The 115052-nt window shown below is 72.0% G+C and carries 96 protein-coding genes and 1 pseudogene (1 of these 97 running past the window's edge); 56 read left to right on the forward strand and 41 right to left on the reverse strand.

Annotation, left to right across the window (positions count from 1 at the left end):
• Positions 1-7 precede the first annotated feature (7 nt).
• Together ABZ857_RS16445 and ABZ857_RS16450 are read right to left on the reverse strand one after the other, a co-directional pair.
• Positions 8-2398, reverse strand: a complete 2391-nt coding sequence (locus ABZ857_RS16445; RefSeq protein ID WP_357043621.1) for a family 43 glycosylhydrolase — start codon at positions 2396-2398, stop codon at positions 8-10.
• A gap of 337 nt (positions 2399-2735) precedes the next feature.
• Positions 2736-5678 (reverse strand): family 43 glycosylhydrolase, encoded by a 2943-nt coding sequence (locus tag ABZ857_RS16450; protein ID WP_357043623.1) that lies wholly within the window; start codon positions 5676-5678, stop codon positions 2736-2738.
• Positions 5679-6594: 916 nt separating this feature from the next.
• Here ABZ857_RS16450 and ABZ857_RS16455 point away from each other — a divergent pair.
• Entirely contained in the window at positions 6595-7401 is an 807-nt protein-coding gene (locus ABZ857_RS16455) for an SAM-dependent methyltransferase (RefSeq protein ID WP_357043625.1), read from the forward strand.
• 22 nt (positions 7402-7423) lie between these two features.
• Here the strand turns inward: ABZ857_RS16455 and ABZ857_RS16460 are convergent, their stop codons facing one another.
• The gene (locus tag ABZ857_RS16460) at positions 7424-8854 is read right to left on the reverse strand and encodes a rhamnulokinase family protein (RefSeq protein ID WP_357043627.1); all 1431 of its coding nucleotides are present in this window, start codon (positions 8852-8854) and stop codon (positions 7424-7426) included.
• The gene (locus ABZ857_RS16465) at positions 8851-9882 is read right to left on the reverse strand and encodes a substrate-binding domain-containing protein (RefSeq protein WP_357043629.1); all 1032 of its coding nucleotides are present in this window, start codon (positions 9880-9882) and stop codon (positions 8851-8853) included. The genes ABZ857_RS16460 and ABZ857_RS16465 overlap by 4 nt, the downstream gene beginning before the upstream one ends.
• Positions 9883-10193: 311 nt before the next feature.
• On the opposite strand from ABZ857_RS16465, the gene ABZ857_RS16470 reads away from it, so the two are divergent.
• The 8 genes from ABZ857_RS16470 to ABZ857_RS16505 all read left to right on the forward strand — a co-directional run bounded on the left by ABZ857_RS16470 (position 10194) and on the right by ABZ857_RS16505 (position 21437).
• Positions 10194-11666, forward strand: coding sequence for a sugar ABC transporter ATP-binding protein (locus tag ABZ857_RS16470; RefSeq protein ID WP_357044050.1), 1473 nt, complete (start codon positions 10194-10196; stop codon positions 11664-11666).
• A gap of 67 nt (positions 11667-11733) precedes the next feature.
• The gene (locus ABZ857_RS16475) at positions 11734-12750 is read left to right on the forward strand and encodes an ABC transporter permease (protein ID WP_357043631.1); all 1017 of its coding nucleotides are present in this window, start codon (positions 11734-11736) and stop codon (positions 12748-12750) included.
• Positions 12740-13777: an ABC transporter permease gene (locus ABZ857_RS16480; protein ID WP_357043633.1), complete on the forward strand. Its 1038-nt coding sequence runs from the start codon at positions 12740-12742 to the stop codon at positions 13775-13777. Before ABZ857_RS16475 ends, ABZ857_RS16480 begins: the two co-directional genes overlap by 11 nt.
• A 12-nt stretch (positions 13778-13789) precedes the next feature.
• Positions 13790-14899, forward strand: a complete 1110-nt coding sequence (gene rhaS, locus ABZ857_RS16485; protein WP_357043635.1) for a rhamnose ABC transporter substrate-binding protein — start codon at positions 13790-13792, stop codon at positions 14897-14899.
• 3 nt (positions 14900-14902) lie between these two features.
• Positions 14903-15229, forward strand: coding sequence for an L-rhamnose mutarotase (locus ABZ857_RS16490; RefSeq protein WP_357043637.1), 327 nt, complete (start codon positions 14903-14905; stop codon positions 15227-15229).
• Positions 15230-15241: 12 nt separating this feature from the next.
• Entirely contained in the window at positions 15242-16396 is a 1155-nt protein-coding gene (gene rhaI, locus ABZ857_RS16495) for an L-rhamnose isomerase (RefSeq protein WP_357043639.1), read from the forward strand.
• 294 nt (positions 16397-16690) lie between these two features.
• On the forward strand, positions 16691-18769 hold the full coding sequence (locus ABZ857_RS16500; RefSeq protein ID WP_357043641.1) for a bifunctional aldolase/short-chain dehydrogenase: 2079 nt from the start codon (positions 16691-16693) through the stop codon (positions 18767-18769).
• 553 nt (positions 18770-19322) lie between these two features.
• Positions 19323-21437 (forward strand): S8 family serine peptidase, encoded by a 2115-nt coding sequence (locus ABZ857_RS16505; protein WP_357043643.1) that lies wholly within the window; start codon positions 19323-19325, stop codon positions 21435-21437.
• 58 nt (positions 21438-21495) lie between these two features.
• On the opposite strand, the gene ABZ857_RS16510 is transcribed toward ABZ857_RS16505, so the two are convergent.
• The 7 genes from ABZ857_RS16510 to ABZ857_RS16540 are packed head-to-tail and all read right to left on the reverse strand — an operon-like array spanning position 21496 to position 27231.
• Positions 21496-21858, reverse strand: a complete 363-nt coding sequence (locus tag ABZ857_RS16510; RefSeq protein WP_357043645.1) for an SDR family oxidoreductase — start codon at positions 21856-21858, stop codon at positions 21496-21498.
• An 11-nt stretch (positions 21859-21869) separates the two neighbouring features.
• The gene (locus ABZ857_RS16515; protein ID WP_357043646.1) at positions 21870-22817 is read right to left on the reverse strand and encodes a fumarylacetoacetate hydrolase family protein; all 948 of its coding nucleotides are present in this window, start codon (positions 22815-22817) and stop codon (positions 21870-21872) included.
• Between the two features lie 13 nt (positions 22818-22830).
• On the reverse strand, positions 22831-23766 hold the full coding sequence (locus ABZ857_RS16520) for a VOC family protein (protein WP_357043648.1): 936 nt from the start codon (positions 23764-23766) through the stop codon (positions 22831-22833).
• A 1-nt stretch (position 23767) separates the two neighbouring features.
• A complete protein-coding gene (locus tag ABZ857_RS16525) occupies positions 23768-24760 on the reverse strand; it encodes an amidohydrolase family protein (protein ID WP_357043650.1) in 993 nt (330 codons plus the stop codon).
• Positions 24757-25305 carry an FAD-dependent monooxygenase gene (locus tag ABZ857_RS16530; RefSeq protein ID WP_357043652.1) on the reverse strand — a complete coding sequence of 183 codons (549 nt, stop codon included), beginning with the start codon at positions 25303-25305 and terminating at the stop codon, positions 24757-24759. The genes ABZ857_RS16525 and ABZ857_RS16530 overlap by 4 nt, the downstream gene beginning before the upstream one ends.
• Before the next feature lie 7 nt (positions 25306-25312).
• Entirely contained in the window at positions 25313-26257 is a 945-nt protein-coding gene (locus ABZ857_RS16535; RefSeq protein ID WP_357043654.1) for a cyclase family protein, read from the reverse strand.
• On the reverse strand, positions 26254-27231 hold the full coding sequence (locus ABZ857_RS16540; RefSeq protein ID WP_357043656.1) for a fumarylacetoacetate hydrolase family protein: 978 nt from the start codon (positions 27229-27231) through the stop codon (positions 26254-26256). Before ABZ857_RS16540 ends, ABZ857_RS16535 begins: the two co-directional genes overlap by 4 nt.
• A gap of 105 nt (positions 27232-27336) precedes the next feature.
• On the opposite strand from ABZ857_RS16540, the gene ABZ857_RS16545 reads away from it, so the two are divergent.
• The 7 genes from ABZ857_RS16545 to ABZ857_RS16575 all read left to right on the forward strand — a co-directional run bounded on the left by ABZ857_RS16545 (position 27337) and on the right by ABZ857_RS16575 (position 32901).
• Positions 27337-28266 (forward strand): LysR family transcriptional regulator, encoded by a 930-nt coding sequence (locus ABZ857_RS16545; protein ID WP_357043658.1) that lies wholly within the window; start codon positions 27337-27339, stop codon positions 28264-28266.
• A 104-nt stretch (positions 28267-28370) separates the two neighbouring features.
• A complete protein-coding gene (locus tag ABZ857_RS16550; protein ID WP_357043660.1) occupies positions 28371-29561 on the forward strand; it encodes an MFS transporter in 1191 nt (396 codons plus the stop codon).
• Positions 29562-29775: 214 nt separating this feature from the next.
• On the forward strand, positions 29776-30141 hold the full coding sequence (locus ABZ857_RS16555; protein ID WP_357043662.1) for an STAS domain-containing protein: 366 nt from the start codon (positions 29776-29778) through the stop codon (positions 30139-30141).
• Positions 30142-30346: 205 nt separating this feature from the next.
• Entirely contained in the window at positions 30347-31288 is a 942-nt protein-coding gene (locus ABZ857_RS16560; protein WP_357043664.1) for an ATP-binding cassette domain-containing protein, read from the forward strand.
• Positions 31285-32121 carry an ABC transporter permease gene (locus ABZ857_RS16565; protein ID WP_357043666.1) on the forward strand — a complete coding sequence of 279 codons (837 nt, stop codon included), beginning with the start codon at positions 31285-31287 and terminating at the stop codon, positions 32119-32121. Before ABZ857_RS16560 ends, ABZ857_RS16565 begins: the two co-directional genes overlap by 4 nt.
• Before the next feature lie 71 nt (positions 32122-32192).
• Complete coding sequence (locus ABZ857_RS16570) at positions 32193-32399, forward strand: DUF4287 domain-containing protein (protein ID WP_357043668.1); 207 nt, start codon at positions 32193-32195, stop codon at positions 32397-32399.
• Between the two features lie 130 nt (positions 32400-32529).
• Entirely contained in the window at positions 32530-32901 is a 372-nt protein-coding gene (locus ABZ857_RS16575; protein ID WP_357043670.1) for a cupin domain-containing protein, read from the forward strand.
• 183 nt (positions 32902-33084) lie between these two features.
• Here the strand turns inward: ABZ857_RS16575 and ABZ857_RS16580 are convergent, their stop codons facing one another.
• Complete coding sequence (locus ABZ857_RS16580) at positions 33085-33792, reverse strand: sulfotransferase family protein (protein WP_357043672.1); 708 nt, start codon at positions 33790-33792, stop codon at positions 33085-33087.
• A 370-nt stretch (positions 33793-34162) separates the two neighbouring features.
• Here ABZ857_RS16580 and ABZ857_RS16585 point away from each other — a divergent pair, with 370 nt between their 5' ends.
• The gene (locus ABZ857_RS16585; RefSeq protein ID WP_357043674.1) at positions 34163-36517 is read left to right on the forward strand and encodes a PHB depolymerase family esterase; all 2355 of its coding nucleotides are present in this window, start codon (positions 34163-34165) and stop codon (positions 36515-36517) included.
• A gap of 84 nt (positions 36518-36601) precedes the next feature.
• Here ABZ857_RS16585 and ABZ857_RS16590 read toward each other — a convergent pair whose 3' ends face one another.
• Positions 36602-37132, reverse strand: a complete 531-nt coding sequence (locus tag ABZ857_RS16590; protein WP_357043676.1) for an XdhC family protein — start codon at positions 37130-37132, stop codon at positions 36602-36604.
• Positions 37133-37227: 95 nt separating this feature from the next.
• Between ABZ857_RS16590 and ABZ857_RS16595 the strand changes: the two genes are divergently transcribed.
• Both ABZ857_RS16595 and ABZ857_RS16600 read left to right on the forward strand, forming a co-directional pair.
• Positions 37228-37965: an ABC transporter permease gene (locus ABZ857_RS16595; RefSeq protein WP_357043678.1), complete on the forward strand. Its 738-nt coding sequence runs from the start codon at positions 37228-37230 to the stop codon at positions 37963-37965.
• 172 nt (positions 37966-38137) lie between these two features.
• Complete coding sequence (locus ABZ857_RS16600) at positions 38138-41167, forward strand: NEW3 domain-containing protein (RefSeq protein ID WP_357043680.1); 3030 nt, start codon at positions 38138-38140, stop codon at positions 41165-41167.
• Between the two features lie 37 nt (positions 41168-41204).
• Here ABZ857_RS16600 and ilvD read toward each other — a convergent pair whose 3' ends face one another.
• Positions 41205-43064, reverse strand: coding sequence for a dihydroxy-acid dehydratase (gene ilvD, locus ABZ857_RS16605; protein ID WP_357043682.1), 1860 nt, complete (start codon positions 43062-43064; stop codon positions 41205-41207).
• 83 nt (positions 43065-43147) lie between these two features.
• Between ilvD and ABZ857_RS16610 the strand changes: the two genes are divergently transcribed.
• Positions 43148-43948 carry a helix-turn-helix transcriptional regulator gene (locus ABZ857_RS16610; RefSeq protein ID WP_357043684.1) on the forward strand — a complete coding sequence of 267 codons (801 nt, stop codon included), beginning with the start codon at positions 43148-43150 and terminating at the stop codon, positions 43946-43948.
• 93 nt (positions 43949-44041) lie between these two features.
• On the opposite strand, the gene ABZ857_RS16615 is transcribed toward ABZ857_RS16610, so the two are convergent.
• The gene (locus ABZ857_RS16615) at positions 44042-46816 is read right to left on the reverse strand and encodes an AbfB domain-containing protein (protein WP_357043686.1); all 2775 of its coding nucleotides are present in this window, start codon (positions 46814-46816) and stop codon (positions 44042-44044) included.
• 5 nt (positions 46817-46821) lie between these two features.
• Positions 46822-48342 carry a ricin-type beta-trefoil lectin domain protein gene (locus ABZ857_RS16620; protein WP_357043688.1) on the reverse strand — a complete coding sequence of 507 codons (1521 nt, stop codon included), beginning with the start codon at positions 48340-48342 and terminating at the stop codon, positions 46822-46824.
• Positions 48343-48727: 385 nt separating this feature from the next.
• Here ABZ857_RS16620 and ABZ857_RS16625 point away from each other — a divergent pair, with 385 nt between their 5' ends.
• Together ABZ857_RS16625 and ABZ857_RS16630 are read left to right on the forward strand one after the other, a co-directional pair.
• Positions 48728-49393 carry a hypothetical protein gene (locus ABZ857_RS16625; RefSeq protein WP_357043690.1) on the forward strand — a complete coding sequence of 222 codons (666 nt, stop codon included), beginning with the start codon at positions 48728-48730 and terminating at the stop codon, positions 49391-49393.
• A 119-nt stretch (positions 49394-49512) separates the two neighbouring features.
• Complete coding sequence (locus ABZ857_RS16630; protein WP_357043692.1) at positions 49513-49935, forward strand: CBS domain-containing protein; 423 nt, start codon at positions 49513-49515, stop codon at positions 49933-49935.
• Positions 49936-50025: 90 nt separating this feature from the next.
• Here the strand turns inward: ABZ857_RS16630 and ABZ857_RS16635 are convergent, their stop codons facing one another.
• Positions 50026-51171, reverse strand: coding sequence for an SRPBCC family protein (locus ABZ857_RS16635; protein ID WP_357043694.1), 1146 nt, complete (start codon positions 51169-51171; stop codon positions 50026-50028).
• Positions 51172-51458: 287 nt separating this feature from the next.
• Between ABZ857_RS16635 and ABZ857_RS16640 the strand changes: the two genes are divergently transcribed.
• Entirely contained in the window at positions 51459-53111 is a 1653-nt protein-coding gene (locus tag ABZ857_RS16640; RefSeq protein WP_357043696.1) for a serine/threonine-protein kinase, read from the forward strand.
• 23 nt (positions 53112-53134) lie between these two features.
• On the opposite strand, the gene ABZ857_RS16645 is transcribed toward ABZ857_RS16640, so the two are convergent.
• Positions 53135-54175, reverse strand: a complete 1041-nt coding sequence (locus ABZ857_RS16645; protein WP_357043698.1) for a LacI family DNA-binding transcriptional regulator — start codon at positions 54173-54175, stop codon at positions 53135-53137.
• Positions 54176-54312: 137 nt separating this feature from the next.
• On the opposite strand from ABZ857_RS16645, the gene ABZ857_RS16650 reads away from it, so the two are divergent.
• Genes ABZ857_RS16650 through ABZ857_RS16665 form a run of 4 tightly spaced genes read left to right on the forward strand, consistent with a single transcriptional unit; the run spans position 54313 to position 59545 of the window.
• Complete coding sequence (locus ABZ857_RS16650; protein ID WP_357043700.1) at positions 54313-55683, forward strand: extracellular solute-binding protein; 1371 nt, start codon at positions 54313-54315, stop codon at positions 55681-55683.
• Entirely contained in the window at positions 55683-56609 is a 927-nt protein-coding gene (locus tag ABZ857_RS16655; RefSeq protein WP_357043702.1) for a sugar ABC transporter permease, read from the forward strand. The genes ABZ857_RS16650 and ABZ857_RS16655 overlap by 1 nt, the downstream gene beginning before the upstream one ends.
• Entirely contained in the window at positions 56606-57448 is an 843-nt protein-coding gene (locus tag ABZ857_RS16660; protein WP_357043704.1) for a carbohydrate ABC transporter permease, read from the forward strand. The genes ABZ857_RS16655 and ABZ857_RS16660 overlap by 4 nt, the downstream gene beginning before the upstream one ends.
• Positions 57449-57478: 30 nt before the next feature.
• Positions 57479-59545, forward strand: coding sequence for a sugar-binding domain-containing protein (locus ABZ857_RS16665; protein WP_357043706.1), 2067 nt, complete (start codon positions 57479-57481; stop codon positions 59543-59545).
• Between the two features lie 412 nt (positions 59546-59957).
• Here the strand turns inward: ABZ857_RS16665 and ABZ857_RS16670 are convergent, their stop codons facing one another.
• Positions 59958-61127, reverse strand: coding sequence for a zinc-dependent alcohol dehydrogenase (locus ABZ857_RS16670; protein WP_357043708.1), 1170 nt, complete (start codon positions 61125-61127; stop codon positions 59958-59960).
• A 9-nt stretch (positions 61128-61136) separates the two neighbouring features.
• Positions 61137-61874: an SRPBCC family protein gene (locus ABZ857_RS16675; protein ID WP_357043710.1), complete on the reverse strand. Its 738-nt coding sequence runs from the start codon at positions 61872-61874 to the stop codon at positions 61137-61139.
• Between the two features lie 307 nt (positions 61875-62181).
• Here ABZ857_RS16675 and dnaK point away from each other — a divergent pair, with 307 nt between their 5' ends.
• From dnaK to ABZ857_RS16720, 9 genes and pseudogenes are all read left to right on the forward strand, one after another.
• Entirely contained in the window at positions 62182-64089 is a 1908-nt protein-coding gene (gene dnaK, locus ABZ857_RS16680) for a molecular chaperone DnaK (protein ID WP_357043712.1), read from the forward strand.
• Between the two features lie 38 nt (positions 64090-64127).
• A complete protein-coding gene (locus ABZ857_RS16685) occupies positions 64128-64622 on the forward strand; it encodes a nucleotide exchange factor GrpE (RefSeq protein WP_357043714.1) in 495 nt (164 codons plus the stop codon).
• Positions 64622-65674, forward strand: coding sequence for a J domain-containing protein (locus ABZ857_RS16690; protein ID WP_357043716.1), 1053 nt, complete (start codon positions 64622-64624; stop codon positions 65672-65674). Before ABZ857_RS16685 ends, ABZ857_RS16690 begins: the two co-directional genes overlap by 1 nt.
• Positions 65671-66000, forward strand: a complete 330-nt coding sequence (locus ABZ857_RS16695; protein WP_357043718.1) for a chaperone modulator CbpM — start codon at positions 65671-65673, stop codon at positions 65998-66000. Before ABZ857_RS16690 ends, ABZ857_RS16695 begins: the two co-directional genes overlap by 4 nt.
• Positions 65991-68609 carry an ATP-dependent chaperone ClpB gene (gene clpB / locus ABZ857_RS16700; protein WP_357043720.1) on the forward strand — a complete coding sequence of 873 codons (2619 nt, stop codon included), beginning with the start codon at positions 65991-65993 and terminating at the stop codon, positions 68607-68609. The genes ABZ857_RS16695 and clpB overlap by 10 nt, the downstream gene beginning before the upstream one ends.
• Before the next feature lie 111 nt (positions 68610-68720).
• Positions 68721-70700 carry an amino acid transporter gene (locus tag ABZ857_RS16705; protein ID WP_357043722.1) on the forward strand — a complete coding sequence of 660 codons (1980 nt, stop codon included), beginning with the start codon at positions 68721-68723 and terminating at the stop codon, positions 70698-70700.
• A gap of 68 nt (positions 70701-70768) precedes the next feature.
• Positions 70769-72769: an erythromycin esterase family protein gene (locus ABZ857_RS16710; RefSeq protein WP_357043724.1), complete on the forward strand. Its 2001-nt coding sequence runs from the start codon at positions 70769-70771 to the stop codon at positions 72767-72769.
• Between the two features lie 167 nt (positions 72770-72936).
• Positions 72937-73500, forward strand: a pseudogene (locus ABZ857_RS16715) (alpha/beta hydrolase); the annotation flags it as partial.
• Positions 73497-73724, forward strand: a complete 228-nt coding sequence (locus ABZ857_RS16720; RefSeq protein WP_357043726.1) for an alpha/beta hydrolase — start codon at positions 73497-73499, stop codon at positions 73722-73724. The pseudogene ABZ857_RS16715 and the gene ABZ857_RS16720, both read left to right, overlap by 4 nt.
• Positions 73725-73791: 67 nt before the next feature.
• On the opposite strand, the gene katG is transcribed toward ABZ857_RS16720, so the two are convergent.
• Positions 73792-76026, reverse strand: coding sequence for a catalase/peroxidase HPI (katG, locus tag ABZ857_RS16725; RefSeq protein ID WP_357043728.1), 2235 nt, complete (start codon positions 76024-76026; stop codon positions 73792-73794).
• 33 nt (positions 76027-76059) lie between these two features.
• Positions 76060-76497, reverse strand: a complete 438-nt coding sequence (locus ABZ857_RS16730) for a Fur family transcriptional regulator (protein ID WP_357043730.1) — start codon at positions 76495-76497, stop codon at positions 76060-76062.
• 303 nt (positions 76498-76800) lie between these two features.
• Here ABZ857_RS16730 and ABZ857_RS16735 point away from each other — a divergent pair, with 303 nt between their 5' ends.
• The 9 genes from ABZ857_RS16735 to ABZ857_RS16775 all read left to right on the forward strand — a co-directional run bounded on the left by ABZ857_RS16735 (position 76801) and on the right by ABZ857_RS16775 (position 84811).
• Complete coding sequence (locus ABZ857_RS16735; RefSeq protein WP_357043732.1) at positions 76801-77472, forward strand: alpha/beta hydrolase; 672 nt, start codon at positions 76801-76803, stop codon at positions 77470-77472.
• Between the two features lie 138 nt (positions 77473-77610).
• Positions 77611-78837 carry a sensor histidine kinase gene (locus tag ABZ857_RS16740; protein WP_357043734.1) on the forward strand — a complete coding sequence of 409 codons (1227 nt, stop codon included), beginning with the start codon at positions 77611-77613 and terminating at the stop codon, positions 78835-78837.
• Positions 78828-79469, forward strand: coding sequence for a response regulator transcription factor (locus ABZ857_RS16745; RefSeq protein ID WP_357043737.1), 642 nt, complete (start codon positions 78828-78830; stop codon positions 79467-79469). The genes ABZ857_RS16740 and ABZ857_RS16745 overlap by 10 nt, the downstream gene beginning before the upstream one ends.
• Positions 79470-79477: 8 nt before the next feature.
• Positions 79478-80020 (forward strand): hypothetical protein, encoded by a 543-nt coding sequence (locus ABZ857_RS16750; protein WP_357043739.1) that lies wholly within the window; start codon positions 79478-79480, stop codon positions 80018-80020.
• 200 nt (positions 80021-80220) lie between these two features.
• Complete coding sequence (locus tag ABZ857_RS16755) at positions 80221-80523, forward strand: hypothetical protein (protein WP_357043740.1); 303 nt, start codon at positions 80221-80223, stop codon at positions 80521-80523.
• A 39-nt stretch (positions 80524-80562) separates the two neighbouring features.
• Entirely contained in the window at positions 80563-81927 is a 1365-nt protein-coding gene (locus tag ABZ857_RS16760; RefSeq protein ID WP_357043742.1) for a cytochrome ubiquinol oxidase subunit I, read from the forward strand.
• Positions 81927-82940, forward strand: a complete 1014-nt coding sequence (locus ABZ857_RS16765) for a cytochrome d ubiquinol oxidase subunit II (RefSeq protein ID WP_357043744.1) — start codon at positions 81927-81929, stop codon at positions 82938-82940. Before ABZ857_RS16760 ends, ABZ857_RS16765 begins: the two co-directional genes overlap by 1 nt.
• 69 nt (positions 82941-83009) lie before the next feature.
• On the forward strand, positions 83010-84422 hold the full coding sequence (locus ABZ857_RS16770; RefSeq protein ID WP_357043746.1) for an MFS transporter: 1413 nt from the start codon (positions 83010-83012) through the stop codon (positions 84420-84422).
• Positions 84419-84811 (forward strand): MmcQ/YjbR family DNA-binding protein, encoded by a 393-nt coding sequence (locus ABZ857_RS16775; RefSeq protein ID WP_357043748.1) that lies wholly within the window; start codon positions 84419-84421, stop codon positions 84809-84811. The genes ABZ857_RS16770 and ABZ857_RS16775 overlap by 4 nt, the downstream gene beginning before the upstream one ends.
• An 8-nt stretch (positions 84812-84819) precedes the next feature.
• On the opposite strand, the gene ABZ857_RS16780 is transcribed toward ABZ857_RS16775, so the two are convergent.
• Positions 84820-86154 (reverse strand): glycoside hydrolase family 6 protein, encoded by a 1335-nt coding sequence (locus ABZ857_RS16780; protein WP_357043750.1) that lies wholly within the window; start codon positions 86152-86154, stop codon positions 84820-84822.
• Positions 86155-86358: 204 nt separating this feature from the next.
• A complete protein-coding gene (locus ABZ857_RS16785) occupies positions 86359-86733 on the reverse strand; it encodes a hypothetical protein (protein WP_357043752.1) in 375 nt (124 codons plus the stop codon).
• Between the two features lie 262 nt (positions 86734-86995).
• Between ABZ857_RS16785 and ABZ857_RS16790 the strand changes: the two genes are divergently transcribed.
• A complete protein-coding gene (locus ABZ857_RS16790; RefSeq protein WP_357043754.1) occupies positions 86996-87847 on the forward strand; it encodes a siderophore-interacting protein in 852 nt (283 codons plus the stop codon).
• A gap of 69 nt (positions 87848-87916) precedes the next feature.
• Here the strand turns inward: ABZ857_RS16790 and ABZ857_RS16795 are convergent, their stop codons facing one another.
• The 4 genes from ABZ857_RS16795 to ABZ857_RS16810 form a co-directional block, all read right to left on the reverse strand.
• Entirely contained in the window at positions 87917-88921 is a 1005-nt protein-coding gene (locus ABZ857_RS16795) for a helix-turn-helix domain-containing protein (RefSeq protein ID WP_357043756.1), read from the reverse strand.
• 18 nt (positions 88922-88939) lie between these two features.
• A complete protein-coding gene (locus ABZ857_RS16800) occupies positions 88940-89929 on the reverse strand; it encodes an alpha/beta hydrolase (RefSeq protein ID WP_357043758.1) in 990 nt (329 codons plus the stop codon).
• A 150-nt stretch (positions 89930-90079) separates the two neighbouring features.
• Positions 90080-90565 (reverse strand): hypothetical protein, encoded by a 486-nt coding sequence (locus ABZ857_RS16805; RefSeq protein ID WP_357043760.1) that lies wholly within the window; start codon positions 90563-90565, stop codon positions 90080-90082.
• Positions 90566-90636: 71 nt separating this feature from the next.
• Complete coding sequence (locus tag ABZ857_RS16810; RefSeq protein WP_357043762.1) at positions 90637-90888, reverse strand: LuxR C-terminal-related transcriptional regulator; 252 nt, start codon at positions 90886-90888, stop codon at positions 90637-90639.
• 310 nt (positions 90889-91198) lie between these two features.
• Between ABZ857_RS16810 and ABZ857_RS16815 the strand changes: the two genes are divergently transcribed.
• From ABZ857_RS16815 to ABZ857_RS16845, 7 genes are all read left to right on the forward strand, one after another.
• Positions 91199-92116 (forward strand): ABC transporter ATP-binding protein, encoded by a 918-nt coding sequence (locus ABZ857_RS16815; protein WP_357043764.1) that lies wholly within the window; start codon positions 91199-91201, stop codon positions 92114-92116.
• A gap of 2 nt (positions 92117-92118) precedes the next feature.
• A complete protein-coding gene (locus tag ABZ857_RS16820; RefSeq protein WP_357043766.1) occupies positions 92119-92931 on the forward strand; it encodes an ABC transporter permease in 813 nt (270 codons plus the stop codon).
• 99 nt (positions 92932-93030) lie between these two features.
• Positions 93031-94197 carry a YcaO-like family protein gene (locus ABZ857_RS16825; protein WP_357043768.1) on the forward strand — a complete coding sequence of 389 codons (1167 nt, stop codon included), beginning with the start codon at positions 93031-93033 and terminating at the stop codon, positions 94195-94197.
• Between the two features lie 52 nt (positions 94198-94249).
• Positions 94250-95593 (forward strand): TfuA-like protein, encoded by a 1344-nt coding sequence (locus ABZ857_RS16830; protein ID WP_357043770.1) that lies wholly within the window; start codon positions 94250-94252, stop codon positions 95591-95593.
• A gap of 251 nt (positions 95594-95844) precedes the next feature.
• On the forward strand, positions 95845-97110 hold the full coding sequence (locus ABZ857_RS16835; protein ID WP_357043772.1) for a cytochrome P450: 1266 nt from the start codon (positions 95845-95847) through the stop codon (positions 97108-97110).
• Complete coding sequence (locus ABZ857_RS16840; protein ID WP_357043773.1) at positions 97103-98137, forward strand: methyltransferase; 1035 nt, start codon at positions 97103-97105, stop codon at positions 98135-98137. The genes ABZ857_RS16835 and ABZ857_RS16840 overlap by 8 nt, the downstream gene beginning before the upstream one ends.
• A 308-nt stretch (positions 98138-98445) precedes the next feature.
• A complete protein-coding gene (locus ABZ857_RS16845; RefSeq protein WP_357043775.1) occupies positions 98446-99048 on the forward strand; it encodes a hypothetical protein in 603 nt (200 codons plus the stop codon).
• A 280-nt stretch (positions 99049-99328) separates the two neighbouring features.
• On the opposite strand, the gene ABZ857_RS16850 is transcribed toward ABZ857_RS16845, so the two are convergent.
• The 9 genes from ABZ857_RS16850 to ABZ857_RS16890 form a co-directional block, all read right to left on the reverse strand.
• Entirely contained in the window at positions 99329-100738 is a 1410-nt protein-coding gene (locus ABZ857_RS16850; protein WP_357043777.1) for an FAD-dependent monooxygenase, read from the reverse strand.
• Positions 100739-100805: 67 nt separating this feature from the next.
• On the reverse strand, positions 100806-101117 hold the full coding sequence (locus ABZ857_RS16855; RefSeq protein WP_357043779.1) for a PqqD family protein: 312 nt from the start codon (positions 101115-101117) through the stop codon (positions 100806-100808).
• An 11-nt stretch (positions 101118-101128) separates the two neighbouring features.
• Positions 101129-102592 carry a StsB family radical SAM/SPASM domain sactipeptide maturase gene (gene stsB, locus ABZ857_RS16860; protein ID WP_357043781.1) on the reverse strand — a complete coding sequence of 488 codons (1464 nt, stop codon included), beginning with the start codon at positions 102590-102592 and terminating at the stop codon, positions 101129-101131.
• 84 nt (positions 102593-102676) lie between these two features.
• Positions 102677-102952: a StsA-related sactipeptide RiPP gene (locus tag ABZ857_RS16865; protein WP_357043783.1), complete on the reverse strand. Its 276-nt coding sequence runs from the start codon at positions 102950-102952 to the stop codon at positions 102677-102679.
• A gap of 119 nt (positions 102953-103071) precedes the next feature.
• Entirely contained in the window at positions 103072-104673 is a 1602-nt protein-coding gene (locus ABZ857_RS16870; protein WP_357043785.1) for an FAD-dependent monooxygenase, read from the reverse strand.
• Complete coding sequence (locus tag ABZ857_RS16875) at positions 104670-105503, reverse strand: fumarylacetoacetate hydrolase family protein (protein WP_357043787.1); 834 nt, start codon at positions 105501-105503, stop codon at positions 104670-104672. Before ABZ857_RS16875 ends, ABZ857_RS16870 begins: the two co-directional genes overlap by 4 nt.
• On the reverse strand, positions 105500-106384 hold the full coding sequence (locus tag ABZ857_RS16880; protein WP_357043789.1) for a dioxygenase: 885 nt from the start codon (positions 106382-106384) through the stop codon (positions 105500-105502). The genes ABZ857_RS16875 and ABZ857_RS16880 overlap by 4 nt, the downstream gene beginning before the upstream one ends.
• A 44-nt stretch (positions 106385-106428) precedes the next feature.
• Entirely contained in the window at positions 106429-107328 is a 900-nt protein-coding gene (locus tag ABZ857_RS16885; RefSeq protein WP_357043790.1) for an alpha/beta hydrolase, read from the reverse strand.
• 2 nt (positions 107329-107330) lie between these two features.
• Complete coding sequence (locus tag ABZ857_RS16890; protein WP_357043792.1) at positions 107331-107891, reverse strand: quercetin 2,3-dioxygenase; 561 nt, start codon at positions 107889-107891, stop codon at positions 107331-107333.
• 168 nt (positions 107892-108059) lie between these two features.
• On the opposite strand from ABZ857_RS16890, the gene ABZ857_RS16895 reads away from it, so the two are divergent.
• Positions 108060-108668 (forward strand): ATP-dependent Clp protease proteolytic subunit, encoded by a 609-nt coding sequence (locus ABZ857_RS16895; protein ID WP_357043794.1) that lies wholly within the window; start codon positions 108060-108062, stop codon positions 108666-108668.
• Complete coding sequence (locus ABZ857_RS16900) at positions 108665-109255, forward strand: ATP-dependent Clp protease proteolytic subunit (RefSeq protein ID WP_357043796.1); 591 nt, start codon at positions 108665-108667, stop codon at positions 109253-109255. The genes ABZ857_RS16895 and ABZ857_RS16900 overlap by 4 nt, the downstream gene beginning before the upstream one ends.
• A gap of 3 nt (positions 109256-109258) precedes the next feature.
• Here ABZ857_RS16900 and ABZ857_RS16905 read toward each other — a convergent pair whose 3' ends face one another.
• Together ABZ857_RS16905 and ABZ857_RS16910 are read right to left on the reverse strand one after the other, a co-directional pair.
• Positions 109259-109639 (reverse strand): helix-turn-helix transcriptional regulator, encoded by a 381-nt coding sequence (locus ABZ857_RS16905; protein WP_357043798.1) that lies wholly within the window; start codon positions 109637-109639, stop codon positions 109259-109261.
• Between the two features lie 176 nt (positions 109640-109815).
• Positions 109816-112764, reverse strand: coding sequence for a S8 family serine peptidase (locus ABZ857_RS16910; RefSeq protein WP_357043800.1), 2949 nt, complete (start codon positions 112762-112764; stop codon positions 109816-109818).
• A gap of 151 nt (positions 112765-112915) precedes the next feature.
• Between ABZ857_RS16910 and ABZ857_RS16915 the strand changes: the two genes are divergently transcribed.
• The gene (locus ABZ857_RS16915; protein ID WP_357043802.1) at positions 112916-113914 is read left to right on the forward strand and encodes a LuxR C-terminal-related transcriptional regulator; all 999 of its coding nucleotides are present in this window, start codon (positions 112916-112918) and stop codon (positions 113912-113914) included.
• 25 nt (positions 113915-113939) lie between these two features.
• Here the strand turns inward: ABZ857_RS16915 and ABZ857_RS16920 are convergent, their stop codons facing one another.
• Both ABZ857_RS16920 and ABZ857_RS16925 read right to left on the reverse strand, forming a co-directional pair.
• Positions 113940-114728 carry an IclR family transcriptional regulator gene (locus ABZ857_RS16920; protein ID WP_357043804.1) on the reverse strand — a complete coding sequence of 263 codons (789 nt, stop codon included), beginning with the start codon at positions 114726-114728 and terminating at the stop codon, positions 113940-113942.
• Between the two features lie 264 nt (positions 114729-114992).
• Positions 114993-115052, reverse strand: partial view of a hypothetical protein gene (locus tag ABZ857_RS16925; RefSeq protein ID WP_357043806.1) — the final stretch only. Its footprint extends 231 nt past the window's final position; 60 of the gene's 291 nt are visible here — the last part of the coding sequence; its start codon lies beyond the right edge, outside the window; the stop codon is at positions 114993-114995.

Consider the following 115052-nt stretch of genomic DNA (forward strand, 5'->3'; position numbering starts at 1 on the left):
GAGCAGCTCAGCGGCAGCTGGCCGCGGTGTAGGCCGCGTCGTAGGACGTGGTGACCTGCTTGCCGCCGATCGTCGCGGTTCCGGTCACGGTGACCTTGCCGGCGTCGATCTGGGCGGCCCGGGTGTTGAAGGACTGGTAGGCCTGCTTGCCCGGGGCCACGTCGGTCACGGTCTTGGTGCCGAACGGGGTGTTCAGCGTGATCGTGGCCGGCGCGTCGCCGTCGTTGACGGCCGTGACCGCCAGGTACGCCGTGGTGCCGATGCAGCGGGGGGCGGCGGTGACGGTCAGCTTGACCTCCGGCGAGGACTGGGCCGCGTCGAAGGACCAGGAGTCGATCTCGAAGAGGTCCGCGTCCTGGGGCCCGGCGTAGGTGAAGTACACGTCGTGCACACCCTTGACGCCGTCCAGCTTGGCGGTCAGCTTCGTCCACTCGCCGAGCGGCGCGTCGACGGGGATGGTCGCGACCACGGGCGAGGTGCGGCCGTCGAGACGGATCTCGATCTTCCCGCCGGCCGCCAGCGGGCGCACCTTCGCGGTGACGCCGGTGGCGCCGTCCTCGCCGAAGTCGACCTTCGCGAGGGACGTCCAGTCGCCGTTGTCGATGTCGTACACCACGAGGTTGGGGGCCTGCGCGCCGAACTCCTCCGACCCGCCGTCGATCTTCTTCGTCGCGATGCCCTGCTGCCAGGCGATCGTCTCGGCCTCTATCACCCGGTAAGGGTCGAGGTCGCGGATCTGCTCGACGCCCTTGTAGTCGCCCTTCACCTCCTTGATCGTGCCGTCCGCGTTGAAGTCGAGCTTGGCGAGGTGCGGGCTGCGGAAGCCCTGGGTGGCGCCGCCCGTGATGCGGCTGTTGAGCGTCTGGGCGTGGTAGGTGAAGTAGTACTGCCCGTCGAGCTTGAACACCGACTGGTGGTTGTTGCCGCCGGCGCCGAAGTAGGTGCCGGGGTTGCGGAAGATGATTCCCTTGTACGTCTCCGGCGTCCAGGGGCCCATCGGGCTGTCGGCCATGAGGTAGGCGATCGCCCCGGTCGGCGGGCCGTTCGGGTCGATCGGGCCGCCGAACCCGAAGTTCGACGAGTACGAGTAGTAGTACTTGCCCTCGCGCTTGAACAGGTGGCCCGCCTCGAACACGAGCGGCGCGTCGATGACCTCGGCCGAGCCCTTTGTGCTGATCATGTCGTCACCGAGCTTGATCACGCGCGTCGACTTCGGGTGGTTCGTGTTCTCGGCGCTGCGCGACCCGTCGTCGCCGCCACCACCGAAGACGAGGTAACCCTGGCCGTCGTCGTCGATGAACACGCCGGGGTCGAAGAGCCAGTTCTTGCCGTCGGAGGCGCCCGGAGTGGCACTGGTGATGAGCAGGTTGCCGCGCTCGTCGTGCCAGGGACCCACCGGCGAGTCGCCGACGATGACGCCCGAGCCGCCGCCGTTGTTGGCGAAGTAGAGGAAGAACTTCTCCTTGCCGTCGACGACCTTGCTCTCCATGGCGGGGGCCCACGAGTTGTTCGCGTAGCGGGCGATCCCGCTCGGGCCCGCGACGGGGATCTCGCCGTGGTCGACCCAGTTCATGAGGTCGTCGGACGAGATGACCGTGATCGTGTTGATGCCGCCGTAGGTGTTCGTCGGGGAGATGCCGTTGGGGCCGGGCTTGTACTCCTGCGTGTCGTTGGTCATGTAGATGTACACGCGGCCGTCGTGGACGAACGCGTTGCCGTCCGCGCCGAACTTGTGCGAGATGAGCGGGTTGCCCTCGCCGGGGTTCTTGCCGAGAGCCTCGATGGTCGTCGACGGCACGAACTCGGAGACGGACACGTCGTCGACCTTGAAGTCCATCAGGTGCGTGTCCGGAGCGGACGCGGGGTTCGACGTCCAGGGCGTCTCGAAGAACAGCCTCGCGGTGGAGACGCTCTGCCCGGCGGGAATCGTGAAGGTGCCCTGGATGAGCCCCCACTGCCCGCGCGCCACCGTCACCGTGCCGACGTTCGTGTAGGTCGAGCCGCCGTAGTGCATGGTGGCGAAGAACTGCTTGGTCGCCGGGCTGTTCGGGTTCTCGTACTTCACCCGCGCCGTGATCGCGTACGTCTTGCCGGCCTGCACCTTGCCGGACAGGTCCTGCATGGGACCGGATCCGGTCGTCTTCCGGTTCGTGACGAGCACGGCACCCGACCCGGCGTACGCGTCCGTCGTGGGCGACAGTGTGGCGCCGTCGGTCGCGTTGCCGTTGTTGACGAACCAACTGGTGAGGCCGTCCTCGAACCCGCCGTTCACGATGATGTTCGGGGCGGCGGCCTGGACCGGCCCCGCCGTCGCGGCGACCGCCGCGCCCAGCAGGGCGCCGGCCACCGCCATGGCGGCGACCCGTCGCCGGGTCGTCCTTCGAACTCGCTTCAACACGAAATATCCTCCTTGACCTCAGGCTTTCCCGGGACACGGACGCCCCGGGGCGGGTCGGCTCACTGCGGACAGGGATGGGCAGCCGCCCGCCCTGGCGAACCGCGCAGATGCGCGCGACGTGTATGGGGGGCAGGGCCGGCCGGTTGGCCGGCCGGCCCCGGTTGTGCTCCGGCAGTGACCTCGTCGTGCGGACCGTGGTCACCGCCGGCCGGTGCGGTCAGCGGCAGCTGACCGCGGTGTGAGCAGCTCAGCGGCAGCTGACCGCGGTGTGAGCAGCTCAGCGGCAGCCGGCCGCGGTGTGAGCAGCTCAGCGGCAGCCGGCCGCGGTGTGAGCAGCTCAGCGGCAGCCGGCCGCGGGGTAGGCCGCGTCGTAGGACGAGGTGACCTGCTTGCCGCCGATCGTCGCGGTTCCCTTCACGGTCGCCGTGCCGGCGTCGATCTGGGCGGCCCGGGTGTTGAAGGACTGGTAGGCCTGCTTGCCCGGGGCCACGTCGGCCACGGTCTTCGAACCGAACGGGGTGTTCAGCGTCACCGTCGCCGGCACGTCGGAGTCGTTGACGGCCGTGACCGCCACGTACGCCGAGGCGCCGATGCAGCGGGAGGAGGCGGTGACGGTCAGCTTGACCTCCGGTGTGACGGACTTGAGCGTGCCGAGCCGGGCCAGCCGGTAGCTGAGTGCCCGCTCCGGAGCGTCGATCTGGTTCTGGGTGCCGAACTGCCCGGCCCGCGCCGCCTTCGCGCCGTCGAGCGCGGCCTGCATGCCGGCCCAGGCGTCCGCCGGGTAGTCGCGCTCGTCGAGCGTGCCGGCGTACGCGATGGCCGCGTCGAGGGCGCTGGTGTCGAGCGGCTTGTTCTGCGCGGTGAGCGTGTCGCTGAGCTTGTAGTAGTCGAAGTCGACGTGCCCGCCCTTCTCCTTCGTCGCGTAGTCGAACAGGCCGACGCGGTGCCCCATGAAGTGCGAGAGGCTGCCGTCCAGCGTCTGCGGGCCGACGCGGCTGCCCAGCTGGGTCCACTTCAGCCCGTCGAGGCTGTAGTAGAACGTCGTCCACAGCTGCCCGACCGGCGAGCTGAAGTCGAGGTCCGCCTTCACGTACACCTGGGTCGCGTCTCCCAGCGGCACCGTGGTGCCCGGCACGAAGTTCTCGATCGCCGACTGGTCGATGTCGACCGCGAACGGCTGTCCCCGGTTGACGACGCCCAGCGTGTTCTGGCCGTCGACGCGCTTGACCGCGACGTAGGAGAACCCGCGGTTGTAGGCGGCGAGGCCGGCGACGTCGCCGTTCTTCATGCCGGAGATGTCCATCTTGGTCTCGACGGACTGCCGGGGCCCGAACGTACGCTGCGAGAGCGTGTTGCGCGCCTCCTCGAACCAGGTCAGCTCGTCCCGGCCGGAGAGTTTGGTGTAGACGTACTTGCCCGTGACCACCTTGCCGGTCGTCAGCCGTAGCCATCCGTCCCGGTCCGTGAGCGACCAGTAGCGGTTGTCGGGGGCGTGGTTCCACTCCCACACGGGGTCGAGCCGCGACCCGTTGGGGGCGATCTCCTCCTCGCTCGGGCTCTCGGTCGTCACCGGCTGGCCGACGATCGAGACGTCGTCGATCAGGTAGTCCACGCTCGACGACGCCGGCTGTGGGTTGCCCCACGGGGTCTCGACGGCGAACTTGAAGTTGTCCACGTTCGCCGACGCCGGGACGGTGTACTGGCCCGTCACCGTCGTCCACCGCCCGGCCGGGACGTTGCCGGAGGCCATCGTCTGGACGCCCGCACCCCAGTCCGCCACGAGGTTGAACCGGATGCTGCTCGGGCCGGAGGCGTACTTGATCTTCGCTGACACGGTGTAGGTCACACCGCGCTGAATCTTCCCGTTCAGGTACTGGTTCGGCCCCGAACCGTTGAGCGTGCGGTTGCTCACCTTCAGCGCCGCGGACCCCGCGGCCGGGTCGGTCGTGTCCCGGCTGAGCGTCGCGCCGTACTGCCCGGCCCACGGTGAGACCGCGTCGGACTCGAACCCGGCGTTCTGCAGGAGCTCGACCCCGATGAGCGAGTCGTCGTACGTGGGCGGGTCAGGGATCGTCCACTGCTCGTCCATGTACGCCTTGTGCGGCGCGTCGTTGGCGAAGTCGTCGGAGGCGACGAGGCTCTTCTGCTGCTCGAACGTCTCCTCCTCCGGGCTCAGCGCGATCGGCTTGCCGAACGTGCCCTCCACCGGCACGACCCCGTTGTCGCCGAACGTCGGCCAGCCGTCCTGCCAGGTGGCGGGGATGAGCGCCGGGGTGCGCCCGATCGGGAAGTTGTCGCGGAAGAACATGCCGTACCAGTCGGTGCCGCCATTGCGGGAGATCGGCACGAGGCTGCCCTGGGCGAAGCCGTTGGAGTTGAGCACCCCGCGCGCCTCGTAGGTGTTCGAGCCGTCCGCCGACGTGTAGCGGCCGAGCAGGTCCTTCGAGCGGAACATGGCGACCTGGCGTCCCTGGCCGGAGGGCCAGGTGATGATGACCACGTAGTAGTAGCCGTTGATGTGGAAGACCTGGGCGCCCTCGAACAGGCCGCCGATGAACGGCTTGCCGGCGTAGTCGTTCGCCGTGAAGATGCTCGGAAAGTCCTTGTCGATACCCGACATATCGGACTTGAGGCGCACGGCGCTCGTGCTGCCGGAGCCGTAGAAGATGTACGGCGTGCCGTCGTCGTCGAAGAAGAGCGACGGATCGTGGAGGGCGCGGCCGAGGGGCGTGCGCGTCCACTTCCCGTTCTCGACGTCGTCGGTGCTGTAGAGGTACGCGCCGCCGAGGTTGTTGGTGTTGAAGACGACGTAGAACCTGCCGTCGTGGTAGCGCAGCGACGACGCCCACTGGCCCTGGCCGTACGAGTTCTGCCCGTTGCGGAGGGAGAACGCGTCTCCGATGTCCGCCCGGTCGAACACGTAGTTGACGATCTCCCAGTTCACCAGGTCGTAGGACTTCATGATCGGCGCGCCCGGGCTCAGGTGCATCGTCGTGCTGATCATGTAATAGACGTCCCGGTGCTCCTTGTTCTCGGCGGCCGGGACGCGCTCCACGCTGATGTCCGGCACGTCGGAGCGGAGGATCGGCACCGAATACGTGCCGTCACCCTTGTCGGTCGACGTGTACGACGGCTTCGGCGACCATCCGGCGGCGTTCGCCACGCCGCCGGTGGGGACGAGGGCGGCGCAGAGCAGTGCGCCGACGGTCGCGAGCGAGATTCTCTGTGACCGCCGGGCGGTCACCGGGGCGATCGCCGTGTATCGCCGCTTTCGGGGCACGAAAACTCCTCGGGTGAAGCGTTGTCAGGCAAAGCCTGACAAGGGCGGGCGTGGAATATGAGCGAGTGGCCGACCGCGCGGGCAGGCGAACCGTCAGCCCGTGGCGGGAGACTCGTCAGGCCTGGTGGTCCCGCCGCCGGGAGGGGCTGGAGTGTGAGGGGTCGGGGTGTGAGGGCTCGGGGTGAAGGTGAAGTCCTACCGGTGATGCCGCGCGAAGAGCGAGGAGTTCGCCTCGGGCGGGACGGCCACGAGGCGGTGGCTCACGAGGGGGCCCGGTTCGTACGAGCGGGTTGGCGCGGAACGTTCCCACCAAGGGATGGGGTGAGCTGTGGCGGGGGCCGCTCTCATGAGTGGGGGCTCCTCATGCTGTTAGCGCTAACATTTTGACCTGCGGATGACGGCGGTGTTTCGTGACCGTAAGCGGGGCGACGTGCACTGTCAAGACTGTGAGACGTGCACTGAGGTGGGTAACGTGCTGTCCGTAAGTCCGAAATTTACCGTCCCGGCACGTCAACCGGTGGTTCAGCAGGGTTGGTAACGGATTCGACAACGGATTCGACGCGGTTCGCGGCGGAGGTCGTGGACGAAGCACGAAGAGCGGATGCGTGCAGGTCAGACGGCAGAGTCTTCGCCGGCTCCGACACGGCGGCAGGGGACCCGGCGGGGCCTCGATATGCCGTGCGGTCCCGGACATCGATGCCGGGCGGAAACTTTCGCAGGAGCTTCGCTCGGTGCGGTCCGATGTGCGCAAGGGTACGAACCGTAACCTCCGTGACCACGTGGGCCCGTGCCTCATGCGCCGTGGTCCCGGTGGCCCCTTCGTGCCGGTTTTCGACGTTCGATGACAATCTGGTGACGTGTCCTCCCGATTGCGATCAAGGCCGTACCATCCTTGATGTACGACGAGGGGAGTGTTGTGGACGAGCGTAAGGCGCCGGCGGGCGTCGACCCGTTTACGCCCAGTGTCGCCCGGATGTACGACTACTACCTGGGCGGCAAGGACAATTTCGCGGCGGATCGTGAGGCCGCCGAGAAGATCATCGAGATCCTGCCCAACCTTCCCGACATCGCCAGGGAGAACCGCGAGTTCCTGATCCGGGCCGTCACCTATCTCACGCAGCAGGGCATCCGCCAGTTCCTCGACGTCGGCGCCGGGCTGCCGACGCAGCGCAACGTCCATCAGGTCGCACAGGAACTCGCGCCGGAGTCCCGGGTCGTCTACGTCGACAACGACCCCATCGTCCTGGTCCACGCGCGGGCCATCCTCGCCGAGAACGAGCGGGTGCGCGCGGTCGAGGCGGACATGCGCGACCCCGAGGCGCTGCTGGGGCATCCGGAGGTCCGGGAGCACATCGACTTCTCCCAGCCGTTCGCCGTCCTCCTGCTCGGCGTGCTGCACTTCGTCCCGGACGACGACGAGGCCATGAAGATCGTCACAGCGCTCCGGGCCCCGCTCGTGCCGGGGAGCTACCTGGTGGTGTCGCACGGCTCCCTCGGCGAGCTGAGCGAGGACCAGGAGGAGGAGGGCCGCAAGGTCTTCAGCCGGACCTCAGTGCCCGGCACCACCTCTCGGTCGCACGACCAGATCCTCACGTTCTTCGACGGCCTCGACCTGGTCGAGCCGGGCGTGGTGCCGCTGCACGAGTGGCGGCCCGATACCGACTACCCCTTCGTACGAGAGGGCAAGGCGGGCGCGCTCGGCGGCGTGGGTCGCATCCGCTGACGCCGAAGCGGGACACCCCGGCTCACGGGAGAGTGGGCAGGCGGGATTCGGCGCGGTTCCAGGCGGTCTCCCCGTCCCGGGGGTGGTAGGTCTGGAGTGGTTCGCTGCGCCGGACGAGGTCGCGGATGTCGTCCACTTCGCCGTGGGCGCGGGCCTGCACCAGGCCGTTGCCGAGGGCGGCGGCCTCGACCGGTCCGGCGACCACGGGCAGGCCGGTGGCGTCGGCGGTCATCTGGCACAGCAGGGTGTTGCGCGCGCCGCCGCCGACCACGTGGACGACCTCCACGTCCCGTCCGCTGAGCCGTACGGCCTCGCGGAGCGTGCGGCGGTAGGCGAGGGCCAGGCTCTCCAGCACGCACCGCACGGTCGCCGCCCGCCCGTCCGGCGGGCGCTGCCCGGTGCGCTCGCAGTAGGCGGCGATCCTGGCGGGCATGTCGCCCGGCGGCAGGAAGGCGGGGTCGTCGGGGTCGACCACGGCGGCGAACGGCGGCGCCTGGGCGGCGGCGGCCAGCAGCCCGGCGAGGTCGGCCTCGTCCCAGGCGCGCAGGCATTCCTGCAGGATCCACAGGCCCATGACGTTGCGCAGATAGCGGATGGTGCCATCCAGCCCGCCCTCGTTGGTGAAGTTCGCCAGGCGGCTTTCTTCGGTGAGCACGGGTGCGGGCAGTTCCAGGCCGACCAGCGACCAGGTGCCGGACGAGATGTAGGCGAAACGCTCGCTGCTGGCGGGGACGGCGGCCACGGCGGAGGCCGTGTCGTGCGAGGCGACCGCCGTCACCCCGACGCCGCCGGGCAGAGCGAGGTCGGCGGTCAGTTCGGGCCGCAGCGCCCCGATGGGCGTGCCGGGCTCGCGTAGCGGTGGCAGGATGCCGGGCGGCAGGTCCAGCCTGCGGGCCAGGTCGTGCGACCAGGCCCGGGCGCGGACGTCGTACAGGCCGGTCGTGGAGGCGTTGGTGGCCTCGGCCCCGACCGCCCCGACCGCGCCGGTCAGCCAGTACGCCAGCAGGTCGGGGATCAGCAGCATGGTGTGCGCCCGGTCGAGGGCGGGCTCGGCCAGCAGCTGGTAGACGGTGTTGAACGGCAGGAACTGCAGGCCGCTGACCTGGTAGAGCGCGGCGTCGCCGACCCTGGCGGAGACGGCCTGCATGATCCCGGCCGTGCGGTCGTCACGGTAGTGGACGGGGTTGCCGAGCAGCCGCCCGTCGCCGTCGAGCAGGCCGTAGTCGACCGCCCAGGAGTCGATGCCGACCGAGTCGACCGGCCCCGCGGCCCGCAGCCCGTCCAGGACACCCTGGTAGAGGGCCAGGACGTCCCAGTGGAGCGTCCCGTTCACCCGGACCGGGCGGTTGGCGAAGCGGTGCACCTCGGTCAGGTGCGCCCGTCCGCCGTCGACGCGCACGGTCATGACCCTGCCGCTGGACGCGCCGAGGTCGACCGCCGCATGGACACTCATTCACCCTCCCGTGGCTGCGTACGGCTCGCGGTGGACTCGCGGACCACGAGCTCGGGCTGGAACATGACCTGCTGGTGCACGTGTGTGTCCGGGTGGTCGCATTCGTCCAGGAGCAGTTCGGTCGCGATGCGGCCGAGCCGGTGCGTGGGCTGGCGGATCGAGCTGAGCGACACGGCCGACGCCGCGGCGAAGTCGATGTCGTCGTAGCCGATGAGCGCCACGTCGCCGGGGACGCGCACGCCCGCCTGCAGCAGCTCGCGCAGGAACCCCACGGCGAGCAGGTCGTTGGCGCAGAACACCGCGTCCGGCAGGCCGGAGGCCAGCAGGGAGGCGGCGGCCCGCTGCCCCTCCCGCGCCGTCATCGCCGCCACCTCCACGGTCGTGATCGCGGTCTCGGGGTCGAGCCCGGCGGCGGCCACCGCCTGCCCGGCGCCCTGCGCCCGCTCCACGCACTGCCGGATCGAGCGCGGCCCGGTGACATGACCGATCCGCCGCGCGCCCAGCGACAGCAGATGGGAGACGGCCAGCTGACCGCCCGCCAGGTCGTTGACGGCCACCGAGCACTGGTCGGGCCGGTGCGCGGGGTGATCGACCAACACGACGCTGATGCCGCGCTCGCGCAGCGCGTCGAGCCGCGCGGGGTCCTCGTCCGACGGCGTGATCAGCACCCCGCGCACCCGCTGCTCGGCCAGCACCAGCAGGTTGCGCTCCTCCTTGTCCCGCGAGCCCGCCGAGTTGCCGAGGATCACCGCGTAGCCGAGCTCGCTGGCCGCCTCCTCCACCCCGGCGGCCACGTCCGTGAAGAACGGGTTGCCGATGTCGATGACCGACAACCCGATCGTCCTGCTGTGCCCGGCGCGCAGCGTCGACGCCGAGCCGTGCCGCACGAACCCCAGCTCGCGGATGGCACGCAGGACCCGCTCGCGCGTCTCCGGTGCCACCCGCTCCGGACGGTTGAGCACGTTCGAGATGGTCCCGGGCGACACGCCGGCGCGGGCGGCGACCTCCCGGATGCTGACGCTCCCCACTGTCCTCCTCGGCCGCTCGGACCTGCTCGGATCCGGATCTGAAGACCCGGATCAAATTAAAACGTTGTACTGCCGGATGGCCAGACCCTATCGCAGACCGGTCGGTGGGCATGGTGCCGCGGGCCGCCGGGCGGGCTCCGTAACGCCTAGGGAACGGCCTCGTCACGCCTTATTGACAGGCCCGCGGGCCGCGGCATAGCGTCCCGGGCAACTCGCTCTAAAACGTTTTTCTATCCGACGGAAAGGGGGAGCAGGTGACCGAGTCTGACGACCGGACCGGCACCGCGGTGCCGGTGCTGGCGCTGACCGGCGTGAGCAAGTCCTTCGGGGCCGTCCGGGCGTTGCGCGGCGTCACCCTGGAGCTGTACGCCGGAGAGGCGCACGCGCTGGCCGGGGAGAACGGCGCGGGCAAGTCCACGCTGGTGAAGACCCTTTCCGGGGTCCACCGGCCGGACACCGGCCAGGTGCTCCTCGACGGGCGGCCGGTGGAGTTCCACGGCCCCGCCGACGCGCAGGCGGCGGGGGTGGCCGTGATCTACCAGGAGCCCACGCTGTTCCCCGACCTGTCGATCGCCGAGAACATCTTCATCGGCCGCCACCCGAGGGTCCGGCTCGGCCGGATCGACCGCGACCGGATGCACGCGAGCACCGCCGAGTTGTTCGCCCGGCTGGGCGTCCCGCTCGATCCGCGGCAGCCGGCGCGCGGCCTGTCCATCGCCGACCAGCAGCTCGTCGAGATCGCCAAGGCGCTGTCGCGGGAGGCGCGCGTACTGGTCATGGACGAGCCGACCGCCGCGCTGTCCGGCGCGGAGGTGGCCCGGTTGTTCGCGGTGGTGAAGGCGCTGCGGGAGCAGGGCTGCGCCGTGCTGTTCATCTCCCACCGCCTCGACGAGATCTTCGAGTTGTGTCAGCGGGTCACGACGCTGCGCGACGGCGCCTGGGTGGCGAGCGAGCCGGTCGCCGGGCTCACCCACGACGACCTCGTCCGCCGGATGGTCGGGCGGGAGCTCGACGCCCTGTATCCCAAGCGCGGCACCGTCCCCGGCGAGGTGGCGCTGAAGGTCCACCGCCTCACCCGCGAGGGGGTCTTCACCGACGTCTCCTTCGAGGTGCGGCGTGGCGAGATCGTGGCGCTCGCCGGGCTCGTGGGGGCCGGGCGCAGCGAGGTCGCCCGGGCGATCTTCGGGGTGGACCGCTGGGACGCCGGATGGGTCGAGGTGGACGGCAGGCTGCTGCCACCCGCCTCGCCGACCGCCGCGATGTCGGCCGGGCTCGCCCTGGTGCCGGAGGACCGGCGGCAGCAGGGCCTGGTCATGGACCAGTCGATCGAACGCAACATCGGCCTGACCGGCCTGCGGTCGCTGCGCCGGTCGTCGCTGGGCCCGGTGATCTCGCGGGCCGCCGAGCGCGACCGCGCCCGCGACTGGGCGATCCGGCTGCGGCTGAAGTACAACCGCCTGTCCGACGCGGTGAGCGTGCTGTCGGGCGGCAACCAGCAGAAGGTCGTGCTCGGCAAGTGGCTGTCCACCCGCCCGCGGGTGCTCATCGTGGACGAGCCCACCCGCGGCATCGACGTGGGGACCAAGGCCGAGGTGCACCGCCTGCTGTCGGAGCTCGCCGCCGACGGCATGGCCGTACTGATGATCTCGTCGGACCTCCCGGAGGTGCTCGGCATGGCGGACAGGGTGCTGGTGATGCAGGAGGGCCGGCTCACCGCCGATATCCCCCGCGACCGGGCCACCGAGGAGAGCGTGATGGCCGCGGCCACCGGCAGGGCGGCATGACCCCGCCCGCCGCGGCCCGGCGGCAGGGGCAGCGCATCTCCCTGGAACGGCGCCTGGGGGAGGTGCGATGACCGCGGTGACCGCGAGCACGCGCGGCGTGGTGGACCTGGTGTTCCGGGCGCGTGAGGCGAGCATCGTCGCCGCGCTGGCCGTCCTCGTCGCGGTCACCGCCGGAGCCAACGGCAACTTCCTGTCCACGCAGGGAGTGAAGGACATCTTCCTCAACGCCGCGATCCTCGCGCTGCTCGCCGTCGGCCAGACCTTCGTGATCATCACGCGGAACATCGACCTGTCGGTCGGCTCGGTCGTCGGCCTGGTCGCGTTCACCGTCGGCGGCTTCCTCGCCGCCGACCACGGGCGCGGCGTCCTCCTCGCGGTGCTCCTCGGCGTCGCGATCGGCGCGCTGTGCGGGATCGTGAACGGCCTGCTGGTCAGCGTCGGCCGGGTGCCGGCGCTCGTGGTGACCCTCGGCACGCTGTACGTGATCCAGGGCGTCGACCACTACATCGCGCACGGGCGGCAGATCAACGCCGTCGACCTGCCGCCCGCACTGCTGTCGCTCGGCAACGGCTCGGTGCTGGGCGTGCCCTACCTGCCGCTGATCGCGGTCGTGGTCATGCTCGCCGTCGGCTTCTACCTGCGGTCCTATCCGTCGGGGCGCGACTTCTACGCCATCGGGTCGAGCCCCGAGGCGGCGGGGCTCGCCGGGGTGCCGGTGCGCCGCCGGGTGATGGCGGCCTACCTGCTCAGCGGGGCGCTCGCCGGGCTGGCCGGGGTGCTGTGGCTGGCCAGGTTCGGCACGGTCGTCGCCGACGCCGCGAACGGCTGGGAACTCCAGGTGGTCAGCGCCGTCGTGGTGGGCGGAGTCGCCATCACCGGCGGCGTCGGCACGGTGTACGGCGCGGCGCTCGGCGCGCTGCTGCTCACCACGATCACCAGCGCGCTGGTCGTGCTCAGGGTCGACCCGTTCTGGCAGCAGGCGATCACCGGAGCGCTGCTGCTGCTCGCGATCAGCGTGGACCGCCTGCTCGCCCTGCGCGTCGCGCGGATCCTGCGGAGGAGGAACGCCCGGCATGGCTCCTGACGTGACGGCGGCCACGGCCGCCTCGCCCGCCACCGCCGCGAACCCCGGCCGGTTCCTGCGCTGGGACGTGCTGGTCGGCCTGCTGCTCGTGGCCGTCCTCATCGGCGGCGCCGCGGGCTCGCCGGAGTTCGCGACCGCCGGCAACCTGTCGTTCGCGCTCGGCGACCTCGGCGAGATCGCGATGATCGCCCTGGCGATGACCCTGCTCGTGGTCGCCGCGGAGGTGGACCTGTCGGTCGCCTCGGTGCTCGGCCTGTCCAGCGCGCTCGTCGGCGCGATGTGGGACGGCGGCTGGGCGATCGAGACGATCATCCCGCTCGTCGTGGTGATCGGCGGGGTGTGCGGGCTGGTCAACGGCCTGCTGGTGACCCGGCTCGGGCTGCCCTCGCTCGCCGTCACGATCGGCACGCTGGCCCTCTACCGCGGGCTCGCGTACGTCGTGCTGGGGGACCGGGCCGTCGCCGAGTTCCCGCCGGGCTACACCTCGCTCGCGGTGGACGACGTGCCCGGCACCCCGATCCCCTATCCGGTGATGCTGTTCGCGCTGCTCGCGGTGGTGACCGGGGTGGCGCTGCACGCGACCGGCTTCGGCCGGTCCCTGTTCGCCATCGGCGCCCAGGTGGAGGCCGCCCACTTCGCCGGCATCAGGGTGAAGCGGATCAAGCTGATCCTCTTCGTGGTCTCCGGCACCGTGGCGGCCTTCGCCGGGGTCGTCTACACGCTGCGGTACGGCAGCGCCCGCGCCGACAACGGCACCGGACTGGAACTGGCCGTCATCGCGGCCGTGCTGCTCGGCGGGGTGGACTTCGACGGCGGCAAGGGGACGCTCGGGGGCGTCATCGCCGGCGTGCTGCTGATCGGCCTGCTCCGCAACCTGCTCATGCTCAACGACGTCTCGACCGAGATCCAGTCGATCGTCACCGGGCTGCTCCTGGTGATCTCCGTGATCACCCCGCGCCTGGTCGCCGCGGCCCGGCGACGACGGCGCCCCTCCCCGTCGCCGGCACCCCCACCTCCGAACTCCTGAGGGAAAAGACGCATGCTCATCTCCTCGCGAAGGTCAACCTCGGCGACCGCCCTGATCGGCCCGGTCCTGATCGGGCTGGTCTCGATCGGCCTGACGGCCTGCGGCGGGACCACGAAGGGCTCCACCGCCGCCTCGCAGAGCGCCGCCGCCCCGGCGCCGGCCGCCGCCGCGCCCGCCTCGGCGAACCCGGACGCGCCGATCAAGGAGGGCATCAAGATCGCCTTCCTGCCCAAGCAGATCAACAACCCGTACGAGACCATCGTCGACAAGGCGGGCATCGAGGCGGCGGCGGAGTACAAGGGCGAGGCCAAGGAGGTCGGGCCTTCCGACGCCTCGGCGTCCTCGCAGGTCTCCTACATCAACACCCTCACCCAGCAGCGGCAGGACGCGATCCTCATCGCGGCCAACGACGCCAACGCGGTCTGCGGCCCGCTCCAGCAGGCCAGGTCGAAGGGCATCAAGGTCGTCACGTACGACTCCGACGCCTCCAAGGACTGCCGCGACCTGTTCATCAACCAGGCGAGCTCGGAGGAGGTCGGCCGCAGCCAGATCGCGATGCTGTCCGACCTGATCGGCGGCAAGGGCGAGTTCGCGATCCTGTCCGCCACCGCGAACGCGACCAACCAGAACACCTGGATCGAGTTCATGAAGGACGAGCTGACCAAGCCCGAGTACAAGGACATGAAGCTCGTCAAGGTCGCGTACGGGGACGACGACGACCAGAAGTCGTTCCAGGAGACGCAGGGCCTGCTGCAGGCCTACCCGGACCTCAAGGGCATCATCGCGCCCACCACGGTCGGCATCTCGGCGGCGGCGCGCTACGTCTCCGGCTCCAAGTACAAGGGCAAGGTCGTGGTGACGGGCCTCGGCACGCCGAACCAGATGCGCGAGTACGTCAAGAACGGCACGGTCGAGAAGTTCGCCCTGTGGAATCCCAAGGACCTCGGCTACCTGGCCGGTTACGCCGCCGCCGCGCTGGTCTCCGGCCAGATCACCGGCGCGGAGGGCGAGAAGTTCACGGCCGGCCGGCTCGGCGAGTACACGATCGGGAAGGACGGCGAGGTCATCCTCGGCCCGCCCTTCACCTTCGACGCCGGCAACATCGACGAGTTCGACTTCTAGCCCATGTCCGAGGCACACCGTGTCTGCTTCGTGCTGCGGGTCAGGCCGGACCGGCTGGAGGAGTACCGGGAGCGGCACCGCGAGGTGTGGCCGGAGATGCGGGCGGCGCTGCGCGAGACCGGCTGGCACAACTACTCGCTGTTCCTGCGGGACGACGGCCTGCTGGTGGGCTACCTGGAGACCGGCGACTTCGAGGCCGCGAAGGCGGCGATGGCCGGACGCGAGGTCAACGCCCGCTGGCAGGCGGAGATGGCGCCGTTCTTCGAGGGACTCGACGGCACACCTGACGAGGGCATGGTCGCCCTCCGCGAGGTTTTCCACCTTGACTGAATCGGGGATTCGATGAGAGACGACATCAGGGCGGCCTTGCGCGCCCAGCGAATCGAGACGCCGTCGTGGGCGTACGGCAACAGCGGCACCAGGTTCAAGGTGTTCGCCCAGGAGGGCGTGCCCCGCGACCCGTACGAGAAGATCGCCGACGCCGCGCAGGTGCACGCGTTCACCGGCATCGCGCCGACGGTCGCCCTGCACATCCCGTGGGACCGGGTCGACGACTACGGCGACCTCGCCCGGTATGCCGCCGGCCTAGGGGTCGGCATCGGAGCGATCAACGCCAACGTGTTCCAGGACGACGCCTACAAGCTGGGCAGCGTGACCAACCCCGACCCGGCGGTGCGGCGCAAGGCGCTCGGCCACCTGCTGGAGTGCGTCGACATCATGGACGCCACCGGGTCCACGACGTTGAAGCTGTGGTTCTCCGACGGCACCAACTACCCGGGGCAGGACGACATCCGCGCCCGCCAGGACCGGCTCGCCGAGGCGCTGGCCGCCGTGTACGACCGGCTGGGCGAGGGCCAGCGGTTCCTGCTGGAGTACAAGCTGTTCGAGCCGGCCTTCTACATGACCGACGTCCCCGACTGGGGCACCGCGTACGCCCACTGCCTCAGGCTCGGCCCGAAGGCGCAGGTCGTCGTGGACACCGGGCACCACGCGCCGGGGACCAACATCGAGTTCATCGTGGCGTTCCTGCTGCGCGAGCGCAGGCTCGGCGGGTTCGACTTCAACTCCCGCTTCTACGCCGACGACGACCTGATGGCAGGCGCGGCCGACCCGTTCCAGCTGTTCCGGATCATGTACGAGGTGGTGCGCGGGGGAGGGCTGCGGCCGGAGATCGCGTTCATGCTCGACCAGTGCCACAACATCGAGCCGAAGATCGCCGGTCAGATCCGCTCGGTCATGAACGTGCAGGAGGCCACCGCCAAGGCGCTGCTCGTGGACGGCGAGGCGTTGGCCGCCGCGCAGGCGGCGGGTGACGTGCTCGGCGCCAACGCCGTGCTGATGGACGCCTACGACACCGACGTCCGGCCGCTGCTGGCCTCGCTCCGGGAGGAGACGGGACTCGATCCCGACCCCATGCGGGCCTACGCCCGGTCGGGCTACTTCGAGAAGATCCGGGACGAGCGGGTCGGCGGCACCCAGGCCGGCTGGGGCGCCTGACGTCGCTACCCGCCCCGCCGAGGGAGCCTCCGGCGGGCTCGCCCACGGTCGTCCCTCGCGGTCGCTTCGCCGCCTATCAGGTCCGAGGCCGGTCTCCGGCCGCTCGCCCGGGTTCCCTCGCCGTCCCTTCACCGCGTGCCGGGCCGGGTCCGGGTCCGGGTCCGGGTCCGGGGGCCGGTCTCCGGCCGCTCGGCCCGCCGCTGTAACCTGCCGCCCGTCGCCCGTTTTGCCGCAACTCGTCCCATAAGTTCATCATCGTCCGCACCCACCGAACCACCCGTAGGGGGAAATTTCATGACCACGCCGGTTGAGCAGCTGCTCGAACGCGCGCACCTGCTGGGAGCCGATCCCCGCAACACGAACTTCGCCGGGGGCAACGCCTCGGCCAAGGGAACGGCGGTGGATCCGGTCACCGGGTCCGACGTGGAGCTGATGTGGGTGAAGGGATCGGGCGGCGACCTCGCCACGCTCACCGAGGCGGGCCTGGCCGTGCTCCGGCTCGACCGGCTGCGCGCGCTGACCGGCGTCTACCCGGGCGTCGAACGCGAGGACGAGATGGTCGCGGCCTTCGACCACTGCGCGTTCGGACTGGGCGGGGTGGCGGGGCCTGGACAAACGCAGCGCGGGGCGGCGCCGTCGATCGACACCGCGATGCACGGCCTGATCGACGCGGCGCACGTCGACCACCTCCACCCCGACGCGGGGATCGCCATCGCGGCCGCCGCCGACGGCGAGGAGCTGACCCGGCGCATCTACGGCGACCGGGTCGTCTGGGTGCCCTGGCGGCGGCCCGGCTTCCAGCTCGGCCTGGACATCGCCGCCATCAAGGACGCCAACCCCCAAGCCGTCGGCTGCATCCTGGGCGGGCACGGCATCACCGCCTGGGGCGACACCTCCGCCGAGTGCGCCGACAACTCCCTGTGGATCATCCGCACCGCCGAGGCGTACATCGCCGAGCACGGCAGGGCCGAGCCGTTCGGACCGGTGAAGCCGGGCTACGAACCGCTGCCCGAGGAGGCCAGGCACGAGCGGGCGGCGGCGCTGTTCCCCGTGCTGCGCGGCCTGTGCTCGACCGACGTCCGGCAGGTCGGCCACTACACCGACACCCCCGAGGTGCTCGACTTCCTGTCCAGCGAGCGCCACGGGGAGCTGGCTGAGCGCGGCACCTCCTGCCCCGACCACTTCCTGCGCACCAAGGTCGCGCCGATGGTGCTCGACCTGCCCGCCGACGCGCCGCTGGAGGACGTGATCTCCCGCCTCGGCGAGCTGCACGCGGCCTACCGCGAGGACTACCGCGCCTACTACGAGCGGCACGCCACCCCCACCTCGCCGCCGCTGCGCGGCGCCGACCCGGCCATCGTGCTCGTGCCGGGCGTCGGCATGTTCTCCTTCGGCAAGGACAAGCAGACCGCCCGCGTCGCCGGCGAGTTCTTCCTCAACGCGATCAACGTGATGCGTGGCGCCGAGGCGCTGTCGGTCTACGCCCCCATCGAGGAGTCGGAGAAGTTCCGCATCGAATACTGGGAGCTGGAGGAGGCCAAGCTGCGCCGCATGCCGGCGCCCAAGCCGCTGGCCACCCGGATCGCGCTGGTCACCGGCGGCGGCTCGGGCATCGGCGCGGCCACCGCCCGCCGCCTGGCCGCCGAGGGCGCCTGCGTGGTGGTCGCCGACCGCGACCTCGCCGCAGCCGAGAAGGTCGCCGCCGAGATCGGGGCCCGTGCCCACCGCCCCGCCGACGTCGCCGTGGCCGTCCAGGCAGACGTCACCGACGAGGCCCAGGTCGCCCGGGCCGTACGGCAGGCCGTCCTGGCTTTCGGCGGGGTGGACCTGGTGGTCAACAACGCCGGGCTGTCGCTGTCGCGCTCGCTGCTGGAGACCACCATGGACGACTGGGACCGCCAGCACGACGTGATGGCCCGCGGCTCGTTCCTCGTCTCCCGCGAGACCGCCCGTATCATGATCGAACAGGGCATGGGCGGCGACATCGTCTACATCGCCTCCAAGAACGCGGTCTTCGCCGGGCCGAACAACGTGGCCTACGGCGCGGCCAAGGCCGACCAGGCCCACCAGGTGCGCCTGCTCGCGGCCGAACTCGGCGAGCACGGCATCCGCGTCAACGGCGTCAATCCCGACGGCGTGGTCCGCGGCTCCGGCATCTTCGCCTCCGGCTGGGGCGCCAGCCGGGCCGCCGTCTACGGTGTGCCCGAGGACAGGCTCGGCGAGTTCTACGCCCAGCGCACCCTGCTCAAGCGGGAAGTGCTGCCCGAGCACGTCGCCGCCGCCGTCTTCGCCCTGACCGGCGGCGACCTGTCCCTCACCACCGGCCTGCACATCCCCGTCGACGCCGGAGTGGCCGCCGCGTTCCTGCGCTGAGCCGGGTTCCTGCGCTGAGCCGGGTTCCTGCGCTTAGCCGTGTCCGCCCGTACCCCGCGGTGCCGTCCTCGGAGGACACCGCGGGCCGGAGCGTCGGTCGCGGCCGGCGCTGCCGGTGTGGGGCGAGGACGCGTCCGCGCGGTCAGGCCGGCGGCGGCCGTGCACCGTGTTTCTTGTGCGCGTCGTGACGACCGACCGGTTTCACCGTCGTTCACGCGCGGCAGCGGAAAAGCGTAACACGGCTCTTGTTTCTCGTTTAATCAGTTGAAATTTGGATTTACTGTGCGGCGGGTAGCGCCGCCGGTTCCGCATGGGCCACTACACCAGCGGCGATGCGGAAAACAATGTGATCGAAGCCACAGATAGGCGGCGATATGCCGATTTCGTGGGCGAGCCGGACCGGCCACCACCGAAACCGCTTTCATCCGGTGAGGCTTGCTGCGAATCGATGATCACGAAGCTCGCAGACAAAAGAATCTCGCAAAATTCAGAACTCCGCGCAAAAGCCTAGCGTGGTCCGCGTAGTGATCATCTCGACCACTCGGGAGAACCCTTGCGGAGATCATCCCTGGCCGTCGTCCTCACGTCGGCCGCCCTCCTCGGCCTGCCCGCGGTGTCCGCCGCGGCGCAGACCGCCCCCTCCAGCCCCTCAACCCCTTCGGCTCCTTCCGGTCCTTCCGCGGCGACGGGAGCCGCCGCGGCGCCGGCCGGCGACCACACCGTCACCCTCGTCACCGGCGACACGGTGAAGGCGCACCTGGAGAACCACGACCTGCGCGTCCTGTCCGTCGAGCCGGGTGAGGGACGTACGGGCGTCACCTTCGCGGTCACCGACCGCGGCGACCAGGTGTCGGTGGTCCCCTCCGACGCCGCCCCCCTCATCCGGGCCGGCCGGCTCGACCCCCAGCTCTTCGAGGTGGGCACGCTGATCGCGGACGGCTACGACGACGCGCGCAGCCAGACCATCCCGGTCATGACCACCTACCCCAAGAGCTCCACCAGCCAGAACGCCGACCGCGCCGACGCCGCGCTCGGTGCGGCGGCCAAGCGCAGGCACGCCTTCCCCCGCCTGGGCATCAGCGCGTTCGCCATCGGCAAGAAGTCCGCCCCCGAGGGCTGGCACGGTCTGACCGGCGGCTCCGCCAGCCCCACCGGTCTCCGTGGCGGTGTCACCAAGCTGTGGCTGGACGGCAAGGTGAGGGCCGGGCTCAACGAGAGCGTCCCGCACATCGGCGCGCCGACCGCGTGGGCGAGCGGGTACGACGGCACCGGCGTCAAGGTCGCGGTGCTGGACAGCGGATACGACACCGACCACCCGGACCTTCAGGGCAAGGTCGTGGCCTCCGCCGACTTCACCGGCAACGCGAACGGCGTCGAGGACGGCAACTCGCACGGCACCCACGTCGCCTCGACCATCGCCGGGTCCGGCGCCGCCTCGGGCGGACTGTACAAGGGAGTCGCCCCGGGCGCGAGTCTGGTCGTCGGCAAGGTCCTCGACGACGACAACCTGGGCACCAACTCCGGGGTCATCGCGGGGATGGAGTGGGCGGTCGGCGAGCAGGGCGTGAAGATCGTCAGCATGAGCATCGAGAGCGACCCGAGCTACAGCGTCTACGCCGACCACCCGGTCGCCACCGCGATCAACACGCTGACCTCGCAGTACGACGCGCTGTTCGTGGTCTGCTCGGGCAACTACGGCCCCGGCACCTCGACCATCAGCTCCATCGGCGTCGCCGACAAGGCACTGACCGTGGGAGCGGTGGACCTGACCGACACCGTGGCGGGCTTCTCCAGCCGCGGCCCGGTGGGCACCCAGGGGCTGAAGCCGGACATGACCGGGCCTGGCGTGGACATCACCGCGGCGGTCCCCGGCGGCGGCTACGGCTCGATGAGCGGCTGCTCGATGGCCACCCCGCACGTCTCGGGCACGGCCGCGCTCGTCAAGCAGCGCCACCCCGCCTGGGGCGCGCAGCGGCTCAAGGACGCCCTGATGGGCACGACCGCGGCCGCCGCCGGGCCCAGCCCCTACACGTACGGCACCGGCCGGGTCGACGCGGCGCGCGCGGTGAGCCAGCAGGTCACCGCGAACCCGCCGAGCGCCGCCCTCGCGGTCACCACCGCGCAGCCCACGGCCACGCAGACCGTGACGTACACCAACGACGCCGCCACCCCGGTCACGCTCAACCTGGCCGTATCGGCCACCGACTCCGGCGGCACGGCGCCCGCGCCTTCCGGTCTGTTCACCCTGAGCGGCAACCAGGTGACGGTCCCCGCGAACGGCACCGCCCAGGTCACCGTCACCCTGCACCAGGTGAACAGCACCACCCGCCTGTACGGGGGCGTGCTGACCGCCACCTCGACCGGCGGCGTGTCGGTGCGCACCTCCCTCGGCGCGAGCATCCAGCCGGCCTCCACCACGACCACGATCCGCGTCCACTACAACGCGGGCACCGGCAACCGGATCGCCCTCCGCGGTGACGCTCCCCTGAGCTGGACCACCGGCCAGGACTGCGTCAGCAAGGCGGCCGACCTGTGGGAGTGCGGGGTCAACGTCCCCGTGGGGCAGCAGTTCTTCTACAAGCCCCTGGTCAACGACAGCCTCTGGTCCACCGGCTCCAACTACTACGGCGTCGGCGGGCAGATCTACGACATCTACCCCACCTTCTAGACGCGTCTTCCCGACGCACCAGCGCCCTGCCGGCCGTGCCCGGCAGGGCGTCCGCGCGTTACTGGATCGGGTCGCGCAGCGCGTCCGATATCGACTTGGCGCCGTGGTGCGGGGTGAAGCCGCCGTCCACGGGAATCTCCGCGCCGGCGATGTACGACGACTCGTCGGAGACGAGGAAGACCACCAGCGGGGCCACGTCCTCGACCGTACCGGCGCGGCCGAGCGGGGTCGCGGCGAGGTTGGCGGCGCGGAACGCGGGCGAGGCGGAGGCGGTCATCTCCGTCTCGATGAAGCCGGGGTGGATGGTGTTGACCCGGATGCCGCGCGGGCCGAGCTCCAGGCCGGCGACGGCGGCCTCCGCCGCGCCCTGGCTCCGGGCCGCGCCGGTGACCACGACGACCTTGCCGCGCACGCGGTCCATCGAAGCTCCTCTCAGGGACGGTTCCGGGGCCTGCCCCTGGCCGGGGGGATGGGCAGCGGTTCGGCGCCGGCGACGACGGTGTTGCGCACGGCGCCGATGCCCTCGACGGTCAGCTCGACCACGTCGCCCGGCCCGAGCGGAGGCGGGTCCTGGTGGCCCCGCAGGCCCCACAGCTCGGCGAGGCAGCCGCCGTTGCCGCAGGTGCCGGAGCCGAGCACGTCTCCGGGGCGCACCCAGGTGCCGCGCGAGGCGTAGGCGACGAGGTCCTCGAACGGCCAGCCCATGTTCGACAGCAGGTCGCGGCCGACCTCGGCGCCGTTCACCGACGCGGTGAGCGCCAGGCGCAGGAACCCGTCGCCGTCCCGGTACGGCTCCAGTTCGTCGGCGGTGACCAGCCACGGGCCGAGGGTGGTCGCGGTGTCCTTGCCCTTGGCCGGGCCCAGGTTGACCCGCATCTCACGGCTCTGCAGGTCGCGGGCCGACCAGTCGTTCATGATCAGGTATCCGGCGATGTGGTCGCGGGCCGACTCAGGGGTGAGGTCGCGGCCCTCGCGGCCGATCACGGCGGCGACCTCCAGCTCGAAGTCGAACGCCCGGCAGCCCGGCGGCACCGGCACGTCGTCGTACGGGCCGACGACGGCGTAGGGGTTGGTGAAGTAGAAGGCCGGGGCGTCGTACCACGCGTCGGGCACGCCGCTGCCGCCGTCCACGCTTCTGCGCACGCCCTCGACGTGTTCCTCGAACGCGACGAAGTCCCGCACGGTGGGTGGCTGGAACGGCGCGTGGAGGCGGACGTCGTCCAGCGGGATCGGGTCTCCGGCGAGGTCCGGCGCCTCGTGGAGCCGGCCGTCCACGAGAAGGTCGAGCAGGCCCACCCCATCCGGCAGCGGCCGGACCGACCCGTCCTCCACGACGCCGGAAAGAACGTGCTCACGATGGGTGAAGGTGGCGATTCGCATCAGACGGCCCCCATCAGACCGGCGGTGCGACGAAGACGCCGCGGTCGACGTCGTTGAAGGACTCCTTGGCCACCAGCTCGTTCATGGGGTTGGCGGTGCCCCACTGGTCGGTCACCTCGGGCTGGGAGAAGTCGTACACGTGCGGGTGCCAGGCGTCCTCGTCCAGCTCCTCCAGCTCGGTCGTGTACTCCACGGTGTTGCCGTGCGGGTCGAGGAAGTAGGAGAAGGTGTTGTCGCCCGCCAGGTGCCGGCCGGGACCCCAGATCATCCGCACCCCGGCGCGCAGCAGGCGGCCGGTGCCGTACATGTACTCGTCCAGGCCGCGCATCTCGAAGCTGATGTGGTGCAGGGAGGCGTGCGGCCCGCGGGCGATGGCCATGCTGTGGTGCTGGGGGTTGCACCGCATGAAGTGCATGACCTGTCCCATGTGGGGGGAGGCGAGCGTGTCGGACAGCGCGAAGCCCAGGTGGGTCTCGTACCAGGCGCGGGTGGCGTCGATGTCGGGGGAGTTGAGCACGACGTGCGACAGCCGTACGGGGACCGACTCCTTGGGCTCCAGCCTGCGGTGGGCCCGTACGGCGACGTCGGCGGAGACCTCGACAGTGCGGCCGTCGAGGTCGAAGAAGCGGAAGCCCCACCCGCCGCCGGGGGTGGTGAGCGCGCCCGGCTCGCTCACGAGCGTGACTCCCGCCGCGCCCAGCCGCGCGGCCAGGGCGTCCACGTCGGCGGGGGTGGCGGCGCCGAAGGAGACCAGGTCGAGCCGCTTGTCCGCGGACTTGCGGAGCCGGATGACGTACTGCTCGGGCGAGCCCTCTGCGGCGAGGAAGCTGATGCCGGTGTCGCCGGCGACCTCGGTCAGCCCCCAGACGCCGGAGTAGAACTCGCGCTGCCTGTCGTAGTCGGGCACGGCGAGATCCACGTGCCGCAGATGGGTGATCAAACGTGACATGTCAGTCCTTGAGATCGAACAGTTGGAGGGCGTTGCCGCCGCGGACGGCGTCGAAGGCGTCCCCGGCCGGCAGCGCGGCGCGCAGCCGGTCGAGCGGGTCCTCGACGCCCATGTCGAAGGGGTGGTCGGAGCCGAGCACGACCTGCGAAATCCCGGCCGCCTCGATCAGGGCGCGCAGCGCCGCGGGCTCGTAGACGAGGGAGTCGAACCAGATCCGCCGCAGGTAGGCGCTGGGCGGCTCGGCGCAGCCGCGCGCTTCGGGCCGCACGCGCCAGCCGTGGTCGGCCCGGCCCGTGTAGGTGGGCAGGTAACCGCCGCCGTGCGCGGCCAGCAGCCTCAGGTCGGGATGCCGGTCGAGCACGCCGGAGAAGATCAGGTGGGACAGCGCGACGGCGTTCTCCGCGGGCTGGCCGACGATGTTGGACAGATACCAGCGGTCCAGCCGCTCGTCCAGCGTGCAGCCGAACGGGTGGAGGAAGACGACCGCGCCGGTCGCCGCCGCGTGCGCCCAGAACGGCTCGTACGCCGGGTCGGACAGTTCGAGGCCGGGTGCGTGGGAGGAGATCTCCACGCCCTTCAGACCGAGGCCGAGCGCGTGGTCCAGCGCCTCCACCATGAGTGCGGGGTGCTGGAGCGGGACCAGGCCGAGGCCGTGCAGCCGCCCGGGTGCCTGCGGGCAGTGCGCGGCGGTGGACTCGTTCGCCAGCCGCCACACCGCACGCGCCAGATCGGGGTCCGCCCAGTAGTGGTAGTGCGACGGGGACGGGCTGACGATCTGCACGTCCACCCCCGCGCGGTCCATGTCGGCCAGCCGTACGGACACCTGGGTGAGCCTGGCGAGACGCTCGGAGATCATGCGCCCGGAGACCTCCAGGGACTCGGGGCCGTTGCGGCGCGCGTCCAGCTCCCGGTGCCCGGCGTGGCCGGGCCGTCCTGCGACGGCCTGCTCGACCTCCGGCAGCAGCACGTGCGCGTGCGCGTCGATGGTGATCACGGCCGCTCCGTCACGAGCGCGCTGATCCGGCCCATGAGGCCGGGCACGTCGGCGTCCGGCGCCGGGTGGAGCTGCCACTCCGCGAGCCGCAGGGACGCCTCGACCACCCGGATCTCGTCCCAGGCGCCGCCGTACCCCTCGGCGAGGGCCCGCATGTGCGCGACCTTGTCTTCCAGGGTCTCTCGTGGCCTGGCCTTCTCCACCAGGTAGGCGTACATCGTGTCCTGGCCCGTCGGGCCGAGCGTGGCCGGGAGGTCGTGGCCGCCGGTGCGGGCGTCGGGGATCTCCGCGAGCAGCGTGCCGTCAGGGGCGCGCAGCCCGAGCGAGTCGAACGGGAAGCCCGCGGCGGCGACCCGGTCCCACACCCCGAGGTCGCGCAGCACCCGCAGCGCGTTGCCCTGCAGGGTGATGCCCGAGCCGAGCGCGGTGGTCGCGGGCTGGATCTCCGCGATGTCCACGGTGACACCGGCGCGGGCGAGCAGGATCGCCAGGGCCGACCCGGCGGTGCCGCCGCCGACGATGAGGACGTTCCCTACAGCTGGCATGAAGGTCTCACTTGATGGCGAGGGGGTTGACGGGGGAGCCGACCGCGCCCGTGATCGGGAGCGGGGCGGCGGCGAGGAAGAACTCGTACACGCCGTCGTCGGCACAGTGATCGGCGAGCGCGTCCAGGTCCCACATCTCGCCGACGAGCAGGCCGATGTGCGGGATGGCCACCTGGTGCAGCGGCTGGAAGGCGTTCTCGAACTCGTTGGGGCGCACCTCGAAGCCCCACGTGTCGGTGGCGATGGCGGCGATCTCGGTGCGGTGCAGCCAGCCGGCGCTCCAGAACGACAGGCCGGGGGCGGGGCCGCCGGCGTAGTCGCCCCAGCCCTCCCCCCTGACGCGGCTCAGCTGACCGGTGCGCACGCACACGATGTCGCCGCGGCCGACCGTGACGCCGTGCGCCGCGGCCGTGGCGTGCAGGTGCTCCTCGGTGATCGCGAATCCGTCCGGCAGCTCTCCGCCGCCGATCACGCGCCCCACGTCGAGCAGCACGCCGCGGCCCGCGACCGGCGCGGCCATGTGCTCGATGCCGGTGACCTGGTCGCCCTCGCTGGTGACGACCCGGTCGGCGGGGCGGCCGTTCCAGGCCCTGCCGTGGTCGAAGATGTGGCCGAGGCCGTCCCACTGGGTGGAGCACTGCAGCGGCATCGCGATCACGTCGTCCGCGCCGCCGAACCCGTGCGGGAACCCCTGGTCGCCGTGGACCGCGTCCACCCCGGTGTCCAGCATCGTGTGCACCGGGTTGGTGCGGCGCCGCCAGCCCTTCTGCGGGCCGTTCATGTCGAACCGCTGGGCCAGCGAGAACGACACGCCCGTGCGGGCGCACGCCGCGCCCTGGCGGCGCTTGGCCTCGTCGATGAAGTTGACCGTGCCCAGCACGTCGCCGGCGCCCCACCGGCCCCAGTTGGAGTATTTCGCCGCGGCCTCGGCGATCGCGTTCTCCGGTGTCATGCCGCCTCGCTCACGCAGCGGTTGCGCTGGACGCCCAGCCCGGTGATCGTGCCCTCCATCACGTCGTCCGGCCGCAGCAACCGGCCCCAGTGCATGCCGTTGCCGGCCGGGCTGCCGGTGAGCACCAGGTCGCCGGGCAGCAGTTCGACGGTCTGCGAGGCGTACGACACCAGCCGCGCTACATCGAAGATCATGTCCTTGGTGGTCTCGTCCTGCATGACCTTCCCGTTGAGCCGGAGCGTCACGCGCAGGTTCCCGGGGTCGCCGACGAAGGCGGCCGGCACCAGGTAGGGCCCGAGCGGGGTGAACGTCGGGGCGTTCTTGGCCCGCAGCCAGTCGGTGCCGATCTCCGGCATGTCGCGGCGGAACACCACCTCGCGGGCGGTGACGTCGTTGGCGATCGTGTAGGCGGCGACGTGCTCCAGGGCGTGCTCGGCGGGCACCCGGAAGGCCGGTCGGCCGATCACCGCCGCCAGCTCCAGCTCCCAGTCGGGCTTGGTGCACCAGGCCGGGATGACCACGTCGTCGTACGGGCCGGTGACCGAGGAGGGCAGGCCGATGAACACGTACGGCTGGTCCTCCGCGGCGCGGCGGTCCATCATCGCGGCGGTCTCGGCCCACACCTGTTCGGCGGGCCGGCCGCCCTCGGGCTCGTGCGCCACCGCCAGGTCGATCACATGGGTGCGGTAGTTGGCGCCGGACTGCAGGATCTGCCGGGGCTCGACCGGGGCGTGCACCCGCAGGTCCGCCAGCGGCAGCCGCTCTCCCGGCGTCTCGGCTGCCCCCCGAAGCAGCGGCAGGACGTCGTCCCAGCGCTCCAGCAGCGCCCGCGTGCTGCCGTACGCCCCGAGCGCGGGGACGGTGCGCAGGTCCAGGACGTGATCGCCGGTGACCAGGCCGGGGAAGGGCGCGCCGGTGCGGGTGGAAAAGGTGCCGAGCGCGAACGGGCCGGCAAGGGGTGGGGATGTTTCCACGAGGTTTCCTCCCGGTGTGTGCCCTTAACCTTGGACCTGGCGGAACGATTTGGGAAATCGATTCTTTAGATCTGGTCAATCCATGCGATGGATAGTGAGGGCGCCGTGAACCTCGAGAGGCTCGACCTCAACCTCCTGGTCGCCCTGTGCGCCCTGCTGGAGGAGCGCAACGTGACCCGGGCGGGTGCGAGGATCGGGCTGAGCCAGCCCGCGACGAGCGCCGCCCTGGCCAGGCTCCGCCGCCACTTCGGTGACGAACTGCTGGTCAGGCAGGGCAACCGCTACGAGCTGACGCCCCTCGGCACCGCCCTGCGCGCTCCCGCCGCGAACGCCTACGCGATGCTGGAGCGGCTGTTCACCAGCCGCGCGGACTTCCACCCGGCCACCGAGCGGCACGAGTTCACCCTCCTGTCCTCCGACTACGCGATCGCCGTCTTCGGCGCGGAACTCGCCCGCGTCCTGCACGCCGAGGCGCCCGGCGTACGGCTGCACTTCCTCCCGGCGTCGCCCGGCATCGTGGAGAACGCCGACTCCACCCTCGGCGGGGTGGACGGCATGCTGATGCCGCACGGCGTGATCAGCGACTTCCCGGCGGTGGAGCTGTACCGCGACGAGTGGGTCTGCCTGGTCTCCGCCGACAACCCGGACGTGGGGGAGCGGCTCACGATGGACGACCTGGGCCGGCTGCCGTGGGTGGTCTACCAGCGGCCGTTCGACGCCCCGGTGGCCCGCCAGATGTCCATGCTCGGGCTGGAGCCGCACGTGGACGTGTCCGTGCACAGCTTCCAGCTCCTGCCGAGCCTGGTGGCGGGCACCCGCAGGATCGCGCTGATCCAGCGGCGCCTGGCCGGCCTGCTGCGCGACCTCGCCCCGGTCCGCGCGCTGCCCTGCCCGTTCCCGGCCGTGCCGCTGCAGGAGGCCCTGTGGTGGCACCCCGTCCACACGCACGACGCCGCCCACATCTGGTTGCGCGAGACGGCCGCCCGGGTGGGCGCCGGCCTGCCCCCGCTGCCCGGCCATCCACCGGGTGGATGACGACCATCGGCACTTTCCGTCTTCCGCGCACGGGGCCGGATGTCTGACAGTGATGGCTGCCACATCCCCGCGACATCCAGCCGCCACATCAAGCGAGGCCCCGCATGTCCCAACCGGTCTCCGCCACGCGGGCGGGTCTGCCCCAGCTCATCGTGTTGCTCATCGGGAGCTGCATGCCCGTGCTCGGGGCCGTCCTGCTCTCCCCGGTCCTGCCCCGCATGAGCGAGCACTTCGCCGCCACCCCGGGGGCCGCCGTCCTGGTGCCGGTCGTCCTGACCGTGCCCGCGCTGTTCGTCGCGCTGGGGGCGCCCTTCGCCGGCGCCGTCGCCGACCGGTTCGACCGCAAGCGGCTGCTGATCGTCACCATGGTCGCCTACTCGGTCTTCGGCACCGCGCCGCTCTACCTGGACTCGCTCCAGGCCATCCTGGCCAGCCGGGTGCTCGTCGGCGTGTGCGAGGCGGCCATCATGACCTGCTGCACCACCCTGATCGCCGACTACTGGTCCGGGCCGCGCCGCGCCCGCTACCTCGGCATGCAGACCCTCGCCACCACCGTCGCCGCGACCGTCTTCTTCGCGCTCGGCGGCCTGCTCGGCGCCGGAGGCTGGCGCACGCCCTTCTGGATGTACGCCGCCGCCGCGCTCACCGCGATCCCCATGGCGTTCCTGCTGTGGCAGCCCGCCGCCTCGCGCCACGAGGACCGCCAGCCCTGGCCCTGGCGCGCACTCGCCGTGCCCTCCCTGGTGACGGTCGGCGGAGGCGTCGTCTTCTACACGCTGATCGTGCAGCTGTCGTACGTGCTGGACGGGGTGGGGGTCGCCGACACCGCCGCCATCGGCGCCGTCACCGCGCTGATGTCCCTCGCGACCGCCGTCGGGGCAGGCCTGTTCGCCAGGGTGGCGGGCCGCGGCGCGCGGGCGCTGCTCGTCGCGGAGTTCGCATTGTCCGGGCTGGGCCTGCTGCTGATCTTCGTCGCCGGGTCCGTGCCGGTGATCGTCGTGGGCGCCGTGCTCACCGGGTTCGCCACCGGGCTGCTGCTGCCGACCCTGCTCACGTGGGCGGTCGGCGGGCTGCCGTTCGCGCGGCGGGGCCGCGGCACCGGGCTGTGGACCGCCGCGTTGTTCCTCGGCGAGTTCCTGTCCCCGTTGCTCGTCGGCGCCCTGACCGCGGTGACCGGAGGGCTCGGCGCCTCCCTCGCGGTGATCGGCATCGCGTCGCTGGCGCTGGCCGCCCTGGTCGCCACCGTCCTGACCGTCCCGGCGTCACCCCTCGACGCCGCCGCCACCGCGGAGTAGCGGGGGGTCACGGAGGTGGATCGATTCCGGCCTGCGCCCTTCTCCTCGACGGGCTCCGCTCAAGGACCTCCACACTCACCCCCGGTCGCCGTGACCGCCGGGTCCCGGGTGCCAGGTAACAATTCCAGTAAGGCTCAAGGCCAAGACCGGTCTGCGGTCTCATTCGCGTGTGTTTCCGGGCAAGGTGAACCCCGTTCCCGAAAGGAGCAGGGCCGTGATCCCGCCCGCATCCCCCGCTTTCGACATCCGCTCGCGCTATGACCGCGAGTGGGTCATCCTCACGGTCACGGGTGACCTCGACCGCAGCACCGCCGAGCGGCTCAAGACCGCCGCCAGGACGGTCTGGAAGGTCGAACCGGCAGGACTCGTGCTCGATCTCTCCGCAGTGCCGTTCTGCGACTCGGCCGGTCTGTCCGCCCTTGTGTACGTGCTGAGGGGCTGCCAGGCGCTCGACATCGGCCTTGCCCTTGCGGCCGTCGAGCCCCGTGTCGAGCGCATCCTGTCCCTCACGCGCCTGCTGTCGGCCTTCGACCGGTACCACTCCGTGGAGGAGGCCCTTGATGCCGGCGGAGACGGGTGACGAACGCGGCCATGACAGCCGGCCGCCGTGCGGACGTCCGCGAGACCGTTCTGCGATGTCCGGCGGCCACCGGCCACCTGCCTGAGGGTGGACAGCCGATGGGCAGCGGACGGGCAGCGCGGGGACAGCGCCGGCCGCGAGTGTGAGGTCGGCGGCCCCGCGGGGGCCGCGGCATCCGGCACACTCGTCAGCGAGAAGGTTCCTCATGATCGAAGCGCATGGGCTGACCAAGCGCTACGGCGGCAAGGTCGCCGTCGACAACCTGAGTTTCACCGTCAGGCCCGGCGTCGTCACCGGCTTCCTCGGCCCCAACGGGGCCGGCAAGTCGACCACGATGCGGATGATCCTCGGGCTGGACGCCCCCGGCGCCGGGCAGGCCACCGTCAACGGCCGCCGCTACACCCGGCACGCGGCGCCGCTCCACGAGGTCGGCGCGCTGCTTGAGGCCAGGGCGGTCCATCCCGGCAGGTCGGGCTACGACCACCTGTTCGCCCTGGCCGCCACCACCGGCATCTCCCGACGGCGCGTCGACGAGGTGATCGACCTGGTGGGCCTGGGCGAGGTGGCGCACAAGAGGGTCGGCGGGTTCTCCCTCGGCATGGGTCAGCGCCTGGGCATCGCGTCCGCACTGCTCGGCGACCCCGCGACGCTGATCCTCGACGAGCCCGTCAACGGACTCGACCCCGAGGGCATCCTGTGGATCCGCACCCTGCTCAAGGGCCTCGCGGCCGAGGGACGCACCGTCTTCGTGTCGTCGCACCTGATGAGCGAGATGGCCCTGACCGCGGAGCAGCTGGTCATCGTCGGCCGCGGGCGGCTGATCGCCGACGTTCCGGTGGCGGACTTCGTCCGCGACTCCTCCCGCCTGACGACGCGCGTCCGGTCTCCGCAGGCCGACCGGCTGCGCGACCTGCTGGCCGGCCCGGACGTGACGGTCACCGCCGACGGGACCGGCGTCCTGCGGGTGCACGGCCTCGGCGGCGAGGCCGTCGGGCGGATCGCCGCGCGAAACGGCGTGACGCTGTACGAGCTGACCCCGGTGCACGTGTCGCTGGAGGAGGCGTTCATGGAGCTGACCCGCGACGCGGTCGAGTATCACGGCGTCACCGGCCAGGGCACGGCCGACGCGGAAAGGAGCGCGGCATGAGCACCGCGAACGTCACCGCGCTCAGCCGTACGGCCGGGCCGGACGCGGCCGTGGACCGCCACCGGGTCACGCAGGCCCGGGTCCTGAGGTCCGAGTGGATCAAGCTGCGGTCGCTGCGGTCGACCGTGTACACCCTGGTCGCGGCGGTCGTGACCACGATCGGGGCGGGAATCGTGCTCTGCGCGTTCCTGGCCGGCCAGGCGGCACCGCCCGGCTCGCCGCACCAGGCCCTGTTCGACCCGGCCGGCGCCAGCCTGCGCGGGGTGTCCCTCGCCCAGCTCGCCATCGGCGTCCTCGGCGTGCTGCTGGTCACCTCCGAGTACTCCACCGGCATGATCCGCGCCACGCTGTCGGCGGTGCCCCGCAGGCTCCCGGTGTTGTGGGCCAAGGCCGCGGTGTTCACCGTCGTCGCGGCGGTCCTGATGACCGCGGCGTCGTTCGCGGCCTTCCTGGGCGGCCAGGCGATCCTGGGCGAGCGGGGCACCACGCTCGCGACGGACGGCGTCGCCCGCGCCGTCGCCGGGGCCGGGCTGTACCTGACCGTCGTGGGGCTGCTCGGGGTTGGGTTCGGCTTCATCCTCCGCAACACCGCGGGCGCCATCGCCACACTGTTCGGGCTGCTGCTGGTGCTGCCGACCCTCGGCGAGGTGCTGCCGGCCGACTGGGCCGGTCATGTGGTCCCGTACCTGCCGTCCAACGCCGGTCAGGTGATCATGTCCGTTCACCCGGCGCCCGGCGAGCCGGCACCGTGGGCCGGGTTCGCGGTCTTCTGCGGTTACGCCGCGGCCACGATCACCGTCGCGGCGGTCCTGCTGAAGCGACGCGACGCATGACCGGGGTGGTGGAACATACGTACACTCGGCACTCGCCTGACATCCCTCCACCGGCAGAACGGACCCCTGACATGACCACCCCGGCACAAGGCCCCGCCAGCTACTTCCCTGCGATCGAGAAGAAGTACGGCCGTCCCGTCCAGGAATGGATCGACCTCATCGACTCCTCGCCCCTGACCAAGCACATGGAACTCGTCAGCTGGCTCAAGTCCGAACACGGTCTCGGGCACGGCCACGCCAACGCACTGGTCGCCCACGCCCTCGCCGGCAGGAAATAGGCCGGCCGGCATTCGCCCCATGGGCGCCAGTCCGTCCCGCGCTGACGGGGCGGGCGCGAGGCCTGGCCGGGGGCTCCGTGAGAATGACGAGTCCCGGCCGTACGATTCCGACGATGGGACCTGATCGACGATGAACCGACACGACAAATCGTTCACCGGCACCCCGCGCGTGGTGCGCGCGGCGGCCCTGGCCGACGCCGACCTCCATCCGGACCCGCTCGACCCCGCCAAGGTCGTGTCCGGAACCCCTGAGGTCCGTCACCTGGAGCTGGCGTCGGGCACGGACCTGGCGGTCGGCGTCTGGCAGCACGGGCCGGGCGTGAGCACCGACACCGAGGCGGACGAGGTCTTCGTCGTGCTCGGCGGCAGCGCGACGATCGAGGTCGAGGGCGGCCCGGTGCTCGACGTCGGCCCGGGCGACGTCGTCCTCATGCCCGGCGGCGCACGCACCGTGTGGACGGTGCACGAGACGCTCCGCAAGGTGTACGCGGTGCGTCCCTGACCACCGCGTCTCGGTGGCGGCTTCGGCCGTGAGCGCCGATAACCGGGCGGACAACCGGCGCCCGGCGATCGTGACGATCTGAGCGGCCCGGGGTGTGGGCGGCGACCTTGGAGCGTACGGCCGGGTCTGCCGGCGTCCCCGGAGTGCCTGAGTTGTTCGCGAAGGACGCGCGCCGGCCCGCCGTCAGCCTCCGGGCGGGAAGGGGACGTGGACGCGGCCTTCGGTGTGCATGAGCTCGAACGTCCTCCGGATCGACGCGGCGTCGTTGAGATGCGGGAACGGGCCGTCCGGGGGAGTGGCGACCCCGAGGAAGGCGCACAGCGGCCCCCATCCCTCGCGCACGTCGAAGACCAGGAGCCGCTCGGCGGGCAGGGCGGCCAGCACCGCGGCGACGTGCCGGCGGTAGGCCGCGACGGCCCGCTCCTCGTCCGGTGTGTGACCCGGCCGCCAGGTCTCGCCGAAGACCGACCCGCTGATGCGCTCGAAGAGCGGCCGGAGGCTCGTCATCGCGGCGACGACGGGACGGACGGCCTCGGGCGTCTCGTCCTCCCCTATCGGCCCGCGCGGGCTGAGCGAGCCCAGCATTCGGAAGCTGGCGTACCAGCTGTGCGGGTCGCGCACCGTGAGGACGATCTTGGCGGCCGGATAGGCCAGCGCCAGCTCCCGCCAGAAGAAACTGGCGGGCCAGTCCACGCAGGATCGGAAGCCCGCGAAGATCCGTTCCCAGTCGGGCGGCTCGCCCGAGCAGACCGGCAGCCACCGCTCGGCGAGCTCCGGGCGGAGCATGACCTCGAAGGTGTGGTAACAGGGCCCGAAGCCGAGCCGCTCCAGTGCCGCCTTCGTCGACGTGGTTCCGGTGCGCGGGAGTCCCGCGCCGATGACCTCCAGCATGTCCAGGCTCCCGTCGTCGCATGAGGTCGCGCCGCCGGCCGGATCCGGCTCTGCGGAGCATGCCCGTCCACGGGCCGTTCTCACGACTTGTCCCGCCCGGCGATAGTCCGCAATCTTTCGGTACTGTCATGAAACTTTCCAGCGCCGATTGCGTTGCGGTGCTTCTGACCTCCATCTCCACGTCAGGGCTGGTTTTCAGGAGGCCTGAGGCTTGAGGGGATGAAAAGTTTCAGGCACGCTTCGGAAATATTCACGTCGCCGGATCCGGTGAAGGTGTGGCATCCGCGATCTCCGAGCAGTACGGGGAGCCCGGTCCCGGGCGCCACGGCCACCTGTCCCGGTCGGCGCAACCGGAGGAAGGACAGCTCACGTGAGACGACGCATCGTGGCCTTACTGGCCGCCGTGCTGATGCCCGTGGTCGCGGCGACCGCGTTGTTGCTCGCCCGGCCGGCCGCCGCGGCCTCGCTGACCCGGGTGACCAGCTTCGGCAACAACCCGAGCAACCTGAACATGTACATCTACGTGCCGGACCGGGTGGCCGCCCGGCCCGCACTGCTGGTCGCCGTCCACTACTGCACGGGCACCGCGTCGGCGCTGTTCAGCGGCTACTTCCGCGACTACGTCACCGCGGCCGACCAGTACGGGTTCATCATCGTGTTCCCGGAGGCCACGCGCAGCGGGCAGTGCTTCGACGTGTACTCGCCCCAGGCGCTGAAGCGGGGCGGCGGCAGCGACCCGGTCGGCATCATGTCGATGGTCGACTACGCCAAGTCGCGCTACAACGTGGACCCCGGCCGCGTCTACGTCAGCGGCGTCTCCTCCGGCGCGATGATGACCAACGTGCTGGCGGCCGAGTATCCGGACGTCTTCAAGGCGGGCTCGGCCTTCATGGGCGTCCCGGCGGGCTGCTTCGCCACCACCGACGGCTCGACCTGGAACAGCCAGTGCTCCGGCGGGCAGAGCATCAAGACCGCCCAGCAGTGGGGTGACCTGGCCCGCTCGATGTACCCCGGCTACAGCGGCTCGTACCCGCGCATGCAGCTGTGGCACGGCACCACCGACACGACGCTGAACTACAACAACTTCGGCGAAGAGATCAAGCAGTGGACCAACCTCCACGGCGTCAGCCAGACGCCGGTGTCCACCGACAGCCCCTCGTCGGGGTGGACGCGCACCCGGTACGGCGACAACGGCGCCCAGCCGCCGGTCGAGGGCGTCAGCGTCTCCGGCCAGGGACACTCACTGCCCCTCAACGGCATGATCTCCTACGCGATCAACTTCCTCGGCCTCACCAGCACCACGCCGAGCTCCCCGTCGCCCACGCCGTCGCCCACCCCGTCGCCGACGCCGCCGGACAGCCCGTCTCCGAGCCCCTCTCCGAGCCCCTCGTCCGGCCCGAGCGGCGGCCCGCCGGCCACCACCCTCGGCGCCGCCGCGGCCCGCAGCGGCCGGTATTTCGGTACCGCGATCAGTGCGAGCAAGCTGGGTGACTCGGCGTACACCACGATCGCGAACCGCGAGTTCAATATGGTGACGGCCGAGAACGAGATGAAGATCGACGCCACTGAGCCCAACCAGGGGCAGTTCAACTTCACCAACGCCGACCGGATCTACAACTGGGCGGTGCAGAACGGCAAGCAGGTGCGCGGCCACACGCTGGCCTGGCACTCCCAGCAGCCGGGCTGGATGCAGTCCCTCAGCGGCAGCGCGCTGCGCCAGGCGATGATCAACCACATCAACGGCGTGATGGCCCACTACAAGGGCAAGATCTACGCCTGGGACGTGGTCAACGAGGCCTTCGACGACGGCAGCGGCGGCCGGCGCGACTCCAACCTCCAGCGCACCGGCGACGACTGGATCGAGGTCGCCTTCCGCGCCGCGCGGGCCGCCGACCCGGCGGCAAAGCTGTGCTACAACGACTACAACATCGACAACTGGACCTGGGCCAAGACCCAGGGCGTCTACAACATGGTCAAGGACTTCAAGCAGCGCGGCGTGCCGATCGACTGCGTCGGGCTCCAGGGCCACTTCAACAGCGGCAGCGCCTACAACAGCAACTTCCGCACCACACTGCAGAGCTTCGCCGCTCTGGGCGTGGACGTGGCCATCACCGAGCTGGACGTCGAGGGCGCCTCGGCCACCACCTACGCCAACATCGTCAACGACTGCCTCGCGGTCTCGCGATGCGTCGGCATCACCACCTGGGGCGTGCGCGACAGCGACTCCTGGCGCTCGAGTCAAACCCCGCTGCTGTTCGACGGCAACGGCAACAAGAAACCCGCCTACACCGCGGTCCTCGACGCCCTCAACGCCGCCGTTCCCGGCACCTCGCCCAGCCCCACCCCACCGGTCAGCCCCAGCCCCACCCCGCCGGTGAGCCCGAGCCCGACTCCGCCGGTCAGCCCGTCGCCGGGGAACTCGCCGCAGCCGGGCGGGTGCGGCGCGACGATCCGTACGGTGAACTCCTGGCCCGGCGGCTTCCAGTCGGAGGTCACGGTCCGTGCCGGCAGCTCGGCGGTCAGGGGCTGGACGGTGAACTGGAGCTGGTCCGGCTCCCCGTCCATCACCCAGCTGTGGGGCGGCGTCAAGTCAGGCTCCGGTGCCTCGGTTTCCGTGCGCAACGAGTCGTGGAACGGCGCGCTGTCCGCCAACGGCACCACCACCTTCGGTTTCGTCGCCAACGGCAGCGCGGAGACGCCGACTCTGACGTGCAGCGCCTCCTGACCGACGACACCGCGATGACGCGCTCCTGACCAGGAGGAGCGCCAGGGGCACCCCCGCCACGCGCGGGGGTGCCCGCGCGTGGAATCAGTGCGCGAAGCCGCCGGGCCTGCCGTTCCTGTCGGCGATCAGGCCCGCGAGCGTGGCCACCGCGATCTCCGGAGGCGTACGGGAGCCGATGTTGAGCCCGATCGGGCGGTGCACGCGGGCGATCTCCTCGGGCGGGACGCCCAGCTCGGTCAGCGCCCGCACGTGCGGGCCCGGGTGGCGGGGACTGCCCATGACGCCGATCCAGCGCGCGGGGCTGCCGAGGACGTCACGCAGTATCGGCCCGATCTCCGCGCGGTGGTGGTCGGTGACGACCACGTCGGCCGTGCCGTCCAGGTGGTCGCCCACCTCCCTGACCACCGGGACCGAGCCCGCCGGGAGGCCGCCGAGTCCGCGGTCCGGATCGGGCTCCAGCAGGATCGGCCGGAAGCCCAGCTCGGCGCCGAACCGCAGCAGGTGGTTCGCCACCGAAGACGCGAACACCGCGACCAGCGTCCGTCTCGCCTCCTCGGGAAGCGCTTCGCCGTGGGCGGCCGCGCAGGCGGGGTCCTCGTCATGGCTGTGGCTCATGTCCGCCAGTGTCTCAGCCGTCGTCCGTCCGTGCCGCCGCCCGAGGGGCGACCCCGGGTCCCGCCGGGGTGCGGAGGCGTGGGCATGATCGGGCTGTGAACACGCTGCTTCCGGTGACCCCGATGCTCGGCGTCGTGATGGCGCTGCTCGCGCTGGCGGGGGCCGCCGTCGCCGCCCTGGGCCGGTCCGGCCACGCCGTGGCCGTGCTGACCGCCGCGGGGCGGGCCGCCGTCCAGCTCGCCCTGGTGTCCCTCGTCATCGGGTGGGCGATCGGGCTGCTGCCCGCCGTGGTGCTGTTCCTGCTCGTCATGTACGGCGTGGCGAGCGGCACCGCCGGCCGGCGGATCACGCGGGGGCGGGCCGGCTGGTGGGCCGCCGTGCCGATCGCGGCGGGCACGGCCCCGGTGGTGGTCCTGATGCTGGTCACAGGTGTCCTGCCGGCGCGCGGGATCACCCTGATCCCGGTGACCGGCATCCTGCTGGGCGGATGCCTCACCGCGACGGCGCTGGCCGGGCGCCGCGCGCTCGACGAGCTGCGGCAGCGGCGCGGGGAGGTCGAGGCCGCGCTGGCGCTGGGGTTCTCCCCCCGGGACGCGGCGCTGGAGATCTGCCGCCCGGCCGCCGCGCGGGCGCTCGTGCCCGCGCTGGACCAGACCCGTACGGTGGGCCTGGTCACGCTGCCCGGCGCGTTCGTCGGCATGATGCTGGCCGGTTCCGACCCCGTGCACGCGGGGGCCGTGCAGCTCGCGGTCCTCGTCGCCCTGCTGGCCGCCGAGTCGGCGGCCGTCGTGGTCACGATCGAGCTCGCCGCGCGCGGCCGTTTCACCCGCTGACCCGTGATCGCACGGCTATTGCCTTTCGTGCATGACTGGTCAAGACTGAGCAACATCGATCAGATTCGGTCGTGCCAGGTTACGGGGTGCGACCGAACCTGAGCGATTTCGCCTGCCGTCACCCCATCACCCCCCTGAAAACGTGAGAACGACGAGAACGCCCGAGGTGACCATGAGACACGCCGTCGCGGTGCTCGCGACGCTCGCGGCGCTGGCCGCGCCGACGGTCCTGATCCCCGCCCCGGCCGAGGCCGCCCACGCCCAGGCGCCGCCCGCGGCGTACCCGCAGGTCGGCAGGGGCACCGCCTTCCTGGACCACGACGCGCTCGTGTCGGGCTACGCCGAGCCGGAGTGGTACAAGGCCAACATCCCGTTCCTGGAGGTGCCCGACCGGGAGATCCAGGACGTCTACTACTACCGCTGGAGCACCTACAAGCGGCACATCCGCTACACCGACTCCGCGACCGGCGACGTCATCACCGAGTTCCACAACCCGCCCGGATACTCCGCCCCGCTCGGCGGCATCGTCGCCGCCGCGGGTCACCACGTGTACGAGGGGCGCTGGTTGCGTGACACCCGCCCGATCGACGACTACCTCACCTACTGGCTGCAGGGGCCCGGCGCCGGTCCCAAGCCGAAGGAGGACTACGTCAACAAGGACACCGACGACTGGGCGCACCAGTACTCCTGGTGGGCGGCCGACGCCGCCTACCAGCGGTATCTGGTCACCGGCGACGCGTCCTTCGTCGAGGGCCTGCTGCCCGACCTGGTCCGCCAGTACGACAAGTGGGGCGGCCAGTACGACGAGAAGCTCGGGCTCTACTGGTCGGTGCCGGTGTGGGACGCGATGGAGTACACCGCCTCCTCCTACGAGACCGACCCGGCCGATCCCTACCACGGCGGCGCGGGCTACCGGCCGACGCTGAACGCCTACCAGTACGGCGACGCCAAGGCGATCGCGGCCATCGCGAAGATGGGCGGCGACAAGGCCCTGGCCAAGAGGTTCGAGAAGCGGGCGGCATCGCTGCGGGACGCGCTGCACCGCTACCTGTGGGACCCGCAGCGGTCCTTCTTCTACCACAAGGCCCGCGCCGACCTGGACCCGCAGCAGAGGCTGGTGTCCACCCGCGAGCAGATCGGGTTCGTGCCCTGGGCGTTCGACATGGCGAAGCCCGGCACGGAGAAGGCGTGGGCGCAGCTGCTCGACCCGCAGGGGTTCGCCGCGCCGTACGGGCCGACGACCGCGGAGCGGCGCAGCCCGCTGTTCATGCGGGACGCGCTGAGCGGCTGCTGCCACTGGGACGGGCCGAGCTGGCCCTACTCCACCTCGACGACGCTGACCGCGATGGCCAACCTGCTCGACGACTACGACCAGGACGTGGTGACCGCCGCCGACTACTACACGGTGCTGCGCGGCTACGCGCTCACCCAGTACAAGGACGGGCACCCGTACGTCGCCGAGGCGCACCACCCGGACGAGCCGCGCTGGATCTACGACTCCCGGGGGCACAGCGAGCACTACAACCACTCCACCTTCAACGACCTGGTGATCAGTGGCCTGATCGGGCTGCGCCCGCAGCCGGACGGCAGGGTCGTGCTGAACCCGCTCGTTCCGGCCGGGTGGGACTACTTCGCGCTGGAGAACGTGCCCTACCACGGGCACAACGTGACGGTCCTGTGGGACCGCGACGGCAGCAGGTATGGCCAGGGCGCCGGCATGCGCGTCTACGTGGACGGCAGGCCCGCCGCCCGGCGGGCGACGGTCGGCGAGCTGACCGCCCGGGTCCCGGCCGCCGTGACGCCCGACCGGTCCTCCCGGCCGAGCGACGACGCCGCCAACCCGTACGGCACCGGCTATCCCAAGCCGTTCGCGTCGTACACGAACGGCATCGACAACGTGTGGGACGCCGTGGACGGGCGGATCTTCTACGACGACATCCCGCACAACCGGTGGACCAACTACCGCTCCCCGAACGCCGAGGACCACCTCGGCGTGGACTTCGGCGTGCCGACCCGGGTGAGCGACGTGCGGTTCTACGCCTACGACGACGGCGGCGGGGTCAGGGCCCCCGCGTCGTACCGGCTGGAGTTCTGGGACGGCGCGGCGTGGCGCGAGGTGCCGGACCAGACCCGCACGCCCGAGCGGCCCGCGGGCGCGGCGCTGAACCGCGTCACGTTCCCGGCCCTGACCACGACCAGGATCCGGCTGGTGTTCGGCAACCCGCCCGGCGCGTACGTCGGCGTCACCGAACTGCAGGCGTGGTCGCCCGCCGCGGGCGACACGTCGGTGGACGTGACCGTCGCCGGGCAGGCGCGTCCCGGCGCGCCCGCCGAGGTGACCACCACCTTCGCCAACCGGGGGCGCACGCCCGCCACCCGGGTCACGGTGTCGCCGGCCGTGCCGCCGGGCTGGTCGGCCGAGCCGGTCGGCAGCCCCCGGACTCCGGTGGTGCGGCCGGGCGGCGAGTTCACCGTGCGCTGGCGGGTCGCGCCGCCCGCCGGGATGGCGCCGCGCCCCGGCGCCCATCCGGTGCGCGCGATCGCCGAGTACGACGGATCGGCGCGGGCCGTGAGCCCCTACGCCCAGGTGACCATGGAGCTCGACCCGGACGCCTACGGGAAGGTGGAGGTCCAGGACGGCTTCGCCACCGACACCTCGGCGGGATACACCCTCTACAAGCCCGAGGGCGGCGAAGCCCTGCCGACGGTCGCGGCCGGCGGCGGCCGGTTCGCCGGCAGCGGCACGCAGCCGTTCTTCGGCCTGGCCGCCGGGCCTGCGGGGCTCTCCTCGGCCGACGCGATCAGCGTGGTGACGGCCGGGACGTTCGCCGGGACCGGCAGCCCGGAGGACAGCGTGTTCGTCGGCTGGGTCAAGGACGCGGGCACCTACGTGACCGCCTGGTACAACAACACCCGCAAGCAGTCGGGCATCAACGTGCGGGTCGGCGGCCGGTTCCTGGACACGCCCGGAGACGCCCCGCTGACCCTCAAGCCGGGCGACCGGTTCGCGCTCGTGCTGTCCGGCGACACCATCACCTCCTTCGCCTACAGCGGCGGCCGGTGGCGTCCGCTGCGTACGGCGGACATCGGCGGCACGCTCGCCACCCCGCAGGCCCGCGAGGGCTTCCGCTACGGCTTCGGCCTGCGCGGCACCTCCGGCACGATCGCGGTCGCCGGTCTGGAGGGCCGCAGTTCCTTGTAATTGAAGGACGCGCGCCGGCACCGGCTGACGGGCCTGGTCACCCGAGCAGTCGCACCGCTCCGGTGTCGGCGGACTGCGCCAGCGTCGCATAGGCGCGCAGGGCCGCGGAGACGTGCCGTTCACGGTCGCGGGGCCGATAGCCGGTCTCCCGTTCCAGCCGGGCACGGCGGGCGGCGAGGTCGGCGTCGGGCACCCGGACGTCGAGGGTGCGTGCGGCGACGTCGACGGTGATGACGTCGCCGTCCTCCACGAGCGCGAGGGGACCGCCCGCCGCGGCCTCGGGTGAGACATGGCCGATCGCCAGGCCGGAACTGCCGCCGGAGAAGCGGCCGTCGGTGACCACGGCGCACGTGCCCGCGAGACCCCGGCCCTTGAGGTAGGCGGTGGGGTAGAGCATCTCCTGCATGCCGGGGCCGCCACGCGGGCCCTCGTAGCGGATGACCAGCACGCTGCCCGGCGTCACCCGGCCGGACAGGACCGCTTCCGCGGCCTCCTCCTGTGATTCGGTCACCACCGCGTGGCCGGTGAAGACGTGCATGCCCTCGGGGACACCGGCGGATTTGACCACCGCGCCGCCGGGGGCGAGGTTGCCGCGCAGGACCGCCAGCCCGCCGTCCGGCGAGTAGGCGTGGGCCGTGTCGCGGACGCAGCCGCCCGCGGCGTCCGTGTCCAGGGACTCCCATCGCGCCGACTGGGAGAAGGCGGCGGAGGAGCGGACGCCGCCGGGGGCGGCGTGGAAGAGATCGAGGGCCTCGGGTGCGGGTGCCGCGCCTCGGATGTCCCAGGTGGCCAGCCATTCGGTGAGCGATTCGGCGTGGACGGCGCGCACGTTCTCGTGGAGAAGCCCGGCGCGGTGCAACTCGCCCAGAATGGCGGGGATGCCGCCCGCCCGGTGGACGTCCTCCATGAGATAGGGGCCGTTGGGGGCGACCCTGCACAGGCACGGCACGGTGCGCGAGCGGGCCTCGACGTCGCGCAGGGTGTAGTCGAGCTCCGCCTCGTGGGCCGCGGCGAGCAGGTGGAGAACGGTGTTGGTGGAGCCCCCCATGGCCAGGTCCAGGGCCATGGCGTTGTCGAAGGCCGCCCGCGAGGCGATGGCCCGGGGCAGCACGGAGGCGTCGTCCTTGCCGTAGTGGCGTTCGGCCAGCTCCATGACCGTACGTCCGGCCTGCTCGTACAGCCTGCGGCGGGCGGTGTGGGTGGCCAGGGTCGAGCCGTTGCCGGGCAGGGCCAGGCCGAGCGCCTCCACCAGGCAGTTCATCGAGTTGGCGGTGAACATGCCCGCACACGAGCCGCAGGTGGGGCACGCCGCTTCTTCGATGCGGGCGACGTCCGCGTCGGACACGGCCGGGTTGACCGCCTCGGACATCGCCGTGATCAGATCCAGGCGGGTGCGCCCAGTGCTGTCGGTCAGTACCGTGCCGTCGGCGAGCACCGCCCGTCCGCCCTCCATGGGGCCGCCGGAGACGAACACGGTGGGGATGTTCAGCCGCAGCGCGGCCATCAGCATCCCCGGCGTGATCTTGTCGCAGTTCGAGACGCACACCAGGGCGTCGGCGCAGTGGGCCTGCACCATGTACTCGACGGAGTCGGCGATCAGCTCCCGGGACGGCAGCGAGTACAGCATCCCGGCGTGTCCCATCGCGATGCCGTCGTCGACCGCGATGGTGTTGAACTCCCGCGCGATGCCGCCCGCGCCGGCGATGGCCTCGCACACGATGCGGCCCACCGGCTGCAGGTGCGTGTGACCGGGGACGAACTCGGTGAAGCTGTTGGCCACCGCGACCACCGGTTTGACGCCGATGTCCTGGCTCGGCACGCCGGAGGCGCGCATCAGGGCACGCGCTCCGGCCATGTTCCGTCCGTGGGTGACCGTACGTGATCTGAGTTGGGGCATGCCCCCATGCTTGCGGCGCACGGAGGCGGGGCGAAGACAGCCGCACTGCTAGTACTTCTACTACCAGCACTTACCCTGACCACATGGGAACGGCATCGCAGCGGCGGACGGAACTGGGCGGCTTCCTGCGGGCGAAGCGCACACGTCTGGACCCGACCGCGGTCGGCCTCCCCCCGGCCGGGCCCCGCCGCCGGGGCGGCCTGCGCCGTGAGGAGGTCGCCACGCTCTCCGGGGTCAGCGCCACCTGGTACACCTGGCTGGAGCAGGGCCGCGACATCCAGCCCTCCCGCCAGGTCCTGGACGCTCTCGCCCGCACCCTGCGCCTGACCGCCGCCGAGCACACCTATGTCCTCTCCCTGGCCGGGTACGCCCCGCGGCCCAGCCGGCCGGCCCAGCCGACCGCGCATGCCGCGCCCGCGCACGTCCAGCGCCTCCTCGACGCGCTCGCCGGCTTCCCGGCCTACGCCATCGCCCCGGACTGGACGATCTGCGGGTGGAACGCCGCCTACACGGCGCTGTATCCGAACGTGGCCACGGCCGGGCCGGACGATCGCAACCTGCTGTGGCTGGTCTTCACCGACCCCTATGTCCGCGACCTGCTGCCCGACTGGGACACCACCAGCCGCCGGTTCCTCGCCGAGTTCCGCGCCGAGGCCGGGCCGCGCCTCGGTGACCTGGCCCGCTCGCCGGTCGTCCAGCGCCTGCTGCGGGTCAGCGAACCGTTCCGCGACGCCTGGCAGAGCCATCACATCGAGGGCTTCACCTCCCGCGAGCGGGTCTTCAGGCATCCGGTCGCGGGCATGGTGCGCTTCGAGCACCACCGGCTGGCCCCCGCCGACCACCCCGATCTGCACCTGGTCGTCTACACCCCCGTGGCCGGGTGAGAAGCAGCACCCGCTTTCCCGAAGACGCGGGAGAGCCGTCGCGCGGAGGTCCTCCGCACGACGGCTCCCCTGTGTGGTCTTGGAGCTGTGCGGTTATGGAGCCCAGGCGGCGGTGACGGCCCAGCTCACGTCCTCGGCGTACGAGGCGGGGTTGTCGTAGGGATGCGCGCCGCCGCTGGAGGCGACCCAGACCTCCTCGGCGTAGTGCCTCACGTTCGTGCCCAGCTCGTTGAGCGACGCCAGGCGCACGCTCCCAGACGTGCTGCCGGGCTGCGCGCAGAAGGTGGCGTCGCGGCGGAACAGTTCGCTGCCGTCCGGGGCGTCCAGGCGGACCCGGAAGTTGGAATGCCGCAGGTAGCGGCCCGGATAGTTGCGCGACTCCAGCGAGTAGCAGGTCGGCTGGGCCAGGCCGCGCCGTACGACGAAGGTCGCGTCCGACTTCAGCAGGGCGTCGCTTCCGGCCGTGACCACGTCGGTGCGGGCCAGGCCGTTTTGATGCCGCAGGTAGCGGTCGCTGAACCCCGGCGTGGTGACCCGGAACGATCGGGCCTGGTCGAGCGGCAGGTCGGCGCCGCTGCGCCACAGCGGGACGGTCACCGCCCACGTGGTGTCGGCGGCGAAGCTCGCGGCGGCGTCCCACGGGTTGGCACCGCCCTCTTTCGCGACGTAGACGAGCTCGTTGTAGTGGCGGACGTAGTAGCCGCGCAGGTTGTAGGACTCCAGCCTGGTCCCGCCCTGCCCCTCGCGCGGGCAGAACGTGGCGTCGGCCGCGAACAGGGCCGTGCCGTCCTGCCGGTCCTTGCGCAGCCGGTAGTCGGAGTGGCGCAGATACTCGCCCGGGAAGTTGCGCGACTCGAACGACACGCAGGAGGAGTCGGCCAGGCCCGGCCGCGTCCAGAACGTCGCGTCCTGCTTGGCCAGGTCGGCGCTCCCGCCGTCGATCACGTCGGTGCGCGCGAGCCCGTCCTGGTGACGCAGGTGGCGGCCGGTGTAGCCGGGCGTGGTCACCCGCAGCGACACCGGCTCGCCCCGGGGGACGTCGGCGCCCGCCGCGACCGCCAGCAGGTGCCGGTTGGCCTCCCGCACACGCGACTCGGTCATCTTCGGCACCCGGCGGTCGTACGTGTAGAACCCGTTGACCTCGTTCTCCACGTCGTACGGCTCGGTGTAGACCGAGGCGGACAGCCCGCGGGTGTGCACGAGCCGTTCCACCTGCCTGGTGACCTCGACGTACCGGTTGGTCAGCGACCCTTCGTCGGGGTACAGGTCGCCGTAGGCGAACCCGGCGCCGGGCTGGTACTCGTGGCCCTGGACGCGCCTGCCGAGGCCGCCGAACTCGCCGAGCACGGCGATGCGGGTGGCCGAGGGAAGCCGGGTGTCGGTCTCGCCGGGGACCTGATACCAATGGTCGTCGATCACGTCGCCGTTCGTCGGCTCCGGGTCGGAGACGCAGCAGTTCGACCCGGAGTCGTGGTTGATCAGCCTGGTCGAGTCGGCGGACCGGACCAGGTCGACGATGCGCTGGTTGTCGTACTCGCCCCAGCCCTCGTTGAACGGGATCCACATCACGATCGACGTGATGCCCTTGAGCTGCTCGACGATCCGGCGCAGCTCGGACTCGTAGTTGGCGTGGCTGCGCTCGGGCGTGTCGTCCACCGCGTCGAGCGAGGGCATGTCCTGCCACACCATCAGGCCCAGTTTGTCGGCCCAGTAGTACCAGCGGGCGGGCTCGACCTTGATGTGCTTGCGGACCATGGTGAAGCCCAGGGCCTTCTGCCGCTCCAGGTCGAAGCGCAGCGCCTCGTCCGTGGGCGCGGTGTAGATCCCGTCCGGCCAGTACCCCTGGTCGAGGGTGCCGAGATGGAACGTGAACTTCCCGTTGAGCACCGGGCGCAGCACGCCGCCGACGACCGCCTTGCCGATCGACCGCATGCCGAAGTAGCCGGTCACGACGTCGCCGCCGCCGTTCCCCGTGAGCGTGACGCGCAGGTCGTACAGGAACGGGTCGTCGGGCGACCAGAGGCGGGCGTTGGGGACGGGGACGCGGATGTGCGCGCCGACCGCGCCGGTGGCCGAGCCGACGACCGTGCCGCCGCTGAGCACCTCGGCCCTGGCCTGGTCGCCGGTGCCCCGCACGACGAGGTCCAGGACCCCGGCGGACACGTCGGGCGTGGTGTCGAGCCGGGTGACGTGCGCGGCGTTCACCGGTTCGAGCCAGACCGTCTGCCAGATGCCCGACGACGCGGTGTACCAGATGCCGCTCGGGTTACGGCGCTGCTTGCCGATGGGGAACGTGCTGCCGTCGATCGGCGAGGACACCCCGACGATCAGTTCGTTGTCCCCCGGCCGCAGGGCGGAGGTGATGTCGAAGGAGAAGGCGTCGTAGCCGCCGGTGTGCCGGCCGACCTGGACGCCGTTCACCCACACGCGTGTCTCCCAGGTGACCGCCCCGAAGTTGAGCATCACCCGGCGCCCGGCCCAGCCGGACGGGACGGTGAAGGCGCGCCGGTAGAACATGGTGTCCTCATGGCGCTTGATCCCCGACAGGGCGGACTCGATCGGGTACGGCACGAGCACGCCCTCCGGCAGCGTCCGGCCGACCGGGGGCGAGTCGAGGTTCGGCGCGCCGGCGAACTCCCACACGCCGTTGAGGTTGAGCCAGTCGGGCCGGACGAGCTGGGGACGCGGATAGTCGGGCAGGGCGTTGGCGGGGGACACCTGGGCGGTCCAGGGCGTGGACAGGGGCGGCGTCTTCGGCTGCCAGACGGCGGCGAACGCGGCGGGCGCGGCGGGCGCGGCGAGGATCAGGCAGGCCGCCGTGAGCAGGAGGGTGGTCGCGGCGGCGAGAATCCGGCGAGGTCGGATCACCGGCATCAGCCCCGCCGCCACTTCTGGTTGGCGCCGCCGTGGCACTCCCACTGGATCAGCCGTGCGCCGTCGTTCTGGTTCCAGCCGTCGATGTCGACGCACTTGTTGGACTGCGGGTTGACCAGGTCACCGGCCGCGCTGAGCACGAACTGCTGGGCGGGGTTGCCGCTGCAGGTCGCGATCTGGATCACGGCGCCGTTGTCCCTGGACCCCCAGGCGACGTCCATGCACAGGTTGTTCTGCGTGCGCAGGGTGCCGCCGGTGAACGTCCACCTCTGGGCGATGGTGCCGTTGCAGGTGTACATCTGCAGCGGCGCGCCGTCTCTGAAGTCGGCGCCCGGCACGTCGATGCACTTGTTGTTGAGAGCACTGATCAGCGCGCTGGTGTCGCCGCCCGTGGTGGTCAGGCTCAGGCCGTACGCGCCGAGGATCTCGTTGACCGGCTGGAAGAAGGTGGTGCCGCCGGTGGAGCAGTTCCCCGCGGCGCCGGAGGTGACGCCCTGGGCCTGGTCGCCGGACATGTACGCGCCGCCCGAGTCGCCTCCCTCGGCGCAGGCGCTGGTCTGGGTGAGCCCGTAGACCAGCGAGCCGGAGTAGTTCACGGTCACGTTCTTGGCCTGGACGACCCCGCAGCGCCAGCCGGTGGTGCGCCCGGAGCGGCAGATCGACGCCCCGATGGGGGCCTCCTGGGAGCCGGCCACCGCGACGGTGCCGCCGCCGTAGTTGTTGACCCAGGGGCGCGGCGTCCAGTCGCCGTTGGTACGCACCCAGGCGTAGTCGTCGCCGGGGAACGACGAGGCGGCGAAGGCGCCCTGGGCGACGTTGTTGTATCCCAGCGTCGGATTGCCGGCGCGCCCGCAGTGCCCGGCGGTGACGAAACCGCCGTTGTTCACCGAGAAGCCGACGGAGCACAGCACGTTGCCGTTGATGACGTACTGGTCGCCGCCCCGGATGTCGTAGACGAGGCGGGGGGCCTGAGCGACGGAGATCCGCGTCGCCGTGGCGTCGGCGGACGCCGCCTGCACGAATCCCGCCGCCGTGGCCTGGTCGGCGGCCGACACGACGACCGCGTTGGCGGCCGGGTCGACGTACCAGCCGTAGACGCCGGTGCCGGCACTGCCCGCGGCGCGGTCGAGCGCCGCCTTGACGGCGTTCAACTGCCTGTCGCTGCGCTTCACGGAGACGGGCACCGCGCCCGCCTCGCGCACCCGCTCGGCATCGCCCGCGTCCAGGACTCCGGCGGCCAGGCGCTGCCGCGCGGGGTCGTACCAGGCGCCGGCGAAGCGGTCGCCGAGATCGTCGCGGACGCGTCGCTCGACGGCCGCCGCCGCGGCTTCGTGTGTCTGGCGGACCCGCGCCTGCTCGGGGGTCAGGTGCAGGTCGCGTTGCAGCGCCTGCTGCATCGTCGCCGCCGACGCGCCGGGATCAGGCCGGGGGACGGGGGAGGGGGCGGCGTGCGCGGACACGGAGGGGAAGGCGAGCGCGACGGCGAACACCGCCGCGCCGGTCAGCACGGTGAGTCTCACGGCAGTCCTTCTGGGGGGTGGAAGAGACGTGAGAGCGCTCTCTGAAAAGAACCTTTACAGTGGTGTGGCCGTCCGTCAAGACCCAACATTTCCGAACATATCCCGTCTTTGATCTTCGCTATAGCGAAGTGAAAGGGCGCGGGCGGTCGCCCGCCACCCGATCGCGGGCCACGGGCCTGAGTGGGAGAGCGTTTCCACGCGGCCGAAGGCGACGCGCCCCGGAAGAACGTCGCGCCCCCGCCAGGCTGGGTGACGGGTACGAAGCGGGGGCGCGGGGTAGGCGTAGCACAGAGCGTTGCGCCCGTTGCCGGCCCAGATCCGGAACGACGTGATCGTTCTGTGAACCGGTTAGGGCGAACAACGCCTCGGCGAGGCGGTGGGCACCATGATGAACATCGAAGAGAAGCGTCGTCTGGTCCGGGGACTGCTGCGCGAGGTGGGGCGCGGCTTCGCCGAACCGCACGGGTTCGGGGTGACCAACAACCCCGGAAGCCTGTTTCAGCTGCTCTGTCTGTCGGTTCTGCTCCGCCGCAGCACCGATTACCACACAGCGGTCGCAGCCGCCCAGCAGCTGCGCGACCGTGGCTGGACCACCGCGCAGAAGCTCGCGGCCTCGTCGTACGGGCAGCGGGCCGAGGCGCTGGCGCGGGCAGGGCACCGCCGGACGGCCAAACAGCTCGCGGACGTCCTCGGGGAGCTGGGCAGGGTCGTGGCGGATCGCCACAGCGGGGACCTGCGCCGGCTGCGGACCGAGGCACACCGCGATCCCGGGCGGGAGCGGGAGTTGCTCAAGCGGTTGCCGGGCGTGGACGATCAAGTTGTGGATTTGTTCTTCCGCGAAGCGCAGGTGGTGTGGTCCGAGGTGGGGCCGTTCGCCGATCGGCGCGCGCTGAGCGCGTCCCGCAAGCTCGGACTGGCCCGCACCGTCGAAGACTTGGCCGAACTGGCCAAGTCCGAGGAGTCGGAGCGCTTCGCGTGGCTGGTCGGCGCGCTCGCCCAGGTCGACCTCGATCGGCGCCACGAGGAGATCCGCGCCCTCGTCCACCAGTGAGACACCGGTGGGCGAGGCCGCAATGCCCTGCCGGGCGGTCCACAGGGGCTGAAGAGGCCGGTCGGGCGGTCAGGCCCGGCCGATGCGTGGCAGGCAGGCGATGAGCAGGAGGGCGGAAGATGTCACAGCTGGTGCGCGAAGTGATGACCCCTGCCCCGGTCACCGTCCCGAGAGATGCCAGCGTCGTGCAAGCGGCCAGGCTCATGCGCGAGCACAACATCGGGGACGTACTGGTCACAGAAGATGACCGGCTTTACGGTGTGATGACCGACCGGGACATCGTGGTCCGCGCGGTCGCGGAGTCCCGCGACCTGACCGAAACGCCCGTGGGCGCGTGCTGCAGCAGTTCCGGCCTGGCCACCGTAACCCCTGACCAGGACGCCACCCAGGCTTTGAACCTCATGCGCCGTAAGGCGATTCGCCGGATCCCAGTCGTCGAGGAGGGGCGGCCCGTGGGCGTCGTCTCGCTCGGTGACCTGGCACTGGAGGGAGATCCGTCCTCGGCGCTCTCGGATATCAGCGCCGCTCCGCCCAACATCTGAGCCCCTCATGACCATGGGGTCCTCGAACGGTGCGGTGGTGCCGAGATGATCGACCACGTGACGGGATACCGCCGGCTGTCGGCACGGGGCTCACGCGCGCGGGCCGGCGCCGACCGGTGACCTGCCCGCCTCGATGACCGACTTCAGTCGCAGCAGGTCCTCCTGCAGCTTGTGTGCGGGATCGGCGCCGAAGAGCACCGCCATCGCGTGACCGACCGCGCCGAACACCGGGTTGTAGGTGAGCTGGACCTGGATACGGCTCCGGCCGGTGTTCTCCGGGGTCAGGTCGAGCGTGCCGGTGTGGGCGATCAGTTGCCCTTCGACGGTCTTCCAGGCGATCCTCCGGCCCTCTTCCCGCATCGTCTCCACGGCCTCGAAACGGATGGGCACCCCGGCGGGGCCCGCGACCGACCAGTGGGATCGCAGGCCATCGGCGGAGCGTCGTACCTCCAGCACGTCGGGCATCAAGCGGGTGAAGAGGCTGTAGTCGCTCAGCAGCGGCCAGACCTCCTGGGGCGGCGCGTTCACCGTGATCGCGTTCTGGATGTCGATCGCGCGACGCCCCGCTCCGATCCCGGTGAGACGCCTCAGCGGCAGGTTCGTCGCGGCGCGGAGCGCCAGTACGGCACTGCCGCCGCGCAGCAGGTAGCCGAGCGGCCGGGGCAGCCGTCCGGACAGCGACCAGACGAGTGCGGCGGCCAGGCCGGTGAGGAACCTGGAGGTCGGCGACCACCGCTGCTGGAGGAGTTCGGGCACCGGTCTCCGCGGCCCGCCTTCTCCCTGCAACCGGGGCACTCCCGTGGCATCGCGGTGGGTGGTCCAGTTCGCGTTCACGGTCCTGACGCCGGGTATGGACGCCACCGCCCGGCACGCCCGCCGGCTCTCCTTCTCGAGCAGGTCACCGGTGAGGGTCACCCGGCCGCTCTCGACGCGGACTTCCACCGCGTGCGGGTGGCGGACGTAACGGCCCAGTTCGGCGCGCACACGCTCATGGAGAACCTCGTCGTCGACGTTCCGTCCGCCGGTGCGGTAGCGGATGCTCTTGACGACACCCCGGCTCCGGTTGACGACGTCGCAGACCACGGCTCTGGTGGCGTTTCTGAATTCGTGCGTCAGGTGGACGCCCTTGTCGCGGACCCGAGCACGGCGGGTCCGGCCGAGCTCGGGGTCGAACAGGTACTCGGTGACCATCCCGCCGACGGCGCCGAGCCCTGCCGCGGAGATCGTACGGGACATCGATGGCGCCTGCCGGACCACGATGACGTTCTGGGACCGGTCCTGCCTTGGACGAGTGCTGACGACCATGGCGACTCCCCCTTGTTCGCCCGTTCGCCGTCGTTCGCCACCGCCCTACCCAGTCGACAGCGAAGCTCACCAGGTCTGGACGAAAGGCGGAAACCGGGCTCGTTCCGGCATAGGCCCTCGGCGGACCGCTCGCCTGATCTTCGTTGAACCGGGCCCTGTGGGCGATCTTCGGCGGGATACTGGGAGTCTCGCACGTGCCCCCGACCCACCGGAGAGTCATGCCGCAGCCGCTGGAGCCGAGCGATCCCGCACGCCTGGGCTCCTACCGCATCACCGGCAGGATCGGCGAGGGAGGGCAGGGCGTCGTCTACCTCGGCGAGGCGGAGTCCGGCGACCTCGTCGCGGTCAAGCTCTTCCACGCGCGGCTCGGCCAGGACGCCGCGGCCCGCGCCGACTTCACCCGCGAGGCGGAGCTCGCCCGCAGGGTCGCCCGGTTCTGTACGGCCCAGGTGCTGGAGTCCGGCATGGACGGCAGCCGGCCGTACATCGTGAGCGAGTACGTCCAGGGGCCTTCGCTGAACCAGGTGGTGGCCGAGCGGGGGCCGTTGGCGGGCGGCGCGCTCGAACGGCTCGCCATCGGCACGGCCACGGCGCTGGTCGCGCTGCACGACGCCGGGGTCGTCCACCGGGACTTCAAACCGCAGAACGTGCTGATCGGACCGGACGGGCCGCGCGTCATCGACTTCGGGATCGCCCGCGCCCTCACCGCCACGGGCACGATGACCAGCCAGATCGTCGGGACGCCCGCCTACATGGCGCCCGAGCAGCTCGCGGCCGGTGAGCTCGGCTTCGCCCTGGACGTGTTCGCCTGGGCGTCCACCATCGCGTTCGCCGCCACGGGCCGCCCGCCGTTCGGCGCCGACGTCATCCCCGCCATCATCAACAGGATCCTCAACCAGGAGCCCGACCTGGAGGGGATCGAGGCGCGGCTGCGCGACCTGCTCGCGGCCTGTCTCGCCAAGGACCCGGGACGTCGGCCGGCCGCGCGGGAGATCCTCGACCGCCTCGTGCGCCCGCGCCACGACCCGCAGGCCGCGCCGGCCGTACCCGCCGCGCCGGATGTGCCGGACGTCTCCGCCGGGCCGGGCGCGCCGGCCCCGCATGACATGTCCGGGCCGCTCGCGGCTTCCGGCTCCTCCGTGGGGCCGCCGGGGTCGTCCGGGCCGGTCACCGTGCCGGGCGGCGGCCGGCGCAGGCGGGTCCGGGCCGCCATCGCCGCCGTGGTCGTGGCGGTGGCGGCCACCGCGGCCGCCGCCGTCGCGCTGCTGCCGTCCCTGCACCTGCCTTTCCTGAACCGGCCGTCTCTGCCCTGGTCATCGGCGGCCGGCGGCTCCGAGACGGAGCGGGCGGCGGCGGTCGGCACGGGCCCGGCAGGCTCGGCAGGCTCGGCGGACACCGGCGGCGGCTCGTCTCCGTCCCCGGCCCCGTCGCCCACCGGCGCCTCGCGGTCCGCGTCGCCGGCCTCCTCGCACCGGCCGCGCGTGGGACACTCCACGGCCAGGCCGGACACCACGCGACCGGCCCCGACGAGGACGGTCACCGCACGGCCGACCGTCCGCCGCTCGAAGACGACCGCGCCGGTCCCCGCCGACTCTCCGGCCGCGAAACCGGCGGAGCCCTCGCCCACGCCGGCCGAGCGGCTCGTGGAGCTGGGGCCCGGACACTTCACGGAGTACTGCGTGACGCTCGGCTGGGAGTGGGTCGAGTACCGCGAGACGCCCACGCCCGGCGCGTACTGCGTCAAGCGCAAGGGCGACACCATGTACCTCGGCCAGAGCCGGCGCGACGCGGGGTGCCGCTGGCGCTTCCACGACCCGAAGGCCTTCCACCGGTTCAAGGGCAAGTCGAACTACTGCTACGCCTACCGGTGACCTCTTCGCCGGCGCCGGGCCGCTCAGGACGGGATCGCGGGCGACGCGGGCACCTGGCCGGTCGTGCTCTCCCGGACGATCAGGCGGTGCGGCACCATGATTTCGGCGGGTGGGCGGGCCGCCCCGCCGATCGACTCCATGAGGACGTCCACCGCCGTGCGCGCGATCTCCTTCTTGTCGGGGGCGATGGTGGTGAGACTGGGGGTGCTGTACTGACCTTCCTCGATGTCGTCCATGCCGACCACGGCGACGTCGTCGGGGATGCGCAACCCCGCCCGGGTCAGCGCCCGCATCGCGCCGAGGGCGAGCAGGTCGTTGTAGCAGAACACGGCGTCGGGCGGCTCGGGCAGGGCGAGCAGCTGCTCCATGGCCGCGGCGCCCTGGCGGCGGTGGAAGCGCGGAGTCGGAACGATGAGCCGCTCGTCCACCTCCAGTCCCTCCCGGGCGTGCGCCTGGCGGTAGCCGCTGGTGCGAAGCTGCGCCGTCTCGCCGGTCGCGTACGGCTGGTCGCCGATGGCGGCGACGCGACGCCGGCCGAGGCTCAGCAGATGCGCGGTCGCCTCCCGGGCGGCGGCCACGTTGTCGATGGCCACGTGGTGGAAGCTGCCGTTGAAGATGTGCTCGCCCAGCAGCACGATCGGGACCCTGTTGCCCCGGGCCCGCAGCTCCTCGGCCGAGACGCTCAGCGGGCTCAGCAGTAGCCCGTCGAACATCGTGGCCCGCGAGTCCCGGCCCAGCAGCTCGCGCTCGCGCTCGCCGTCGCCGTCGGTCTGGTCGACCATCACCACGTAGCCGCGGGCGCGGGCGGCGGTGATCACCTCGCGGGCCAGCTCCGCGAAGTAGGGGACGTCCAGCTCGGGCACGACCAGGGCGATCATCCCGCTGCGGCCCTGCTTGAGGTTGCGGGCGATGAGGTTGGGGCGGTAGTCGAGCTCGTCCAGCGCGGCCTGCACGCGAGCGCGCAACTCGTCCGACACCGGTGCGTACCCGTTGACCACGTTGGACACCGTGCGGATGGACACGTTCGCCCGCTTGGCGACATCACGCAGCGTTGGACCGGCCATGCGTCTCCTATACCTCCGGCTGCTGGGGTTGGGAAGATCCTAACCGGCGCTTGCATCGTTGCAGACAAGCATGCACTATGTCTGCATCGTTGCAGAGCCCTCACAACGTCTTTTCCCGGACGGCGAGGAGTACTTAGATGACCCCATCCCCCATGAATCGCCGCGGGTTTCTCAAAGGAGCCCTCGGCGTCGGAGCCCTCGCCGCCGCGGGCGGCGCGCTGACCGCCTGCGCTCCCGGCACGGGCGGCGCGGCGGCGCCGAGCAAGCTGGCCAAGCCCTCCGCCTCCGCGGCTGCGGCCAAGGGCGAGATCACCGTCTGGAACCGGTCCGGCGACCTGTTCAAGGTGTTCGACGCGGCGATCGGCAGGTTCCGCGAGGCCTACCCGGGCGTCAAGGTCAACCACATGGCCGTGGACATCGACGCCAAGCTGGCCAACACGCTGATCAGCGGCACGGACGTGCCCGACGGCAGCTTCTGGGACGACGCCAAGATCGGCGGGCAGGCCGAGCACCTCTACGATCTCTCCGACCTGATCGCGCCGTACCGGGACCAGATCGCGCCGTACAAGCTGTCGGTGAACACCGTGGCGGGCAAGATCTACGGCGTGCCCTGGGATCTCGACCCGGGGCTGCTGTGGTACCGGGAGGACATCCTGCAGGAGGCAGGGGTCGATCCCGCCGGGCTGGCGACCTACGACGACCTGCTGACCGCGGCCAGGACGGTCCGGGACAGGTTCCCGAAGACCAAACCCATCCACCTGGACAAGAGCCCGTTCCTCGGCCAGCTGTGGCTGGAGATGCTGGCCAACCAGCAGGGCACCAGCCTCACCGACGCACAGGGCAGGCTGCGGCTGGACTCGGCGGAGTACCGGCGGATCTTCACCTGGATCCAGACCGCGGTCAAGGACGGGCTCGCCACCCGGGCGCCCTACCTGGAGCCCGCCGACGTCAACACGCTCGACGGCGGCCAGCAGGTGTTCGTGCCGTGGGCGATCTGGTGGTCCTTCGCGCCGCAGCAGCTTCTCAAGGCCACCAAGGGCAAGTGGCGGGCGGCTCCCCTCCCGGCCTGGACGCCGGGCGGCGCGCGGAGCGGCGCCATGGGCGGCAGCAGCTTCGTCATCCCGGCCAAGGCCAGGAACCCGGAGCTGGCCTGGCTGCTGTACGAGTTCCTGTGCTTCAAGGAGCCCGGATACACGGCGCTGTACGGCCCGAGCAGCGTGTACCCCGGCGGCCTGTCGACCTCGGTCCCGAGTTTCACTCCCGCGCTCGACCCCGCCAAGCCGCTGTTCCAGCCGATCGAGGCCCTGGGCGGTCAGGACCTGTGGAAGGTCGCCGCCGAGGCCGCCGCCACCATCCCGGCCGCGGCGCCGATCCCGGCCTGGTGGGCCAAGTCGGTGGACTATCTGGGCGACAACCTGCAGCGCCTGATGGACGGCGCGATGTCGCCCGACGACGTGATCGGCGAATCGGCCGCGAAGATCCAGCGCAACCTGATTGACCGCTCCTGATGTCGGCTCTCACCACGACGGCGAGGTCCGGGCGGGCCGCCGGCGCGCGGCCGGGGCCGCGTCGCGGCACCCGGCTGTCGCCGTACCTGTTCGTCGCCCCGTTCTTCCTGGTCTTCGCCGCCTTCGGGATCTATCCGCTCGTCTTCGCGCTGCAGCTCAGCTTCACCCGCTGGCACGGCGCCGGCGAGGCCACCTGGGTCGGCCTGGGCAACTACGCCTACCTGCTGACCAGCCCGGAGTTCTGGGCCTCGCTCGGCAACAGCGCGGTGATGTGGCTGCTCATCGTGCCGATCCAGATCGTGGCCGGGCTCGCCGGCGCGGTGCTGCTGGCCAACGCGAAGCTGCGCTTGCGCGGCCTGTTCAGAGTGGCCTTCCTCGCGCCGTTCGTGACCCCGCTGGTGGCCATGGCACAGGTCTGGATCGTCGTGTTCGACCAGGACTACGGCCTGGTCAACCACCTGCTCGACCTCGTGGGCCTGCCCGGGGTGGGGTGGCTGACCTCGACGGCGTGGTCCAAGCCGACGCTGGCGCTGCTGTTCCTGTGGAAGACGACCGGATTCGCGATCATCATCCTGCTGGCCGGGCTGCAGGCCGTGCCGAACACCGTGTACGAGGCCGCCGCGCTCGACGGGGCCTCTCGTCGGCGGCAGTTCTGGTCGCTGACCGTCCCGCTGGTGCGCCGGAGCATGGCCTTCCTCGTGGTCGTGCAGACCCTCGCCGTGTTCCAGATGTTCGCCGAGCCCTTCGTGGTCACCGAAGGCGGCCCGTACGGCTCGACCACCACCGCCGGGCTCTACCTCTACGACCACATCACCGCCTCCGACCTGGGCACCGGCGCCGCGAACTCGTTCCTGCTGGTGCTGCTGGTCTTCGGGCTCTCCCTGGGCGCGGTCCGGCTGCTGCGCCCGAAAGACGAGGTGTCATGAACCAGACCAGGCCGGGCCCGGTGCAGTACGCCCTGCTGGCGCTGCTCGCCGTGGCGTTCCTCTATCCGATCTGGTGGGCGGTCAGCTCGTCGCTCAAGCCGGCCGCCGAGATCATCACCGACCCCCTCTCAGTGGGGCCTGTGACGCTGGACAACTACAGGGCGATGTTCGCCGACGTGCCGATCGGCACCGGTTTCGCGAACACCGCGCTGGTGCTGGTGGTCAAGGGCGCGATGACGATGTTCTTCTGCCCGCTGGCCGGATACGCCTTCGCCAAGTACGCCTTCCCCGGCAAGAACCTGCTGTTCGGGGTCGTGTTGCTCACCCTCATGCTGCCGACCCTGGTGCTGATCATCCCGCTGCTGCTGGAGATGAGCGCCCTCGGCTGGGTCAACACCTACCAGGCGCTGATCCTGCCGGGCAGCATCGACGCGTTCAGCATCTTCTGGATGCGCCAGACCATCGCCGCCATCCCCGACGAACTGATCGACGCGGGGCGCGTGGACGGCGCGAGCGAGTTCGGCGTCTTCGCCAGGGTCGTGCTCCCGGTGATCCGCCCCGGGCTGGCCGCGCTGGCCGTGCTGACCACGATGAACATCTACAACGACTTCGTCTGGCCGGTCGTCGCCGTCAACGACACCTCGCACCAGACGCTCCAGGTGGTGCTGTCCACCCTGGCGCAGAACGTCACCGGCAACCGGATCGGCGCGGACTTCGCCACCGTCTGGGGCGAGTTGCTCGCCGCGGGCAGCATCGCCATGCTGCCGCTCCTGGTGATCTTCGTCCTCCTCCAGCGCCACTTCATCAACGGCATCCTCGCCGGCAGCGTCAAAGGCTGACCAGGCACATCTCTCATGAAACGGAGCACCATGACCCCGCGCGCGGAATACCCCCGGCCCCACTTCGACCGATCGCACTCCTGGTCGAGCCTCAACGGCGAGTGGGACTTCCGGGCCGACACCGAGCAGGGCTGGAATCGGACCATCACCGTGCCCTTCGCCTGGGAGACCCCCGCCTCCGGCATCGAGGCCCACTGGCTGCCCGTGGCCTGGTATCGCCGCCGCGCCGCCGTGCCCGTCGCCTGGGCGGGGCAGCGGGTCGTGCTTCACTTCGGCGCCGTGCACCATGAGGCCACCGTGTGGGTCAACGGCGTCGAGGTGGCCGCGCACCGCGGCGGCTACACGCCGTTCGAGGCCGACATCACCGAGGCGCTGCGCGAGGGCGAGCAGGAGATCGTGGTGCGGGTCGCCGCGCCGCTCGACAAGCGGGACATCGCGCACGGCAAGCAGCGCAGCATCCCCCGAGACGACTTCGACGGCGTGTGCTTCACCCCCTCGTCGGGCATCTGGCAGAGCGTCTGGATGGAGGCGCGGCCGGCCACGCACCTGGCCGCGCTGAAGCTGCGCCCCGCCGACGGCCTGACCGGCATCGTGGCCGAGGCCCACATCGGGGGCCACGTCGAGGGCCCGGCGGCGGAGACCGTGCTGCGGCTGTCGGTGCGCGGGTGCGGCACGTCGATCGAGGTGCCGGTCGGCCACGGGCCCGTACGTGTGGAACTGCCGATCGAGGAGCCGCGGCTGTGGTCGCCGGACGACCCGCACCTCTACCACGTGGACGCCGAACTGGTCTCGCCCTCCGGCGTCGACCGGGTCGCCGGATACACCGGGCTGCGCACGATCGACGTGGTGGGGGAGGACCTGTACCTCAACGGCCGCCGGTTGTTCGTCCGCGGCGTGCTCGACCAGGGTTACTGGCCGCGCACCGGCATCACGGCCCCGGACGACGCCGCACTGCGCCGCGACATCGAACTCGCCGCCGCCGCGGGGTACAACCTGGTGCGCAAGCATCTCAAGCTGGAGGATCCCCGCTTCGTCCACCACGCCGACACCCTCGGCATGCTGGTCTGGGCCGAACCCGCCGCCACCGGGCGCTTCTCGCCCGAGTCCGTGGCCGCTTTCGAGGAGCAGATCGCTCCCATGGTCGAGCGTGACGGCAACTCCCCGGCGATCGTCATCTGGGGCCTGTACAACGAGGAGTGGGGCCTGGACTGGGACATCCCCGGCGACCCCGCCAAGCAGCAGGCGGCCGCGCGGGCGTACGACCTGCTCAAGGCCCTCGACCCGACCCGGCCCGCCGTGGACAACTCCGGCTGGACCCACGTCAGGACCGATCTGCTCGACTGGCACTACTACGACGAGTCCGCCGCGTCCTGGGGCAGGACCGTGGCCGCGCTCCTCGACGGCGAGCAGGACGACTTCCCCGTGCGGCTCGGCCCCGACTTCGTCGTACGCAAGAAGCTCGCCGGCACGCCGTCCCAGCCCCTGCGCGGGCTGCCCAACCTGAACAGCGAGTACGGCGGCGGCTTCACCTCGGTGGAACGCGCCTGGCATCTGCGCTGGCAGACCCAGGAGATGCGCCGCCACGACCGGCTGGCCGGGTACGTCTACACGGAGCTGTACGACATCGAGCACGAGTCGGCCGGACTGCTCGACTTCGAACGCCGCCCCAAGGATCTGGCCGGTGTGAACCCGGCCCATGTCAACGCCGCCACGACGCTCGTGCTCGACGTCGTCCCGGTCGCGCCCGGCCGCGACCTGCTCAGCACGTCGCGCGAGGTCGCCGTCGGCGTACGGGTCTCCCACCACGGAGCCGAGCCCGTGACAGGCCGCCTGCACACCGCCTGGACCCCGGTCTTCGGTCCCGCCCCCGAGGGCGCCGCGCCCACGGGTTCCTGGGAGCCGGGCCCCGCCGTGGAGGCGAAGCCGTTCCTGCTCGGCGCGCCCACCGAGGTCCGCGCCGTGCTTCCGGACGGCTGGACCAGCGGACGGCTGCACATCGCCCTGGCCGGCGATGGGGGCGTCGTCGCCCGCTCCGCCCTGGACGTGGACACCCACACCGCCTTGGTCATCGGAGACGACGCACAGGCCCGCCCCTGACCTGCGGGTGAGCCGGCAGCCGGGCGACTCCGGCTGCCGGCCCGATCGTCATCGGTCCGCGCCGGGTTCTCCACCCTCTTCCGCGGAGACCGCGCCGCCCGGGCTCGTGCCGCCCAGCGGCCAGGGCGTTCCCGTCGAGGTGGTCGGCCTGCATGTCAGTCTCCCGTGGGGGCGAAACGTTCGGTTCTGATGCGGGCGGGGTCGTGGCCGAGCCCCACCAGGAGCGCCGCCGCGGCCTCCACGAAGCCGGTGGGGCCGCACACGTAGCAGTCGGCCTCGCCGTACGGGCCGAGATCGGCGGCGGTGAGGCGGCCGGCCTCGGGTGCCTCTCGGGGGCCCGGCGCGTGTAGGCGAGCGTGACCGACACGCCCGGATCGGGGCGCAGCAGCTCGTCAACGACGGCGCGGGCCGGTCACGGCGTCAGGACGACCTTGTTGCACCCGTCCTGCTTGTCCCTGAACAGCTGGTAGCCGCGCGGGGCCTCGCCGAGCGGCAGACGGTGGGTGATCACGAAGCTCGGGTCGATGTCGCCCTCGCGGATCAGCGCGAGCAGCGGCTTCAGGTAGCGCTGCACGTGGCACTGGCCGGCCTTCAGCGTCAGCGACCGGTTCATGACCGCGCCCATCGGGAACTTGTCGAGGAAGCCGGTGTAGAGCCCGATCACCGCCACGATCCCGCCGTTCCTGCAGTTCATGACGGCCTCGCGCAGGGCGTACGGCCGGTCGCTCTCCAGGCGGGTCGCCTGCTTGGTGCGGTCGTAGGCGTACAGCGCCGGGTTGGCGTAGTGGGCCTCCATGCCGACGGCGTCGACGCACGCGTCCGGGCCGCGGCCCGCGGTCAGGTCGAGCAGGGCGTCCCTGACGTCGACCTCCTCGTAGTCGAGGGTCGTCGCGCCCGCGCGCTCGGCGATCCGCAGGCGGTAGGCGAAGCGGTCGATGCAGACGACCTGCTCCGCACCCATGAGGTAGGCGCCGGCCACCGCGAACTGGCCGACCGGGCCGGCCCCCCACACGGCGACGACGTCGCCGGGCTTGATGTCGCACATCTCGGCGCCCATCCACCCGGCGGGCAGGATGTCGGACAGGAACAGCACCTGCTCGTCCGCCAGCCCGTCCTCGATCGTGATCGGGCCGACGTCCGCGAACGGCACGCGGACGTACTCCGCCTGGCCGCCGGGGTAGCCGCCCAGCATGTGGGAGTGGCCGAAGGCGCCGGCCGGGGAGTGGCCCAGGAACTTCTCCGCGAGGCCGGCGTTCGGATTGGAGTTCTCGCACACGGAGTAGAGGCCGAGCCCGCAGGCGGCGCAGCGGCCGCAGGCGATCGTGAACGGGACGACCACGCGGTCGCCGACGCGGAGGTTCCGCACGTCGGGGCCCACCTCCACGACCTCGCCCATGAACTCGTGGCCGAGGATGTCGCCCTTCTTCATGGTCGGGACGAAGCCGTCGTACAGGTGCAGGTCGGAGCCGCAGACGGCGGTCGAGGTGACCCGCACGATCGCGTCGTGGCCGTTCAGGATCCGCGGGTCGGGCACCTCGCGGACCTCGACGTTGCCGCGGCCCATCCAGCAGGCGGCCTTCATGGCGACTCCTCACCGCACCGGCTGGGCCGGGCGCCGTCTCAGCTGCCGCAGCGCCCGGGCGCCTTCCGGGCTGCCCTCCGAGCGGACGACCTCGCCGGTCTCCATGACCTGCTTGAACCGGCGCAGGTCGTCGCGCACCTGCTGCTCGGGGTGCTCGCCCAGCAGCCTGGCGACGGCGAGGCCGGCCCTGCCTCCGGGCGGGTCGTACCGCAGGTGCACCCGCACCTCGGTGCCGCGCCCGCCGGGCGCGTCGCGGAACCGCACGGACCCGCTGTTCGGCACGAGGGCGGCGCGCGTCGAGCGCCAGGAGATCACCTCATCCCGGAGATCCTCGACGATCCTCGCGTCCCACTCGACCGCCTTCCCGGCGGGGCCCCTGGCCGTCCAGTGGGTGACGCCGCCGACCGTGGTCACCGATTCCACGTGCGCCATGAAGGCCGACAGCTGCTCGAACCCGTGCCAGAACCGGTAGACCTCGTCACGGGGGCGCTTCACGGTGACGGCGGCGTGCAGGTCCATGCCCTCCCCGGGTGCGGCCTCGGGACGCCGCACCCATGCCCGCGTCGCCGCGTACGCGCCGGCTCCGGTGGCGGCGACCGCTCCCGCCACCGCCGCGGGGCGGCCGAGGCGCCGGACGGCGGACGGCGCGGCGAGCCGTACGCGGCCGAGAGCGGGCCCCACCCGTTCCATCGCGCCGGACAGCGTCCGGGAGAGCCGGTCGGACGCGCGCTGATGTCTTCCGGTCATGTCGGCTTCGCCTCTCCCCACACCGGCCCCTCGCCGGTGCGCATGCTCGGGACGTACGTGATGATCAGTGATAGGCGGTGACGAGGCGGCCATAAGGCCGTACCCGCGATTCACGGTGCGACACCCGGCGCCCTCGCACCTCAGGGCGCCGCGCTGCTCCTCGTCCGGCGTTCCAACGGCCGCGTTGCGACGCCTCAGGCGAGGCAGGCGCCGGTTTAGCGGGGTGGCGCGAGGGGACGCAGCGGTCAGTTCCGATTGCTCCGGCCTCATCGGCGAAGGCGTACGCCCGCCGGGAGGGGATGAGGACATGGCCAAGGCGGTGGGCATCGACCTCGGCACGACGAACTCGGTGATCGCGGCCACCGAGGACGCGCATCCGACGGTCGTCCCGAACGCCGAGGGGTCGCGTACGACTCCCTCGGTGGTGGCGTTCACGGACCAGGGCGAGGTGCTGGTGGGTCAGATGGCCAGACGCCAGGCGATCCTGAACCCGAAGGGCACGATCTATTCGGCCAAGCGCTTCATCGGGCGCAACTTCGACGAGGTCCAGAGCGAGATCAAGGCGGTCTCGTTCGACGTCGTGCCGGGCCCGGACGGCGCCGTGCGGTTCACGGTGCGCGGCAAGCCGTACGCGCCGGAGGAGATCTCCGCCTTCGTGCTGCGCAAGCTCGCCACGGACGCCGGGAAGTTCCTGGGGGAGAGGGTCAACGAGGCCGTCATCACGGTGCCCGCCTACTTCAACGACGCCCAGCGGCAGGCCACCAAGGACGCCGGCAAGATCGCCGGACTGGAGGTCCTGCGGATCATCAACGAGCCGACGGCGGCGGCCCTGGCGTACGGCCTGGACAAGAAGGGCAACGAGACGGTCCTCGTGTTCGACCTGGGCGGGGGCACGTTCGACGTCAGCATCCTCGACATCGGCGAGGGCGTCATCGAGGTCCGCGCCACCTCGGGCGACACCCACCTGGGCGGCGACGACTTCGACCGGCGCATCGTCGACCACCTGGCCGACGAGTTCCACCGGCAGCAGGGCATCGACCTGCGGCGCGATCCGCAGGCCCTCCAGCGGCTGTTCGAGGCCGCGGAGAAGGCCAAGGTGGAGCTGTCGGCGGTCACCCAGACGCAGGTGAACCTGCCGTTCGTCACGGCCGACGCGACCGGCCCCAAGCACCTGAACACGACGCTCATGCGCTCGACCTTCGAGCAGATCAGCCATGACCTGCTCGAACGCTGCCGGGGCCCGGTGGAGCAGGCCATGGCCGACGCGAAGCTGACCACGAACGACCTCGACGAGGTGATCCTCGTCGGCGGCTCCACCCGCATGCCGGCCGTGCAGCTGCTCGTGCGGCGGCTGACGGGCAAGGACCCGAACATGACGGTCAACCCGGACGAGGTCGTGGCCGTCGGCGCGGCCGTCCAGGCGGCCATCATCAAGGGCGAGCTGAAGGACGTCGTGCTGCTCGACGTCACTCCTCTGTCGCTCGGCGTCGAGACGCTCGGCGGGGTGATGACGAAGATCATCGAGCGGAACACCACGATCCCGGCCCGCCGTACGGAGGTCTTCAGCACCGCGGAGGACAACCAGTCGGCCGTGGACGTCGTCATCCTCCAGGGCGAACGCGAGCGGGCCGCGGACAACCGGGTGCTCGGCCGGTTCCGGCTGGAGAACATCAGGCCCGCGCCGCGCGGGGTGCCGCAGATCGAGGTCACCACCGACATCGACGCCAACGGCATCCTGAACGTCTCCGCCAAGGACAAGGACACCGGCGCCGAGCAGCGCATCACGATCAGCGAGAGCTCCAACCTGGACAAGAGCGAGATCGACCGGATGATCGCCGACGCGGAGCGGCACCGCACCGAGGACGCGCGGTTGCGCGCCGCGATCGACGCGCGCAACGAGCTGGACTCGGTCGCCTACCAGGTGGAACGCCGGCTGTCCGAGCTGGGCGAGGCGGTCGCGGTGCACGAGAAGGCGCGGGCCGAGCAGCTGATCATGGAGGCGCGTCAGGCGATCAAGGAGGAGGTGCCCGTCGACCGGCTGCGCGCCCTGACCGCGGAGCTGCAGCAGGTCTACCACGGCCTCGGCGTGGCGGCGTCCGCCGAGACCGCCACCTCCGGCCCGGCTCAGGGTCACGGGCGGTCCGGGCCCGGGCGGCCCGCCGCCGGCCCCTCGGACGAGGACGTCATCGACGCCGAGTTCACCAGCCCCGAATAGCCCGAACGGTTCACCGGCCCCGATTGACGTGACGTGACATGACCGAGCGGAACGAGACACCTCCTCCCGAGCCCGAGCAGGCCGGCGAGGAACCCGTCGCGGAGAAGCTCGCCGAGCTGGAGGACCGGTGGCTGCGCGCCGTCGCCGAGCTCGACAACCTCCGCAAGCGGGTCGCGCGCGACCTGGACCGGCAGCGGATCGACGAGCGCACGCGCGTCGCGGCGGAGTGGCTGCCGGTGATCGACAACCTCGAACTCGCGCTCAAGCACGCGGGCGCCGACGCGGACGCGGTGATCGAGGGGGTCCGGGCCGTCCGCGACCAGGCGGTCGGCGTGCTCGCGCGCCTGGGCTTCCCGCGCAGGGACGACGTGGGGGCGCGATTCGACCCCGCCAGGCACGAGGCCGTCAGCACGGTCGCCGTGCCGGAGGCCGACCCCGGCACCGTCGTCGAGGTCGTGCGGCCCGGCTACGGCGACGGCGCGCTGCAACTGCGCCCCGCCTCCGTCGTCGTCTCCACGAAAGCCGACGAGTGATGGCCGGACGCGACTTCTACGAGATCCTGGGCGTACCGAGGACGGCGAACCAGGACGAGATCCAGCGGGCCTACCGGAAGCTGGCCCGCACCTACCATCCCGACGTCAACAAGTCCCCCGACGCCGAGGACCGCTTCAAGGAGGTCTCGGAGGCGTACGAGGTGCTGTCCGACCCCGAGACGCGGCGGCGGTACGACGCGTTCGGGCCGGACTTCCGCCGCGTGCCCGAGGGCGTGGATCCGGCGGCGTACGACCGTGCCCGCGCCGGGGCCGGCGCGGGGCCGGGCTGGGCGGGACAGGGCCGGGCGGGACAGAGCTGGGCCGGGCCGGGCTGGGCGGGACAGGGTGCCGGCTGGGCGCGCGGACCCGGCGGGGAGGAGATCCGCTTCACCACCGGCGAGGGCTTTGAGGGCATCGACCTGGAGGACCTGTTCGGCGGCGTCTTCGGCGGGCGGAGGCCCCGTACGTCCAGCCGTACGTCCAGCGGCGCGCCCGGCCGCGGCTGGGGCCCGGTGCCCGGCGCCGACCAGGAGGCCGAGCTGCCGCTCACGGTCGAGGAGGCCTACCGCGGCGGCCGTCGGACCATCACGATCCCCGGCCCGGGAGGCGGGCGGACCCTCCAGGTGAACATCCCGCCCGGGGTGACCGACGGGCAGCGGATCCGGCTCGCGGGCCAGGGCGGCGCGGGCGGCGACGGCGCCAGGGCGGGCGACCTGTACCTGATCGCGCGGATCGCCGGCCACCCGCGCTACCGCCTGGAGGGGCGCGACATCCACGTCCGCCTCCCGCTGACGCCGCCGGAGGCCGCGCTGGGGGCGACCGTCGCGGTGGACACGCCGGGCGGGGAGGCGAAGGTCAAGGTGCCGCCGGGCACCTCGTCCGGGCGCCGTCTGCGCCTGCGCGGGCAGGGCATGCCGAACCCGCGCGGCGAGCCCGGAGACCTGCTGGCCGAGGTCCGGATCGCGGTGCCGCGCACGCTCGGCGACGAGGAGCGCCGCCTGTACGAGCGACTGGCCAGGATCTCGGCGTTCAACCCGAGGAGCCCGTCATGACGTCGTATCCGCTCGTCCGGCTCGCCCGCGTGGACGTCGGGCACCTGGACCTGGAGTCCTTCTCCCGGGCCACCGGACTGCACCCGGAACTGGTGCGCCGCCTGGTGGCGCTCGGGCTGATCGACGCCCGCACCGACTCCTCGGGCGGTCTGCGCTTCCCGCCCGCCCAGGTCGCCGCGGCGGGGCGCCTCCAGCGCCTGCACGCGGGGCTGGCCGTCAACTACGCCTCCCTCGGTCTCGTGACGGACCTCCTGGACCGCGTCGCGGAGCTGGAGGCGGCTCTGCGGACCCGTACGAGAAGGACCGGAGACCGATCGTGGACCTGAACCGCCTGACGCAGAAGTCGCAGGAGGCCCTGCACGACGCCCAGACCGCGGCGATCCGCTTCGGGCACACCGAGGTCGACGGGGAGCACCTGCTGCTGGCGCTGGTCCGGCAGTCCGAGGGGCTCGTCCCGCGCCTGCTGTCCGCCGCGGGAGCCGATCCCGGCGAGCTCCGGCTCGAACTGGAGCACGAGCTGGAGCGGCGGCCCCGCGTCACCGGCCCCGGCGCCGCCCCCGGCCAGGTCTACGTCACCCAGCGGCTGTCCCGGCTGCTCGACGCCGCCGAGCGGGAGGCCCGCCGGTTGAAGGACGAGTACGTGTCGGTCGAGCACCTGCTGATGGCGCTGCTGGACGAGGGCGTCGACAGCGCGGCGGGCCGGCTGCTCAAGGGGCGCGGGCTGACCCGCGAGCGCTTCCTGCAGATCCTGACGCAGGTGCGCGGGAACCAGCGGGTGACCTCCGCCAATCCGGAGGTCGCGTACGAGGCGCTGGAGAAGTACGGGCGCGACCTCGTCGCCGCGGCGCGGGCGGACAGGCTCGACCCGGTCATCGGGCGGGACGGCGAGATCCGCCGGGTGGTCCAGATCCTGTCCCGCAAGAGCAAGAACAACCCGGTCCTGATCGGCGACCCGGGCGTGGGCAAGACGGCGATCGTGGAGGGCCTCGCGCAGCGCATCGCCCGCGGCGACGTGCCGGAGGGCCTGAAGGACAAGACGATCTTCAGCCTCGACATGGGCGCGCTCGTCGCGGGGGCCAAATACCGCGGCGAGTTCGAGGAGCGCCTGAAGGCCGTGCTCACCGAGGTGGCGGCGTCCGAGGGACGCATCCTGCTGTTCGTCGACGAGGTGCACACGGTGGTCGGCGCGGGCGCCGCCGAGGGGGCGATGGACGCCGGCAACATGCTGAAGCCGATGCTGGCCCGCGGCGAGCTCCACATGATCGGCGCCACGACCGTGGCGGAGTATCGCAGGCACATCGAGAAGGACGCCGCGCTGGAGCGCCGCTTCCAGCCCGTCTTCGTCGACGAGCCGTCCGTCGAGGACTCCATCTCCATCCTGCGCGGGCTGCGCGAGCGGCTGGAGGTCTTCCACGGCGTGAAGATCCAGGACGGCGCGATCGTCGCCGCGGTGGTGCTGAGCCACCGCTACATCTCCGACCGCTTCCTCCCGGACAAGGCGATCGACCTGGTCGACGAGGCGTGCGCCATGCTCCGCACCGAGATCGACTCGATGCCCGCCGAGCTGGACGAGCTGACCCGCCGGGTGACGCGGCTGGAGATCGAGGAGGCGGCGCTGGCCAAGGAGGACGACCCCGCGAGCGGGCGGCGGCTGGAGGCGCTGCGCAAGGAGCTGGCCGACCTGCGAGCCGAGGCCGACGCCATGCGGGCCCAGTGGGAGGCCGAGCGGCACGCCCTGCGCCGCGTGCAGCAGCTGCGCGAGGAGATCGAGAGCGTACGCCGCGAGGCCGAGCAGGCCGAGCGCATGTACGACCTGAACCGCGCGGCCGAGCTGCGGCACGGCAGGCTTCCCGAGCTGCGGCGCAGGCTGGGGGCGGCGGAGGAGCAGCTGGAGAGCAAGCAGGGCGGGCGCCGGCTGCTGCGCGAGGTGGTGACAGAGGAGGAGATCGCCGGCATCGTGTCGCGGTGGACCGGCATCCCGATCAGCCGCCTGCAGGAGGGCGAGCGGGAGAAGCTGCTGCGGCTCGACGAGATCCTGCACCAGCGGGTGATCGGCCAGGACGAGGCCGTGCAGGCGGTGGCCGACGCCATCATCCGGGCGCGTTCCGGGATCAAGGACCCCCGCCGCCCGATCGGGTCGTTCGTCTTCCTCGGGCCCACCGGAGTGGGGAAGACCGAGCTGGCCAAGGCGCTGGCCGAGGCGTTGTTCGACACGGAGGAGAACATCGTCCGCGTCGACATGAGCGAATACCAGGAGCGCCACACCGTCAGCCGCCTCGTCGGCGCCCCGCCCGGGTACGTCGGCTACGAGGAGGGTGGCCAGCTCACCGAGGCCGTGCGGCGCAAGCCCTACTCCGTGGTGCTCTTCGACGAGATCGAGAAGGCGCACACGGACGTGTTCAACACCCTGCTGCAGGTGCTGGACGACGGGCGGCTCACCGACGCCCAGGGGCGTACGGTCGACTTCCGCAACACCGTGATCATCATGACGTCCAACATCGGCTCGCAGTACCTCAGTGAGAAGGCGGCGCCGTCGGGCGAGATCGACCCGGAGGTGCGCGAGATGGTCATGGCGGAGCTGCGCGCCCGGTTCCGTCCCGAGTTCCTCAACCGCATCGACGATATCGTGCTGTTCAAGCCGCTCACCGAGGCCGAGATCGAGCAGATCGTCACGCTGATGTTCGACGACATCAGGGCGCGGCTCGCCGGGCGCCGGATGACGCTGGAGATCAGCCCGGAGGCGGTCCGCCGCATCGCCGAGCGCGGGTTCGACCCGGTCTACGGAGCCCGCCCGCTGCGCCGCCACATCGCCCGCGAGGTGGAGACCCGGGTCGCGCGGGCGCTGGTCGCCGGCGACGTCCGGGACGGCGCGACCATCCGGGTGGAGCTGTCCGGCGGGGACCTGGTCGTCACCTACGAGAACCCGGAGGGCTGACCGGTGCCGCCGAAGGGCGTGAAGCCCGCCGGGCCCGAGCACCGCGGCCGGCGAGACCCCGGCCGGGCCGAGGTCGTCCCGCGTCCCGCCGGGATCGGCTGATCACCGGAAGTGGACGCGGACACGCGCCGGCACGACCGGGCGCACGCAGACACGGGCAGGGGCACCCGCGGGGTGCCCGGCGCGGCGGCCGCGCACGGCGTCCGCTCGTGGCTCCTGGAGGGGTTGCGGCACGAGGACGTGCTGCCCGCCGGGCCCCACGCGGCGGAGGCGCCGCACCGGCGGCATCCGTGGTGGCGGGTCATGTGCCTCACGGGTCTCGACTACTTCTCCACGCTCGGATACCAGCCCGGGATCGCCGTGCTCGCGGCGGGCCTCCTGGCGCCCGTCGCGACCCTGTTCCTCGTCCTGCTGACGCTCTTCGGCGCGCTGCCGGTCTACCGGCGGGTGGCGGCCGAGAGCCCGTACGGCCAGGGGTCGGTCGCGATGCTGGAGAGGCTCGCCCCGAGGTGGTGGGGCAAGCTGTTCGTCCTCGTCCTGCTCGGGTTCGCGGCCACCGACTTCGTGATCACGATGACGTTGTCGGCGGCCGACGCGACGGCCCACATCCTGGAGAACCCCTTCGTGCCCCGCGCCCTGCAGGGGCACCAGATCGCCGTGACGATCGGCCTGCTCGCGCTGCTCGGCGGCGTGTTCCTGCTGGGGTTCAGCGAGGCGATCGGCGTCGCCGTCGTCCTCGTGGCCGCCTACCTCGCGCTCAACGCGGTGGTGGTCGTGGCGGCCGCGCTCCATCTCGCCGGGCACCCGGCCCCGGCGATCGGCTGGACGCAGGCCCTGCTCACCACGCACGGCGGACCGGCGGCGGTGCTCGCCCTGTCCCTGCTCGTCATGCCCAAGCTCGCCCTCGGCCTGTCCGGGTTCGAGACCGGCGTGGCGGTGATGCCGTTGATCAAGGGAGACCTGCCGGGCAGGATTCGCGGCGCCAGGTGGCTGCTCACGACCGTCGCCCTGGTGATGAGCGTCTTCCTGATCGCCAGCAGCTTCGTCACGAGCACGCTGATCCCGCTGCGGGAGTTCCGGGAGGGCGGCAGGGCCAACGGCCGGGCCCTGGCGTACCTGGCCCACGCCTACCTGGGCAACGGGTTCGGCACGCTGTACGACGCGAGCACGATCGGGATCCTGTGGTTCGCCGGCGCGTCCGCCATGGCGGGCCTGCTCAACCTCGTTCCCCGCTACCTTCCCCGGTACGGCATGGCCCCCGACTGGACGCGGGCCGTCCGGCCGCTGGTGCTGGTCTTCACCGCCGTCGCGTTCGCCATCACCGTCGTCTTCCGGGCGAGCGTGACGGCACAGGGCGGGGCGTACGCAACCGGAGTCCTCGTGCTGATCCTCTCGGCGGCCGTCGCGGTCACGGTCTCGGTCCACCGGCACCGCCGGCGCGCGGCGACGGCGGCGTTCGCGGTCGTCGCCCTCGTCCTCGGGTACACGCTGGTGGCCAACGTGTTCGAGCGGCCCGACGGCGTCAAGATCGCCTCGTTCTTCATCGCCGCCATCGTGATCACCTCGCTGATCTCCCGCGCGACGAGGTCCACCGAGCTGCGGGTCACCCGCGTGGTCCTCGACCCCCTCGCGGAGCGGTTCCTCCGCGAGGGGCGCGGCGACGAGATCCACCTGATCGCCAACGACCCGCAGCGGCGCGACCGGGCCGAGTACGACAGGAAGGTGCGCGAGCAGTGGCGCAACCATCGGCTGGCCCCCGCCACGCCGGTGCTGTTCGTGGAGGCCACGGTCCCGGACGCCTCCGAGTTCGAGACCGAGCTGCACGTGCGGGGCGAGGAGCGGTTCGGGCACCGCGTCCTGCGGCTGGACAGCTCCACGATCCCCACCGCGCTGGCCGCCCTGCTCCTTTACATCCGCGACCGCTTCGGCGGGATGCCGAACATCTACTTCCACTGGGCGGAGGAGAATCCCGTCGCCGCCATGCTGCGTTACCTGGTGTTCGGGGTCGGGGACATCCCGTGGTTCACCCGGGAGGTGCTCAGGGAGGCCGAGCCCGACCCCGAGCGCCGCCCCCGCGTCCACGTCGGATAAGCCGTGTTTGCGCGTGTTTGCGCTGCTCCGACCGGGGTATGCGGCTGCGCGACCGGGAGGCGAGACTCATGACTGATCGCCTGTTTTCGGATCGCCGGGACGCGGGCCGGGTGCTCGCGGGACTCCTCGGCCACTACCGCGGTCTTCCCGGCGTCGTCGTCCTCGGCCTGCCGCGCGGCGGCGTGCCGGTGGCGTACGAGGTGGCGACCGCCCTGGGCTGCCCGCTCGACGTGTTCCTGGTGCGCAAGCTCGGCACGCCCGGCCGCGAGGAGCTCGCCATGGGGGCGATCGCCGGCGGCGGAGTGATCGTGCTCGACGAGGACGTCGTCCGCGGGCTCGGCATCCGGTCCGACACCGTCCGGCAGGTCGCCGAGCGGGAGGCGCGCGAGCTGGCGAGGCGGGAGCGGGCCTACCGGGGCGACACGCCCGCGCCCGATCTCCGCGGCAAGATCGTGATCATGGTGGACGACGGCCTGGCCACCGGGGCGAGCATGCGCGCCGCCGTCCGCGCCGTCCGGCAGCGGGAGCCGGCCCGGATCGTGGCCGCCGTGCCCGCCGCGCCGGAGTCCACCTGCCAGGAGCTGGCCACCCTGGTGGACGAGGTCGTCTGCGCGACCACGCCCACGCCCTTCTTCTCCGTGGAGGAGTCGTACTGGAACTTCGCCCAGCCAGCCGACGAGGAGGTGCGCAGGCTCCTCCGCGCGGCGGCCTCGGCGCGGGCCGGGGCCCCACCCGCCCGGACCGACCTCGCGATCCTGCGCTCGGAGCTGGTGCCCACGCAGGACGGCGTCCCCTCGGACGAGGCGCTGTTCGGCATCGTCGGCGACGCGCGGTTCGTGCTGATCGGCGAGGCGTCGCACGGCACCCACGAGTTCTACGCCGCCCGCGCCCGCATGACGCGGCGGCTCATCGAGGAGAAGGGCTTCGTCGCCGTGGCGGTGGAGGCCGACTGGCCCGACGCGTACCGGGTGAACCGGTACGTCCGGGGGCGCGGCGACGACGCGACCGCCGAGGAGGCGCTGCGCGGCTTCCGGCGTTTCCCCACGTGGATGTGGCGGAACGCAGACGTGCTGGAGTTCGCCGGGTGGCTGCGCGAGCACAACGAGCGGCTGGACGAGCGGGCGCGGGCCGGGTTCTACGGGCTCGACCTCTACAGCCTGCACCGGTCCGCCGACGAGGTCGTCGCGTACCTGGAGAGGGTGGACCCGGGAGCGGCGGAGCGGGCCCGCGCCCGCTACTCCTGCCTGGACCACAGCGACGGCGACGACGGGCAGGCGTACGGCTTCGCCGCGGCCTTCGGCGCGGGGGAGTCGTGCGAGCGGCGTGTGATCGACCAGCTCGTGGACCTCCAGCGCAACGCGCTGCGCTACCAGCGGGCTCAGGGACTGCTCGGCGAGGACGAGTTCTTCCACGCCGAGCGGAACGCCGCGGTGGTGGCGGCCGCGGAGCGGTACTACCGCACGATGTTCGGCGGCCGGGTGTCGTCGTGGAACCTGCGCGACCGGCACATGGCCGACACCCTGTTCGCGCTGGCCGAGCACCTCGGCTGGCAGCGCGGCGAGCCGGCGAGGATCGTGGTGTGGGCGCACAACTCCCACCTCGGCGACGCGCGGGCGACGGAGATGGGCGCGCGGGGCGAGCTCAACCTCGGCAGGCTGGTGCGGGAGCACAACCCGGAGGACTGCAGGCTCATCGGCTTCACCACCTACACGGGCACCGTCACGGCGGCCGACGACTGGAGCCGCCCGGCCGAGCGGAAGAACGTGCGCCCGGCGCTGCCCGGCTCGGCCGAGGAGCTGTTCCACGAGGTCGGGCACAAGGAGTTCCTGGTCGGCTTCGCCCATTCGGCCGGCGCGGCGGACCTGCTGCGCAGGGCGCTGCTCGAACGGGCCATCGGCGTGGTCTACCGGCCGGCCACGGAACGGCGGAGCCACTACTTCCAGACCCGCCTGTCCGACCAGTTCGACGCGGTCATCCACATCGACGAGACCGGCGCGCTGGAGCCCCTGGAGCGCACGGCCCGGTGGGAGCGCGGAGAGGTCCCCGAGACCTACCCGGTGGCGGTCTGAGGCCCCGGACGCGCTGGTCCGAGCGAGGAGGGGCCCGAGCGGCCGGGCCGGAGTCCGGCACGTTCTCCCGGGCCCGGAGCGGTTTGCCGGACCGGCAACAGGATTCGCGGGGGCGTCACGGCCGGTGGATGATCGGCGCACGAACTACCAGGAGTTTTGGAGGATCGATGGCGCCATCCGCTCCCGCCGCGGCGGTCACACATCGTCTGGTCTCGTCTCCCGCCGGTCGCATCCACGTGGTGGAGCAGGGCTCCGGGCCGCTGGTGCTGCTGGTGCACGGGTTCCCCGAGTCCTGGTACTCCTGGCGCCACCAGTTGCCGGTGCTGGCCGCGGCCGGCTACCGGGCCGTCGCCGTGGACGTCCGGGGCTACGGCCGCTCCTCCAAGCCCGGCGACGTGGCCGCGTACCGGATGCTGGAGCTGGTCGAGGACAACGTCGCCGTCGTGCGCGCCCTGGGCGAGCGGACGGCGGTGATCGTTGGCCACGACTGGGGCGCGACCATCGCCGCGAACTCCGCCCTCGTCAGGCCCGAGGTCTTCCGCGCGGTCGGGCTGCTGAGCGTGCCGTACGCCCCGCGGGGCGGGCCGCGCCCCAGCGAGGTCTTCGCGGGGATGGGCGTGGAGGAGGAGTTCTACGTGAGCTACTTCCAGGAGCCCGGCCGGGCCGAGGCGGAGATCGAGCCGGACGTCCGCGGCTGGCTCGCCGGCTTCTACGCCGCCCTGTCCGCATGGCCGGCTTCGACGGCGCTCCCATCACGCAGCCGTCGCTGTTCGTCGGCGGCGCGCTTGACGCCTCCACCACCTGGATGGCCGACGCCGTCGCGGCCTACCCGGTCACCCTGCCGGGCCTGGTCGCCTCGCGCGTACTCGACGGCTGCGGCCACTGGATCCAGCAGGAACGCGCGGACGAGGTCAACGAGATCCTCACCGGCTGGCTCGCCTCCCTGCCCGCCTGAATCGGCCGCCTGTGCAGACGAACGTCCGGGCCGGCCCGTGTGGGCCGGCCCGGACGTCAGGTCAGGCTCAGACCAGGTCGAACCGGTCGAGGTTCATGACCTTGTCCCACGCCTTGACGAAGTCCTGCACGAACTTCTCCTTGGCGTCGTCGCTGGCGTAGACCTCCGCGACCGCGCGCAGCTCGGAGTTCGCCCCGAAGACGAGGTCGGCCCGGGTGCCGGTCCACCTGACCTCGCCCGTGGCGGCGTCGCGCCCCTCGAACGTGGTCTGGTCCGCGGACGTCGACTTCCACTCCGTGCCCAGGTCGAGCAGGTTGACGAAGAAGTCGTTCGTCAGAACCCCGGGAGTCTCGGTGAGGACGCCGAGCTTCGACTGCTGGTGGTTTGCGCCCAGGACGCGCAGGCCGCCGACGAGGACGGTCATCTCCGGGGCGCTGAGGTTCAGCAGGTTCGCCCGGTCGACCAGCAGGTATTCGGCCGGCAGCCGGTTGCCCTTCCCGTAGTAGTTGCGGAACCCGTCGGCCGTCGGCTCGAGCGCGGCGAACGACTCGACGTCCGTCTGCTCCTGCGACGCGTCCACGCGACCCGGCGTGAAGGGGACCTCCACGTCGACGCCGGCGTCCTTGGCGGCCTTCTCCACGGCGGCGCACCCGGCGAGCACGATCACGTCGGCGAGGGAGACCTGCTTGCCACCGGTCTGGGCGGCGTTGAAGGACTGCTGGACGCCTGCCAGGGTGCGCAGCACGGTCGCCAGCTGGTCGGGGTCGTTGACCTCCCACCCGCTCTGCGGCTCCAGGCGGACGCGGGCGCCGTTGGCGCCGCCGCGCTTGTCGCTGCCGCGGAAGGACGCGGCCGACGCCCACGCGGTGGACACGAGCTGGGAGACCGACAGGCCCGAGGCGAGGATCTGCTCCTTGAGGGCGGCGATGTCCCCGGCGTCGACGAGCTCGTACGTCCGCTCCGGGAGCGGGTCCTGCCACAGGAGCACCTCGGACGGGACCTCCGGGCCGAGGTAGCGCGCGACCGGGCCCATGTCGCGGTGGGTCAGCTTGAACCACGCGCGGGCGAAGGCGTCCGCGAACTCGTCGGGGTTCTCCAGGAAGCGCCGCGAGATCTGCTCGTAGATCGGGTCGAACCGGAGCGAGAGGTCGGTCGTCAGCATCGTCGGGGCGTGGCGCTTCGACGGGTCGTGGGCGTCGGGGACGGTGCCCGCCCCGGCGCCGTCCTTCGGCCGCCACTGGTTGGCGCCGGCGGGGCTCTTGAACAGCTCCCACTCGTAGCCGAAGAGGATCTCGAAGAAGCTGTTGTCCCACGTGGTCGGGGTGGGGGTCCAGGTGACCTCGAGACCGCTGGTGATCGTGTCGCCGCCCTTGCCGGTGCCGTAGCTGTTCTTCCAGCCCAGGCCCAGCTGCTCGATGGGGGCGGCCTCGGGGTCGGGGCCGACGTTGTCGGCCGGGCCCGCGCCGTGGGTCTTGCCGAAGGTGTGACCACCCGCGATCAGGGCGACGGTCTCCTCGTCGTTCATCGCCATGCGGCGGAACGTCTCGCGGATGTCGCGGGCCGCGGCGATCGGGTCCGGGTTGCCGTTCGGGCCCTCCGGGTTGACGTAGATGAGGCCCATCTGGACCGCGGCGAGCGGGTTCTCCAGCTCACGGTCGCCGCTGTAGCGCTCGTCGCCGAGCCAGGTGGTCTCCGGGCCCCAGTAGACGTCGTCGTCGGGCTCCCAGGCGTCCACCCGGCCGCCGGCGAAGCCGAAGGTCTTGAAGCCCATCGACTCCAGGGCGACGTTGCCGGTGAGGATCAGGAGGTCGGCCCAGGAGATCTTCTTGCCGTACTTCTTCTTGACCGGCCACAGCAGCCGGCGGGCCTTGTCGAGGTTCCCGTTGTCCGGCCAGCTGTTGAGCGGGGCGAAGCGCTGCTGGCCCGAGCCGGCGCCGCCGCGGCCGTCGCTGATCCGGTAGGTGCCCGCGCTGTGCCACGCCATCCGGATCATGAGCGGGCCGTAGTGGCCGAAGTCGGCCGGCCACCAGTCCTGCGAGGTCGTCAGCACCTCCGCGATGTCCCGCTTGACCGCCGCGAGGTCGAGGGACGTGAACGCCTCGGCGTAGTCGAAGTCCTCACCGAGGGGGTTGGCCACGGCGGGGTTCTTGGCGAGGATCTTCAGGTTGAGCCGCTCCGGCCACCACTGGTGGTTGGCGCTCCCCTGGGTCGGGTGCGGGGCGCGCGTGTGCGCGACCGGGCAGCCGCCGCCTTCGCCCTCCGTCTTCGGGTCGACAACGATTGCGTCGTGGTTCTCAGTCAAGGGAATCCTTCTGAACTAGGCGAATCATGGGGCTCAGGAAGTCTGGGCGGTGGAACAGCCGGGGCACAGGCCCCAGTAGATGACGTCGGCCTCGTCGATCGTGAAGCCGTGGTCGTCGGACGCGGAAAGGCACGGCGCCTCGCCGACCGCGCAGTCGACGTCGGCGACGACACCGCACGACCGGCACACGACGTGGTGGTGGTTGTCGCCGACGCGGCCCTCGAACCGGGCCGGGCTGCCGGCCGGTTCGATGCGGCGTACGAGCCCCGCCGCGGTGAGCGCGTGAAGAGCTTCGTACACGGCTTGCAGGGAGACGTGGCCCACGCGATCGCGCACCCCGGAGGCGATCGCCTCGACGTCGAGGTGGTCACCGCTGCGGACGGTCTCGAGCAGTGCGACGCGGGCGGCCGTCACCCGCAGGCCGGCCCCCCGCAGTTCCTCGGCGGTGGTCGGGTTCCTGGGCGCGATCATGGAGCCAAACCTATCGTCATAAACACGACTAGTTCAAGAGAACGAACAACTTAATTTTATGGCCCCCTCAGGTGGTGATCCTCCCGTCCTCGGCGGCCGGCCGCCCTGGGGGCTGGGCGCAGGTGCGATGGTGGGGTGTGCCTCACCTTGTTTTGGGATGCCTCGGCCATGTCACCGGGCCATTAGTGATCTCTCACGGCCGCGCCCCGGTCTGGCCGACCACGGTGGGCTGGCGCGGCATGGAACGCGCGCGGCTGCGCACCACCGAGGCGGAGTTCAAACGCTTCACCACCTGGTGCGCCGGTGACGACGCGTGCGCCCTGCGGGGGCGGAACGTGCGCAGGCTCTGGCGAGCTGATCAAGAGCACCGGCCGCAGGCCCGTCACGTACGCCTCCGCCCGGCTGGGCGAGATCAGACTGACCGATTTGCACCTCAAGGCGCTGGCCCGGCTGGTCCTCCCCGTTCCGGAGAAGGCACCGGAGTTCGCCCACGCGCTGCTCAAGGCGAGTAAGGGCGACTTCGCCTGGTTCGGCGAGCAGATCCTGGGCCTCTCCGCGAGCTGGAGCTCGCCGGGCGCGGCGGCGACCCGGTGCCCGGACGGCCTGGTGAGGCCGGGGTACGAGGCGCTCGTCAGCGACCGCCGTTACAGCGAGCGGATCTCCCACGACTTCGGCGGCGGGGTCGGCATCGGGCTGGAGGCCCTGGCCTGCTCCGGCTGGCGGCACCGGCCGGTGAACCCCCCACGCCCCCTGCCGGCCGGCCTGCCTCCTGTCCTGGGACTCGGCGGCGACCGTGACTTTCCGGTCACCGAGCTCCTGGTGAGCAGGATCCCGGGCTCGGTCGCCGTCCGTTATGGCGGCCCCGTCCACGTCGTCTACCTGCGGGCGAAGGACCCGTGCGTGACCAGGTACGCCGACCGGTATCTGACGAAGCTGACGTTGGCTCCCGCAGGCACCCTCTGCTCGTCCCGATAGTGATGACACGGCAGGAAAAGATGCCCATACGCTGCTCCTGCTCAGGCCGCGGCTCGGGGAAAGGTGGGGTTTACCTCACCTTTTTCTGGGATGCCCGGGTCATGTCGGTCGAGCCGTACCCGTCTCTAAGGTGAGCGCATGACCACACCCTGGGACCGGATTTTCGGCCACTGGTCGTCGCCAACCTGGCTCCGTACCATCCACGTGACGGCGGGCGTCCCGATCGCGCTCATGTCGATGGCGGCGATCCTGGGTCTGGGCGCGCTGTCGATAGTGCTGGCGTGGACGGTCGTCGTCCCCCTGGTCGCGCTGCTGATCCTCACCTGGATGGTGCCGCTGCTCACCTGGCTGCAGCGCTCCCGGTTCGCCGCCTTCCTCGACCACGTCATCCCCCCGCTACCGGGTCTCCCTCGGGACGGAAGCCCGCTCAGACGGCTTCTCCTGCAGGCGCGATCGGGCAGCCTGTGGCGGCAGGTCGCCTATCACCTGGCGATCGGGCCCCTGATCGGCGCGACGGGCTTCCTGAGCGGGGCCGTGGCGTGGTCGGCGTGCCTGGTCGCGGCCATCGTCGCCGTACAAATCCTGATGGCGGGAGGCGGCTGGACGGCCTCCCTGCCCGCCGCGGTCGCGCTCGCGCTGTTCGTGGTGGTGCCGTGGCTGCTTCGGGGGATCACCGCGCTCGACGCGGTCGCGGCGCGTGCGCTGCTCGGTCCCAGCGTGAAAGACGAGCTGGCCCGGCGGGTGGAGACGCTGCGGGAGAGCCGGGCCGAGGTGGTCGAGGCCGCCGACGCGGAACGCCGCCGGATCGAACGCGACCTGCACGACGGCACACAGCAGCGGCTCGTGTCGCTCGCCCTCAACCTCGGCATGGCCCGCGCCGCCTTCACCGACCTGCCGGAGCCCGCCCGCCAGGCCATCGCGCGGTCGCACGAGGAAGCCAAGCAGGCCTTGAAGGACCTGCGCGACGTCGTGCAGGGGCTGCACCCGGCCGTGCTCAACGACCAGGGGCTGGACGCGGCGCTGTCCGGTCTCGCGGCGCGTGCCCCCTTCCCCGTACGGCTCAGCGTCGACGTGCCGGAACGGGCCGCTCCCGTGATCGAGGCGGTCGCGTTCTTCGTGGTCTCCGAAGCGCTGACCAACATCGCCAAGCACGCGCGGGCCTCCGAGGCCGACGTCACCGTGCGCCGCGACGCCGACGTGCTCCGCATCGTCATACGCGACGACGGCTGTGGGGGCGCCGAGCCCGCCAAGGGGTCGGGCCTGCGCGGCCTCGCGCAGCGGGCGGGATCGGTGGACGGGACCCTGCGCATCGACAGCCCGAGCGGTGGCCCGACGACGATCGAGGTGGAGCTGCCGTGCGCGTAGTGCTCGCCGAGGATTCCGTCCTCCTCAGGGAGGGCCTCGTCTGGGTCCTCGGATCAGCCGGCATCGAGGTCGTGGCCGCGGTGTCCGACGCCGAAGGGCTGCTGCGGGCGGTGGACGAACACGAGCCCGATCTCGTCGTCACGGACGTGCGGATGCCGCCGACGCACACCGACGAGGGGCTGCGCGCGGCACTGCTGCTGCGGCACCGGCGGCCGAAGCTGCCCATCCTCGTGCTCTCGCAGTACGTCGAGGAACGCTACGCGACTCGGCTGCTGTCCACGGCGACGACCGGCATCGGATACCTGCTCAAGGACCGGATAGCCGACGTCGCCGAGTTCCTGGACTCGCTGCGGCGGGTCGCCGCGGGCGGCACGGCCCTGGACCCCGAAGTGGTCGCCCAGCTGCTGCTGCGCCGGCACAGCGATCCCCTGGACCTGCTGACCCGCAGGGAGTACGAGGTGCTCGCGCTGATCGCGGAGGGACGGTCCAACGCCGGCATCGCCGAGGCCCTCGTGGTCACCGAAAGCGCGGTCGGCAAACACATCAACAACATCTTCGCCAAGCTCGGGCTTTCCGGCGCCGAGAAGGATCACCGGCGAGTGCTGGCCGTGCTGCGATTCCTGAAGATTTGAGAGGCGGCATGATGCGAAGAGCGGTGCGGGCCAGATGGATCACCGCCGGCGCGGCGCTGACCGTGTCCGCGGTGGTGGCCATGGCCTTGGCGGCGTGGTCGGAGATCCGCGTTCCCCACAGCTACGACTTCTCCTTCCCCGGCTCCTACGAGTCGTCGGTCCTCGATCAGCGGGGGACCGAGACGAGGACCGTGACGTACGCCGTCACGACGCCCCAGATCATCGTGGATGTGCGGGGCAGGGTCGACGTGCGGGTCGCCCCGGGTGTCCCCGGACGCCTGTCTGTCAAGCGGGAGACGACCTGGCACGGCGGGCCACCCTCGCTGAGCGAGACCTGGGAGTCGGGGAAGACGCTGCGGGTCGCGGTGACCTGCTCCCGGGACCTGGGGCCGGTGGATGCCGGCTGCCGCACCGTCTACACCTTGAGCGCACCGCCCGGCGTCGGCGTGCTGGTGATGACACCTGACCGGACCATGCCGTGCCCGCCGACCGCGTCGGAGGTGACCTGCGGCTCCGCGTCACGCGAGTCGTCATCAGGGAGCGCCCGGTGAGATCCCCGGTCGCGTGAGAGCGCGGGGAGGCCAGGCCGTAAGGCCACGGCTGCTCGAAGCGTGCTCACATCCGGTCACATCCCAAGGAACGGTAGAGCCTCTCAACGGCTTGCGCAAAAGCCGGTCGGGGCGCTGCCTCCGGCGTACGGGCGGGGGTACCTACGCACCAGTCCGCGGTTCTCGGAGAGGGGAATCCCCCCATGACCACAATGACTGAGCACCATCCGCACACGGAGCACGATCACCGGCACGGCGCCGGGTGCGGCCATGTCGCGGTGCCGCACCGCGACCACGTGGACTACGTCCACGACGGCCACCTGCACCGGGTTCACGAGAGCCATGTCGACGAGTGCGAGGCGAGCGGGCACGCCGTCCACGACGCGCACGACCACGAGCACGGGCCCGGGTGCGGGCACGTGGCCGTGCCGCACGGCGACCACGTCGACTACATCCACGACGGGCACCGCCACGTCCGCCACAACGGTCACTGGGATGACCACTGACCTCAGCCCCGGCCGGGGCTCCCCGGCGGGGAGCGGACGATGCGAGCTGCGCTCGCGGCGCCGCTGATCGCCGCGGCCGGCCCGGCGGGCGGGGCCGACCTGGCCGCGGCGCGGACACAGATGGCCCTGTCCCTCGGGTGGCACATCATCGTGGCGTGCCTGGGGGTGGGCATGCCCGCCCTGCTGCTGTTCACCGAGTGGCGGGGGCTGCGCCGAGGCGACGACGACTACCTGCGCCTCGCCCGGCGCTGGGCGAAGGCGGTGGCCGTGCTGTTCGCCGTCGGGGCCGTGTCGGGCACGATCCTCAGCTTCGAGATGGGCCTGCTGTGGCCGGGCCTGATGGGCGTGTACGGCCAGGTGATCGGGCTTCCGTTCGCGCTGGAGGGCATCGCGTTCTTCCTTGAGGCGATCTTCATCGGGATCTACCTCTACGCGTGGGACCGGCTTCCGCCCAGACTCCACCTGCTGTCCGGGGTGCCGGTGATGATCGCCGGTGTGGCCTCGGCGTTCTTCGTCGTCGCGGCCAACGCGTGGATGAACCAGCCGCGGGGCTTCCTCCTGGAGGGCGGGCGCGTCACGCACGTGTCGCCCTGGGCGGCCATGTTCAACCCCGCCACTCCGCCGCAGACCATCCACATGATCGTCGCGGCGTTCATGGTGTCGGGCTTCGCCACCGCCTCCGTGTACGCCGTGGCCCTGCTGCGCGGGCGGTGGGACCGCTACCACCGCCTCGGCTTCCTGGTGCCCTTCACCCTCGCGGGCGCGCTGGCGCCGGTCCAGATCGTGGTGGGCGACTACGCCGCGCGTTTCCTCGCCGACTACCAGCCCACCAAGCTCGCCGCCATGGAGGGACTTCCCAGGACCGGGCCGAACGCGCCGCTGAGCGTCGGCGGGATCTTCGTGGGCGACCGTCTGCGCTACGCGTTGGAGATCCCCGACGGACTGTCGCTGCTGGTCGGCTACAGCCCGGACACCGTCGTCCAGGGGCTGGACCGCACGCCTCCCGCCGACCGGCCGCCCGTCACGCCGGTCCACCTGTGCTTCGACACGATGGTCGGCATCGGCGTGCTGCTCCTGCTGCTGGCGGCCTGGCTCGCCTTCACCTGGTGGCGGCGGCGCGAGATCCCGCGCTCCCGCCTGTTCCTGTGGCCGGCGGCCGCCGCCGGCGTGCTCGCCGTCGTCGCCGTCGAGGCGGGCTGGGTGGTGACCGAGCTCGGCCGTCAGCCGTGGGTCGTGTACGGCAGGCTGCGCACCGCCGACGCGGTCAACCCCGCGCCCAACCTGTGGGCGGGACTCCTGCTGCTGGTCGCCGTCTACACCGTCCTCACGGTGTCGACCGTGTACGTGCTGCGGCTCCTGGTCCGCGCCCGGCCGGTCGCGCCACAGGAACGGGAGACGCCCTGATGGAGGCGGCACAGGTCCTGCTCGGGGTCATGTGGACCGGCCTGACCCTGTACGCCCTGCTCGGCGGGGCCGACTTCGGCGGCGGCCTGTGGGACCTGCTGGCCGGGGGCAGCCGGGCGGGCATGCCCCGGCGGCGGCTCATCGAGCACTCGCTCGGCCCTGTCTGGGAGGCCAACCACGTCTGGCTGATCTTCGTGCTCGTGGTGCTGTGGACCGGCTTCCCGCCGGTCTTCGCGGCGGTCATGTCCACGCTCTACATCCCGCTCACGCTGGCCGCGTTCGGGATCATCGGCAGGGGGGCCGCGTTCGCGTTCCGCAAGAGCAGCACCGAACTGTGGCAGCAGCGCCTGTTCGGCGGGGCCTTCGCGCTGTCGTCGGTGCTCACGCCGTTCTTCCTCGGCACGGTGGCAGGGGCCGTCGCGTCCGGCCGGGTGCCGCCCGGCCTGGCCAGGGGAAACCTGGTGGGCGCATGGGTCAACCCCACCTCGATGCTGGGCGGCGTCCTGGCGGTGGCCGTCTGCGCCTACCTGGCCGCGGTCTACCTGTGCGACGACGCCGTGCGGTCCCGCCTGCCCGGGATGGCCGAGGCCTTCCGGCGTAGCGCGCTCGCCGCGGCCGCCGTCACCGGCGTGGTCGCCCTCGGCGGCATCGGGGTGCTGCACGCCGACGCCCCCCGGCTCTTCACCGGCCTCACCCACCGTGCGCTCCCGCTCGTCGTGGCGAGCGCCGTGCTCGGCGTCGCCTCCATCGCGCTGCTGTGGCTGCGGCGCTACCTGCTCGTACGCGGCACCGCCGCCCTGGCCGTGGCCGCGGTGATGGGGGGCTGGGCGGTGGCGCAGTATCCGCTCATGCTGCCGCCGGCCGTGTCCTACCGGCAGGCGGCCGCGGAACCGGCGGTGATCACGGCGGTTCTCGCCGTCGCCGGGGCGGGCGCGCTGCTGGTGCTGCCGTCGATCGCGTGGCTGCTCGCCGTCCAGCACCGCCTGCCGTTCGAGCGGGGCACCCCCGGCTGAGCCGCCCCGGCGGCGGGCGCTCGGGGCCGTTCCCACCTGCGGGGATAGGCTGGGTGCAGGGGTCGGAGGATGCGTGATCTGCTGAGGGAGTCGCGCCGCCCCCACCGTGTGCGCGAGCACCCGTACGCCCCCTGGTTCGCGGTGGGCGCGGTGTGCATCGGCGCGTTCATGGGACAGTTGGACGCGAGCATCGTCACCCTGGCCTTTCCCGCGCTGGAGCGGGAGTTCCGGGCCTCGCTGGCGGCCGTGCAATGGGTCTCCCTGGGCTACCTGCTGGTGCTGGTCGCGTTGCTGGCCGGGGCCGGGAGGCTCGCCGACGTGGCGGGCCGCAAGCTGGTCTACCTCTACGGCTTCGTCGTGTTCACCGCCGCCTCGGCCGCCTGCGGGCTGGCGCCGTCCCTGGCGGTGCTGGTGGCCTGCCGGCTGGTGCAGGCGGCGGGCGCGGCGATGCTCCAGGCCAACAGCGTGGCCCTGGTCGTGTCGAGCGTCCCCCGGGCGCGCATGCGGACCGGCCTGGGCATGCAGGCGGCGGCCCAGGCACTCGGCCTGGCCCTGGGACCGGCCCTCGGCGGAGCGCTGGTCGCCACGGCGGGATGGCGGTGGGTGTTCTGGATCAACGTGCCGGTCGGCTGCGCGGCCGTGATCGCCGGCCGCTACCTGCTGCCGCGCACGCGGCAACGGGGGAGGGGCGGCCCCTTCGACTGGCCGGGACTGGTCCTGCTCGCGGCCTCCACCAGCGCCCTGCTGCTCGCCGCCTCCGTGATCTCGGGCCTGGACCTGCCGTCCTGGTCGGTCCCCCTCCTGCTCGCCGTCGCCGCCGGGGCCGCGATCGGCTTCTGGCGGTGGGAGGCGCGGGTCCCGTCCGCGCTCATCGACACCGCCCTGCTCCGCAGCCGCGTCGTCACGGCGGGGCTCGCCGGAGCGCTGGGCGGCTACCTGGTGCTGTTCGGCCCGCTGGTGCTGATCCCGCAGGTCCTCGTGGCCGCCGGGACCGGCGAACTCGTCACCGGACTGGTCCTGACGGCGCTGCCCGCGGGCTTCGCGGCCGGCGCCCTCATGAGCGACCACCTGCTGCCCCGCGCCTGGGGCGACCGGCGCAGGTGCGTCGCCGGCGCCGTGGCGGCGGCCGCCGGCTGCGCGCTGCTGGCCGCGGATCCCGCCGGCGAGGGCTGGGCCGGGGCCTGCCTGGCGCTGACGGGCGCCGGGCTCGGCCTGTTCGTGCCCGCCAACAACACCGTCGTCATGGCCGCGGTCCCCGAACGGGTGTCCGCCACGGCCGGCGGCATGGTGAACATGGCACGCGGCATCGGCACGGCGCTCGGCATCGCCGCGGTGACCCTGGCCCTGCACCTCGCGGGAGCCCACGAGACGGGCGCCCGTGCCGCGCCGGCCGTCCTGGCGGCCGTGGCGCTGCTGGCCGCCCTCACCGTTTCGCGCCGGGTGGTGCGACCCGGGGACGGCCCGTACTCTGGTCGGTCATGACGATCGTGGAAGGGGCGAGCCACGTGGGCGATGAGGAGGCGGCGGCCCGGCTCCGGGAGATCTGCCTGTCCCTGCCGGAGGCCGTGGAGAAGCCGTTCGGGGGCCACGCCGCGCCCTCCTATCGGGTCGGCGACAGGTTGTTCGCGATGACCAGCGAGGACGGGCGGTCGCTGACGTTCAAGGCCGGGCCCGGGGTGCAGGACGCCCTCGTGGCCTCGGACCCCGAGCGCTTCTTCGTCCCGCCGTACGTCGGCCGCAACGGCTGGGTGGGCGCACGCCTGGACGCCGATCAGGACTGGGACGAGATCGCCGGGCTGATCGAGGACAGCTACCGGCTGATCGCGCCGAAACGACTGGTCCGGCTCCTCGACGAACGGCCGACCGCGTAGCCGCTGTCTCACAGCGGCGGGTAGGCGTTGGCGAGGAGCTGCTGGAACTGCGCCCCGAACCACTGCCCGGCCGGCGGGGCCCACGGGAGCGCCCCGCTGGGCACGGTCGCCTGGAAGTATGTGGGGTCGCACATCGGGTCGGGCCGGATGCCGTCGGGACTCGTGACGTTCACGCTTGCGCCGTCGGAGACGCCCGGCGGCTTGATCCACGCGTACGCGTCGATCCCGGTGGCGGGGATGGCCGTAGGCCGCGCGCCGAGCCCGGCGCCGGTCTGGTTGCACCAGTTGCTGACACTGTGGCGGCGGTCCGTCCGGGACTCGTCGACGAACCGGTTCACGTCGCCGGAGGTGCTCCTGCGGGCCGGGCGATACGGGCCGCCCCAGCCGCTGCGCGAGGTGTCGATCACCATGCCGATGTCGGACCCGAAGCCGGCCGCGATGAGCCGCTGCCGGAACGCCTGGGCGAAGGACAGCTCGTCCACGTAGTCGTTGCCGTCGACCCACCGCGAGATCTTGACCGGCTTTCCGTTGATCACCATGCGGGCGTCGTAGTAGGGCTCGACCAGGGCGCCGTAGCCGGCGACGTTCACCGTGAAGCCGTGCACGGGCGACGGTTTGCCCCCGGTCGCGCCCACGATGCTCGCGAGCAGGCCGGCGGCCCGGCCGAAGTTGTCCGGATGGCCGACGACACCGTGGTGGGAGGCGTCGAGGTAGACGTACACGTTGGGGATGGCGTGCAGCCGGGTCACCGCGTACCGCAGCGCCTCGGGATAGGCGCCGCTCGCCTGCACGGCGGCGCAGCGGGTGGTGGCGGCGGGCAGGAGCAGCCCGGGCAGGAAGTCGGGCTCGACGATCGCCACGACGCGCAACCGCTGGTAGGCCGGGTCGGCCAGGATCTCGGCGATCGGATCGACGTACTCGGTCCGGTAGCGGTTCAGGCCGTCGGACGTCACGCTGAAGTCCCCGTTGGAGACCGGGTGGGTGCAGTTCCGGTCGGGCAGGTCGTTCAGCACGATCTGGATCGTGAGCGGGGCCGAATCGAAGGCGTCCTGCCGGACGGCCTCGTTCAGATGCGCGCGCAGCCCGGGGGAGGAGGCGGTGCCCTCGATGAGGGAGACGCGGTCGAGCCAGACGCCGGTCGGCTGGTTGGCCACCGCCGCGCCGCCGGGCTCGGCCGCGGCCGACGCGTACCACCAGGGATCGACGTAGCGCCCGGCGGCCACGTAGGGGTTGTCGACGCGGGCGTCCGCGGCGGCCGGGGCGCCCGTGAGGACCGCCGTGACCGGCAGGAGGATGACCGCCGTGACCATCGCCATGAGACGCGTGCCCAGCCGCACCGCCATGCCGTGCCTCCTCACCGCTGAGACCTTTCGTCACCACGCACGATTCACCGGCCGGGCGGGCGCGTACAGGGCTCGATCGCACCGCCCGCCCTACGGTGCGTCGTTCCGGGGGCGGTCACCCGCTCTCATCTCGGCGAACGCCGCGCCGCCCGATGCCGCCGCATGCCGCGACGCCTGAAAGCTTCAGTCGACGGCATGGGGTCGTCATCGGGCCGATGCGGCCGGCTCCGTGACGCGGGCGCCGGTCACGACGAGGCCCAGGCAGACCAGGGCGGTCAGCACGGTCAGCCCGGTCGCGTACGCGAGGCCCCGGTCCCCGATGCGGAAGCCGACCAACTGGGGAATGACCGCGTACGCCGGTCCGGCGGTGCCGAACACCCACGGCGCCATCGGCAGGACCACGAGCCGGAACCGCCTGCGGGCCGGCGCGGGGACACGCAGGTCGTCCACCAGTGACGTGAGGGGCCGCCGGACCGAACCCGTCGCGTGCGCGAGCGGCGGCCGTGTCTCCGGCACCCGCATGAGCAGCACGGGTATCGCCATGGTGAGGAGGAGGTGGACGGCGTACGGGGTGACCATGGGCCACGGCCCCCCTGGGCCACCACGCCCGCGGGCGTAGCGCGGAGATGCTCATCCGCCGCGGACCGTTCGAGCGCCAGCCGCAGCTCCAGCACGTCCGCGGCCTCTCCCGGCGGCACGGGCACGACCACCGCGCCGCGCTTGGGGTGGAGCGCCAGGGGGTGCCCACAGGCCGGCCACGGCAGGCGACGACCTGGCTCGGTGACGAATGTCCCCGGGACGAGGTTAGGCTTACCTAAGCAGTCTGACGAAGGGAACTTCTATGGCGACGACCGAACCGGCGCGGCGCGCACCCCGGGCGACCACCGGCGTGGTGGAACGCACCGAGCGGCTGACCCCGCACATGATCCGGGTGGTGCTCGGTGGTGAGGGACTCGCCGGGTTCGGCGCGGGCGAGTTCACCGACCACTACGTGAAGCTGCTGTTCCCGCTGCCGGGAGTGGCCTATCCGGAGCCGTTCGACATGGCGGTGATCCGCGCCGAGCTGCCGCGCGACCAGTGGCCGAAGACGCGGACCTACACCGTACGGGCCTGGGACCCGGAGGCGCGGGAGCTGACCATCGACTTCGTCTACCACGGGGACGAGGGACTGGCCGGGCCCTGGGCGCTGCGGGCCCGCCCGGGCGACGTGATCCGCTTCCTGGGCCCCGGCGGGGCGTACGCGCCGAGCGCGGAGGCGGACTGGCACCTGCTGGCCGGCGACGAGAGCGCGCTCCCGGCGATCGGGGCCGCCCTGGAGCGGCTCCCGGCCGGGGCGCCGGCCCGGGTGTTCGTGGAGGTGGAGGGCCCGGAGGAGGAGCAGAAGCTGCAGACGGTGGGCGACGCGGAGATCGTGTGGCTGCACCGCCGCGGCGCGCAGGTGGGCGAGGCGCTGGTGCGGGCGGTGCGGGAGCTGGAGTTCCCCGAGGGCGTCGTGCACGCCTTCGTCCACGGAGAGGCGAACTTCGTCAAGGAACTGCGGCGATACCTGCGCGTGGAGCGCGGCCTGCCGCTGGAGTGGTTGTCGATCTCCGGCTACTGGCGGCGCGGCCGGGACGAGGACGGCTGGCAGTCCTCGAAGGGGGAGTGGAACCGCCGCATCGAGGAAGAGGAGTCCACGGCCCTCGGCGGCTGACGACGGCCACGCGGCCGGTCCTCGCGCGCGACCGCCGTCACGGGAAACCGCCGTTGACGGGAGACCCGGTCATGGAGAGCCGGTGTCGCGGTGCAGGCGGCGCAGCGCGAAGGCCAGCTGGAGCCGCAGCCGCCCCCGAGGATCGCGTACCGTCCAGCCGAGGAGATGCTCGGCGTGCGCGATCCGGTCCTGCAGGGTCGAGTGGTGCACGGTGAGCCCCGCGGCGGCGGCGCGCAGGCTGGGTGCGTAGGCGACCGCGTACAGGGTGGTCAGCATCCAGGGCGCCGCGGACCCTGCCCGTTCGAGGGCGCGTACGTCCGGGTCGGTCGCGGTGCCGGGCCCGACGGCCGCCGCGAGGGCCGCGAGCCCGCCCAGCTCGTCGGCGTGCACCACCCGCGGCCCCGGGTCCTGCGGGGTGCCCTCGGCGGCCAGCCGCAGCGCCGTCCGGGCGAGCGCCCACGAGCGTGGCAGGTCGAGCACGTCCACCGCCGGCCCCACTCCCGCCCGGACCCCCTCGGGAACGGGCCGGCGGGTGGTCGCCACGTGGGCGACGCCGCCCTCCAGCGCGACCGCCCGTACGGCGACGCCGCCGGGCAGGCCCAGCTCGCGGGCGGCGAGCGAGCGCGCGGCCGGGGGAGCGGCGGCGTCCAGCAGCACCTCGACCAGGGCGGGATCGTCCATGCGCCGGCGGACCGGGGCACGGCCCCGGGTCCGGTCCAGCACACCCCGCGCCGCGGCCGCGGCCCGCTCCAGCACCATCGCGCCGACCGGTCCCGGCGGTGGTGGGCGCTCCAGCCACAGGGTGGCCGCCCCGCCGGGCACGGCGATGCGGGGCCAGGCCGGATCCGGCGGCGGACCGGCGTCCGTGCGGCGGCCGTCGGGGAGCACGCGCACGTGGACGCCGCGCTCGGAGTCGGTCAGGCAGGCCGGGCAGCCGGCCAGGACGGCGGCGCCGCGGGCGATCGCCTCCAGCCCCGCCCGTGCCTCGACCAGCCGGTCGAAGTAGGCGATGACCTGGAGGGCGGCGCCGGCGTCCGGGTCGAGCGCCGACAGCCGCCCGGCGAGGTCCTTCATCCCGTGCTCCCGGCCGGGCTAGCTGCCGAGGAGGCGGCGCAGCCAGCGCAGGCGGGCGGCGCGGGCGTCCTGCGAGACGGCCGCCTGCGGGGCCATGAGATCGAAGCCGTGGAACCCGCCCGGCCACACGTGCAGTTCGGCGCTGCCCCCTGCCCGCCAGATGGCGCCGGCGTACGCCACGTCCTCGTCGCGGAAGGTCTCCGCCGAGCCGACGTCGATGAACGCGGGCGGCAGCCCGGACAGGTCGGTGGCGCGCGCGGGGGCGGCGTAGGGGGAGACGTCGGGGCCGCCGCGGGCGTCGCCGAGCAGGGCCGTCCACCCGGTCTCGTTCGCGGTGCGGTCCCAGACGCCGAGCCCGGCCATCTGATGGGACGACGGGGTGTCGTTGCGGTCGTCGAGCATGGGGCACATGAGCATCTGCCCGGCCAGGGCGGGACCGCCGCGGTCGCGGGCCATGAGGGCCAGCGCCGCGGCCAGCCCGCCGCCCGCGCTGGCCCCGGCGACGATGATCCGCTCCGGGTCGATGCCCAGCTCGGTAGCGTGGGCGGCGGTCCACGCCAGGCCCGCGTAGCAGTCCTCGACGGGAGCCGGGTGCGGGTGCTCGGGCGCCAGGCGGTACTCGACCGACACGACGACGAGCTGGAGCTCCTGCGCCCAGTCGAGCACGCTGTCGACGCCCACGCGGTTGTCGCCGACGATCATTCCCCCGCCGTGGGTGTGGTAGACGGCGGCGAGCGGGGCGGTGGCGCCGGCCGGGCGGCAGATGAGCAGCGAGACGTCGGGCGCCCCGGCCGGGCCGGGCACCGCACGCTCCTCCACCTCGAAGGCTCCGCCGCGGCTGAGCGCCTCGTCGGGCAGGCTGGAGCCGTTCGACATCCCTGATCGCAGGAGCGGGATCATGTCCGGCGTGAGCGACGGCGGCAGGGTCTCGCCGAGTACGGCGAGTGCGGCGGCCAGCTCCGGATCGAAGGGCGGCGAGGTGGCGGCCGAGGGGAGAGTGCTGCTCAACGGGGCTCCCGTATCGTGGAGGTTGCCTGTGACCAACTGGTCCGTGCTCACCATCGTGAGAAACACGGCGGCGGCGATCCAGCGCCATTCGGCGGAGACTACCCGCCATTCGGCGGGTGCCGTGACACGCCTGAGCGCAGCGAGCGGATTTTAGATCCGCGTTACGCGCTCGCGGCTATGGTGACGCCCGACGACGTCTCGGGGAGCGGTCTCGGGAGTGCCCATGTCACAGCGGAAGGTGAAGCGCATGCGCGCCGCCATGCGGCGCGAGGAAGCCAGGCGGCGCGAGGAGCGCAGGCGGCTGGCGCGAAGGATCACGTACGCCACCGCCGCCGTCGTGGCGGTGGTGGCCGTCGCGACGGGGGTGCTGGTCTTCACCTCCGCCGGAGCGCCGGACACGGCGACGCCCGTCGCGAACGCCTCGCCGCATCCCTCCTCCTCGGCCACGGGATCGGCCACGGGATCGGCCACGGGATCGGCCACGGGATCGGCCACGGGATCGGCCACGGGAGCGGCGGCGAACTCGGCCACGCCGTCGGCGCCCGCCGGCGCGTCACCCGAGGCGACGCCGTCCACTCGCTGACGCGGCCCGGACGGGCAGGTCAGGCGCGGTGACCGGACGGGCAGGTCAGGCACGGTGACCGGACGGCAGGCCGGGGTTCGCCGCCCCGGCCTTCTCCTGTCCGCGAATGGACGGACGACCCGTCCTACCCGACGACGCCGGAGACGCTGGGCGGCCAGCTGTCGACGTTCAGGAGCCGGTGCGCGTAGAAGTAGGCCACGAGCTGACTGCGGTTGCTGCAGGCGAACTGGACGAGCAGCTTGCTGATGCGCTCCGCCACCGTGTATCGGCTGAGGTGCATCTCGCGGGCGATCCTCGTCGTCGTGTAGCCCCTGGCCAGCATGACGATCAGCCACCTGTCGCGATCGTTTATCAGGCCGTCGGAAAGAAGGTCCATGTGCAGTCCCGGTTCGGATCGCCGTTCGACTGAAGGGAGCCTGGTGGGGGTCCCTTTGCGGCGACCCTAGGAAGGGGCGCTTAACGATCGGTATGGCCCGGCCATGGCCCCGGTTATGGCCTTCCCGGCCACGCCGGTAGCCCACGTTTGTGGGGTTGTGTCACCCGCTCGTCCCCGGCTCATACTCGACCTGCGACGCGTTCCGGTCAGGCCGGGGACGAGCGGAGAGCCGCTCACATCGCTCAGGAGCACACCGACAGCGGGAGGGCGAAGTGAAGGGCAGGCTGTGTTGAGAGATGTCGTGACGGCTGTGGGGCTGACCAAACGCTATCGGGGCAGCGAGCGACCGGCCGTGGACGACGTCTCCTTCGAGATCGCCGAGGGGGAGACCGTCGGGCTCCTGGGCCCCAACGGCGCGGGCAAGACGACCCTGATCAAGATGATCTGCGGAGTCACCACCCCCACCTCCGGTGAGATCCGGGTCTTCGACGCCGATCCGGTGCGCCAGCCCGTCCTCGCGAAGAGCGGCATCGGGGCGATGCACCAGACCGGCCCGTTCGACATGATGCTGCCGGCGCTCGACAACCTGCGGATCGCCGCCAGGTTCCGCGGGCTGCGGTGGCGCGACGTCCGGCCGTGGGCGTTGGAGGTGGCCGACTTCCTCGGCCTGGCCGGCGCGATGCAGCGCCTGGTCTTCCAGATGTCGGGCGGCCAGCGGCAGCGGTTGCAGCTGGTGCGGGCGCTGCTCACCATCCCGCAGCTGCTCATCCTCGACGAGCCCTCCGCGGGCCTGGACGTCGCGGGGCGGCGCCAGGTCGAGCGCTTCGTGACCTGGCTGCGCGAGGAGCACGGCGTGACCGTGCTGTGGACCAGCCACCACATCGACGAACTGGAGCGCAACAGCCAACGCGTCCTGGTCGTCGACCGGGGGAAGGTGCTGCGCTTCGCCAAGCCGCGCGAGCTCGTGGAGGAGTTCGGCAGCACCCACCTGCTGGTGACCGTCGAGGACCCCGCGGCGGGCGGCCTGGTGGCCGCCTGGGCGGAGTCGGCCGGGCTGCGGGCCAAGGCCGAGGACGACGAGGTGCGCATCGACGACGCCCAGGCGCGGGACGTGCTGCCGGAGCTGTCCCGATACTGCCAGGACCACGCGATCGCGATCACCGGGGTGACGACCGCCGTGGACTCGCTCGAGGAGGTCTTCCTCCGGATGACCGGGAACGAGGGGTGACGATGGCCGCCGGGCTGCACTTCCACAACGCGCCCCCCGCCCGGACCACGAGGGCGGCCGACCTGGCCGCGGTGCTCTACCGGGAGTACGCGCTGCTCGCCCGCAACCGGGTCTACCTCATCCTCGGCCTGGCGCCGATGCTGGTGTACCTGCTGCTGGTGAACACCTCGCTGAGCAACCTCGTCAGGGTGGTCGACTACAAGGGCGTCAGCGTGGGGTTCGCGGTCTTCCTGCTCCCCATGACGCTGGCGATGTCGGTCGTCAGCGCGGCGGGCACGTCCGCCATGGCCGTGTTCCAGGAGGAGATGAGCGGGGTCGCGACGCAGCTGTGGTCGTACCCCATGCGCAGGTCGCGCTTCCTGCTCGGCAAGATGATCGCCGGAGTGTCGCTGGTGCTGGGGCAGACCCTGCTGGGCCTCGCCGTGGCCGCGATCATCTTCGACCTCCCGTTCGGCCCGGAGAACTGGTTCGGGCTGCTGACGGCGCTCACGCTGTCGGCCCTGGCGCTCAACGGGCTGTACCTGGCGGCCGCGATCACGATCACCGACTACCAGGCCTTCATGGTGCTGTCGAACGTGTCGATGCCCGTCCTCGTCTTCAGCGCCCCCTCGATGTACACCACCGAGAGCATGCCCACGGTGCTGCAGTGGATCTCCGTGGTCAACCCGCTGACGTACGCGATCAACGGCATGCGGGACGCCGCCGTCTTCGGCGTCGGCGAGGCATGGGTGGACCTGCTCGTGCTGGCGGTCATGGCGGTCGCCGGCTACGCCGTGGGCGGCCGGGCCCTGCTCAAGCGCGCCGGCAACATCTGAGCGGCACCATCCGATCCGGCACCTCACCTCGGCACCTCACTCTCGGCAGTCACTTCGGCGGTCACTTCGGCGGTCACTTCGAACCAGGGCAAGGGGACGATGCGGACAGACACCTCCTCCCACTCATGGATCCTCTCCCTCTCCGACCAGTCGAAGGTCCGGTTGCCGGGGACGGACCGGGCCAGGGACCCGGCGGCCTCGCTGGAGATGGCCGGCCGCGCGGCGCGCAGGGCCGGGATCACCCGGGTCGCGGACATCACGAGGCTCGACACCCTGGGCATCCCGACGTTCCAGGCGATAAGGCCCACGGCCCGGACCCTCGCCGTCTCCCAGGGGAAGGGCGTCACGCCCGACCTGGCGAAGCTGTCGGCGATGATGGAGGCCGTCGAGCTCTGGCACGCGGAGCAGCCGATGGCGCCGATCACGACGGCCTCTCCCCGCGAGGTGGCCGGGGAGCTGGGCTACGACGTCCACGCTCTCCCCCTGTGCACGCCGACCCTGCTGCACGACGGCCTGCCGGTGGACTGGGTCGCCGCCAGGTCGCTGGTCGACGGGTCGCGGACCCTTGTCCCGAGGGACGTGGTGGAGTTCACCCTCGTCCGCAGGACGGGCTGGAACCCGCCGGCGTTCTTCTCCTCGACGAACGGGCTGGCCAGCGGGAACACGCAGGCGGAGGCCGTGCTGCACGCGTTGTACGAGGTGATCGAGCGGGACGCGGTGACGGCCTTCGTCACCGGCGGTGACCGGGGCGTGCGGGTCGACCCGCGCTCGCTCGGGTCGTCGGTCGTCGACGACCTGTGCGTGACGATGGAGCGGGCCGGGGTCCGCCTGGAAGCGAGGTCCCTGACCTCGCCGACCGGGCTGCCGTGCTTCGTCGCCCGGATCACCTGCGACGACTATCCTCCGCCGTTCATGGGCTTCGGCTGCCACCTGAGCTCGGCCATCGCGCTCAGCCGGGCCCTCACCGAGGCCGCGCAGGCCAGGCTGGGTTACGTCTCGGGCGCGCGCGACGACCTGCGTTCCGACATTCAGGACGACCTGGGCGCCAAGCGGCGGCCGGAGCCGGCGGCCGGGGAGGCCGGAGCGCCGACAACGCCCATGCACGCGCACGAGAGCCTGGTCGACGACCTGGAGGACGTGGTGAAACGGGCCGCGGTCGCCTTCTCCCACGCGCCCCTCGTCGTCGACCTGACGAGGGAGGACATCGGGGTCCCGGTCGTCAGGGTGCTGGCGCCCGGGAGCCGCGTCTGCGCGGAGGTCTTCTGATGAGCCCGGGTCTTGTGATGACTCAGGGTCTTCTGATGAGCGAGGGGTTCTGATGAGCTCGCCGAACGTGGTCGTCTACACCGGGCCGACGATCTCCCGTGACGAGGTCCTGAGCGTCGTGCCGCAGGCGCGGGTACGGCCGCCCGTGGCCCGGGGCGACCTCCTCGCCGAGACCTGGAGCCCCAACGACACCGCCGTCATCATCGATGGCTACTACCGCGAACGGCTGTCGGTGGGCCACAAGGAGATCCTCTGGCTGATCGACGAGGGCGTGCATGTCATCGGCGCGGCCAGCATGGGCGCGTTGCGCGCGGCGGAGCTCAGCCCGTACGGCATGAGCGGCGCGGGCACCGTGTTCGACATGTACGCGACCGGCGAGGTCGACGGGGACGACGAGGTCGCCGTGGTGCACGGACCGGCCGACCGGGGATACCCCGCCGGGACGGTGGCGCTGGTCAACATCCGGTACGGCTGTCGCGAGGGGGCGCGGACGGGCCTGATCCCGGCGGCGGCCGGGGAGCGGATCGTCCGGACGGCGAAGGCGCTGCCCTTCATGCAGCGGACCTGGCGCGAGCTGGACGCGGCGGTGGACTCCTGCGACCGCGACCATCTCGCGACGCTGGAGCGGCTGATCGGCATGGGCGAGTGGGATGTCAAGCGGCTGGACGCGATGGCGGCGCTGCGGGCGGTCGGCGAGCGCCCCGGCGAGAGGTCTGACGAGAGATCCGCGGACTGGGCGGCCGACACGGCGCTGACGGGGATCACCCACTACGAGGCGCTGAAGTGGCGGTCGAGGCGCGAGTACGCCCCGGACAGGTGGATGACCGACCTCGACGTCGTGAACGCCGGGCGGCTGTTCGGCGACGACTATCCCCGCCTGCACGAGGAGGCGCTGACCGGCCTGCTGGCGGATCTCGCCGCCGCGCGGGGCCTCGGCCTGGAGGCGTACGCCCGCGCCAGGCTCGGGGTCGCCGAGCACTCCGCCCTGCCGCCCGTCCTCGCGTCGTGGCTCACCGAAACGGAGCTCGCCGCCCTCCCCGTCGCCGAGCAGTTGCGGCTGGTCATGGTGCGGGTCTGGCCGATCTGGCAGTCGGAAGACTGGAGGCCGGTCGTCCTGGAACGGGTCAGGGAGTCGGGCCACTGGCACGAGTGGTCCGAGATCGTCGCCCGCGCCGACGAGGCCGCGGAGCGGACCCGCGGCAGGCTCGCCGTCCCGCCGCCGGAGATCTGCGCGAAGATCTTCCTGCGTCACTGGCACGGGAAGGGGACCTCGGCGGAGGTGGAGCTGGCCCGGCGGGGCTTCACCGGCATGCAGGAGCTGGGACACACCGTCAGGAGGTTCTTCGCCCTCGACGTCCAGAACGCGCGTGCCGCGGAGCGGCGAGCCGACGAGTGAGCGGAGTGGTGGGCTGAGGGACGAGGCCGCCCGCGTAGCGAGTGAGGAGGGGAGCGCGACCATGAGCCGAGCGGTGAGCCGGCGAGTGAGCGGAGTGGTGGGCTGAGGGACGAGGCCGCCCGCGTAGCGAGTGAGGAGGGGAGCGCGACCATGAGCCGAGCGGTGAGCCGGCGAGTGAGCGGAGTGGTGGGCCCCGGCTGGACGGCTGTGCTGTGTCCCGGATCGCCGGCGCGTCCCGTGAGGAGAGGGTCATGACCGCGACCACGCTCAAGCAGCCGTTCGACCCGGCGGCCGCGCGGCATCGTCCGAACCCCCACCCGCTGTTCCATCGCATGCGCGAGCACGCGCCGGTCTACCGGTACGTGAGCCCGGCGAGCGGCCGGGTGCTGTGGTATCTGACGCGGTACGCCGATGTGCAGCGCGCGCTGCTCGACCCGGACGTCGGGCGTCAGCTCGACCGGCTGCCCCCCGATCTCGCCGCGCCGCACCGCAGGGCGGAGAGCCGCGACCCGCTGGCCATGCTGCGGCGCAACGTGTTCCACCTCGATCCGCCCGACCACACCCGGATACGCAGGCTGATGGCGCCGGCCTTCGGTGTCCGTACGGTGGCCGTGCTGGAACGGCACGTCGACCGGGTCGCCGGCGAGCTGGTGGACGGGATGGCGGACGCCGGAGGCGAGGCCGACCTGATCAGGGACCTGGCGTTGCCGCTGCCGATCCTGGTCGTCGCCGAGCTGCTCGGCCTTCCCTTCGAGGACCGGGCCCGGCTGCGCGGGTGGAGCGACGAGATCGTGGGCAGCGGGGACCCGTTCCGGGTGCGCCGCGCCGGCCTGGAGTTCATGGCGTACGCCAACGAGAGGATCGACGAGCGGCGGGCGCGCCCGGGGGAGGACCTGCTGTCCCGGCTCGCCGAGGCGGAGCGGGCGGGCGGGATCAGCCGCATGGAACTGATCTCCAGCGTGTTCCAGCTGCTGCTCGCCGGGGACGAGACGACGGTCAACCTGATCGGGAACGGCGTGCTGGAGCTGCTGCGGCACCCCCGCCAGCTGGAGCGGCTGCGCGCGCGTCCCGAGCTGATCGGCTCGATGGTCGAGGAGGCGCTGCGATACAACGGCCCGGTCGGGCACTCCCGGCCGTTGTACGCCCTCGCCGACGTCGAGATCGGCGGCACCGTGATCCCCCGTGGTGACATCGTGGTGCCGGTGCTGCTCGCGGCCAACCGCGACCCGGCGGTCTTCCCCCGGCCGGACGTCTTCGACATCGGCCGCAGCCCGAACCGCCACCTGGGCTTCGGCCACGGCGCCCACTTCTGCCTCGGCGCGGCGCTTGCGCGGCTGCAGGCCGCGGCCGCCGTCGGCGCGCTGGTGCGCCGTTTCCCCGGGATCGCCCTGGCCGTCGATCCCACCGACCTGGAGTGGACGCCCGACCTGTTCCTGCACGGCGTACGCCGCCTGCCCCTGCGGCTGCGCACGCGCCGGACACCTGTCGGACGCCGAAAGGAGCCGGCCCATGAGTAACCGACCGCGGGGCTTCGCGGGGTACGCGAACCTGTCCCGGATGGCCTTCGGCTACGCGTCCTCGCAGATCCTCTACGCGGCCGTCCGGCTCGGCGTGCCGGACCTGCTGGCGGAGGGGGCCGTACCGGTGCCGCGGCTCGCGGAGTCGACCGGGTCGGACCCGCACGCGCTGGGCCGGCTGCTGCGCGCGCTGGTGGTGCTGGGCGTGGCGGAAGAGGGGGAGCCCGGGTGGTTCGGGCTGACCGAGCAGGGGCAGCCGTTGCGTGCCGACCACCCGTGGTCGATGCGCTCCAGCCTCCTGCTGCTCGGCGACCCCGCCACGTGGCAGGCGTGGGGGGCGCTGACCCACAGCGTGCGGACCGGTGAGGCGGCGTGGGACCACGTGCACGGCAGGCCGCTGTTCGACCACCTCGCCCGCCACCCGGAGCTGTCGGCGGTGTTCAACAGGGCGATGCGCGAGGGCACCGAGCGGATCGCGCCCGCGCTCCCCAGGGGGTACGACTTCACCGGAGCCCACACCGTGGTCGACGTCGGCGGCGGGAACGGCTCGCTGCTGGCCGCGGTGCTGGCCGCCACCCCGGGCGTCAAGGGGATCCTGTTCGACACCGCCGAGGGGGTCGCCGGCGCCGCCGAGGAGTTCCGGCGGGCGGGGCTGTCCGACCGGTGCTCGATCGAGGCCGGCGACTTCTTCGAGGGCGTGCCCGAGGGCGACGTCATGCTGGTGAAGGGTGTCCTGCACGACTGGGACGACCGGCGCTGCATCGCTCTCCTGCGCAGTTGCCGCAGGTCGATCGCGGCGGACGGCCGCCTGCTCGTGCTGGAGCCGGTGATGCCGTACGGCCTCGGCACGCCGGAGGCGGCCGGGGCCGTCATGAGCGACATCGCCATGCTCGTCTACACCGGCGGCCGGGAACGCGGCATGACCGAGTTCAGGGACCTGTTCGTCGCGGCCGGCTTCGAGCCGGCCGAGGTCACGCCGCCGCTGGGAGGCTCGGAGATCCGGGTCCTCGTCGCGAAGCCGGCCTGAGCCCCGCTCCGGGCCGCTTGATGCCGCGCCGGCCCGCACCCGCCGGTCGGTCCGGACGCCCCTGTCGCGGACGGCTCCTGGCCAACGAGAGTGCCGACGTGGCTCCCGATGTTGGCCGCCTCGTCCGCGAAGGCTGTGTCACGGAGGCGCGTGGCACGGCTGAAGTGGCGCCAAGGCGAAGATCACCAAGTCGTCCGGGGAGGACCACCAGCTGGGCATCGCCTTCATTGGGCTGGCTCGACGGCGCCTCGCGTATCGCCGAAGCGCACAAGTACTGAGACCAGTCGATCGGGGTAAGGAGTTCTGCCATGCATGCCCTCATTCGCCGGATCCTGCCGGCCGTCATCATCGTGGTCATGACAGCCGGCTGTGCGGGTGGGGGCCCGCGGCTACTCCTCAACGAAGACCCCGAAACGGGTGAGACCGCCTCAATCGGTGTCATCCTGCCCGACACCGTGGCCCGTCGGCCCTACTCCCTGGGAGGGTGGGTGATGTGCCTTGATCGGCCGGGTTCGGTCACCATCGACAAGGTCGACCTGGTCAGGCCGAGTGGCGGCATAGTCCTGCAGGCGTTCTCCTCCCGGCTGCAGAGCCGTACACGTGCCATGCTCGGCAACGCCGAGCAGCCTCTGACCGAGCTCGAATTCCCGGCGCGCAGTCCCGCCGTGACCACGCCCTGCAGCAACATGGACCACGACGGACTCCTCACGGAGCTCGGTCTGCAGTACGGGAAGACCGGCGACCGTACAGCACGGGCCGAAGGCGTTCGCGTCACCTACACCTCGGCGGGCCGGCAGCGCACCGTCGATCTCTACCTCGACGTGCGGCTGTGTGCTCCCGACGACATGGACACCGAGCAGTGCAGGGACATGTACGAGGAGCTCCGGAGCGAAAACAAGGGCGACGAATAGCCGCCCTTGCGGACGGGTCGTCGAGCCGGATGACCGGTACGACGGCGAGGGCGCCGGGGACGAACCGCGTCATGGCGGGGGAACTGACGACCATGACGGACTGTCGCCGATCAGGAGCGGGAGTGCGACCGCGCGACGGCGGCGGCCCCGCCCAGCGCCATCCCATCAGCGGTACAGGATCTCGCCGATGAGCCACCGGACCAGGTGCAGGTTGGGACGTGGCCTCCCACAAACACGGAGCCGGCTCGCCGGCAGAGCGGGCGTCGGGATTCAGGGGGTTTCAGCCGGTCGCGGCGGCGAAGCGCGCGTGCCACCACGCGGCCAGGGCGGGGTACTGCCCGATCGCCTCCGCACTGGTGAGGAGGGGCTCCGGCCGCCCGGTCAGCACCCGGGCGACCTCCGACCTGTCCATCGCGGTGTCGTCGGAGATCAACGTCTGGGCGCCGAAGAACTGGGCGGCGAGCCGCGGGCTGCTCAGCTTCGCCTGGGCCAGGCGGGTGCGAATCTCGCGCTCGAACGCGTTCGGCTCCCGTCGCGGCACCATGCCGTGGCCAGGCTGCTTCCCGGCCCGCTCTCCGTCCTGCTCGACCGCCATCCGCCAGGACCGCTCCGCCTCCGCCGCGAGGGCGGCCTGGAGTCCGGCGAACAGGGACGGCCCGATTCCGTGCCGTGCGAGCTCCTCGTCCAGCCGGCGCGCGCCGAGCGCGGCGACCGACATCCCGTGCGAATGGACGGGGTTCACCGCGACGGCCGCGTCGCCGATCGCGGCGAAGCCGGCGGGCAGCCGCGCCCGCTCGAAGAACCGCCTCCTGTTGACGGTGTCGCGGTACGGCCGGACGACGCCGAGGGGGGTTGCCTCCGCCATGAGGTCGGCCACGACGGGGTCGCGCAGCGAGCGTGCGAAGGCCGCGAACCCCTGCTCGTCCGTCGGCGGCTCACCGCCCCGGGTGCCGGTGAGCGTGACGATCCACCGGCCGCCCTCGACGGGGAAGAGCGTCGCCCCCCGGGCCGGCTGTCCCTTCGCCGTCCCCGGGTGCACCATGATCGCCGGGATCGCCGCGGCCAGGTCGCGGGGCGCCTGGTAGAGGCGCGTCGCGTAGGCCAGGCCGGTGGAGACGGCCACCTCCTCGATCTCCTGAGCGCCGATCTCGGCGAGCCAGCGGGGCGACTTCGACCTGCGTCCCGTCGCGTCGACGACGAGGTCCGCGCGTACGGTCTCGCGCGGGGCGCCCTGCCGGCTGACCGAGACGCCGGTGATCCTGGTTCCGTCTCCGATGAGCCCGAGCGCGCGCGTGCCCTCCCAGACGGCGACGTCGCCGCCGCCGAGCGCCCGCCGCCGCACGACCTGGTCAAGCAGCCCCCGGGTGCACGAGATCAGGTGGGCCTCGGTGCGGAGACGCCGGAACCAGCCGTCGGCGGAGTAGATGAGGGCGTCGCCGGGAAGGCCGCGCAGATGCGCGCCGTTCGCGAGGAGGGCGTCGACCGTTCCCGGGAGCAACGCGTCCAGCGCCCGCGCGCCGCCGGCCACGAGCACGTGACTGTGGTGCGACTGGGGCAGCCCCCGCCGCGGGCGGGGATCGGACGGGTAGGAATCACCCTCGACCACCACGACCTCGTCCGCGTGCCGCACGAGCACGGCGGCGGCGAGCACGCCCGCGAAGCCCCCGCCCAGGACGACCGCCCTGCTCATCGGCGGAGGCTCGGCGGACGCGGGGCCGGCGGACGCGGGACCGGCGGACGCGGGGCCGGCGGACGCGTCACGACAGCGACTCCTCCCTGACCGCGGGCTCCTCGGCCGGGAACTCCTCGATCAGGCCCTGCTCGATCATGCTGCCGATGAACTCCTGGACGTCCGCCACGATGCGCCTGCTCATCGCGGAGTTGCTGCCGGCGAACTCGCGGGACAGCTTGAACATGACCGGCTCCCGCTCGCCGTCGCTCGCCACCAGCCTCCATATCCTGGAGCCCGTGTCGTTCAGGCTGTGGAAGTCGCCCGTCTCGGTGTTGTAGAGCGAGACGCCCTCCCCGGTCTCCTGCCAGATCACGGCCTCGCTGATCCGCAGTGACACACTGACCTCCTCTATACCGGCGTGATGGGAAGCAACTCGCCGACCCTGACGGCGCCGGGCGAGGGGGGAACGTAGGTCTTCCAGTCGTCGAAGACGGGGTGGACGTCGCCGTTGACGACCAGGCGGGGCGTCGTCATCTCGCGGTCGTTCGCGGCGAGCTCCGACGGAGTGACCCCGGCCTCCAGCCACAGCTGCGTGGCGATGCCGTGCCGCAGGATGCGGCACTGGTGGCGGCTGTTGCGCCGCAGGTCCCTGGACTCGGCCATGTGCGCGGCCCGGCATCCGCCGCCGCAGGACGCCTTGATGTAGCACTTCGCGCAGTCGGCGTGGTAGTCGCCGCCGAGCACGGTGCTGGTGCGCATCCCGCGCAGGAGCGGCCCGGCGAAGATCTCCGACAGGGGCTGCCGCCGCACGTTGCCCGCGTGGTGCGACCGTCCGGTGACGAGCTTGCACGGATACACGTCGCCCAGCGAGTTGACGTAGATCTCGTTGCCGCCCATCCCGCAGTTGGCCTTCACCGAGCACGGCGTGATCGGCCTCGGGCCGTCCGGCAGCAGCTTGCCGGCGGCCGGAGACGTCCAGGTGATCTGCTGGATCCGCATGTGGTCTTCCCAGCCGAAGTCGTACTCGTCGGACTCGCCCCGGCCCAGGTCGTTGTGGTACATCAGCCGGATGCTGTGGACCTCGAGCCCCTCGGCGAACCTCGCGAAGTCCTCCAGCTCCTCGACGTTGTCGGAGGTGACGATGTGGTTGATCCGCGGCACCACACCGGCCTCGTTGAGCAGTTGCAGGGCCCGGTAGGTCCGGGCGAAGGATCCGGCGCCGCGCGTGCGGTCGTGGGTCTCGGCCGTGCCGCCGTCGACGCTCACCGTGACCATGCCGAACAGCTCGGCGAACCGCTTGGCCTGCGCGGGCTTCCTGATCATCGTGGCGTTGGTGACGATGTTCGACGTCAGCCCGCTGTCGTTGGCGTGCTCCACGATCTGGAACAGGTCCTTGCGGAGCATGGGCTCGCCGCCGGTGAAGATCATGGTCTTCGCCCCGAAGGCGGCGACCTGGGAGACCAGGTCGAGCGATTCGGCGGTGGTGAGCTCCCCGGGGAGGCACTTCTCGGAGGAGGCGTAGCAGTACGGGCAGCGGAGGTTGCAGCCGTCGGTGATCGCGTAATACACCTGGCGGAGCGCCGGCTCCTTGATGGAGAGCTTCGGCCGGTTCCCGTTGTAGTAGACGATGCAGTTCAGGATCAGCTTGGCGAGGGTCCGATCGGTCTCGTCGGTCTCGTCGAGGAGGGTCGGCTCCCCGCCCGCCCGGGGACGGGCCAGGGCCGCCAGGACGGCGAACTCGCGTGCGTCGAGGACACACCGGCCGCCCACCTGCGGGTTGACGACCAGGTACTTCTCACCGTGTACGAAGTAGGTCAGGTCTGCCGGTACGTCGATCAACGAGCGGTTCCGGGCGAGTTTCCCAGGCATCATTCCCCTTCAGGCTCTCAGCCGCAGGTGCGGCCCCAGACTCTGTGGGCGACGCGCGGCCGGAGCCGCACCCGCGAACCGTTCTGACTAGTCCGCTCCGGACCCGGAGCCCGACCAGGCCCCGCACAGGCACTGGCCCTGGACCGGCACGGTGTGGGCCTCGACCTCGGGCCGGGACCACTCGCCGCCGGCGCCGGCGTGCGCCAGCACGCCGGGCAGCGCGGCGGGGAGCTTGTCCTTGAGCGAGATGAGCAGGTCGACTTCCTCCCGGGTCAAGGTGGCGAACGCCTCCTCGACCTCGGCGGCCAGCGGGCTGTTCAGGATGCCGGCTTCACGCAGAGCTTCCCTCGGATCGAAGGCCATGCCTTCACCTCTCTGTCTGACGGGAATGCGGTGTAAACCGAGTATGTGCTGGTGGGAAGTGGGTGAGACAACCCCACAAACGTGGGCTAGCCGCGGTGCCGGTGCGGCGGCGAGGCTCGTCAGGCCGCGGGGACGCCGCCCCCGAGCACCCGGGCCAGCAGGGCGTCCGGCTCCTCGACGCGGTCGCCGCGCCAGGCGACGTGCTGGTCGGGCCGCACCAGCACCAGGGCGGCGCCGTAGCGCTCCGCCAGCTTCGGGAGCGCGGACAGGTCGAGCACGTCCAAGGGCGCCCGGCGGCGGGCCGCGGCGTCAGCCGTCGCGCGGGTGTCCGCGTCCGCGGTCAGGCGGAGCAGGGTGAACCCGTCGCCGAGCGCGTCGTAGAGCGAACGGCCGTCCGGCAGCCAGGCGTGCGGCAGCCGGGCGCCGGGATGCGCCGACGGGGTGTAGGCCGCCAGCACGGGCGCGGGCACCGGTCGGCCGTCCGGGACCACGACGGGGGAGTCCGGATAGTCGTAGCCCAGCACCAGCCCCAGGCTGTGGAACTCGGTGTCCTTGACGACCAGACGGCGGGCGAGTTCGTCGCGCAGCGGCCTGCCCGCGACCGGGTGGTGCAGGTCCCCGGCGGCGAACGACGGCGCGAGGAACGCCTCCTGCTCGGCGGCGGCCGCGATCGTCCGCTCGGCGACCGGGCGGCGCTCCGGCTCGTAGCTGCCGAGCAGCGACTCCGGCGCCCAGCCTCCGACTACGGCGGCGAGCTTCCAGCCGATGTTCACCGCGTCCCCGATACAGGTGTTGAAGCCGTGCCCGCCCCACGGCGGGTTGAGGTGGGCGGCGTCGCCGACCAGGAAGACCCGCCGCCCGCGGTAGCGGTCGGCCAGCAGCATGCGCGCCGACCAGGGGTCGGTCGCCAGCACCTCGACGTCGATGTCGGCGCCCGCGAGGGCCCGCACCAGCCGGGCCGGGTCGGCCGGCTCGGCGGCCGGGTCCACACCCTGCACGATCGCCCACCAGGTGCCGTCGAGGTCGAGGCGGCCCATGAGCCCGCCGCGCTCGGCGCCGATCACCCAGTAGTGCACGCCGACCGCGCACAACGGCCGCTCCCGCAGCGCCCGGCTGCGGAAGGTGACGCTCAGGTTGGGCAGCGTGCCGGAGGACCCCTCGTACCTCGCTCCGATCGCGGCGCGGCTGACACCGCCGCCGCCGTCGCAGCCGAGCAGGTAGCGGGCGGTGACGCGCCGGGTCTCCCCGCCCGGGCCCTCGATCACGGCCCGGACCTCGTCGTCACCGTCGGCGATCCCGGCGACCCGCCATCCGGTGAGCAGCCGTACGGCCGGCAGTTCGGCGGCGGCCTCGCGCAGCACCCGCTCGACCAGCGGTTGAGGCGCCTGCTGTCCCGCCTCGGCGTACTCCTCGCGCCGGGAGGTCGTCAGGCCGAACGCCTCGCGGAAGCGGGTGATCTCGTGCCCGAACAGGCCGGTGCAGAAGACGACGTCCTGCGCGTGCGCGACCGGCAGCGGGCAGGCGGCGCGCAGCCGGTCGGCCAGGCCCCAGCGGCGCAGGTGCTCCATCGTGCGGACGCTGGTGGTCTTCGCGCGCGGGCGCAGCATGTCCAGCGTGACCCGGGGCTCGACGACGAGCACCTCGACGCTGCGCCGCCCCAGCTCGACGGCGGCGGCCAGGCCGCTCGGCCCGCCGCCCGCGACGAGGACGGGGACGTTCACGGCCGCTGATCGGAGCCGACGATGGGCGTGCGCAGCACCCCGAGCCGGTCGATCTCCACCTCGACCACGTCCCCCGGCCGCAGGAAGCGCGGCGGCTTGCGCACGTAGCCCACGCCCTCGGGCGTGCCGGTGGCGAGCACGTCGCCCGGTTCGAGGGTGAACGTACGGCTGATCCGCGACAGCAGCTCACCGACGCTGAAGATCATGTCGCGCGTGTTCCCGTCCTGGACGGTCTCGCCGTTGACCCGGGTGCGCACGCGCAGCCCGTCGGCCAGGTCGCCGACCTCGTCGGCGGTGACCAGCGGGCCCATGGGCCCGCTGCGGTCGGCGTTCTTGCCCAGCGTCCACTGCGCGGTGAGCTTCTGCGCGGTGCGTGCGGTGAGGTCGTTGAAGGCGGCGTAGCCGAGCACGGCCGCCGCGGCGGCCGTTTCGTCGGCGTCGGTCAGCCGCCGCCCCACGACGGCGGCGACCTCGCCCTCCCAGTCCAGGCCGGGCTCGCCGGCCGGCACCGGGGCGGGCGTCCCGCCCGCCGTGAGGGACGCCACCCAGCGGCCGAAGACGGTCGGATGCGCGGGCGGGGTGAAGCCGCCCTCGGCCGCGTGCGCCCGGTAGTTGAGCCCGATGCAGACCACCCGGGCCGACGGCGGCACCGGCGGGGCGAGGTCGACGTGCGCGACCGGGAGCAGCCCGGTGTCCGTACGGCGGGCCTGCGGCAGCCAGTGATCGAGGCCGGCGTAGAAGTCGCCGACCTCGGCGATCGGGGTGACCCGGTCGCCGATCTGGACGGCGACGTCCACCCGCCGTCCGTCGCGAATGCCGACGAGTTTCACAGAGCCACCTCCAGCGGGACGAGCCGCACGTCGAACACGAAATCGGCGAACGGGCCGTCCAGGCCGTAGGACTCGCCCTCCCGGCGCATGACGGGCGTCACGATCAGTTCCTCCTTGACGGCGAACGCGGCGTCGGAGTCCAGGTATTCGTCACCGGCGACGAAGACGTGCGTGGTCACCGGCCGGTGTCCCGGCGCTTCCACGCGGTAGTGGATGTGGGCCGGGCGCATCGGATGGCGGCCGAGCGCGCGCAGCAGCCCGCCGACCGGGCCGTCGGTGGGCACCGGGTAGCTGGAGGGCACGACGCTGCGGAACCAGTACGCGCCGTCGGCCCCGGTGGTGAACAGCCCGCGCAGGTTGCCGGGCGGCTGGGCCGGGTCCTGGCTGTCGTAGTGCCCGGCGTCGTCGGCCTGCCAGATGTCGACGCTGGCCCCCTCGATCGGTGTCCCGCCGGTGTCGGTGACCCGACCGCGCACCACCATGGCCTGACCCCGGCGGCGCTCGGGGCCCTCGGCGATCCACGCGCCGTTCTCGCGCCGGGGAGCGGGGGCGTGGAAGGGGCCCTCGACGGAGGACGGCGTCGCCTCGGCCGGGCCGGCGTGGTTGACCTCGTCGACCGCTGAGGTGAGGCCGAGCATGTCCGACAGCAGGATGAACTCGTTGCGCCGATCAGTGCAGGTGTGCCCGGTGCGGACGAGGAAGTCGATGCCGGTCAGCCACTCGTCCTCGGTCGGCCGGGTCTCCCGGACGAACGCGTGCAGGTGCCGGACCAGCGAGGTCGTCAGCTCGCGCAGCCGAGGGTCGGCTCCGCCGATCTGGCCGAGCACGGCGGTCAGCAGGGCGTCGAGACGGTCCTCCCGGACGCCGTCCTCATCGGTCATGCGGATCTCCTGTCGTCGGGAAGAAGGGAGGCGCTCTAAATCGCTCAGGCGTGGAGCCGTGTTCGGAGGAACGCGATCGTCCGGTCGAGCGCGTCGCGGGCCGCCTCGGGGGCGCCGAGCCACATGTGGTCCGCGTCGTCGTAGACATGCAGGTCCACCTCGGCGCCGGCGCCGCGCAACTCCTCGCTCAGCCGCTCGGTCTGCGCGCACGCGATCATCCGGTCGGCCCGGCCGTGCAGCAGCAGGAACGGCGGTGCGCCGGGGGAGACGTGGCTGACCGGGCTCGCCTGGGCCGCCGCGTCCGGGACGGACGGCACGGGAGCCCCGAGCAGCAGCGCCTCCCGCGACGCGGGGTCCGCCAGGTCGGCGCCGACGCCGGCCGCGACCGTGCGCAGGTCGCTCGGCGCGTACCACGCGGCGACGGCGGCCACCGCGCTGGACGGCCCCGTCACGCCGACGCCGCCCTCAAGCGCGGGATTCTCGGCGGTGAGGCCGAGCAGCGCGGCCAGGTGGCCGCCCGCCGACTCGCCCCAGGCCGCGATCCGATCCGGGTCGATCCCCAGCTCGCCGCCGCGTGCGCGCAGCCAGCGCACCGCGGCCTTCACGTCGTGCACCTGCGCGGGCCACACGGCCTCGCCCGAGAGCCGGTAGTCGGCGCTGGCCACGGCGATGCCCGCGCGCGCGACCAGCTCGAACGGCGTGGGCTCGGCGCCCTCGAAGGCCGGGCCCATCGAGCGGCGGCCGCCCGCCCGCCATCCGCCTCCGTGCAGGAAGACCACGCAGGGAACGAGTTCCTCGGTCCCCGGCGGCAGCACCAGGTCCATCTCGAGCGGCCGCACCCCGGGAATCGCGGCGTACGGCACGCCCGGCAGGACGCGCGTGCCGTACGCGCCCGCGCGGGCGGGCGGCAGCGGCGCCTCGTGGGCGGGCGGAGGGAGCCGCACGGTCACTCCCCGGCCTCCGGCCAGGCGAGGTCGGGCAGGAAGTCCATGGTGTGCGCCCGCGCCGCCGCCTGCATGCGCGGGAAATCGGGCACGAACGGCGGCTGGTCCAGTGTGGCGTGGTCGGTGGGCGTGCCCATCTGCTGGAAGAACCGCTCGAAGCCGCCGGTCGCCACGCCGAGCACGCGGGCCCGCTCCTCGACCTGGTAGGCGTGTGCCAGCCCGGCCGGGACGAAGCCGAAGTCGCCGGGGGTCAGCAGCCGCGAGGTCTTCGTCCCGTCGCGGTCCTGGACGTGGACGCGCACCTTGCCCTCCACGACGTAGAAGGTCTCGTGGGTGTCGTGGTGGGTGTGCGCCGGGATGAGCCTGCCCTTCGGCGCGTCCATCGTGAAGATCCCGAACTGGCCCTCGGTCTCGTCGCCGCTGAGCAGCACGGTGAACAGGTCGGTGAAAAGCAGCGCCCGCTCGCCCTCGCCGCGCCTGAGGAAGAACGCCTCGGGGGCGCCAGGCAGGATTCCCTTCCACCGCGGGCCGCTTTCGGGATCGGCCAGATATTCGAAGCTCATCGCGTCTCCAACTCGGCGTGGACGGACTGGCCGATGATGCGCCACCCCGGCCGCGGGCCGCCAGGCGCCTGCCATTGAACGGCAGGCCTTCTCATCACGGCGTACCACCCGTCTGCCCTCAGCAGACATATCGACAGGTCGCGGGGCAGCGGCGGATACAACTGCGCCATGAGTGTTTCACCGAGCACGAGTTACCGGGATCGGCTGAACGAGAAGCTGTTCCAGCAACGGACCCTGCTGCTGACCGGAGAGGTCGACGACGAGATGGCCGAGCGGGCCTGCGCCGAGATGGTGTTGCTGGCCTCGGCGGATTCCGAACGCGACATCATCCTGTACATCAATTCGCCCGGAGGGTCGGTGCTGGCCGGGCTGGCCATCTACGACACGATGAAGCTGGTGCCGAACGACGTGGTCACCGTCGCGCTGGGGATGGCGGCGAGCATGGGTCAGGTGCTGCTGGCGTCCGGCACCCACGGCAAGCGGATCAGCCTCGCGCACAGCCGGATCATGATGCACCAGCCGTCGGCCGGCATCGGCGGCACGGCGATCGACATTTCCATCCAGGCCGAGAACCTCCAGTACATGAAGCGGCAGTCCGAGGAGATCCTCGCCGCGGAGACGGGACGCACGATCGAGGAGATCGCCGCCGACAGCGACCGGGACCGATGGTTCACCCCGGAGCAGGCCCGCGACTACGGGATCATCGACACGATCGTCGACTCCTTCCACAGCATCGCGCCGTACGCCGTTCCCAACCGGATGGGGTTCTCGTCATGAGCCAGTACACGATCCCGTACGTGGTCGAGAAGACCCCGGTGGGGGAGCGGTCGTTCGACATCTTCAGCCGGCTGCTCAACGAGCGCATCATCTTCCTCGGAACCGAGATCGACGACGGCGTCGCCAACGTCGTGATGGCACAGTTGCTGCACCTGGAGGCGGAGAGCCCGGACCAGGAGATCAACCTGTACATCAACTCCCCGGGCGGCTCGTCGACCGCGATGCTCGCGATCTACGACACCATGCAGTTCATCCGCGCGAAGGTCGCGACGTACTGCATGGGCCAGGCCGCCTCCGCTGCCGCGGTGCTGTTCGCCGCGGGCGCCCCCGGACGGCGGTTCATGCTCGGCCACTCCCGCGTGCTGCTGCACCAGCCGTCCACGCAGGGGCAGGGCACGATCTCCGACCTGACCCTGCAGGCGGCCGAGGTGATGCGCGTGCGCGCGCAGACCGAGGAGATCCTCAGCCTCCACACCGGCGTGGACGTCGCCCGGCTGCGCGAGGACACCGACAGGGACCGCATCTTCAGCGCTCGCGAGGCCGTCGAGTACGGCCTCGCCGACGAGCTGATCATGACCCGCGAGTAGCGCTCACGCCGCCAGCAGCAGCACCCGTGGCGTACCGGCGGACGATCCGCGCGTCGCGATCCGGCGCGACGCCGTGATCCGCCGGACGGCACGGGTGAGCAGCTGCTCGATCGGCAGACCGAGCGCGTCGCACACCGAATGCAGCATCTCCGACGACGGCTCTTTGCGGCCGCGCTCGACCTCCGACAGATACTGCTTCGACATGCCCACCGCACGCGCCACGTCGTCGAGCGTGCGGTCCTGGTCCAGCCGTTCGTCGCGGAGGATCTCCCCGTACACCGTGCGCAGCAACGGGTCCGGGCCGTCGGGGATCGCCGGGCCAGGCTCCTTGCCGGCCCGGCGCGTCCGGATGTCGACGACCACTGATCGGCCCGATGCTGCCATGCCTGGCAGTCTGGCACGTCCGGACCTCCGGCGGACCGTCTGTTCGCGGACAGATGAGCGGGGTCGCGGCTCGCCGTGGCGACGGAGCGAGTGACCCGGCGCCTTCGGAGGCAGGAAAGCGCGTGCCCCCGGCGACGACCGCGAAAGGACGTCACCGGGGGCGGCGCGGAACCGGATCAGTTGATCGTGACGATCGTCCCTGTGCCGTTGGGATACTCGATGTAGCCGGTGTTCGTGCGCTGCGCCGCCCCCGTCCAGGACGCGGTCAGCGAGAACGGCGTGCCGGCGGTCACCTTCGGCTTGGCCGGCGTGACGGTGAGCGCGCCGCGCGCGTCGTTCCCGGTCACGACGTTGACCTGGGTGGTGAACGCCGTGGATGTGGTGCCGGGCAGGTCCCCGAGGCTGAGCACGACCAGAGTGTGCCTGCCGGGCCGCGGGTTGCTCAGCACCCCGCGGTTGTCGCCGTCCAGGTCGAACACCCACGACTCGAACTCGCGCGTGCCGTTGCCGTCGTAGAAGAGCATCCCGCCCACCCGAGCCTCGGGGTCGATGCCGGTGATCTTGAAGGCGGCGGCCTTGGCGCCCTCGGGGATCGTGACCGGGACCTCGCGGCCCCACACCTCGGTGTCGCTGACGCTGCCCGGCGCCTCGTCCGCCGATACCGGCCCGTACGGGGTGATCGGGAACTTCTTCAGCCCCGGGGTCACCTCGAAGGTCACCGAGCCGTCGGCGCCGGTGCCCTTCACCTCGGCGGGCGCCCTGGCGCTCAGCGGGGTGGCCACGATCGCGCTGCGCACGCTCGTGCCCGCCCCGGTCCAGGTGAGCGTGCCGATGGCGGTGGCCGCGGTGGTCTCCGGGAGTATCTCCACGGTGACGGTGAAGTCCTTGGTCTCGCCCGCCTTCTTGAAGACCAGTGTGGACGGCTTGACCTTGGTCTTGTAGCCGGGCAGCTCGATGGAGGCCTTGTAGACGCCCGGCGTGACGGCGGTGACCTGGCGGGTTACCGTACGGGAGCCGAAGAGTTCGCTCACGGAGATCGTCGGATAGTTCAGGTCGGAGGCGGCCAGGGGGTTCACACCGGTGCCGGTCGCGACGCCCAGGCCCTCCAGGAAGCCGTACCAGTCCTCGGCGCCGGCGTCGTAGACCAGGCCGGGGTCGAGCATGCGGGCCGGGTCGACGTGACCGGCGCCCTGGGCGAAGACGTTCGGGGTCTTCGTGTCGTAGGCGGTCGTCATCATCGCCGACTTGATCGCCATGGGGGACAGGAGCGGGTGCCGGCCGAGGTAGAGGGCGGCCAGGCCGGCGATGTGCGGAGTGGCCATCGAGGTGCCGGAGTAGAAATCGAAGTTCTTGCCGGCGTTGCCGGGGGGCGCCACGGCGGCCAGGATCGCCGAGCCCGGCGCGGTGATGTCCGGCTTGAGCAGGTCGCCCTTGGCGGACAGCGCGGGGCCGCGCGAGGAGAAGCTCGCGACCTCCGGATACGGCACCCCGTCCGCGGAGGCCGGGAGCAGGGTGGCCGTCGCGCCCGCGGTGGCCGCGTACGCCGCGATCTTGTCCGCGTCCGGGGCGTTGACGTGCACGGTCGGTACGGCGTGCAGGTCGGCGTCGGTGTCCTGGTCGGACGGGTTGCCCAGCACCATGCCGGCGCCCCCGGCCCGCTTGACCTCGGCCGACTTGTCCACGCGGGCGGTGGTGCCGCGCACGCAGTAGACGATCTTTTCTGCGGCCTTGGCCGGGTCGAGCGAGCCGGCCGCGCAGACCTGCGCGTCGGAGTCGGAGGCGGTGCCGGCCTTCACCGACACGGCGGTGACCAGCGGCTTCGGGCCCAGCGGCGCGACGACCGTGGTGCTGGTGCCGCGGTAGGCGGTGCCGTCGCCGAGCCGCACCTCGCCCTGGTAGGGCGCGATGGTGCCGGCCGCGACCGTCGTCGTCCACGGCGCCGTGTTGTCCAGGGTGGAGGGATCGGGGCCGGAGTTGCCGCCGGCGGTCGAGACGAAGATGCCGGCCTGGGCGGCGGCGAGGAAGGCGAGCTGGATCGGGTCGTCGATCGCGGACTCCCCCACACTGCTGCCGATCGAATAGTTGATCACATCGACGCCGTCGGCGACGGCCTGGTCGACGGCCGCGACGAGGTCGCTGGTGTAACCGCCCGTCGTCCCGCCGTCCTTGCCCTGCCAGAGCGCCTTGTAGACGGCGATGGCCGCGCCGGGCGCGACGCCGGAGATCGTGCCGAAGTCGATGCCGTTCGCGGCGGCGGGGACGTCCTTGCCGCCCGCCGCGGTGCCGGCGGTGTGCGAGCCGTGGCCCTGCGCGTCGCGCGGGGAGATGTAGTCGGCGCGCTTGTCGGGCGGGTTGCCCTTCATCCACTGCTCGGCGAAGTACCGGGCGCTGATCACTTTCTGGTTGCACAGGTTCGCGGTGAACTCCTCGCCGGTCTGGCACAGCCCCGTGAACGTGGAGCCGTCGGCCTTCTTCATGACCGTGACCCCGTCCTTGAGATAGGGCCGGTACGGCGCCGCGTCCGTGGGTGGCTCCGTGCCGAGAGCAGGGCCGGCGAAGGAGGGGTTCTCCGGCCAGATACCGGTGTCGATGACACCGACGACGACGCCCTTACCTGCCTTGTCCGCGCCGCCCAGCCCGGCCCACAGCCCGCGGTCGCCGGACAGGCGGAGAAAGTCGGTGGAGACGCGGTCGTCCAGCGCCTTGTGCAGGGTGTCAGGGACGACGGAGACCACGCCCTTCGTCGCGTGCAGCCGCAGCGCCTGGGCCGCAGTGAGCTCGGCGGTGAAGCTGTTGGAGGCGACCGCGTGGTGGGCCGTGGCAGTCGCGCCGACGCCGCGGGCGACCTCGTCCTGCCGCCTGGTCAGGCGCTCGCGGTAACGCTTGGCGTTGGCGCTGGTGGTGTCGACCTTCCTGCCCTTGCCGCCCTTGGTGGGCGCGATACCTTGCGCGCCGCCGTCGTAGGTGGCCAGCGGCGGCTCGGCCAGGGTGACGATGTACGGGGTGGCGGCGGTCGCGGGCGGTGCCGCGGCGGCGGCCGGCTGTGCGATGCCCGGAGCGGCGGCGGTGACCGCCAGCGCGGCGGCCAGCGTCAATGCGCGGTGAACGCGGGTGTTGCGGGACATTGCTCCTCAAGGGGGATGAGCCTGTGTCGCCGTCCGGGGAGGATCACCGGAGGGCCGCAACGGAGTCAAACGCCTTGTGGAGATCCCTGTCGAGATATAGTGCTGACATTTTCGGCCACATGACCAAAAGCGACATTTCGGCAGGTGCTCCGTGGGGGATCGGTCCGTGCTCGGCGCGGTGGGCGTCACGGACTTCGACGAGCGGCTGTACCGGCTCGTGCTGCGCCGGCCCGGCGCGCGGACGGCGGACCTGGCGGCCGAGCTGGGCGTTGGTCCGGCCAGGGTGCGTCCCGCCCTTGCCCGCCTGGCCGGCGCCGGGCTGCTGCGCCGTGCCGCACCCGGCCGCTACGAGGCGGTGCCCCCGGAGGCGGCGATCGAATGGCTGGTGGACCGGCGGCGCCTGGAGACCGAGGCGCGGCTCGCCGCGGTCAGAACCGTCGTCTCGGACTTCGCCCAGCTCTACCACTCCGGCAGGCTCGGGGCCGCCCAGGCGGGGGTCGTGGAGGTCCTGGCCGGAGAAGAGGCCGTCAAGCGGGTCATGAGCGAGTTGCAGCGGACGGTCGGCGTGGAACTGCTCGGCTTCGACCGGCCTCCATATGTGGGCCGCCCCGACGACTCGGCGGACACCAACGAGTCGGAGCTGGCGGGCACCCGGCAACTCCTGGCGCGCGGGGTGGACATCCGCGTGGTCTACTGTCCCGAATCCCTCGACCGCCCCGGCCGCCTGGAGACCCTGATACGGCTGGCGGAAGAGGGGGAGCGGTCCCGGTTCGTCGCGCACCTGCCGTTCAAGCTGCGCATCGCCGACCGCAAGATCGGGCTGTTCCCGCTGGTGGACGGGGTCTACGACAACATCGCCCTGCTCCACCCCTCGCGTCTCCTTGACGCGCTCGTGGAGCTGTTCGACGCCTACTGGGAGCGCGGGCGGCCGCTGGCGGGGCTTCCGCATGTGGCCGAGGAACGGCCGGCCGAGGAGGACCTGCTCGTGCTGCGACTGCTGAACGCCGGGCTCAAGGACGAGGCCATCGGCCGGCACCTGGGCGTGAGCCCCAGGACGGCCACCCGCAAGATCGCCGCCGTCCTGGAGCGGCTCGGCGTGACGACCCGTTTCCAGGCCGGCGCGGAGGCCGCCGCCCGCGGCTGGCTCTGATCCGCCGCCCGGGCGAGCGAAGTCGTCAGTGGGCGCCGAGCCCTCGAGAGATCGAGCGCGCCGCGGTCCGCACGGCAGGCCCGAGCAGCCGCGGTTCGGCGTGCTCCTCCGGCACGACCACGGACAACGCGGCCGCGATCCGGCCCCCGGCGGCGAACACGGGCGCCGCCACGGTGACCAGCGGCTCGGGAGCGCGGCGGCGGACCGTGGCCAGCCCCTCCCGCCGCACCTCGGCCAGCGTCCGCCGCAGCTCGGCGGGGGAGACCGGGGCCCGCTCCGGCTCGTGCACGAGCGGCCGGGCGAGGATCTCCTCCTGGAAGCCGGGTTCGGCGAAGGCCAGCAGCACGAGGCCCACTCCCGTGGAGTGCAGGGGAAGCCGGCCGCCGACGCGGTAGAGCACCGGCATCGCCTGGTGCGCCGAGAGCCTCTCGACCAGCACCGCCTCGTCACCCTCGCGTACGGCGAGCAGCACGTGCTGGCGGGTCGCCTCCGCCAGATCGCCCATGTAGGGCATCGCGACCTGCCGCAGCCCCTGGCCGCGAGGCGCGAGCGAGGCGACCTCCCACAGGCGCAGCCCGATCGAGAAGCGGCCGTCGTCCGCCCGTTCCAGCGCGCCCCACGCCACCAGCCGCTGGGCCAGGCGCAGCGCCGAGCTCGCCGGAATCCCGCTGCGCCTGCTCAGCTCGGCGAGCGTCAGGGAGCGGTGCCCGGAGTCGAAGGCCGCGAGCAGGGACAGCGCCCGGTCGACCACCGGCTCGCCGTGCGGCGGCCGGCTGCCCCTGACCCGGTGCGCGGGTGCGCCCGGACCGCTCATGAGAATGCCCGCTTCCCCACTCGACGCTCGTCTGGCCTGTTGGCAATGTACCCGGCGTCCGGGCCGCTCCCGGCGGCGTCAGGGGGCGAGCCTGTGGCCGCCCAGGGAGATCGGCGAATCGGGCACGAAGGCGAAGAAGTCGAAGTTGGGCGGCGGGCCGACCCTCCGCTCCAGGGTCTTCACCACGTGCCTGGCGTCGTCGTTCGGGCCCGCGAGGTAGAAGGGCTTGCCGTCCTTGCCGGAGGTGACGGCTGACTTCTCCTCTCACACGCCGAGGTGTCCGGCGGCCCCGGCGAAGTCCGCCACCGGTTCGAAGCCGAGATC

It is taken from the genome of Microbispora sp. NPDC046933 (assembly GCF_040644635.1).
Lineage (GTDB): Bacteria > Actinomycetota > Actinomycetes > Streptosporangiales > Streptosporangiaceae > Microbispora.

Bases quoted from the DNA above. Each gene is read 5' to 3' on its own strand.
- ABZ857_RS16835 (WP_357043772.1), top strand. From the start codon at position 95,845: ATGACCGCGACCACGCTCAAGCAGCCGTTCGACCCGGCGGCCGCGCGG.
- ABZ857_RS16550 (WP_357043660.1), top strand. From the start codon at position 28,371: ATGTCCCAACCGGTCTCCGCCACGCGGGCGGGTCTGCCCCAGCTCATC.
- rhaI (WP_357043639.1), top strand. From the start codon at position 15,242: ATGAGAGACGACATCAGGGCGGCCTTGCGCGCCCAGCGAATCGAGACG.
- ABZ857_RS16660 (WP_357043704.1), top strand. From the start codon at position 56,606: ATGAACCAGACCAGGCCGGGCCCGGTGCAGTACGCCCTGCTGGCGCTG.
- ABZ857_RS16710 (WP_357043724.1), top strand. From the start codon at position 70,769: ATGACTGATCGCCTGTTTTCGGATCGCCGGGACGCGGGCCGGGTGCTC.
- ABZ857_RS16640 (WP_357043696.1), top strand. From the start codon at position 51,459: ATGCCGCAGCCGCTGGAGCCGAGCGATCCCGCACGCCTGGGCTCCTAC.
- ABZ857_RS16765 (WP_357043744.1), top strand. From the start codon at position 81,927: ATGGAGGCGGCACAGGTCCTGCTCGGGGTCATGTGGACCGGCCTGACC.
- ABZ857_RS16795 (WP_357043756.1), bottom strand. From the start codon at position 88,921: ATGAAGGACCTCGCCGGGCGGCTGTCGGCGCTCGACCCGGACGCCGGC.
- ABZ857_RS16675 (WP_357043710.1), bottom strand. From the start codon at position 61,874: ATGACCGGAAGACATCAGCGCGCGTCCGACCGGCTCTCCCGGACGCTG.
- ABZ857_RS16825 (WP_357043768.1), top strand. From the start codon at position 93,031: ATGCGGACAGACACCTCCTCCCACTCATGGATCCTCTCCCTCTCCGAC.
- ABZ857_RS16535 (WP_357043654.1), bottom strand. From the start codon at position 26,257: ATGACACCGGAGAACGCGATCGCCGAGGCCGCGGCGAAATACTCCAAC.
- ABZ857_RS16890 (WP_357043792.1), bottom strand. From the start codon at position 107,891: ATGAGCTTCGAATATCTGGCCGATCCCGAAAGCGGCCCGCGGTGGAAG.
- ABZ857_RS16900 (WP_357043796.1), top strand. From the start codon at position 108,665: ATGAGCCAGTACACGATCCCGTACGTGGTCGAGAAGACCCCGGTGGGG.
- ilvD (WP_357043682.1), bottom strand. From the start codon at position 43,064: ATGCCCCAACTCAGATCACGTACGGTCACCCACGGACGGAACATGGCC.
- ABZ857_RS16520 (WP_357043648.1), bottom strand. From the start codon at position 23,766: ATGTCACGTTTGATCACCCATCTGCGGCACGTGGATCTCGCCGTGCCC.
- ABZ857_RS16820 (WP_357043766.1), top strand. From the start codon at position 92,119: ATGGCCGCCGGGCTGCACTTCCACAACGCGCCCCCCGCCCGGACCACG.
- ABZ857_RS16880 (WP_357043789.1), bottom strand. From the start codon at position 106,384: ATGACCGATGAGGACGGCGTCCGGGAGGACCGTCTCGACGCCCTGCTG.
- ABZ857_RS16635 (WP_357043694.1), bottom strand. From the start codon at position 51,171: ATGTCCCGTACGATCTCCGCGGCAGGGCTCGGCGCCGTCGGCGGGATG.
- ABZ857_RS16740 (WP_357043734.1), top strand. From the start codon at position 77,611: ATGACCACACCCTGGGACCGGATTTTCGGCCACTGGTCGTCGCCAACC.
- ABZ857_RS16785 (WP_357043752.1), bottom strand. From the start codon at position 86,733: ATGGTCACCCCGTACGCCGTCCACCTCCTCCTCACCATGGCGATACCC.
- ABZ857_RS16610 (WP_357043684.1), top strand. From the start codon at position 43,148: ATGGGAACGGCATCGCAGCGGCGGACGGAACTGGGCGGCTTCCTGCGG.
- ABZ857_RS16845 (WP_357043775.1), top strand. From the start codon at position 98,446: ATGCATGCCCTCATTCGCCGGATCCTGCCGGCCGTCATCATCGTGGTC.
- ABZ857_RS16750 (WP_357043739.1), top strand. From the start codon at position 79,478: ATGATGCGAAGAGCGGTGCGGGCCAGATGGATCACCGCCGGCGCGGCG.
- ABZ857_RS16690 (WP_357043716.1), top strand. From the start codon at position 64,622: ATGGCCGGACGCGACTTCTACGAGATCCTGGGCGTACCGAGGACGGCG.
- ABZ857_RS16920 (WP_357043804.1), bottom strand. From the start codon at position 114,728: ATGAGCGGTCCGGGCGCACCCGCGCACCGGGTCAGGGGCAGCCGGCCG.
- ABZ857_RS16910 (WP_357043800.1), bottom strand. From the start codon at position 112,764: ATGTCCCGCAACACCCGCGTTCACCGCGCATTGACGCTGGCCGCCGCG.
- ABZ857_RS16580 (WP_357043672.1), bottom strand. From the start codon at position 33,792: ATGCTGGAGGTCATCGGCGCGGGACTCCCGCGCACCGGAACCACGTCG.
- stsB (WP_357043781.1), bottom strand. From the start codon at position 102,592: ATGATGCCTGGGAAACTCGCCCGGAACCGCTCGTTGATCGACGTACCG.
- rhaS (WP_357043635.1), top strand. From the start codon at position 13,790: ATGCTCATCTCCTCGCGAAGGTCAACCTCGGCGACCGCCCTGATCGGC.
- ABZ857_RS16810 (WP_357043762.1), bottom strand. From the start codon at position 90,888: ATGGACCTTCTTTCCGACGGCCTGATAAACGATCGCGACAGGTGGCTG.
- ABZ857_RS16530 (WP_357043652.1), bottom strand. From the start codon at position 25,305: ATGCCAGCTGTAGGGAACGTCCTCATCGTCGGCGGCGGCACCGCCGGG.
- ABZ857_RS16760 (WP_357043742.1), top strand. From the start codon at position 80,563: ATGCGAGCTGCGCTCGCGGCGCCGCTGATCGCCGCGGCCGGCCCGGCG.
- dnaK (WP_357043712.1), top strand. From the start codon at position 62,182: ATGGCCAAGGCGGTGGGCATCGACCTCGGCACGACGAACTCGGTGATC.
- ABZ857_RS16475 (WP_357043631.1), top strand. From the start codon at position 11,734: ATGACCGCGGTGACCGCGAGCACGCGCGGCGTGGTGGACCTGGTGTTC.
- ABZ857_RS16895 (WP_357043794.1), top strand. From the start codon at position 108,060: ATGAGTGTTTCACCGAGCACGAGTTACCGGGATCGGCTGAACGAGAAG.
- ABZ857_RS16720 (WP_357043726.1), top strand. From the start codon at position 73,497: ATGGCCGGCTTCGACGGCGCTCCCATCACGCAGCCGTCGCTGTTCGTC.
- ABZ857_RS16730 (WP_357043730.1), bottom strand. From the start codon at position 76,497: ATGATCGCGCCCAGGAACCCGACCACCGCCGAGGAACTGCGGGGGGCC.
- ABZ857_RS16625 (WP_357043690.1), top strand. From the start codon at position 48,728: ATGATGAACATCGAAGAGAAGCGTCGTCTGGTCCGGGGACTGCTGCGC.
- ABZ857_RS16850 (WP_357043777.1), bottom strand. From the start codon at position 100,738: ATGAGCAGGGCGGTCGTCCTGGGCGGGGGCTTCGCGGGCGTGCTCGCC.
- ABZ857_RS16630 (WP_357043692.1), top strand. From the start codon at position 49,513: ATGTCACAGCTGGTGCGCGAAGTGATGACCCCTGCCCCGGTCACCGTC.
- ABZ857_RS16560 (WP_357043664.1), top strand. From the start codon at position 30,347: ATGATCGAAGCGCATGGGCTGACCAAGCGCTACGGCGGCAAGGTCGCC.
- ABZ857_RS16840 (WP_357043773.1), top strand. From the start codon at position 97,103: ATGAGTAACCGACCGCGGGGCTTCGCGGGGTACGCGAACCTGTCCCGG.
- ABZ857_RS16670 (WP_357043708.1), bottom strand. From the start codon at position 61,127: ATGAAGGCCGCCTGCTGGATGGGCCGCGGCAACGTCGAGGTCCGCGAG.
- ABZ857_RS16570 (WP_357043668.1), top strand. From the start codon at position 32,193: ATGACCACCCCGGCACAAGGCCCCGCCAGCTACTTCCCTGCGATCGAG.
- ABZ857_RS16600 (WP_357043680.1), top strand. From the start codon at position 38,138: ATGAGACACGCCGTCGCGGTGCTCGCGACGCTCGCGGCGCTGGCCGCG.
- ABZ857_RS16500 (WP_357043641.1), top strand. From the start codon at position 16,691: ATGACCACGCCGGTTGAGCAGCTGCTCGAACGCGCGCACCTGCTGGGA.
- ABZ857_RS16865 (WP_357043783.1), bottom strand. From the start codon at position 102,952: ATGGCCTTCGATCCGAGGGAAGCTCTGCGTGAAGCCGGCATCCTGAAC.
- ABZ857_RS16650 (WP_357043700.1), top strand. From the start codon at position 54,313: ATGACCCCATCCCCCATGAATCGCCGCGGGTTTCTCAAAGGAGCCCTC.
- ABZ857_RS16480 (WP_357043633.1), top strand. From the start codon at position 12,740: ATGGCTCCTGACGTGACGGCGGCCACGGCCGCCTCGCCCGCCACCGCC.
- ABZ857_RS16645 (WP_357043698.1), bottom strand. From the start codon at position 54,175: ATGGCCGGTCCAACGCTGCGTGATGTCGCCAAGCGGGCGAACGTGTCC.
- ABZ857_RS16770 (WP_357043746.1), top strand. From the start codon at position 83,010: ATGCGTGATCTGCTGAGGGAGTCGCGCCGCCCCCACCGTGTGCGCGAG.
- ABZ857_RS16780 (WP_357043750.1), bottom strand. From the start codon at position 86,154: ATGGCGGTGCGGCTGGGCACGCGTCTCATGGCGATGGTCACGGCGGTC.
- ABZ857_RS16755 (WP_357043740.1), top strand. From the start codon at position 80,221: ATGACCACAATGACTGAGCACCATCCGCACACGGAGCACGATCACCGG.
- ABZ857_RS16460 (WP_357043627.1), bottom strand. From the start codon at position 8,854: ATGAGTGTCCATGCGGCGGTCGACCTCGGCGCGTCCAGCGGCAGGGTC.
- ABZ857_RS16575 (WP_357043670.1), top strand. From the start codon at position 32,530: ATGAACCGACACGACAAATCGTTCACCGGCACCCCGCGCGTGGTGCGC.
- ABZ857_RS16490 (WP_357043637.1), top strand. From the start codon at position 14,903: ATGTCCGAGGCACACCGTGTCTGCTTCGTGCTGCGGGTCAGGCCGGAC.
- ABZ857_RS16655 (WP_357043702.1), top strand. From the start codon at position 55,683: ATGTCGGCTCTCACCACGACGGCGAGGTCCGGGCGGGCCGCCGGCGCG.
- ABZ857_RS16510 (WP_357043645.1), bottom strand. From the start codon at position 21,858: ATGGACCGCGTGCGCGGCAAGGTCGTCGTGGTCACCGGCGCGGCCCGG.
- ABZ857_RS16685 (WP_357043714.1), top strand. From the start codon at position 64,128: ATGACCGAGCGGAACGAGACACCTCCTCCCGAGCCCGAGCAGGCCGGC.
- ABZ857_RS16905 (WP_357043798.1), bottom strand. From the start codon at position 109,639: ATGGCAGCATCGGGCCGATCAGTGGTCGTCGACATCCGGACGCGCCGG.
- ABZ857_RS16695 (WP_357043718.1), top strand. From the start codon at position 65,671: ATGACGTCGTATCCGCTCGTCCGGCTCGCCCGCGTGGACGTCGGGCAC.
- ABZ857_RS16515 (WP_357043646.1), bottom strand. From the start codon at position 22,817: ATGCGAATCGCCACCTTCACCCATCGTGAGCACGTTCTTTCCGGCGTC.
- ABZ857_RS16565 (WP_357043666.1), top strand. From the start codon at position 31,285: ATGAGCACCGCGAACGTCACCGCGCTCAGCCGTACGGCCGGGCCGGAC.
- ABZ857_RS16790 (WP_357043754.1), top strand. From the start codon at position 86,996: ATGGCGACGACCGAACCGGCGCGGCGCGCACCCCGGGCGACCACCGGC.
- ABZ857_RS16590 (WP_357043676.1), bottom strand. From the start codon at position 37,132: ATGAGCCACAGCCATGACGAGGACCCCGCCTGCGCGGCCGCCCACGGC.
- ABZ857_RS16775 (WP_357043748.1), top strand. From the start codon at position 84,419: ATGACGATCGTGGAAGGGGCGAGCCACGTGGGCGATGAGGAGGCGGCG.
- ABZ857_RS16665 (WP_357043706.1), top strand. From the start codon at position 57,479: ATGACCCCGCGCGCGGAATACCCCCGGCCCCACTTCGACCGATCGCAC.
- ABZ857_RS16830 (WP_357043770.1), top strand. From the start codon at position 94,250: ATGAGCTCGCCGAACGTGGTCGTCTACACCGGGCCGACGATCTCCCGT.